The organism is Rhodanobacter sp. LX-99, from assembly GCF_018599185.1.
Taxonomy (GTDB): domain Bacteria; phylum Pseudomonadota; class Gammaproteobacteria; order Xanthomonadales; family Rhodanobacteraceae; genus Rhodanobacter.
Genome location: NZ_JAHFVL010000002.1, coordinates 228,416 through 339,569 on the forward strand (window position 1 = coordinate 228,416; position 111,154 = coordinate 339,569).

The 111,154-nt window shown below is 67.5% G+C and carries 108 protein-coding genes, 1 tRNA gene and 2 pseudogenes (2 of these 111 cut by a window edge); 57 read left to right on the plus strand and 54 right to left on the minus strand.

Going from position 1 to position 111,154, the window contains the following annotated elements; translation table 11 throughout:
- From KK131_RS11680 to KK131_RS11705, 6 genes are all read right to left on the minus strand, one after another.
- Positions 1-686 carry the 5' portion of a peptidylprolyl isomerase gene (locus tag KK131_RS11680; protein ID WP_214556909.1) on the minus strand. 37 nt of this gene lie to the left of the window's left edge, so the window shows 686 of its 723 coding nt (coding positions 1-686); it begins with the start codon at positions 684-686; the stop codon falls past the left edge of the window.
- Positions 687-755: 69 nt separating this feature from the next.
- Entirely contained in the window at positions 756-2,273 is a 1,518-nt protein-coding gene (locus KK131_RS11685) for a Ppx/GppA phosphatase family protein (protein WP_214556910.1), read from the minus strand.
- Between the two features lie 85 nt (positions 2,274-2,358).
- Entirely contained in the window at positions 2,359-4,461 is a 2,103-nt protein-coding gene (gene ppk1 / locus KK131_RS11690; RefSeq protein ID WP_214556911.1) for a polyphosphate kinase 1, read from the minus strand.
- 76 nt (positions 4,462-4,537) lie between these two features.
- Positions 4,538-5,806: a phosphate regulon sensor histidine kinase PhoR gene (gene phoR / locus KK131_RS11695; protein ID WP_214556912.1), complete on the minus strand. Its 1,269-nt coding sequence runs from the start codon at positions 5,804-5,806 to the stop codon at positions 4,538-4,540.
- Positions 5,807-5,879: 73 nt separating this feature from the next.
- Positions 5,880-6,569, minus strand: a complete 690-nt coding sequence (phoB, locus tag KK131_RS11700; RefSeq protein ID WP_214556913.1) for a phosphate regulon transcriptional regulator PhoB — start codon at positions 6,567-6,569, stop codon at positions 5,880-5,882.
- A 228-nt stretch (positions 6,570-6,797) separates the two neighbouring features.
- Positions 6,798-8,420, minus strand: a complete 1,623-nt coding sequence (locus KK131_RS11705) for a M48 family metalloprotease (protein WP_214556914.1) — start codon at positions 8,418-8,420, stop codon at positions 6,798-6,800.
- Between the two features lie 111 nt (positions 8,421-8,531).
- Between KK131_RS11705 and grxC the strand changes: the two genes are divergently transcribed.
- From grxC to KK131_RS11725, 4 genes are all read left to right on the plus strand, one after another.
- Entirely contained in the window at positions 8,532-8,795 is a 264-nt protein-coding gene (gene grxC / locus KK131_RS11710; RefSeq protein ID WP_214556915.1) for a glutaredoxin 3, read from the plus strand.
- Entirely contained in the window at positions 8,792-9,169 is a 378-nt protein-coding gene (locus tag KK131_RS11715; RefSeq protein ID WP_214556916.1) for a carboxymuconolactone decarboxylase family protein, read from the plus strand. Before grxC ends, KK131_RS11715 begins: the two co-directional genes overlap by 4 nt.
- Positions 9,170-9,364: 195 nt before the next feature.
- Positions 9,365-10,378, plus strand: coding sequence for an isocitrate dehydrogenase (locus KK131_RS11720; RefSeq protein ID WP_214556917.1), 1,014 nt, complete (start codon positions 9,365-9,367; stop codon positions 10,376-10,378).
- A 120-nt stretch (positions 10,379-10,498) separates the two neighbouring features.
- Complete coding sequence (locus KK131_RS11725; protein WP_214556918.1) at positions 10,499-11,671, plus strand: AraC family transcriptional regulator; 1,173 nt, start codon at positions 10,499-10,501, stop codon at positions 11,669-11,671.
- On the opposite strand, the gene KK131_RS11730 is transcribed toward KK131_RS11725, so the two are convergent.
- From KK131_RS11730 to KK131_RS11770, 9 genes are all read right to left on the minus strand, one after another.
- The gene (locus tag KK131_RS11730; RefSeq protein ID WP_214556919.1) at positions 11,637-13,025 is read right to left on the minus strand and encodes a serine hydrolase; all 1,389 of its coding nucleotides are present in this window, start codon (positions 13,023-13,025) and stop codon (positions 11,637-11,639) included. The two genes, KK131_RS11725 and KK131_RS11730, sit on opposite strands and share 35 nt — an antisense overlap.
- Before the next feature lie 124 nt (positions 13,026-13,149).
- Positions 13,150-13,470, minus strand: coding sequence for a hypothetical protein (locus tag KK131_RS11735; RefSeq protein WP_214556920.1), 321 nt, complete (start codon positions 13,468-13,470; stop codon positions 13,150-13,152).
- A gap of 12 nt (positions 13,471-13,482) precedes the next feature.
- A complete protein-coding gene (locus tag KK131_RS11740) occupies positions 13,483-13,938 on the minus strand; it encodes a carboxymuconolactone decarboxylase family protein (protein ID WP_214556921.1) in 456 nt (151 codons plus the stop codon).
- A gap of 36 nt (positions 13,939-13,974) precedes the next feature.
- Positions 13,975-14,877: an RNA polymerase sigma factor SigJ gene (gene sigJ, locus KK131_RS11745; RefSeq protein ID WP_214556922.1), complete on the minus strand. Its 903-nt coding sequence runs from the start codon at positions 14,875-14,877 to the stop codon at positions 13,975-13,977.
- Between the two features lie 72 nt (positions 14,878-14,949).
- Positions 14,950-15,909 (minus strand): aspartyl/asparaginyl beta-hydroxylase domain-containing protein, encoded by a 960-nt coding sequence (locus KK131_RS11750; protein ID WP_214556923.1) that lies wholly within the window; start codon positions 15,907-15,909, stop codon positions 14,950-14,952.
- Between the two features lie 62 nt (positions 15,910-15,971).
- Positions 15,972-17,069 (minus strand): class I SAM-dependent methyltransferase, encoded by a 1,098-nt coding sequence (locus KK131_RS11755; protein WP_214556924.1) that lies wholly within the window; start codon positions 17,067-17,069, stop codon positions 15,972-15,974.
- Positions 17,070-17,168: 99 nt separating this feature from the next.
- Complete coding sequence (locus KK131_RS11760; RefSeq protein ID WP_214556925.1) at positions 17,169-18,551, minus strand: PhoH family protein; 1,383 nt, start codon at positions 18,549-18,551, stop codon at positions 17,169-17,171.
- A 64-nt stretch (positions 18,552-18,615) separates the two neighbouring features.
- Entirely contained in the window at positions 18,616-19,077 is a 462-nt protein-coding gene (locus tag KK131_RS11765; protein WP_214556926.1) for a peroxiredoxin, read from the minus strand.
- A 233-nt stretch (positions 19,078-19,310) separates the two neighbouring features.
- Positions 19,311-19,829 carry a glycine cleavage system protein R gene (locus KK131_RS11770; RefSeq protein ID WP_214557371.1) on the minus strand — a complete coding sequence of 173 codons (519 nt, stop codon included), beginning with the start codon at positions 19,827-19,829 and terminating at the stop codon, positions 19,311-19,313.
- 184 nt (positions 19,830-20,013) lie between these two features.
- Here KK131_RS11770 and dapA point away from each other — a divergent pair, with 184 nt between their 5' ends.
- Both dapA and KK131_RS11780 read left to right on the plus strand, forming a co-directional pair.
- Positions 20,014-20,910: a 4-hydroxy-tetrahydrodipicolinate synthase gene (gene dapA / locus KK131_RS11775; protein ID WP_214556927.1), complete on the plus strand. Its 897-nt coding sequence runs from the start codon at positions 20,014-20,016 to the stop codon at positions 20,908-20,910.
- A gap of 33 nt (positions 20,911-20,943) precedes the next feature.
- Entirely contained in the window at positions 20,944-21,534 is a 591-nt protein-coding gene (locus KK131_RS11780; protein ID WP_214556928.1) for a hypothetical protein, read from the plus strand.
- Positions 21,535-21,601: 67 nt separating this feature from the next.
- Here KK131_RS11780 and fdxA read toward each other — a convergent pair whose 3' ends face one another.
- Together fdxA and KK131_RS11790 are read right to left on the minus strand one after the other, a co-directional pair.
- On the minus strand, positions 21,602-21,925 hold the full coding sequence (gene fdxA / locus KK131_RS11785; RefSeq protein ID WP_214556929.1) for a ferredoxin FdxA: 324 nt from the start codon (positions 21,923-21,925) through the stop codon (positions 21,602-21,604).
- Positions 21,926-22,098: 173 nt separating this feature from the next.
- Positions 22,099-22,174: transfer RNA gene (locus KK131_RS11790), tRNA-Glu, on the minus strand.
- Positions 22,175-22,365: 191 nt separating this feature from the next.
- On the opposite strand from KK131_RS11790, the gene pcnB reads away from it, so the two are divergent.
- The 5 genes from pcnB (at position 22,366) to panD (ending at position 26,441) form a co-directional block, all read left to right on the plus strand.
- Positions 22,366-23,721 (plus strand): polynucleotide adenylyltransferase PcnB, encoded by a 1,356-nt coding sequence (gene pcnB, locus KK131_RS11795; RefSeq protein WP_214556930.1) that lies wholly within the window; start codon positions 22,366-22,368, stop codon positions 23,719-23,721.
- Positions 23,718-24,197 (plus strand): 2-amino-4-hydroxy-6-hydroxymethyldihydropteridine diphosphokinase, encoded by a 480-nt coding sequence (folK, locus tag KK131_RS11800; RefSeq protein WP_214556931.1) that lies wholly within the window; start codon positions 23,718-23,720, stop codon positions 24,195-24,197. Before pcnB ends, folK begins: the two co-directional genes overlap by 4 nt.
- Positions 24,198-24,291: 94 nt before the next feature.
- Positions 24,292-25,083 carry a 3-methyl-2-oxobutanoate hydroxymethyltransferase gene (gene panB, locus KK131_RS11805; RefSeq protein WP_345777257.1) on the plus strand — a complete coding sequence of 264 codons (792 nt, stop codon included), beginning with the start codon at positions 24,292-24,294 and terminating at the stop codon, positions 25,081-25,083.
- Between the two features lie 19 nt (positions 25,084-25,102).
- Entirely contained in the window at positions 25,103-25,948 is an 846-nt protein-coding gene (gene panC, locus KK131_RS11810; protein WP_214556933.1) for a pantoate--beta-alanine ligase, read from the plus strand.
- A 100-nt stretch (positions 25,949-26,048) separates the two neighbouring features.
- Complete coding sequence (panD, locus tag KK131_RS11815; protein WP_056384874.1) at positions 26,049-26,441, plus strand: aspartate 1-decarboxylase; 393 nt, start codon at positions 26,049-26,051, stop codon at positions 26,439-26,441.
- Positions 26,442-26,445: 4 nt separating this feature from the next.
- Here the strand turns inward: panD and queG are convergent, their stop codons facing one another.
- Genes queG through mug form a run of 3 tightly spaced genes read right to left on the minus strand, consistent with a single transcriptional unit; the run spans position 26,446 to position 28,319 of the window.
- Positions 26,446-27,546 (minus strand): tRNA epoxyqueuosine(34) reductase QueG, encoded by a 1,101-nt coding sequence (gene queG / locus KK131_RS11820; RefSeq protein ID WP_214556934.1) that lies wholly within the window; start codon positions 27,544-27,546, stop codon positions 26,446-26,448.
- Positions 27,547-27,567: 21 nt separating this feature from the next.
- Positions 27,568-27,705, minus strand: a complete 138-nt coding sequence (locus KK131_RS11825; protein WP_214556935.1) for a hypothetical protein — start codon at positions 27,703-27,705, stop codon at positions 27,568-27,570.
- A gap of 11 nt (positions 27,706-27,716) precedes the next feature.
- Positions 27,717-28,319 (minus strand): G/U mismatch-specific DNA glycosylase, encoded by a 603-nt coding sequence (gene mug, locus KK131_RS11830; protein ID WP_250887231.1) that lies wholly within the window; start codon positions 28,317-28,319, stop codon positions 27,717-27,719.
- Positions 28,320-28,459: 140 nt separating this feature from the next.
- Here mug and KK131_RS11835 point away from each other — a divergent pair, with 140 nt between their 5' ends.
- From KK131_RS11835 to KK131_RS11860, 6 genes are all read left to right on the plus strand, one after another.
- On the plus strand, positions 28,460-29,959 hold the full coding sequence (locus tag KK131_RS11835; RefSeq protein ID WP_214556936.1) for an NAD(P)H-hydrate dehydratase: 1,500 nt from the start codon (positions 28,460-28,462) through the stop codon (positions 29,957-29,959).
- Positions 29,952-30,431, plus strand: coding sequence for a tRNA (adenosine(37)-N6)-threonylcarbamoyltransferase complex ATPase subunit type 1 TsaE (tsaE, locus tag KK131_RS11840; protein WP_214556937.1), 480 nt, complete (start codon positions 29,952-29,954; stop codon positions 30,429-30,431). The genes KK131_RS11835 and tsaE overlap by 8 nt, the downstream gene beginning before the upstream one ends.
- Positions 30,432-30,594: 163 nt before the next feature.
- Positions 30,595-32,067: an N-acetylmuramoyl-L-alanine amidase gene (locus KK131_RS11845; protein WP_214556938.1), complete on the plus strand. Its 1,473-nt coding sequence runs from the start codon at positions 30,595-30,597 to the stop codon at positions 32,065-32,067.
- 56 nt (positions 32,068-32,123) lie between these two features.
- A complete protein-coding gene (gene mutL / locus KK131_RS11850) occupies positions 32,124-33,923 on the plus strand; it encodes a DNA mismatch repair endonuclease MutL (RefSeq protein ID WP_214556939.1) in 1,800 nt (599 codons plus the stop codon).
- Between the two features lie 33 nt (positions 33,924-33,956).
- A complete protein-coding gene (locus KK131_RS11855; RefSeq protein ID WP_214556940.1) occupies positions 33,957-34,865 on the plus strand; it encodes a DUF1684 domain-containing protein in 909 nt (302 codons plus the stop codon).
- Positions 34,849-35,757 (plus strand): DUF1684 domain-containing protein, encoded by a 909-nt coding sequence (locus tag KK131_RS11860; RefSeq protein ID WP_214556941.1) that lies wholly within the window; start codon positions 34,849-34,851, stop codon positions 35,755-35,757. The genes KK131_RS11855 and KK131_RS11860 overlap by 17 nt, the downstream gene beginning before the upstream one ends.
- Before the next feature lie 24 nt (positions 35,758-35,781).
- Here KK131_RS11860 and KK131_RS11865 read toward each other — a convergent pair whose 3' ends face one another.
- Positions 35,782-36,564, minus strand: a complete 783-nt coding sequence (locus KK131_RS11865) for an enoyl-CoA hydratase-related protein (RefSeq protein ID WP_214556942.1) — start codon at positions 36,562-36,564, stop codon at positions 35,782-35,784.
- Between the two features lie 166 nt (positions 36,565-36,730).
- On the opposite strand from KK131_RS11865, the gene KK131_RS11870 reads away from it, so the two are divergent.
- From KK131_RS11870 to KK131_RS11880, 3 genes and pseudogenes are all read left to right on the plus strand, one after another.
- Complete coding sequence (locus tag KK131_RS11870) at positions 36,731-37,447, plus strand: FKBP-type peptidyl-prolyl cis-trans isomerase (RefSeq protein WP_214556943.1); 717 nt, start codon at positions 36,731-36,733, stop codon at positions 37,445-37,447.
- Positions 37,448-37,487: 40 nt separating this feature from the next.
- A pseudogene (locus KK131_RS11875) lies at positions 37,488-38,269 on the plus strand (DUF1289 domain-containing protein).
- Positions 38,266-39,120, plus strand: a complete 855-nt coding sequence (locus KK131_RS11880; RefSeq protein WP_214556944.1) for a sulfurtransferase — start codon at positions 38,266-38,268, stop codon at positions 39,118-39,120. The pseudogene KK131_RS11875 and the gene KK131_RS11880 overlap by 4 nt, the downstream one beginning before the upstream one ends.
- Positions 39,121-39,179: 59 nt before the next feature.
- On the opposite strand, the gene KK131_RS11885 is transcribed toward KK131_RS11880, so the two are convergent.
- Both KK131_RS11885 and KK131_RS11890 read right to left on the minus strand, forming a co-directional pair.
- Complete coding sequence (locus tag KK131_RS11885) at positions 39,180-39,944, minus strand: enoyl-CoA hydratase/isomerase family protein (protein WP_214556945.1); 765 nt, start codon at positions 39,942-39,944, stop codon at positions 39,180-39,182.
- A 19-nt stretch (positions 39,945-39,963) separates the two neighbouring features.
- Positions 39,964-41,427 carry a DUF4139 domain-containing protein gene (locus tag KK131_RS11890; protein ID WP_214556946.1) on the minus strand — a complete coding sequence of 488 codons (1,464 nt, stop codon included), beginning with the start codon at positions 41,425-41,427 and terminating at the stop codon, positions 39,964-39,966.
- Between the two features lie 178 nt (positions 41,428-41,605).
- On the opposite strand from KK131_RS11890, the gene KK131_RS11895 reads away from it, so the two are divergent.
- Positions 41,606-42,121 (plus strand): GNAT family N-acetyltransferase, encoded by a 516-nt coding sequence (locus tag KK131_RS11895; RefSeq protein ID WP_345777296.1) that lies wholly within the window; start codon positions 41,606-41,608, stop codon positions 42,119-42,121.
- Position 42,122: 1 nt separating this feature from the next.
- On the opposite strand, the gene KK131_RS11900 is transcribed toward KK131_RS11895, so the two are convergent.
- From KK131_RS11900 to uvrA, 3 genes are read right to left on the minus strand one after another with little or no spacing between them, the layout of a single operon-like run.
- Positions 42,123-42,758, minus strand: a complete 636-nt coding sequence (locus KK131_RS11900) for an AraC family transcriptional regulator (protein WP_214556947.1) — start codon at positions 42,756-42,758, stop codon at positions 42,123-42,125.
- Between the two features lie 7 nt (positions 42,759-42,765).
- The gene (locus KK131_RS11905; protein WP_214556948.1) at positions 42,766-43,227 is read right to left on the minus strand and encodes a thioesterase family protein; all 462 of its coding nucleotides are present in this window, start codon (positions 43,225-43,227) and stop codon (positions 42,766-42,768) included.
- Positions 43,224-46,160 (minus strand): excinuclease ABC subunit UvrA, encoded by a 2,937-nt coding sequence (uvrA, locus tag KK131_RS11910; RefSeq protein ID WP_214556949.1) that lies wholly within the window; start codon positions 46,158-46,160, stop codon positions 43,224-43,226. The genes KK131_RS11905 and uvrA overlap by 4 nt, the downstream gene beginning before the upstream one ends.
- Positions 46,161-46,283: 123 nt before the next feature.
- Here uvrA and KK131_RS11915 point away from each other — a divergent pair, with 123 nt between their 5' ends.
- The 7 genes from KK131_RS11915 to KK131_RS11945 all read left to right on the plus strand — a co-directional run bounded on the left by KK131_RS11915 (position 46,284) and on the right by KK131_RS11945 (position 50,728).
- A complete protein-coding gene (locus KK131_RS11915) occupies positions 46,284-46,517 on the plus strand; it encodes a DUF2059 domain-containing protein (protein ID WP_250887232.1) in 234 nt (77 codons plus the stop codon).
- Between the two features lie 157 nt (positions 46,518-46,674).
- On the plus strand, positions 46,675-46,989 hold the full coding sequence (rplU, locus tag KK131_RS11920) for a 50S ribosomal protein L21 (protein WP_007081759.1): 315 nt from the start codon (positions 46,675-46,677) through the stop codon (positions 46,987-46,989).
- Between the two features lie 19 nt (positions 46,990-47,008).
- Positions 47,009-47,266 (plus strand): 50S ribosomal protein L27, encoded by a 258-nt coding sequence (gene rpmA, locus KK131_RS11925; RefSeq protein WP_214556950.1) that lies wholly within the window; start codon positions 47,009-47,011, stop codon positions 47,264-47,266.
- Between the two features lie 172 nt (positions 47,267-47,438).
- The gene (gene cgtA / locus KK131_RS11930; RefSeq protein WP_214556951.1) at positions 47,439-48,521 is read left to right on the plus strand and encodes an Obg family GTPase CgtA; all 1,083 of its coding nucleotides are present in this window, start codon (positions 47,439-47,441) and stop codon (positions 48,519-48,521) included.
- Positions 48,522-48,712: 191 nt separating this feature from the next.
- Positions 48,713-49,039: a cupredoxin domain-containing protein gene (locus tag KK131_RS11935; RefSeq protein WP_214556952.1), complete on the plus strand. Its 327-nt coding sequence runs from the start codon at positions 48,713-48,715 to the stop codon at positions 49,037-49,039.
- 4 nt (positions 49,040-49,043) lie between these two features.
- The gene (locus KK131_RS11940) at positions 49,044-49,892 is read left to right on the plus strand and encodes an FTR1 family protein (RefSeq protein ID WP_214556953.1); all 849 of its coding nucleotides are present in this window, start codon (positions 49,044-49,046) and stop codon (positions 49,890-49,892) included.
- Between the two features lie 95 nt (positions 49,893-49,987).
- Positions 49,988-50,728, plus strand: a complete 741-nt coding sequence (locus KK131_RS11945; RefSeq protein WP_345777246.1) for a hypothetical protein — start codon at positions 49,988-49,990, stop codon at positions 50,726-50,728.
- A 19-nt stretch (positions 50,729-50,747) separates the two neighbouring features.
- On the opposite strand, the gene KK131_RS11950 is transcribed toward KK131_RS11945, so the two are convergent.
- From KK131_RS11950 to KK131_RS11960, 3 genes are all read right to left on the minus strand, one after another.
- A complete protein-coding gene (locus KK131_RS11950; RefSeq protein ID WP_214556954.1) occupies positions 50,748-52,355 on the minus strand; it encodes a carboxyl transferase domain-containing protein in 1,608 nt (535 codons plus the stop codon).
- A 153-nt stretch (positions 52,356-52,508) separates the two neighbouring features.
- Complete coding sequence (locus KK131_RS11955) at positions 52,509-52,901, minus strand: hypothetical protein (protein ID WP_214556955.1); 393 nt, start codon at positions 52,899-52,901, stop codon at positions 52,509-52,511.
- A 157-nt stretch (positions 52,902-53,058) separates the two neighbouring features.
- Positions 53,059-54,243 carry an acetyl-CoA C-acyltransferase gene (locus KK131_RS11960; RefSeq protein ID WP_214556956.1) on the minus strand — a complete coding sequence of 395 codons (1,185 nt, stop codon included), beginning with the start codon at positions 54,241-54,243 and terminating at the stop codon, positions 53,059-53,061.
- A 229-nt stretch (positions 54,244-54,472) separates the two neighbouring features.
- Here KK131_RS11960 and KK131_RS11965 point away from each other — a divergent pair, with 229 nt between their 5' ends.
- Positions 54,473-57,310: an autotransporter serine protease gene (locus KK131_RS11965; protein ID WP_214556957.1), complete on the plus strand. Its 2,838-nt coding sequence runs from the start codon at positions 54,473-54,475 to the stop codon at positions 57,308-57,310.
- A gap of 58 nt (positions 57,311-57,368) precedes the next feature.
- Here KK131_RS11965 and KK131_RS11970 read toward each other — a convergent pair whose 3' ends face one another.
- The 5 genes from KK131_RS11970 to KK131_RS11990 form a co-directional block, all read right to left on the minus strand.
- The gene (locus KK131_RS11970) at positions 57,369-58,526 is read right to left on the minus strand and encodes an isovaleryl-CoA dehydrogenase (RefSeq protein WP_214556958.1); all 1,158 of its coding nucleotides are present in this window, start codon (positions 58,524-58,526) and stop codon (positions 57,369-57,371) included.
- 76 nt (positions 58,527-58,602) lie between these two features.
- Positions 58,603-60,159, minus strand: a complete 1,557-nt coding sequence (locus KK131_RS11975) for a phospholipase D family protein (protein WP_214556959.1) — start codon at positions 60,157-60,159, stop codon at positions 58,603-58,605.
- Positions 60,160-60,288: 129 nt separating this feature from the next.
- Positions 60,289-61,392, minus strand: coding sequence for a Glu/Leu/Phe/Val dehydrogenase dimerization domain-containing protein (locus tag KK131_RS11980; protein ID WP_214556960.1), 1,104 nt, complete (start codon positions 61,390-61,392; stop codon positions 60,289-60,291).
- Positions 61,393-61,597: 205 nt separating this feature from the next.
- Positions 61,598-61,933 carry a YXWGXW repeat-containing protein gene (locus KK131_RS11985; protein WP_214556961.1) on the minus strand — a complete coding sequence of 112 codons (336 nt, stop codon included), beginning with the start codon at positions 61,931-61,933 and terminating at the stop codon, positions 61,598-61,600.
- A 114-nt stretch (positions 61,934-62,047) separates the two neighbouring features.
- Positions 62,048-62,845, minus strand: coding sequence for a M48 family metallopeptidase (locus KK131_RS11990; protein ID WP_214556962.1), 798 nt, complete (start codon positions 62,843-62,845; stop codon positions 62,048-62,050).
- 105 nt (positions 62,846-62,950) lie between these two features.
- On the opposite strand from KK131_RS11990, the gene KK131_RS11995 reads away from it, so the two are divergent.
- The 6 genes from KK131_RS11995 to KK131_RS12020 all read left to right on the plus strand — a co-directional run bounded on the left by KK131_RS11995 (position 62,951) and on the right by KK131_RS12020 (position 69,021).
- Positions 62,951-63,553 (plus strand): TetR/AcrR family transcriptional regulator, encoded by a 603-nt coding sequence (locus tag KK131_RS11995; RefSeq protein WP_214556963.1) that lies wholly within the window; start codon positions 62,951-62,953, stop codon positions 63,551-63,553.
- 10 nt (positions 63,554-63,563) lie between these two features.
- A complete protein-coding gene (locus tag KK131_RS12000) occupies positions 63,564-64,466 on the plus strand; it encodes an alpha/beta hydrolase (protein WP_214556964.1) in 903 nt (300 codons plus the stop codon).
- A 167-nt stretch (positions 64,467-64,633) separates the two neighbouring features.
- On the plus strand, positions 64,634-68,203 hold the full coding sequence (locus KK131_RS12005; RefSeq protein WP_214556965.1) for a methylmalonyl-CoA mutase family protein: 3,570 nt from the start codon (positions 64,634-64,636) through the stop codon (positions 68,201-68,203).
- Between the two features lie 3 nt (positions 68,204-68,206).
- A complete protein-coding gene (locus KK131_RS12010; RefSeq protein ID WP_250887233.1) occupies positions 68,207-68,473 on the plus strand; it encodes a DUF4160 domain-containing protein in 267 nt (88 codons plus the stop codon).
- Positions 68,466-68,735 (plus strand): DUF2442 domain-containing protein, encoded by a 270-nt coding sequence (locus KK131_RS12015; RefSeq protein WP_214556966.1) that lies wholly within the window; start codon positions 68,466-68,468, stop codon positions 68,733-68,735. Before KK131_RS12010 ends, KK131_RS12015 begins: the two co-directional genes overlap by 8 nt.
- Before the next feature lie 55 nt (positions 68,736-68,790).
- Positions 68,791-69,021, plus strand: a complete 231-nt coding sequence (locus tag KK131_RS12020) for a hypothetical protein (protein WP_214556967.1) — start codon at positions 68,791-68,793, stop codon at positions 69,019-69,021.
- Between the two features lie 82 nt (positions 69,022-69,103).
- Here the strand turns inward: KK131_RS12020 and KK131_RS12025 are convergent.
- Positions 69,104-69,245: pseudogene (locus KK131_RS12025) on the minus strand (transposase); the annotation flags it as partial.
- A gap of 114 nt (positions 69,246-69,359) precedes the next feature.
- Here KK131_RS12025 and KK131_RS12030 point away from each other — a divergent pair.
- On the plus strand, positions 69,360-69,725 hold the full coding sequence (locus KK131_RS12030; RefSeq protein WP_214556968.1) for a DUF6164 family protein: 366 nt from the start codon (positions 69,360-69,362) through the stop codon (positions 69,723-69,725).
- A gap of 155 nt (positions 69,726-69,880) precedes the next feature.
- Here KK131_RS12030 and KK131_RS12035 read toward each other — a convergent pair whose 3' ends face one another.
- The gene (locus tag KK131_RS12035; RefSeq protein ID WP_214556969.1) at positions 69,881-70,447 is read right to left on the minus strand and encodes a hypothetical protein; all 567 of its coding nucleotides are present in this window, start codon (positions 70,445-70,447) and stop codon (positions 69,881-69,883) included.
- A gap of 712 nt (positions 70,448-71,159) precedes the next feature.
- Positions 71,160-71,681, minus strand: a complete 522-nt coding sequence (locus KK131_RS12040) for a helix-turn-helix domain-containing protein (RefSeq protein ID WP_250887234.1) — start codon at positions 71,679-71,681, stop codon at positions 71,160-71,162.
- On the opposite strand from KK131_RS12040, the gene KK131_RS12045 reads away from it, so the two are divergent.
- Positions 71,662-71,973, plus strand: a complete 312-nt coding sequence (locus tag KK131_RS12045) for a hypothetical protein (protein WP_214556970.1) — start codon at positions 71,662-71,664, stop codon at positions 71,971-71,973. The two genes, KK131_RS12040 and KK131_RS12045, sit on opposite strands and share 20 nt — an antisense overlap.
- 62 nt (positions 71,974-72,035) lie before the next feature.
- Entirely contained in the window at positions 72,036-72,767 is a 732-nt protein-coding gene (locus KK131_RS12050; protein WP_214556971.1) for a hypothetical protein, read from the plus strand.
- Positions 72,768-72,917: 150 nt separating this feature from the next.
- On the opposite strand, the gene KK131_RS12055 is transcribed toward KK131_RS12050, so the two are convergent.
- Entirely contained in the window at positions 72,918-73,358 is a 441-nt protein-coding gene (locus tag KK131_RS12055) for a winged helix-turn-helix domain-containing protein (RefSeq protein WP_214556972.1), read from the minus strand.
- Between the two features lie 432 nt (positions 73,359-73,790).
- On the opposite strand from KK131_RS12055, the gene KK131_RS12060 reads away from it, so the two are divergent.
- Entirely contained in the window at positions 73,791-74,303 is a 513-nt protein-coding gene (locus KK131_RS12060; protein ID WP_214556973.1) for a hypothetical protein, read from the plus strand.
- Positions 74,304-74,428: 125 nt separating this feature from the next.
- Here the strand turns inward: KK131_RS12060 and KK131_RS12065 are convergent, their stop codons facing one another.
- Both KK131_RS12065 and KK131_RS12070 read right to left on the minus strand, forming a co-directional pair.
- A complete protein-coding gene (locus tag KK131_RS12065) occupies positions 74,429-75,250 on the minus strand; it encodes a hypothetical protein (RefSeq protein WP_250887235.1) in 822 nt (273 codons plus the stop codon).
- 119 nt (positions 75,251-75,369) lie between these two features.
- The gene (locus KK131_RS12070; RefSeq protein ID WP_214556974.1) at positions 75,370-75,891 is read right to left on the minus strand and encodes a lipocalin-like domain-containing protein; all 522 of its coding nucleotides are present in this window, start codon (positions 75,889-75,891) and stop codon (positions 75,370-75,372) included.
- Positions 75,892-76,012: 121 nt separating this feature from the next.
- On the opposite strand from KK131_RS12070, the gene KK131_RS12075 reads away from it, so the two are divergent.
- Complete coding sequence (locus tag KK131_RS12075) at positions 76,013-76,897, plus strand: LysR substrate-binding domain-containing protein (RefSeq protein ID WP_214556975.1); 885 nt, start codon at positions 76,013-76,015, stop codon at positions 76,895-76,897.
- Positions 76,898-77,318: 421 nt separating this feature from the next.
- Here the strand turns inward: KK131_RS12075 and KK131_RS12080 are convergent, their stop codons facing one another.
- The 7 genes from KK131_RS12080 to KK131_RS12110 all read right to left on the minus strand — a co-directional run bounded on the left by KK131_RS12080 (position 77,319) and on the right by KK131_RS12110 (position 85,685).
- Positions 77,319-78,989, minus strand: coding sequence for a tetratricopeptide repeat protein (locus KK131_RS12080; protein ID WP_214556976.1), 1,671 nt, complete (start codon positions 78,987-78,989; stop codon positions 77,319-77,321).
- Between the two features lie 523 nt (positions 78,990-79,512).
- On the minus strand, positions 79,513-79,896 hold the full coding sequence (locus KK131_RS12085) for a hypothetical protein (RefSeq protein ID WP_214556977.1): 384 nt from the start codon (positions 79,894-79,896) through the stop codon (positions 79,513-79,515).
- Positions 79,897-80,149: 253 nt separating this feature from the next.
- Positions 80,150-80,905: a M90 family metallopeptidase gene (locus tag KK131_RS12090; RefSeq protein WP_214557378.1), complete on the minus strand. Its 756-nt coding sequence runs from the start codon at positions 80,903-80,905 to the stop codon at positions 80,150-80,152.
- A gap of 113 nt (positions 80,906-81,018) precedes the next feature.
- The gene (locus KK131_RS12095) at positions 81,019-81,639 is read right to left on the minus strand and encodes a hypothetical protein (RefSeq protein WP_214556978.1); all 621 of its coding nucleotides are present in this window, start codon (positions 81,637-81,639) and stop codon (positions 81,019-81,021) included.
- 175 nt (positions 81,640-81,814) lie between these two features.
- Positions 81,815-83,020 (minus strand): serine hydrolase domain-containing protein, encoded by a 1,206-nt coding sequence (locus KK131_RS12100; protein WP_214556979.1) that lies wholly within the window; start codon positions 83,018-83,020, stop codon positions 81,815-81,817.
- Positions 83,021-83,040: 20 nt separating this feature from the next.
- Positions 83,041-84,984, minus strand: coding sequence for a CocE/NonD family hydrolase (locus KK131_RS12105; RefSeq protein ID WP_214556980.1), 1,944 nt, complete (start codon positions 84,982-84,984; stop codon positions 83,041-83,043).
- Positions 84,985-85,163: 179 nt separating this feature from the next.
- A complete protein-coding gene (locus KK131_RS12110) occupies positions 85,164-85,685 on the minus strand; it encodes a hypothetical protein (protein ID WP_214556981.1) in 522 nt (173 codons plus the stop codon).
- A gap of 109 nt (positions 85,686-85,794) precedes the next feature.
- On the opposite strand from KK131_RS12110, the gene KK131_RS12115 reads away from it, so the two are divergent.
- Positions 85,795-86,736 (plus strand): LysR family transcriptional regulator, encoded by a 942-nt coding sequence (locus KK131_RS12115; RefSeq protein WP_214556982.1) that lies wholly within the window; start codon positions 85,795-85,797, stop codon positions 86,734-86,736.
- 253 nt (positions 86,737-86,989) lie between these two features.
- The gene (bglX, locus tag KK131_RS12120) at positions 86,990-89,275 is read left to right on the plus strand and encodes a beta-glucosidase BglX (RefSeq protein ID WP_250887236.1); all 2,286 of its coding nucleotides are present in this window, start codon (positions 86,990-86,992) and stop codon (positions 89,273-89,275) included.
- A gap of 37 nt (positions 89,276-89,312) precedes the next feature.
- Here the strand turns inward: bglX and KK131_RS12125 are convergent, their stop codons facing one another.
- Entirely contained in the window at positions 89,313-90,107 is a 795-nt protein-coding gene (locus tag KK131_RS12125) for a DUF899 domain-containing protein (protein WP_214556984.1), read from the minus strand.
- A 444-nt stretch (positions 90,108-90,551) separates the two neighbouring features.
- Here KK131_RS12125 and KK131_RS12130 point away from each other — a divergent pair, with 444 nt between their 5' ends.
- Positions 90,552-91,559, plus strand: coding sequence for a gamma-glutamyl-gamma-aminobutyrate hydrolase family protein (locus KK131_RS12130; RefSeq protein ID WP_214556985.1), 1,008 nt, complete (start codon positions 90,552-90,554; stop codon positions 91,557-91,559).
- 92 nt (positions 91,560-91,651) lie between these two features.
- Here KK131_RS12130 and KK131_RS12135 read toward each other — a convergent pair whose 3' ends face one another.
- Positions 91,652-91,999 (minus strand): RidA family protein, encoded by a 348-nt coding sequence (locus KK131_RS12135; RefSeq protein WP_214556986.1) that lies wholly within the window; start codon positions 91,997-91,999, stop codon positions 91,652-91,654.
- A 274-nt stretch (positions 92,000-92,273) separates the two neighbouring features.
- Here KK131_RS12135 and KK131_RS12140 point away from each other — a divergent pair, with 274 nt between their 5' ends.
- The 7 genes from KK131_RS12140 (at position 92,274) to KK131_RS12170 (ending at position 98,835) form a co-directional block, all read left to right on the plus strand.
- Complete coding sequence (locus KK131_RS12140) at positions 92,274-93,851, plus strand: M20/M25/M40 family metallo-hydrolase (protein WP_214556987.1); 1,578 nt, start codon at positions 92,274-92,276, stop codon at positions 93,849-93,851.
- A gap of 141 nt (positions 93,852-93,992) precedes the next feature.
- The gene (locus KK131_RS12145) at positions 93,993-94,805 is read left to right on the plus strand and encodes an SGNH/GDSL hydrolase family protein (RefSeq protein ID WP_214556988.1); all 813 of its coding nucleotides are present in this window, start codon (positions 93,993-93,995) and stop codon (positions 94,803-94,805) included.
- A gap of 124 nt (positions 94,806-94,929) precedes the next feature.
- A complete protein-coding gene (locus KK131_RS12150) occupies positions 94,930-95,874 on the plus strand; it encodes a DUF1080 domain-containing protein (RefSeq protein ID WP_214556989.1) in 945 nt (314 codons plus the stop codon).
- Positions 95,871-97,562, plus strand: a complete 1,692-nt coding sequence (locus KK131_RS12155) for a GMC family oxidoreductase (protein WP_214556990.1) — start codon at positions 95,871-95,873, stop codon at positions 97,560-97,562. Before KK131_RS12150 ends, KK131_RS12155 begins: the two co-directional genes overlap by 4 nt.
- Positions 97,559-98,128: a gluconate 2-dehydrogenase subunit 3 family protein gene (locus KK131_RS12160; protein WP_214556991.1), complete on the plus strand. Its 570-nt coding sequence runs from the start codon at positions 97,559-97,561 to the stop codon at positions 98,126-98,128. The genes KK131_RS12155 and KK131_RS12160 overlap by 4 nt, the downstream gene beginning before the upstream one ends.
- A 118-nt stretch (positions 98,129-98,246) precedes the next feature.
- On the plus strand, positions 98,247-98,528 hold the full coding sequence (locus KK131_RS12165; protein WP_214556992.1) for a type II toxin-antitoxin system RelE/ParE family toxin: 282 nt from the start codon (positions 98,247-98,249) through the stop codon (positions 98,526-98,528).
- 16 nt (positions 98,529-98,544) lie between these two features.
- Entirely contained in the window at positions 98,545-98,835 is a 291-nt protein-coding gene (locus KK131_RS12170) for a HigA family addiction module antitoxin (RefSeq protein ID WP_214556993.1), read from the plus strand.
- Positions 98,836-98,944: 109 nt separating this feature from the next.
- On the opposite strand, the gene KK131_RS12175 is transcribed toward KK131_RS12170, so the two are convergent.
- Positions 98,945-99,715, minus strand: a complete 771-nt coding sequence (locus KK131_RS12175) for a ThuA domain-containing protein (protein ID WP_214556994.1) — start codon at positions 99,713-99,715, stop codon at positions 98,945-98,947.
- A gap of 116 nt (positions 99,716-99,831) precedes the next feature.
- On the opposite strand from KK131_RS12175, the gene KK131_RS12180 reads away from it, so the two are divergent.
- A complete protein-coding gene (locus KK131_RS12180; RefSeq protein WP_214556995.1) occupies positions 99,832-100,218 on the plus strand; it encodes a PadR family transcriptional regulator in 387 nt (128 codons plus the stop codon).
- Positions 100,219-100,220: 2 nt separating this feature from the next.
- Entirely contained in the window at positions 100,221-101,591 is a 1,371-nt protein-coding gene (locus tag KK131_RS12185) for a permease prefix domain 1-containing protein (protein ID WP_214556996.1), read from the plus strand.
- A 39-nt stretch (positions 101,592-101,630) separates the two neighbouring features.
- On the opposite strand, the gene KK131_RS12190 is transcribed toward KK131_RS12185, so the two are convergent.
- Complete coding sequence (locus KK131_RS12190) at positions 101,631-102,278, minus strand: PQQ-binding-like beta-propeller repeat protein (protein ID WP_214556997.1); 648 nt, start codon at positions 102,276-102,278, stop codon at positions 101,631-101,633.
- 9 nt (positions 102,279-102,287) lie between these two features.
- Positions 102,288-103,508: a helix-turn-helix domain-containing protein gene (locus KK131_RS12195; protein ID WP_214556998.1), complete on the minus strand. Its 1,221-nt coding sequence runs from the start codon at positions 103,506-103,508 to the stop codon at positions 102,288-102,290.
- 112 nt (positions 103,509-103,620) lie between these two features.
- On the opposite strand from KK131_RS12195, the gene KK131_RS12200 reads away from it, so the two are divergent.
- From KK131_RS12200 to KK131_RS12210, 3 genes are all read left to right on the plus strand, one after another.
- Positions 103,621-104,385, plus strand: a complete 765-nt coding sequence (locus KK131_RS12200) for a DUF899 domain-containing protein (protein ID WP_214556999.1) — start codon at positions 103,621-103,623, stop codon at positions 104,383-104,385.
- 7 nt (positions 104,386-104,392) lie between these two features.
- Complete coding sequence (locus KK131_RS12205; protein ID WP_345777247.1) at positions 104,393-105,235, plus strand: DUF2182 domain-containing protein; 843 nt, start codon at positions 104,393-104,395, stop codon at positions 105,233-105,235.
- Between the two features lie 113 nt (positions 105,236-105,348).
- Positions 105,349-107,301: a peptidase M61 gene (locus tag KK131_RS12210; RefSeq protein WP_214557000.1), complete on the plus strand. Its 1,953-nt coding sequence runs from the start codon at positions 105,349-105,351 to the stop codon at positions 107,299-107,301.
- 54 nt (positions 107,302-107,355) lie between these two features.
- On the opposite strand, the gene KK131_RS12215 is transcribed toward KK131_RS12210, so the two are convergent.
- Entirely contained in the window at positions 107,356-107,721 is a 366-nt protein-coding gene (locus tag KK131_RS12215; protein ID WP_214557001.1) for a hypothetical protein, read from the minus strand.
- A gap of 219 nt (positions 107,722-107,940) precedes the next feature.
- Here KK131_RS12215 and KK131_RS12220 point away from each other — a divergent pair, with 219 nt between their 5' ends.
- Positions 107,941-109,053 (plus strand): histidine kinase, encoded by a 1,113-nt coding sequence (locus tag KK131_RS12220; RefSeq protein ID WP_214557002.1) that lies wholly within the window; start codon positions 107,941-107,943, stop codon positions 109,051-109,053.
- Complete coding sequence (locus KK131_RS12225; RefSeq protein ID WP_214557003.1) at positions 109,050-109,850, plus strand: LytTR family DNA-binding domain-containing protein; 801 nt, start codon at positions 109,050-109,052, stop codon at positions 109,848-109,850. The genes KK131_RS12220 and KK131_RS12225 overlap by 4 nt, the downstream gene beginning before the upstream one ends.
- A gap of 147 nt (positions 109,851-109,997) precedes the next feature.
- On the opposite strand, the gene KK131_RS12230 is transcribed toward KK131_RS12225, so the two are convergent.
- Positions 109,998-111,154: the 3' portion of a GGDEF domain-containing protein gene (locus KK131_RS12230; RefSeq protein ID WP_214557004.1), read on the minus strand. Its footprint extends 619 nt past the window's final position; only the last 1,157 of its 1,776 coding nucleotides appear in the window; its start codon lies off the right edge, out of view; its stop codon occupies positions 109,998-110,000.

Sequence of the window (111,154 nt, forward strand, 5' to 3'; positions counted from 1 at the left end):
GGTTTGACGGCGGCGGGTTTGGTGGCCGCCGACGCGGCCTTGGCCGGTGCTTCCGCACTGGCGGCGGGGGCCGGGGCTTCCTCGCCGATCACGTGGGCGCTTTCGATCAGCACCAGCGGGCTCGGCACGTCGCCGGCGAACGGGCCAAGTGCGCGGGTGGGCAGCGCGGCGATCTTGTCGACCACGTCCATGCCCTTGATGACCTTGCCGAACACGGTATAGCCCCAGGTCAGTCCGCTCTGGTTGCCGACGAAATCCAGCCGGCGGTTGTCGACCAGGTTGAAGAAGAACTGCGCGGTGCCGGAATTCGGGTCGGCACCGCGGGCGACGGCGACAGTGCCGCGCAGGTTGGACAGGCCGTTGTCGGCCTCGCTGGCGACGGCCGATCGCGTGCGCTTGGGCTGCAGGTCGCGGGTGTACAGGCCGCCCTGCACCAGGTAGCCGGGGATGGCACGGTGCAGCAGGGTGCCGTCGTAGAAACCGTCGCGCACGTATTGCAGGAAGTTGGCCACGCTCTTCGGCGCCTTGTCCGGATACAGCTCCAGCGTGATGTCGCCCTGCGAGGTGCGCAGCACGACTTGCGGCGGTGGCGTGGCGGCCGTGGCGGCCGGCGCCGGTTTGGCGGTCTGTGCCGCCAGCGTCGGCGGCAGGATCAGGAGCAGCGTGGCGAGCAGGGATTTCAACATGGGCATCAAGATGGTCTGGGCGTCCGGACATGATACGCGGCCGCGGCGGAACCTGGCTTGTCGGCACGATCAGCTGCTGGAGATGTCCAGCTTGATGCCCAACTCGGCCATCGGCGATTGTTCCTGCTGCAGGTCGGCCTCGCTGAGCGGGTGCTGCTCGAACCAGGCCAGCGGCAGGGTCAGCCGCAGCGATTTGCTGCTGGCGGCCAGGCGCATTTGCGGCAGCGACTCGGCCCGGCGCGCACGGCGGAACAGCACCGCCAGGCGCAGCAGTGCGGTGGTGTAGCGGGCCAGCTGGCGATAGCGCTGCGGCAAGGTGGCGACCACCGCCTTGTCCGGCTTGCGCCGGTGCATCTCGACCACGGCGGCCAGCAACTGCTGCTCCTGCCGCGAGAAGCCGGCCAGGTCGGCGTGGCGCAGGATGTAGGCGCCGTGGTGATGATGCTGGCTGTGCGCGATGGCCAGGCCGATCTCGTGCACGCGCGATGCCCACGACAGCCACTCGCGGGCCTCGGCATCCAGTTTCCAGACGCGCGCGACCTGGTCGAACAGCATCAGGGCGGTCGACTCGACCCGGCGCGCCTGGGCGCGATCCACGCCGTAGCGGGTGGCCAGCGCGTCGATGCTGGCGGTGCGCGGGTCGCTGCCGCCGGCGCGGCCGAGCAGGTCCCACAGCAGGCCCTCGCGCATCGAGCTTTCGCACACGCGCAGCCGCTCGATGCCGAGCGCGGCGAAGGCTGCCTCGAAGATCACCACGCCGCCGGCGATCACCGGCGCGCGCTCTTCGACCAGTCCTGGCAGCTTGAGCGTACCGATCTGGCCGTGCTCGATCAGCGCCTCGCTCAGCGCGGCGAGCGAGGCCGGGGTGATGCCGTCGTCGGAGAATTTCATGGCCTGCACCACCGCGCCGATCGACTTGGCGGTGCCGGAGGATCCATAGGCGTCCTGCCAGCCCGACTCGCGGAAATCCTCGGCGAACTGTTGCAGCAGCACGCCGATCTCGCTGCGCGCGCGCTGCCAGCGCTTGCGGGTGAGCTTGCCGCCGGGGAAGAAGCGCAACGTCGAGGCGATGCAGCCGGCCTGCACGCTTTCGGTGTGCAGCGGCGCCAGCCCGCGGCCGATGATGAACTCGGTGCTGCCGCCGCCGACGTCGATCACCAGCCGCGGTTCGCGCGAGGCGGGCAGGTCGTGCGCCGCGCCGAGGAAGATCAGGCGGCCTTCCTCGCGGCCGGAGACCACTTCGATCGGGTGGCCGAGCGCGGCCTCGGCGGTGGTCAGGAAGGTCTGCGGCGAGGCCAGCCGGCGCACCGTGTTGGTGGCCACCGCGCGCACCCGCATCGACGGCAGGCCGGCGATGCGCTGGCCGAAACGGGCCAGGCAGGCCATCGCGCGGGCGCGCCGCTCGGCGTCCAGGGTGCCGTCGGCGCGCAGGCCGGCGGCCATGCGCACGGTGTCGCGCAGGCGGTCGATCACGCGCGGCTCGCCGTGTTCCATGCGCGCCACCACCAGGTGGAAGCTGTTCGAGCCCATGTCCACGGCAGCGATCAGTTCGCCGTCGCGGATCGGTGTCTGTTCGGCTGGACTCACGCCCGGGCTCCCGCGACGGCAAAACGCGGATTCTCGCATGCATGCGCGAAAGGGTGAAAACGGCGGCTCATGCGGATCGCCAGGCTCATTGGCAGTAGCGCTCGAGCAGGCCCGACTGCGCGCTGTACGGCGGGTTGTCGCCGGGCTCGGCGCGCACGTAGCGGCCGTCGCTGCCGAGCAGCCAGGCCTGGGTGTTGTCGGCCAGGCCGTTGGCCAGGGTTTCCTCGAACACGCGCGCGGCCAGTTCGGGATCGAGGATCGGGAACGCCACCTCGATCCGCCGCATCAGGTTGCGTTCCATCCAGTCGGCGCTGGCGCAGTAGATCTCGGGGGCGCCGTCGTTGGCGAACCAGTACACCCGGCTGTGCTCGAGGAAGCGCCCCACGATCGAGCGCACGCGGATGCGCTCGGAAATGCCGGGCAGGCCGGGGCGCAGGGTGCACGCGCCGCGCACGATCAGGTCGATCTCCACGCCGGCCTGCGAGGCGCGGTACAGCGCCTCGATCACCCGGGCCTCGTTCAGCGCGTTGAGCTTGGCGACGATGCGCGCAGGCCGGCCGGCCTGCGCGTGCGCAGTCTCGCGCTCGATCTTCGCCAGCACGCTGGGATACAGCGTGAACGGCGAATGCAGCAGCCGCTTCAGCTCGATGATCGGGCCCAGGCCGGACAACTGCTGGAAGACCTTGTGCAGGTCCTCGCCGATCTCCGGGTTCGCCGTCATCAGCCCGATGTCGGTGTACATCCGGCTGTTGGCCTGGTGGTAGTTGCCGGTGGACAGGTGCACGTAGCGGCGCAGCGCGTCGCCTTCGCGCCGCACGATCAGCATCATCTTGGCGTGGGTCTTGTAGCCGACCACGCCGTAGACCACCTGCACGCCGGCCTCCTGCAGGCGCGTGGCCAGGCGGATGTTGGCCTCCTCGTCGAAGCGCGCGCGCAACTCGATCACCACGGTGACGTCCTTGCCGTTGCGCGCGGCCTCCACCAGCAGGTCGACCAGCGGGGTGTCCTCGCCGGCGCGGTACAGGGTCTGCTTGATCGCCAGCACCTGCGGGTCGGCGGTGGCCTGGCGCAGCAGGTCGATCACCGCGGCGAAGCTCTGGTACGGGTGATGCAGCAATACGTCGCGCTGGCCGATCAGGTCGAACTTGTTGCGCCCGCTCTCGAGCGCCGGCGGCAGTTGCGGGTTGAAGCGCGGGAACTTCAGTTCCGGCCGGTCCAGCCAGTCGTAGATCAGGCCCGCGCGGATGATGTTGACCGGACCGTCGCAGCGGTACACGTCGGCGTCGTCCAGCTGGAAGTTTTCGGTCAGCATCGCGGTGATCGCCTTCGGGCAATCGTTGGCGATCTCCAGCCGCACGGGGCGCGCGTAGCCGCGCCCGACCAGTTCCTCGCTGAGCGCGAGGGCGAGATTCTCCACCTCGGCCTCCTCGACGATCAGCTCGCTGTTGCGGGTGACCCGGAACTGGTACGAGCCGACCACCTTGAGGCCGGGGAACATCAGGTCGACGAAGGCCTGCAGCAGTTCGGCGAGGAACACGAAGTGCTCGCCGGGGCCGCTGACCTCGGCCGGCACGCGGATGATCCGCGGCAGCGAACGCGGCGCCCGCACCAGCGCCATGTGCCCTTCGTGGCCGAACGCGTCGCGGCCGCGCAGCACCACCGCGATGTTCAGCGTCTTGTTGAGGATGCGCGGGAACGGGTGCGCCGGGTCCAGTCCCAGCGGCGACAGCACCGGCAGCACCTCGTGTTCGAAGTAGCCGCGCAGCCAGCGGTGCTGGCGCGGGTTCCAGCGCTTGCGGGTGAGGATGTGGATCTGCTCGGCGTCGAGCTGCGGGCCGATCTGCTCCTGCCAGGCGGCGTAGACCTCGGCGACCAGGTCCAGCACGCGGCTGCGGATGCGCGCCAGCAGCTCGCCGGAAGGAATGCCGTCCGGCCCCGGGGCGGCCGAGCCGTAGGCATGGTGATGCTTGAGCATCGCCACGCGCACCTCGAAGAATTCGTCGAGGTTGTTCGCCACGATGCTCAGGTAACGCAGCCGCTCCAGCAGCGGCACGGCGGCGTCGCGGGCCATCGCCAGCACGCGGAAGTTGAACTCCAGCGCGGCCAGTTCGCGGCTGAGGTACAGGCCGGGGGTGGTCAGGTCGGTGGCGTCGGGCGATGCGGACGATGTGGGGGAGGGCTGGGCCATGCCGCATTCTGGCGCATGGCCTGGGCCATTGCATGCCGCGCCGCCGCGGCTTCATCCGGGAATATTGAACCGGCTCTCAGGTTTCGTCACCGCCGCCGGGAGCGAGCAGCCGGGCCGGACCGAAATGGCAGGAGAAGGTGGAGCCGGCGCCCGGCGTGCTCTCGATCCGCAACTGCGCCTGGTGCAGGTTCAGCACGTGCTTGACGATCGACAGCCCCAGCCCGGTGCCGCCGCTTTCACGCGAGCGGCTGGAGGAGACCCGGTAGAAGCGTTCGGTGAGCCGGGCCAGGTGCGAGGCCGGAATGCCGAAGCCGGTGTCGCTGACCGAATACACCGCGCCTTCGGGCTCGCGCTGCCAGCGGATCGTGATGCTGCCGCCGGCCGGGGTGTAGCGCACCGCGTTGCTGGCCAGGTTCGACAGCGCGCTGTGCAGGTCCTTCGGCGAGCCGAGCAGGTCCGCCTCGGCGGTGGACTCCAGCACGATGCGATGGCGGCCCTGGCTGAGCGCCTCGGCTTCCTTGCGCACGGTGGCCAGCAGTGCCGCCATCGGCACGCGTTCGTCGATGACCTCGTGCTGGGTTTCCAGCCGCGACAGGGTCAGCAGGTCTTCCACGATCTGGCCCATCCGTTTCGACTGCGTGCGCATCTCGCCCAGCACCGCCGCCAGCTCGGGCACGTCCTCCGGGTCGAGCAGTTCCAGGTAGCCGTGAATCACTGTCAATGGCGTGCGCAACTCGTGCGACACGTTCGCCACGAAGTCGCGGCGCACCTGTTCGAGCCGGTTCAGATGGCTGATGTCGTGCGCCAGCAGCAACTGCTCCTGATCGCCGAACGGCAGCAGGCTGACGTTGAGCTGGCTGTCCGCCCGGCCGGGGGCGGTGACGTCGGCGAGCGGCTCGCGCGCGCCGCCGCGCAGCCAGGCGGCCAGCTCCGAGCCGGCCAGCCGCTGCTGCAGCGCCGTGCCGCGATCATCCGGGCGGCGCAGCCCGAGCAGGTTCTCGGCGGCGTGGTTGAACCAGCGGATCTGCTGCTGCCGGTCGAGCAGCACCACCGCATCCGGCAACTGGCCGGCAACGTTGCGAAGATCGCGCAGGGAGGAGGCAAGGCGGCGGGAACGCGTCATGAAACGGTCATGCTGGAGAGGGCTGACGGCAGTCGATGCAGTCATCATGGCCCGCGCTTGATGACGGATCCGGGTCAGCAGCAAGACGACTTCGGCCACGGCGACCAGGGCGACGCCTGCGGCCACGTGCCCACCGACGAGCCAGCCCAGTACGGCGCCGGCGCCCAGCGCCGCGGCGAGTGCCGCGGGCAGTTTCCAGGAAGGCGTGATGGGCGGAGTCATGCTGGCGCCGGGGTGTGGAAGGCGAACCAGCATCGGCAAAAGCCGCGCATACCGCAAGCTGGCCCGTGCCGGCTCAGGTGCTGGTCGAGAAGCGGTAGCCGGTGCCGCGCACGGTCTGCACCAGCTCGTCCAGCTTCCACGGCTCCAGCGTCTTGCGCAGGCGGCGGATGTGCACGTCGACGGTGCGCTCCTCCACGTACACGCTGCCGCCCCAGACGTGGTCGAGCAGCTGCGTGCGCGAGTAGACGCGCTCGGCATGGGTCATGAAGAAGTACAGCAGGCGGTATTCGGTGGGGCCGATCGGCACCGGCTCGTCGCCGGCGAACACCCGGTGCGCCGGGCCGTCGATGCGCAGGCCGCCCAGTTCGACCACGCCGGAGCCGTCGTCGCCCTGGCTGCGCCGCAGCACGGCCTTGATCCGGGCGATCAGCTCGCGGGTCGAGAAAGGTTTCACCACGTAGTCGTCGACGCCGGCCTCGAGGCCGTTGACGCGATCCATTTCCTCCCCGCGCGCGGTGAGCATGATGATCGGGATCTCGCGGCTGAGTTCTTCCTTGCGCAGGCGCCGGGCCAGTTCGAGGCCGCTCATGCCCGGCAGCATCCAGTCGAGCAGGATCAGGTCGGGCACCTGTTCGGCCAGCGCCATCTGGGCGGCACGGGCATCGGCGGCCTGCATCGCGTCCATGCCGGCCTTGCGCAGGGCAAAGGCGATCATTTCGCGGATCGAGGTCTCGTCTTCAACGATCAGGATGCGTTTGTGCACGCCGTGGTCCGCCTTGGCTTGTGACGGGCATATTGCAGCGGATGGATGTTACGTGTCGATGACAGGGCGTGCCTGCCAGGTTGTTGAAAAGGAGCAGTCCTGCTCCTTTTCAACGCGCCAGGTCCGGCACATGTCCGTACCGGGCTACGCCGAACCAGGCACTTGGCGTGCCTGATTCGCGGCGGGCCCTCCATGGCCCGCAGTAGCAGGGTGTTGTTCAACACCCTGCTACTGCCGGGAGTCGCCGCCCGGGCTGTCCTCGGTCTTGATCTTGCGCTTGTGCAGTTCCAGCACCAGCGGGGTCAGCTCGGCGATGCGCGCCTGGATGCGCACCCGCGCGTAGTAGTCCAGGTCGTCGCGCTTGAGCAGCCGCTTGAGCTGCTCCATCGCGTCGTACGGACGGCCGGAATAGTAGCTGGCGTCGGCGAAGGCCTCGCCGGCGCGCACGCTGTCGCCGGCCTTGTCGCTGGCGCGGGCATAGGCGCTGTAAATCTCCGGCTCGCTGGCATTGTCCAGCAACGGCCGCAGCAGGTTGGCGGCAAGGTGCGCCTGCTCCTGGTCGCCGCCGGCGGTGAGTGCCTTGGCATAGGCGAGCGCGACGGCGCGATTGCGCGGGGACTGGGTATTGAGCCCGCTGTAGATCGCCAGGGCCGCGGCGCGCTGCCCGGCCTGCAGGCGGGCGTCGGCCAGCGCCAGCTTCAGGATCAGGCTTTCCGGGTGGGATTGCAGCAACGGCTGCAGCTGTTCGATCGCCGCGGCGCCGCGACCGCTGCGGGTGAGCGCCAGCGCGTAGCCGTAGCGGTTCGGCGGCGTGTCGAAGTCCTGCCGGGACTGCAGGCTGGCGCTGTAGTAGATGGCCAGCTTGGTCGCGTCGCCGGCCAGCACGCGAACGCGCTCGCGCATCAGGGCGTAGCTGTCCAGGTGGCCGCGGGCGGGTGGCTGGAACAGCGAGGTGGGGTCCTTCACGAACGCGATCGGCGCGGTGCTTTTCTCCCACTGCAGCTTGTCCATGATGCTGCCGGAGGGGCGCAGCTTCTGCGCGGCGATCAGCGCGCCGGCACGCGCCTTCGCGTCGCTGATCCGCATCGTCGTCACCGGGTGCGTCTGCAGCAGGGCCGGCACGTCCTCGCCACCGGCGCCGGCGCTCATGACGTCCTGCATGCGCTGGAAGAAGCCGGCCATCGCGTTCGGGTCGAAACCGGCCTTGGCCAGCGTCTGGATGCCGACGCGGTCGGCCTCGATCTCGTCCTTGCGAGTGAAGTTGATCGACTTCTGAGCGATCAGGCCCTGGCCGCCGGCCAGCACCGCCATGGGCGCGTCGCCGCTGTGGCTGCTGGCACCGGCGGCGATCGCGCCCAGCAGCACCAGCGCCATCAGCGGCGCGTCCTTCTTCGAGTCCTCGAACGCGCGCTGCAGATGGTTCTGGGTGATGTGGCCGATTTCGTGCGCGACCACGCCGGCCAGTTCGCTCTCGTCGCGGGTGATCGTCATCAGCCCGGCGTTCACCGCGATGTAGCCGCCGGGTGCGGCGAACGCGTTGATTTCCTGGTCCTTGACGACGAAGAACGCGAAGTGCTCCTTCGGCTTGTCGCTGCTGGCGACCAGCCGGTAGCCGAGGTCGTTGATGTAGTCGTCCAGCAGCGGGTCGTCCACCACCATGTCCAGCGCACGCATCTGGCGCAGCATGGAGGCGCCGTAATCCTGCGCTTCCTGCGGCGAGATCAGCGCGTTCGCCGAACTGCCCAGGTCGGGCAGGCGCACGTCCTGCTGGGCGCCGGCGGCGCAAGCCAGCCCGGCGGTGATCAGCGCCGTCAGCAGGCGCGGTGCGAGTCGTCGTGGTGCCATGCTCATAAGGTGGGTGACAATAGCATTGTGACCGTGGTCCGCCGCGTCGGTTCCGCTTGAGCTGCCGGCGTACGACCCCATTTAGTGATGGCCTTTCCCCAGTTGCGGAGTGTCGTGATGTCCAAGATCGAGGTCTATTCCACCGCGGTGTGCCCGTACTGCGTGGCGGCCAAGAACCTGCTCAAGTCCAAGGGGCTGGAGTGGACCGAAGTGCGCGTCGACACCGACGCGGCGCAGCGCGACGCCATGCTGGCACGCAGTGGCGGCCGCCGCACGGTGCCGCAGATCTTCATCAACGACCGGCACGTGGGCGGCTACGACGACCTCGTTGCCGCCGACCGCAACGGCAAACTGGCCGAGTTGCTGGAGCAGGCGGCATGAGCGACAAACTTGCCGAATTCACCGCGTTCCGCCAGCGCATGAACGAGCGCATCCTGGCCGAGGACAACCAGGTCGTGCGGCGCTTTTTCGCGCTGGACACGCAGACCTACAAGGCCGGCGCGCTCGACGTGAAGACCAAGGAGATGCTGGGCCTGGTCGCTTCGATGGTGCTGCGCTGCGACGACTGCATCAGCTACCACGTGGCGCAGTGCAAGGACGCCGGCGTGCGGCGCGACGAGTTCTTCGAGGTGTTCAGCGTGGGCCTGGTGGTGGGCGGTTCGATCGTGATCCCGCACCTGCGCCGCGCGGTGGATTTTCTCGACAAGCTGGAAGCCGGCGAGTCCGCCGCGCCGGAATGCGCCGACCACGCCTGAGTACCGCCGCCACGGCCGCATGAAACGCGGCCGCCTGCGGTTTTTTGCAATGCTGCGTGCGAGTATTTTCAACGTCTTGCGGGGCGTTCGCCCTGTTCGCGCGGGGGCTAATCGGCGATAATTGACCGGTTTCGGCACGTGCTCATCCCCATGAGTACGCGCCGCCTGCAGGTTTTCGTTTCAAGGAGTTCCCCCATGAGCAAGACGATTGCCGTGATCCCCGGCGACGGCATCGGCCCGGAGATCATGACCGCCACGCTGCGCGTGCTCGACGCGCTGGACTGCGGCCTTTCCTACGACTTCGTCGACGCCGGCATGGTCGCGCTGGACAAGCACGGCGACCTGCTGCCGAAGGCAACGCTGGACAAGATCGCCGAGCACAAGGTCGCGCTGAAAGGCCCGCTGACCACGCCGATCGGCGGCGGCTTCACCTCGGTCAACGTGACCCTGCGACGGCACTTCGACCTGTACGCGAACGTGCGCCCGGCGGTGAGCTTCCCGGGCACCAAGTCGCGCTACGAGAACATCGACATCATCACCGTGCGCGAGAACACCGAGGGCGCGTACCGCTCCGAGGGGCAGACCCTGTCCGCCGACGGCGAGATCGCCGAGTCGGTCGCGCGCAACACGCGCAGGGGCAGCAGCCGCATCGTGCGCTACGCCTTCGAGCTGGCGGTGAAGAAGGGCCGCAAGAAGGTCACCGCGGTGCACAAGGCGAACATCCTGAAGACCAGTTCGGGCCTGTTCCTCAACGTGGCGCGCGAGATCGCGAAGGAATACCCGCAGATCGAGTTCAACGAGATGATCGTGGACAACACCTGCATGCAGCTGGTGATGAAGCCCGAGCAGTTCGACGTGATCGTCACCACCAACCTGTTCGGCGACATCCTGTCCGACCTGTGCGCCGGCCTGGTCGGCGGCCTTGGCCTGGCGCCGGGCGACAACATCGGCGAGCACGCGGCGATCTTCGAGGCGGTGCACGGCTCGGCGCCGGACATCGCCGGCAAGGGCATCGCCAACCCGTGCGCGCTGCTGCTGGCCGCGGCCGACATGCTCGACTACCTGGACATGGTGGCCAAGGGCGACCGGTTGCGCCAGGCGATCCGCGACACCATGACGAACGACCGCGACAGCGTGACGCCGGACCTGGGCGGCAAGGGCAGCACCGGCAGCTTCGCCGACGCGATCGTGAAGCGCCTCGCGGCCTGATCCCGGCGCGCCCGGCCATCCACTTCAAAGCCGCGGTCGCTCCGCGGCTTTTTTGTTGGATCAACGTCGGCCGAGCGGCTAGGCTTTCGGGCTGGGTCATGCGACCGCCGGAGTTCGTCGATGCCATCACAGGTGATCCCCAGCCAGGTGTACGCGTTCTGGGTATTCGTCTACATCGCCGCTGCCGTACAGGCGGCGTTGCTGGCGCTGGCGCTGTGGCGGCGGCCGGTCAACGCCGAGGCGAACCGGGTGCTGGCGGTGTGGGTCGCGCTGACCGGCATGGACTTGCTGGTCAAGGCCGTGTACTGGAACTCGCTGTCGCCGGAGTGGTTCAGGGCGTATCGCTTCGTCGCGCTGTTTCCGTTCCTCTACGGCAGCCTGTTCTACGTCTATGTGCGTGCGCTGATCGAGGTCCGCGGCTTTCGCTTGCGCGACGGCGTGCACCTGCTCGGCTTCGGCGTGATGCTGGCGCTGAATGCGCATGTGCTGCTGATGAGCGACCAGCAGATGCAGGCGTTGTCAGCGCGCTGGGTGGCGGGCGAAAAGACCATCGGCTCGTGGTTCGACGTTCCCTTGTTCGTCTACAGCCTCTCGTACGTGGCGGCCGCGCTGATGCGCGTGCACCGCTACCGCCGCTGGTTGCGCGAGCGGCGCTCGGACGCCGACCGCATGTCGCTGCGCTGGATCGACGTGATGGCCGCTTGCCAGGCGGTCATCTGGATCATCGCCACCACGCAATGGCTGGCGACGCTGCCGGGCATCGACTACCGCCTGCTGTTCGGCGCGGTCGCCGCGTGGGTGTGCGTGGTCGGCTGGCTCAGCCTGAACCAGCCGCCGGTGGCGAGCGAGCCGACCGCGGTTGCCGGGGAGGGCGCGCCGTCGGACGCGACGGATCCCGGCGATGGGCGCTTCCCCGCGGTGGAGGCGCGCCTGGCGCAACTGATGGACGGCGACGACGCGCTCTATCGCGAGCCGGCGCTCACCATCGGGCAGGTGGCGAAGCGCAGCGGTTATCCCGAGTACCTGGTATCGGCGGTGATCAACCGGCGCTTCGGCGGCACGTTCTGGGACTACATCAACCGCCTGCGGATCGAGGCGGTGCGCGCCCGCCTGGCCGATCGCGGCGATGCGCGCACCATCCTCGACATCGCCTACGACTGCGGCTTCACCTCCAAGTCCACCTTCAACGCCGCGTTCAAGCGGCAGGTGGGCGAGACGCCGAGCAACTATCGCAAACGCCACGGCCAGGGTGAGGCCGTCACCGCGGCGGTCGGCGATGCAGCGCGGCGATGATCGCCGCGACCATGTCTTCCGTGCCGGTGCCGTAGTCGATCGAGATGCCCATGCGCACCACCACCAGCCGTTCCGACGGCACGATCACCACGTACTGCCCCAGCGCGCCGCGCGCGTAGTACATGTCCTTCGGCAACCGCGGCATGCCCCACGGGGCATGCCATACCGGCACGCTGCCCTCGCTCACCAGGTTGGTCCAGAAGCCGGCGCCGTAACCGGTTTTCAAGGTTTGCGAATGGCTGTACGCAACCCAGCCTTCAGGCAGGATGCGCCGTCCGTCGACCACGCCGTCGTCCAGGTAGAGCTGGCCGAAGCGGGCGAAGTCGCGGGCCGAAGCGTAGACATTGCTCGATCCGACCGGCGTACCGGTGGCGTCGGTTTCGATCACCGCGCTGCGCATGCCCAGCGGCGCGAACAGCGCCTGCCGCGCGAAGCGTTCGGCGTCCACCGCGCTGCCGCCGGCGGCGTCGCGGATCAGCCGCGAGAGCAGCACGTAGCCGAGGTTGCTGTAGCCCCAGGCAGTGCCGGGCGGATGGGCCAGCGGTGTCCGCGCCGCGTACCCGGCCATGTCGCGTTCGAGGAACAGCATGCGGGTCATCGGGCTGATCGCGCCGTCGGTTTCGTCGAACGGCAGGCCGCTGTCCATGCGCAGCAGTTGGTCGATGGTGATCGCATGGTGCGGGTCGGTTGGCGAACGCCAGGCGGCGATCGGCGCTGGCTGGTCCAACCGCAGCTTGCCCTCGCGCACGAGGATGCCGATCAGGGCGCTGACCACCGATTTCGTCAGCGAATGGGCGTAGATCGGTGTGTCCGGACCGTAGCCCGGGGCGTAACGCTCGGCAATCAGCTGGCCGCCGTGCAGCACGACTACCGCCTTGGTCAGGCGCGGGTGGGCCGGGTCGGGTTCGGCGAAGCCCTGGTCGAGTGCGCGGCGGATCGCCGGGTCGGCCGGTTCGACCACGGCCGCCGGCCAGGTGCTGGCGATCGGGGCGGGCTCGAAGCCGGCCGGCTCGGGTACGGCGCCGTCGCCGTGCACGAGCAGGCAGCCGAGCCCCTCGCGGTACGCCGCCCGCGCGGTGAAGTCGCCGAATACCGAGGTGCGCACTTCGCGCCTGGCGCGATCCACCTCGTAGTGGATCGCCCAGCCGATGCTGCGCATCAGCGGCAGTTGCTCCTCCCGGAAGGTCCGCTGCGGATCGACTTGCGAAACGAACGCCGCCGCGCACAGCGAACGGCTGACCGAGCCGGTGGCGGTGCGGAACAGGTCCTTGCCGGCGGTGCCGATCCAGATGACGGCGGCGAGCAGGAAGACGAGCAGGGTGACGAGGATAATTTTCAGGAGACGCAAAGCCATCGTGGTCCGCCGGGTCGGTTGTCGAGGTGGCCAGCATGGTGAACGCGGGGATGGCGGTCGTCCGATCCGGCGGAATCGGACGGCGCCGAAGTGTCGTGCGGGTGCGATCCGGCCGGTCCGGACGTCAGTCCAGCGAACAACCGCCTTCGGCGCAGCCGTTGAACTCGCGTTCGACGCGGCGGCGCAGGGCGGGAATTCGCAGCAACGGCAACAGTGGCCAGTAGGCCGGGATCTGCCGGCACAGCAGGGCGAACCCGGCCGCGCCGCGCAGCGTCGCGCCGTGGCGCAGATCCTGCACCACGACTTCGCCCGAGTGCAGCGGACCCACGGGCGAGACACTCGTGGAATCCTCGAAACGGCCCAGCCAGTCGAGCCGGCGATGCCACCGCGCGTAGCGTGCGCATTTCGCGCAGTCCGGATGGCGGAACAGCCTGATCGCGGCCATGGCGGCGACCGTTCAGTGCTTGCCTGGCTTGTAGTGGCCGGGCTCCGCGCGCGAAGGGATGGCGATGCGGTTCCAGCCGTTGATCACGATCACCACCATGTTGAGGTCGATCAGCTCTTCCTCGCTGAACTGGGCGCGGGCCTCCTCGTAGACCTCGTCCGGCACGCCGTGGACCGGGTCGAGCCGGGTCACCGCCTCGCACCAGGCCAGCGCGGCACGTTCGCGGGCGCTGTAGAACGGCGCCTCGCGCCAGGCCTGCAGCACGTACAGGCGCTGCTCGGTCTCGCCGGCGGCGCGGGCGTCCTTGCTGTGCATGTCCAGGCAGTAGGCACAGCCATTGAGCTGCGAGGCACGCATCTGCACCAGCTCGATCAGGTTCTGTTCGAGGCCGCAGCTCCTGACGTAGTCGCCCAGGGCGAGCAGCGGCTTCAGGGCGTCGGGACGTTTGTAGGCATTGAAGCGGGGCATGAGGTTCTCCGTGGAGTGGGCGGCCTGGATGGCCGTTCAGTGCAAGGACGCGGGCGGCGTCGATTTCGTGACAGCCGCCAGCCGGGCGAGCTTGCCGGGGTGGCGCAGGGCGTGCACAGCGGTGATGCGCTCGCCGTCGTCGTCGATCCAACTGGCCGAGATCAATGTGTCGCCCTGCCAGCCGAACAGGGCCGGCGTGCCGTTGAGCTGGCGGATCTCGTGGCGCACGCCGTGGCGCTGCTGCTGCAGCGCGATCTGCATGTACAACCGGGCCAGCCGCTCGGCGCCATGCAGCGGATGCAGGATGGCCCGTGCCAGGCCGCCGCCGTCGGAAACGCTCATGGCGTCCTCGGCAAACAGGGCGCGCAGCGCGGGCATGTCGGGTTGCTGCAGCGCCTGCATGAAGCGTTCGAGCAGGCGCCGCTGGGTGTCGATGTTCGGCATCGCCTGGCGCGGTCGATCCTCGCGCAGCCGCTGTTTCGCCAGGTGCACGCGCTGGCGGCAGGCGTCCTCGCTGATCTCCAGCATCGCGGCCGTCTCGGCATGGCTGTAATCGAACACCTCGCGCAGCAGGAAGGCGGCGCGCTCCTCCGCACTCAGCCGCTCCAGCAGCAGGAGGAAGGTAAGGGTGAGGCTTTCGGCGCGTTCCAGTTGCGCCTCGGGCTGCTCGGACTCGGCGGCCAGCGGCTCCGGCAGCCACGGACCGGGATAGTGCGCGCGTTCGGTCTTGGCCCGGCGCAGGCGATCGAGTGCGATGCGCGTGGTCACGGTGACCAGCCAGGCCTCCGGGTCGTCCAGCGCGTCGGCATCCTGCGCGTGCCAGCGCAGCCAGGCATCGTGCAGGACGTCCTCGGCGTCGCTGGGCGTGCCGAGCATGCGGTAGGCCAGGCCGAACAGGCGTGGGCGGTGTTGCTGGAACAGTGCGGTGTGCGGATCCATGGCGTTTTCCGTTGCGGCGTCCAGACAGGACGCGCGGGGATCACACGATGTGACCGCTCAGCGGAGCGTCACTTACCGAAACAGCGGCCACGGTGCCAGGAAGACCAGCCAGATCAGCAGCAGGATGCCGGCGTACTTGCAGGCCTTGTACAGCTTCTTGTGCCGCCGCTTGAACTCGGCTTTGAACCGGTTGCCGCCGGTGTTCCTGCGGCGCTGGCTCAGCGCGAACAGGCGGTTCACGAAACCGGTCTTCTCCGCTTCGCCCTCGGTGTTCGGCGAGGCGGTGATCCTGCCCATGAACGCGCCGACCCGATGGTTGATCGCGCTCATCCAGCGCGTGCGCAGCGGACGCTCGACGTCGGCGAACAGGATCACCCGGGTCTGCCCGGTGGTGTTCTCGGCCCAGTGCACGTAGGTTTCGTCGAACACCACGTCCTTGCCGTCGCCCCAGGCGTGCTCCTCGCCGTCGACGAAGATGCGGCAGCCCGGCGAGTTCGGCGTGATCAGGCCCAGGTGGTAGCGCAGCGAACCGGCGAACGGGTCGCGGTGCGGGTTGAGCTTGCTGCCCGGCGGCAGCAGCGCGAACATCGCCGCCTTCACGCTGGGGATCGACTTCAGCAGGGCCACCGTCTGCGGGCACAGCGCCTCGGCCGAGGTCAGCGGCTCGCCGTACCACTTCAGGTAGAAGCGCTTCCAGCCCTGCTTGAAGAAGCTGTTGAAGCTGGCGTCGTTGTTCTTCGCGGCGGCGCGGATGTAGCCCTCGTCGAACAGGTGCGTCGCCTCGTCGCGGATGACCTGCCAGTTCGCCTGCAGCAGGTCCAGCTGCGGAAAGCCGCGGCGGTCGAGGATGGGCCGCGCCGGCACCGCCGAGAACGCGTACATCAGCAGGTTGTACGGCGCGAACACCGCCGAGTGGTCGACCAGCTGGCGGTCGAAACGCAGCCGCACGCGGCCGCGCAGGTGCACCAGCAGCACGCACAGCGCGAAGAAGACGAACAGGGCCAGCAGGACGAGGCGGGGAGTGAGGATCATGTCGACGCTTGCAACCGTGGAATGATTGTCAGACGGGCATTCTACTCGCTTGGCTGGCGCCGTTATCGCGAGGCTGCGGCGGCCTTCACTCGCTGTTCCCGGGTCAGCTCGACATGCCGCTGCGGGCTGATGGGTTCGAACACCGGCTGTACGACACCACCCTTGTGGCGCAGCGCGGCAATCATGTTGGCGGTAGGGTAGCGGCCGGCGGCGAGGGCTGCCGCGTCGATCGCATGCATGCGATCGATCCGTTCGCGGTCTCCGGCCAGCTGCGGGTCGAAGTTGAAACCGATCCGCCGTTCGACGAACGGCATGATGGCGCCGCCGAAGCTGAAGAACAGCTCGAAATCGAACTCGGCCAGCAGGCAGTCCACGATGTCCTGCGCGCGCACGCCCTCGTTGGAATACGCGGCGTGGTCGATCGGGCGGTAACGCGGCGATGACGTATTGAAATGGCGATCGTGACGCTTGTTCGCCGGCAGGGCCGCCCACGCTTCCTGCACCACGGTTTCCACGTCGGGCCACAGCTGGTGGCCGTTGCGGCCGACGATGTCGGAGCTGAGCAGCACGCCTTGCGCGGCCAGCGAACGACGCAGCGACACGCAGAGGGTTTCCAGTTCGGTGACGTGGTGGAAGAACTGGTTGACGATGATGACGTCCTGCCCGGGCAGTGCGAACGGCAGGTTGCAGTCGCGCGCCTCGAACGTCATCGTCGCCTCGACCCCGCGCTCCTGCGCCGCGGCGGCGGCATGGCGCATCAGCGCCGGATTGAAGTCGATGCAGGTGATGCGCACCGCGACGCCGTCCGCGTGCAGTCGTGCGGCTAGCTCGATCTCCATGCCGCACGAGCCGGTGCCGACGCTGAGCACGCGCACGGGTACGTTTGCGCCGGCCGCACGGCGCCGGATGTGGTCGAGGAAGAAGCTTTCCGGCGAGCCGATGCCCAGCCGCTGCGCGTCCGGCGCCAGGAAGCGCCCCGACCAGTACGCGAAGATCGGCGGCAGCGTTTCGCCCTGGTATTGCGGGGTGACGCTGAACGCGATGCGCTCGGCCACGGCGAGCAGCCGGCGGCGAGCGGGTGCGGGCAGCGAGCGTGCCAGCCATGCGATGGCGCGCTTGGCCGGCAGCCGGTGGCGGTAGGCGAAACTCTTCAGCGACATGCGGGCGGTATGGGGTCGGGCGTGGCGGGGAATGGGCAGGGGCGTGGAAGCGGGTGACCTGTCGTTGCGCGGCAGGTCACCCGCTTGCAGCTCTTGGCGTTACAGCGCCTCCGCCGCGAAATCCGCCAGCCGCGAACGTTCGCCGCGGCGCAGGGTGACGTGCGCCGAGTGCGCCCAGTTCTTGAAACGGTCCACCGCGTAGGTGAGGCCGGAGGTGGTTTCGGTGAGGTAGGGCGTGTCGATCTGTTCGACGTTGCCGAGGCATACGATCTTGGTGCCTGGGCCGGCGCGGGTGATCAGGGTCTTCATCTGCTTCGGGGTGAGGTTCTGCGCCTCGTCGATGATCAGGTAGCGGTTGAGGAAAGTGCGCCCGCGCATGAAGTTCAGCGAGCGGATCTTGATGCGCGAGGCGAGCAGGTCGTTGGTGGCCTGGCGGCCCCAGCTGCCGCCGTCCTCGGGGTTGGTGAGCACTTCGAGGTTGTCGGTCAGCGCACCCATCCACGGCGTCATCTTTTCCTCTTCGGTGCCGGGCAGGAAGCCGATGTCCTCGCCCACCGAAACGGTGGCGCGGGTCATGATGATCTCGCGGTAGCGCTGCTGGTCCATCACCTGGGCCAGGCCGGCGGCCAGCGCCAGCAGGGTCTTGCCGGTGCCGGCGTTGCCGAGCAGGGTGACGAAGTCGATGTCCGGATCCATCAGCGCGTTGAGCGCGAAGTTCTGCTCGCGGTTGCGCGCGCCGATGCCCCACACGTGGTGGTTCGCGTGCGAGTGGTCGTCCAGCAGGACCAAGGTGGCGCTGGCGTCGTCGACGTGCAGCACGCGCAGCTCGACCGCATTCTCGCCAGGCAGGTACAGGCACTGGTTGGGGTGCCAGTCGTCCTCCTCGCGCCGGTTCATTTCGTAGAACGTGCGACCGCGTTCGGTCCACGAGCGCACTTCCGGGTGCCGTTCCCAGAAGTCTTCCGGCAGCTGGGCGGAGCCGGTGTAGAGCAGCGAGAAATCGTCCAGCGCGCGGTCGTTCTCGTAATCCTCGGCGACCAGCCCGTTGATGCTGGCCTTGATCCGGAGGTTGATGTCCTTGGTGACCAGGATGACGTCGCGGCCGGGGTTCTGGTCGCGCAGTTCGATCACCGCCGACAGGATCTGGTTGTCCGCCTTGGCGTGGCCGTTGCTGCTGGTGCGGTGCTGGAAATACAGCCGGCCCACCGAGGCGCCGCGCTTGAGCTTGATGCCCTGCGGGTTGCTCAGCTCGAGTCCGTCGCCGAGGTCGTGCTGCTTGCCCAGTTCGATCAGCTCGTTGAGGAAGCGGCTGACCTGGCGGCCGTTGCGCGAGACTTCGGAGGCGCCCTTCTTTTTTTCGTCCAGTTCCTCCAGCACGGTCATCGGGATGAAGACGTCGTGTTCCTCGAAGCGGAACAGCGAGGTCGGGTCATGCAGCAGGACGTTGGTGTCGAGAGCGTAGATGCGCTTGCTTCCGGTCATGCGGAAGTGTCCTCGCTGGTGGGTGGAAGGAACAGGCGGATGGAAGCCATGGACGGCGGGGCGGTCACTGGGCGGGGATGGCGTCGAGCACGGCCTGGGCGTGGCCCGGGACTTTCACGCCGCGCCATTCGCGCGCCAGCTTCCCGTCGGGGTCGATCAGGAAGGTGCTGCGCACGATGCCCAGGTGGCGCTTGCCGTACAGCACCTTCTCGTGGATCACGTCGAACGCGTGGCACCAGGTTTCATCGGCATCGGACACCAGCGGGAACGGAAGCTCCTGCTTCGCAGCGAAGTTGGCGTGCGATTTCGGCGAGTCGCGCGACACGCCGATGACCTGCGCATGGCGTTCGAGGAAGGCCGGGTAGAGGTCGCGGAAATCCCTGGCCTCGCTGGTGCAGCCGGGCGTCGAGTCCTTGGGGTAGAAATACACCACGAGCCACTGGCCCTTGAGGCTGGCCAGCTTCAGTTCGCTGCCATCGCCGGTGGTGCCTTTCAGCGGGGGCAGCTTCTTGCCGATATCGGGCATGACTTATCCTGCACGGCGGTGCGGCGCCGTGATCGTTGGTGGAAAGCGAGGGGTGACGCGGTTCGGACGAGGGGCGTCATGGCGCCCGGAGCGATCGGCATGAATCGACACGCTGGCTGCAATGCAACGTCCCTCCGGCAGGGTCACGGGCACAGACTAGCGCGGGCGGGGCGGCGGATGACAGTCCTTGTCAGGGGGGCGCGATCGCGCGATGCTCGGGAGGCTGTGTGGGCTCAGAATTTGACCGGGTCCATGATCGCGTCGAGGTTCAGGCCGTCGCACAGTTCCAGGAAGTCGTCGCGCAGCGCGGCGATATGGATTTCCGCCGGGATGCCGATGGTGAACTGGGCCTGGAACATCTCCGCTCCGGTCTGCATCGCCTGGTAGCGGGTGGAGTTCAGCTGCTCCACGCTGATCCCGTGCTGGCTGAAGAAATCCACGATGCGCGCCACGATGCCGGGCCGGTCGGCCGCCACCACTTCGACCAGATAGGGGAGCAGATGCGAGCTGTTCTGGCGCGGGCCGGTGCGGTAATGCACCAGCCGCATGTTCTCGTCGCGGGTCAGCTTGGCCAGTGCGGTTTCCAGCTTGGCCAGTGCATCCCACGCGCCGGTGGCCAGCAGCATCAGCGAAATTTCCGTGCCGATGGTGGAGACGCGCGACTCGGACAGGTTGCAGCCGGCGTCGGCGATGCGCTTGGCCAGCGCCAGCAGCGGCGATTTGGTCGTCGGGGTGAGCGCGTGGATCAGCAACTGGTTGTCGTTGCCCGCGCGCGTGGAAGCGGAAGAGGGGCCGGGAGAAGGTTTCAAGAGGGTCTGCCTGTGGACGTCAGCCCGCGCGATGCGGAGCCATGAGACTACTCCGGTCGAGCTTACTTGCCCCTCTCGCGAGGCGGCAAGTAACATGCAGGGCTTGCCTTGGTAGCGGAATCGAGTCTTGAACATTCGCGGTAGCATCTGTGCGCTGGCCACCCCGTTCGCGGCCGATGGCGCACTCGACCTGGATGCGTTCGGCCGGTTGCTCGATCATCAATTGGCCGGCGGTACGCAGGCCCTGGTGGTGGCCGGTTCCACCGGTGAGGCGCACATGCTGGAGCACGACGAGTTCGACCGCCTGCTGGCGTTCGCGCTCGAGCGCGTGGCCGGGCGGGTACCGGTGATCGCCGGCACCGGCGAGGCCGGTACCGCCAAGACGGTTGCGCTGACCCGGCGGGCCAGGACCCTGGGTGCCGATGCGGCGCTGGTGGTGACGCCGTACTACGTGCGCCCGACCCAGGAAGGCCTGCGCCGGCACTTCCTGGAAGTGGCCGAGCACGGCGGCCTGCCGGTACTGCTGTACAACGTGCCGACCCGCACCGGTTGCGACCTGCTGCCGTCGACCGTGGCCGCGCTGCGCGAACATCCGGCGATCGTCGGGATCAAGGAAGCGCGCGGCGATCGCGAGCGGATTTCGGCGCTGGTGGAACTTGTGCGCGAAGATTTCGTCTATCTGTCCGGCGACGACGGCAGTGCCGGCGAGGCGATGCTGGCCGGTGCGGCTGGCACCATCTCGGTGGTGGCCAACCTGGTGCCGCAGGCGTTTCGCGCCCTGTGCGACGCGGCCACCGGCGGCGACCAGGCGGCGACGGCGCGTTGCCAAGCCGCGCTGGAACCGTTGGTGCAGGCGCTCAACTGCGCGCCGAACCCGATCGCGGTCAAGGCCGGCCTGCCCGTCCTGGGGCTGGGGTTGGCCGTGCCGAGGTTGCCGCTGGTGGAACTGAACGACGGTCCGGATCGCGCCCGATTGCACCAAGCGCTGTCCAGTCTGGCATCCTTGGCGACTGCGGCCGGTTGACGGTTGCCTGACTTACTCACGGAATCCGATTACATGAAGAAAACTTCGCTCCTCGTGGCCCTGCCGGCCGTGGCCCTCAGCGGCCTGCTGCTTTCCGGCTGCGGCGCGTTCCGCTCGCACAAGGCGTGGGACACCGCCGTGCAGGAAGCCCCGCTGGAGATCCCGCCGAGCCTCGACCGGCCGTCGACCAGCGACGCGCTGGTGATTCCGCCGCCGGGCGCGAACCAGCCGACCGCCAATGGCGCCACCGCCAGCGTCGGCTCGGCCGGCGGCCAGATCACCGACGGCTTCGTGCTGGCCGACAGCGTGGACAATGCCTATCGCCGGGTCGGCCAGGTGCTGGAAAGCGGCAACCTGGGCGAGGTGGCCGGCCATGACGACGCCACGCACAGCTACACGCTGAATGTTTCCGACGCCATGGTTCAACAGAAGAAGAAAGGTTTCTTCGGCCGCCTGTTCGGGCGCGACAAGGGCAGCTCCGTGCGTGCTCCGGGCGCCGGTTCGCACCAGGTGCAGATCAGCGTCAACGGCAGCGGCACGGCGGCCAGCGAGATACGCGCCGAAGGCAATGCAGCGGCCGTGGGCAAAGTGATCGACGCGTTGAAGTCGCGCCTGGGCGGCTGATCCCCGGGCGGCACCCACAAAAAGAACGCCGCCTTCAGGGCGGCGTTCTTTTTGTGGGTGCGTGAACTCAGCGCTGCAGCAGTTCGAGCTTGTCCGGCTTGCCTTCCCACGCCTTGGCGTCGGGCAGGGCGTCCTTGCGTTCGGTGATCACCGGCCAGTCTTTAGCCAGTTCGGCATTCAGCGCCACGAACCCTTCCTGGCCGGCCGGCACGTCGTCTTCCGGATAGATCGCGTTGATCGGGCACTCCGGTTCGCACAGGGTGCAGTCGATGCACTCGTCCGGATCGATCACCAGGAAATTGGGGCCTTCGTGGAAGGCGTCGACCGGGCAGACCTCGACGCAATCGGTGTACTTGCACTTGATGCAGTTGTCGATGACAACGAAGGTCATGGGTGGTTTCGGCCTGCTTGTGGGAAGTGGTCAGACGACCCGGTAAATCAGCGCGTCGGCTTTTGTGAAAAGTGCGGCCATGGATGGCCGCTTTTGATCCAGCCAGTGGCGCCGAGCTGCACGTTGGCGCTGGCCGGCCCAACTGGAGCAATCACGGAAGATTGCAAAAGCAATGGTGCTCCCTACGAGACTCGAACTCGTGTTCCCGCCTTGAGAGGGCAGTGTCCTAGGCCACTAGACGAAGGGAGCGTTATCCTGTGAGGCGCGCTAGTATAGCGGAATTGTTTCGCCCGGCAATGCTTGGCATGCATCGGCTTGCACCGTTCGAAGCAGACTCCGCCGGTGCACGCGTCCGCGTCCCCGCGGGACAGATTCGCGGCGCCGCGCGCCGCGATATATTGCAACCCAAGGGCAGCTTCGCCCGCAAGGATTCCGACCGCTTGAATCTCGAATCGAGGACCGACGCCACGCCGACGCTGCGGGTCATTCCGCGCGACCAGCACATCATCTCGCGCAAGAACATCAGCAAAGCGGCGTTGCGCGTGCTGTACCGCCTGAACGAAGCCGGCTACACCGCCTACCTGGTCGGTGGCGCGGTGCGCGACCTGCTGCTGGGGCTGCGGCCGAAGGACTTCGACGTGGCCACCGACGCCACGCCGGACGAGGTGAAGAAGCTGTTCCGCAACTGCCGCCTGATCGGCCGCCGCTTCCGGCTGGCCCATGTCGTGTTCGGCCCGGAAATCATCGAGGTGGCCACCTTCCGCGGCACCGGCGAGGAGGGCGGCGAGGGCGATCGCCACATCATCGACGGCCGCATCGTGCGCGACAACATCTGGGGCACGATCGAGGAGGACGCGGTGCGCCGCGACTTTCGCGTCAACGCGATGTACTACGACATCAGCGACTTCTCGGTGCGCGACTACGTCGGCGGCATGCAGGATCTCGAGGATCGCGTGCTGCGCCTGATCGGCGACCCGGACACCCGCTATCACGAGGACCCGGTGCGCATGCTGCGCGCGGCGCGGCTGGCGGCGAAGCTCGGCATGCACATCGATGCCGCCGCGATGGCGCCGTTCGAGACGCTGGGGCCACTGCTGGCCGATGCCGCGCCGGCGCGGCTGTTCGACGAGTCCCTGAAAATGTTCCTGGCCGGCAACGGCCTGAAGAGCTTTCGCATGCTGGAGCAGTGCGGCCTGCTGAAGTTCCTGTTCCCGGCCACCGCGCGCGCGCTCAGGCGCGGCGACGAGGCGCTGCGTGCGCTGGTCGAGCGCGGCCTGGCCAATACCGATGCACGGATCGCCGAGGACAAGTCGGTGACCCCGGCGTTCCTGTTCGCGGTGCTGTTGTGGGGCGAGGTGCGCGACGTGGCGCACCAGCTGATCGGCCGCGGCGTCGAAGGCAACGAGGCGTGGTCGCGTGCCGCAGCCCAGGTGGTCGGCGAGCAGTGCCAGCGGGTGGCGATCCCGCGCCGGTTCACCTTCACCATGGAGGAGATCTGGTCGCTGCAGCCGCGCTTCGAGCAGATCCAGCGCAAACGGGTGTTTCGCCTGATGGCGCACCCGCGCTTTCGTGCCGCGTTCGACTTCCTGCTGCTGCGCGCCGGCGAGTCGCCGGCAATGCGCGAACTGGGCGAGTGGTGGGCGCATGCGCAACAGCTCCCGCAGGACGTGCTGGCGGCCGCGCTGCCGGCCGGCGGCGGCAGCGGCGGTGATTACGTGGCGGCGCCGGTAGCCGCCAAGCCGCCGCGTCCGCGCCGGCGGCGACGCCGGCCGGGCGACAAATCAGGTTCCGCATGACCCTGGCTTACGTCGCGCTGGGCAGCAATCTCGGCGACCCGCGGCAGCAGTTGCTCGACGCCATGGATGCGCTGGCGAACCTGCCCGATACCCGCCTGCTGCAGTGTTCGCGACTGTATCGCACGCCACCGTGGGGCATGCTGGAGCAGCCGCCGTTCATCAACGCCGCGGCGGAACTGGATACCGCGTTGTCGCCGCATGCCTTGCTGGATGCCTTGCTGGCGATCGAGCAACGCGCCGGCCGCGTGCGCGCCGAACGCAACGGCCCGCGCACGCTGGACCTGGACCTGCTGCACGTCGACGGCGTGCAGCTCGCCGACCCGCAACTGACCCTGCCGCACCCGCGCATGGCCGAGCGCGCGTTCGTGCTGTTGCCCTTGCACGATATTGCGCCCACGCTGCGGCTGCCCGGGCAGGCTACGGTAGCGGAACTGCTCGCCCGGCTCGATCTGGCCGGCTGTGAACGCGTGGCTTGAGCCATCACCGTGGCGCGCCGGATAATCGGCGGCCACCCCCATCCCAGGAATTGCCGTGTACGTGCTGAACGCCAGTGTCCCCGACCGCAAGCCGGTGACCGTGCCAGGCCTGCTTGCGATGAAGGCGCAGGGACGGCGCATCGTGATGCTCACCGCCTACGACGCCAGCTTCGCGTGGCAACTGGAGGCGGCCGGCGTCGACATCGCTCTGGTCGGCGATTCGCTCGGCATGGTGATCCAGGGCCACGCCAGCACGCTGCCGGTGACGCTGGAGCACATGGTCTACCACACCGCCGCGGTGGCGCGCGGGCTGTCCGCCACGCTGCTGGTGGCCGACCTGCCGTTCATGGCCGACCGCGACGTGGCGCATGCGCTGGAAGCCGGTGCGCGGCTGGTCGGCGAAGCCGGCGCGGCGATGGTGAAGATCGAGGGCGCCGCACCGCACATCCTCGAAGTGATCGCGGCGCTGAACGAGCGCGCGATCCCGGTCTGCGCGCACCTGGGGCTCACCCCGCAATCGGTGCACAAGTTCGGCGGCTTCCGCATCCAGGGCCGCGAGCAGGCGGCGGCCGACCGCGTGCTGGCCGAGGCATTGGCGGTGCAGGCGGCCGGGGCGGACCTGCTGGTGATGGAAGGCGTGCCGGTGGAGCTGGGCCAGCGGGTGACCGCGGCGCTGAAAATCCCGGTGATCGGCATCGGCGCGGGGCCGCATTGCGACGGCCAGGTGCTGGTGATCCACGACATGCTCGGCATCACCCCGGGCAAGCGGCCGAAGTTCAGCAAGGATTTCCTGGTCGGGCGCGATTCTGTCGCCGCGGCGATCGCCGCCTACGCCGAGGACGTGCGCAGCGGCGCCTTCCCGGCTCCCGAGCATTGTTTCAACTGACCCGGCGAGTCGACCTCCCATGCAGACCGTACAAGACGTCCCGGCACTGCGTGCCGCGATCCGCGGCTGGCGCGCACAAGGCCAGACGGTGGGCTTCGTGCCGACGATGGGCAACCTGCACGCCGGTCATCAGTCGCTGATCAAACTGGCGCGGGCGCGCACCGAGCGGGTGGTCGCCAGCGTGTTCGTCAACCCCACCCAGTTCGGCCCGAACGAGGATTACGACCGCTACCCGCGCACCCTGGTGCAGGACCAGGCGGCACTGGCCGAGCAGGATTGCGACCTGCTGTTCGCACCCGATGTGGCCACGATGTACCCGTTCGGCCCGGAGCACAGCGTCAGCGTACGCGTGCCGCGGATCACCGACACGCTGGAGGGTGCGCACCGGCCGGGGCATTTCGACGGCATGGCCACCGTGGTGTGCAAGCTGTTCAACCTGGTGCAGCCGGACGTGGCGGTGTTCGGCCAGAAGGATTTCCAGCAGCTGAAAGTGGTCGAGCGGATGGTGCGCGACCTGGGGCTGCCGGTGAAGGTGGTGGCGGCGCCGATCCTGCGCGCCGACGACGGCCTGGCGCTGAGCTCGCGCAACCAGTACCTGAGTGCCGAGGAGCGCGCACGTGCACCGCTGATCCACGATACCTTGCAGAAGATGCGCGAATTGCTGGCGCAAGGGCATTCGTGGCAGGCCATCGAGCAGACCGCCGCCGCGCGGCTGGCGCGGGCGGGTTTCGTGCCCGATTACGTGGCGATCCGCCGCGCCGAGGACCTGGCCGAGCCGGCCGAAGGCGAGCGTGAAGGGCTGGTGGCGCTGGTCGCGGCCCGCCTGGGCAGCACCCGCCTGATCGACAACTTGCTGTTCGACTGAGTTGCCCGCATATCGGGGCCGTTGCCGCTGATGTTGCGGTGCAACGTCATCGGTTCGATAATTGCCGACTTTGCAGGATGTCCCTGCTGGAAAGAATGTCATGCACCTGAACATGCTCAAGGCCAAGATCCACCGCGCCACGGTGACCCACGCCGAGCTGCATTACGAGGGCTCGATCGCGATCGACGGTCTGCTGCTGGATGCCTCGGGCATCCGCGAGTACGAGCAGATCCACGCCTGGAACGTCAACAGCGGCCAGCGCTTCGTTACCTACGCGCTGCGCGCCGAGGAAGGCTCGGGCATCATCTCGGTCAACGGCAGCGCGGCACGCAGCGCGCAAGCGGGCGATGTCGTCATCATCGCGGCCTTCGTGCAGCTGAGCGAGGCGGAACTGGAGCAGTACCAGCCCACCTGCGTCTACATCGCGCCGGGCCCGGGCAACCGCATCAGCCACACCAACCGTTCCATCCCCAAGCAGATGGCGGCGGCCTGAGTCCTCAGCCGCGCTGTTTCGCCAGCGCCCACGCCACGTGCTCGCGCACGACCGCCGACGGGTGATCGGCGCGGGCGTCGAGCGCCTCGGCCGCTGCCGCCGACTTCGGCGCGTTGCCCAGCGCCACCGCGATGTTGCGCAGCCAGCCCTCGTAGCCGGTGCGGCGGATCGCCATGCCTTCGGTGCGCCTGAGGAATTCCTCCTCGCTCCACGCGAACAGCTCGACCAGCTTCGCGCCATCCAGGCTGTGCCGCGGCGCGAAGTCCGGCTCGGCGGTGATCTGCGCGAACTTGTTCCACGGGCACACCAGCTGGCAGTCGTCGCAACCGAAGATGCGGTTGCCCATCGGCGTGCGCAGCTCTTCCGGAATGCTGCCTTTCAGCTCGATCGTGAGGTACGAGATGCAGCGCTTCGCGTCGAGCCGATACGGTCCCAGGATCGCCTGGGTCGGGCACACCTCGATGCAGCGCGTGCAGCTGCCGCAGTGCGCGCTGGCCGGTGCGTCGACCGGCAGCGGCAGGTCGGTGTACAGCTCGCCGAGGAAGAAGTACGAGCCGGCGCGGCGGTTGATCAGCACGGTGTGCTTGCCGATCCAGCCCAGCCCCGCGTTGCGCGCCAGCGCCTTCTCCAGCACCGGCGCGGAATCCACGTAGGCGCGATAGCCGAAGTCGCCGACCACGCCGTGGATGCGTTCGGCCAGCTTCTGCAGGCGCTGGCGCATCAGCTTGTGGTAGTCGCGCCCCAGCGCGTAGCGCGACACGTAGCCAGCCTCGGCGTCGCCCAGCACGTCCCAGGCGTTCGCGGTGCCGGGCGGGATGTAGTCCATGCGCACCGAGATCACCCGCTGCGTGCCCGGCTCCAGTTCGGCCGGGCGGGTGCGCTTGGTGCCATGCCGGGCCATGTATTCCATCTCGCCGTGATGGTCGTCCGCGAGCCAGCGCTGCAGGTGCTGCTCGTCCTCGCCCAGGTCGGTGCCGCTGATGCCCGCGTCGGCAAAACCCAGCTCGATCGCCCAGCGCTTGATGTCGCGCGCGAGCGCGGGGTAATCAGGTGCCTGAACGATGGAGTCGGCATCGAAGTTGTCGGTGATGGTGTTCCGCGGCATTTTTCAAATCCACCCGCGTTTTCAGGCGCGCGATGTCGGCATGCGCCGGCGTTCGACGGTCAGTGTATCGCGGGGCCGGATCCAGACCTCTTCCTTCGCAAGCATCTGCTCGTGCGCAGCATTTCGTTCTTTCGGCAAAGCAATCGGCGGTGCATTCATGGCGTGCGATCCTATTCCCCGGCATCCCGCCGATCCGGCTGACGATCTTCTTCCAGCCCGAGAACCGCGACACGCATCTCGCGGTAGGTGGCGACAAGCGCGTCGAGCCGGAATGCACGATTGAGACCACTGGGATTGGGCAGCACCCATACCGACGCACCCGCGAATGTCGCTGGTTGCGGTCCCCAATCGAGCTTGGGATTCCGGGCGATGGCGGCATAGGCCATCTTGCCGAGGAAGGCGATGTGTCGTGGTTCGTACGCCGTGAGTTTGTGTTCGAGCGCCGCACCGGCGCGAACGAGTTCATCGCGCGAAAGCTCGCCCGCGCGCCGTGTGGGGCGCGCCACCACGGTGGTCAACCCATAGCCGTATGTCAGGATGGAGCGATCGTTCTCGGGCCGGATCAACTCCGGCGTGAATCCGGAAAGGTGCAACGCGCGCCAGAAGCGGTTCGTCCCGCTCATGAAATGCTTGCCCGACACTGCTGCCGTCAGCGCCGGATTGATGCCGCAAAAGACGACAGAGAGATTCCTGGCAAGGATGTCGGGAAGGGCGTTGGCCTCAGCGGAAGGATCCATCTTCACGGTCGGAAGCTGCCGGCGCGCAGCGGTCATGGTGTTGCCCTCATGCGTATGCGCCTTCTGGCGCGCAGCGTAATCCGGCCGGGCTTCGAATGTGTTTCGGTCGGCGCCCCTGGGCGCTCCAGGCCGGACATCCGCCTATTGTAGATGCGGCCCATGCCTATAATCCGCGCATGCCCGCCCATCCGTACAGCCGCAATCTGCACACCGTCGAACAGTTGCGCGTGATGGAACGCGCGGCGTTGTCGGCGCTGGGCATTTCCGGTCCCGAGCTGATGCGTCGCGCGGCCAGCGCCGCGCTGAACAGCTTGCGCCGGCACTGGCCGCAACTGCAGCAGATCTGCATCCATTGCGGCCCCGGCAACAACGGCGGCGACGGTTTCCTGCTTGGCGTGCTGGCGCGCGAGGCGGGCTTGCAGGTCGAGCTCGTGGCGCTGACGGCGACCTCGCATGGCGACGCCGCGGCGGCACGCGCGGCGTGGGAAGCGGGCGGTGGCCGGGTGCGCTTGTGGGACGCGCAAGCGGCGTTGCCCGAAGCCGAGCTGCACGTCGACGCGCTGTACGGCATCGGCCTCAACCGCGCGCCCGAGCCGGTGCCGGCCCGGCTGATCGGAGCGATCAACCGCAGCGGCCGGCCGGTGCTGGCGCTGGACGTGCCCAGCGGCCTGGATACCGACAGCGGCAGCTGTCCCGGCACGGCGATCCGCGCGGATGTCACGGTGACCTTCATCGCCGGCAAACGCGGACTGCACACCGGACGCGCGGTCGATCAGGTTGGCGTGCTCGAACTGGCGACCCTGGGCGTGCCGGACAGCGTCTATGCCGACACGCTGCCCGACGCGCGCTTGCTGGTTGCCGAGGCGTTGCCGCCGCGCGCGCGCTACGCGAACAAGGGCAACTACGGCCACGTGCTGGTGATCGGCGGCGAGCACGGCATGGCCGGCGCGGCGCGCCTGGCCGGCGAGTCGGCGCTGCGTGCCGGCGCCGGCCTGGTCAGCGTGGCGACGCGCGCCGGGCACGTGTTCGCGCTGAACGCCGCGCGGCCGGAATTGATGGCGCATGGCGTCGACGGGCCGCAGGCGCTGGCGCCGCTGCTCGAACGGGCCAGCGTGCTGGCGCTGGGGCCGGGCCTGGGCCAAGCCGCCTGGGGGCATGCGCTGTGGCTGACCGCACTCGACGCGAACAAGCCGCTGGTACTCGATGCCGACGGCCTGAACCTGCTGGCAGGCGAGCCGCGCCGGTTCGGTGCGCCGACCGTGCTGACGCCGCACCCGGGCGAGGCGGCGCGGCTGCTCGGGGTGGCCACCGCCGCCGTCGAGCAGGATCGTTTCGCCGCGGTGCGCGAACTGGCCGGGCGTTACGCCGCAGTCGTCGTGCTGAAGGGTGCCGGCAGCCTGATCGCCGATCCGGATGGACGTCTGGACGTCTGTCCATGGGGCAATCCCGGGATGGCGACCGGTGGCATGGGCGACCTGCTCACCGGCATCGTGGCGGCCTTGCTGGGGCAGGGTTGCAGCGCATGGCAGGCAGCCTGCCTCGGCGTCGGCTTGCATGCGCGGGCGGGTGATCGCGCCGCCCAGCAGGGCGAACGCGGGCTGCTGGCCAGCGATTTGCTGGCTCCCCTGCGGACATTGGTCAACGGCATGACGGGTTACGAACGTGAACATGACTGAGCCGGCCGATATCGACCTGGCGTGGGCGCTGCCCGACGAGGCCGCCACCGCGGCGCTGGCCGCGCGCGTGGCCAGCGCCCTGGACGACGGCCTGGTGCTGTACCTGCATGGCCCGCTGGGCGCCGGCAAGACCAGTTTCGCGCGCGCCCTGCTGACCGCGCTGGGCGTGGGCGAACGGGTCAAGAGCCCCACCTACAGCCTGGTCGAGGGCTATATGGCGCGGGACCGGCCGGCCTGGCATCTGGACCTGTACCGGATCGCCGACCCCGGCGAACTGGAGTGGCTGGGCCTGGACGCGCTGGCCGACCCGGCTGCGTTGGTGCTGGTGGAGTGGCCCGAGCGTGGCGCCGGCGCGTTGCCGGCGGCGGATCTCGAACTGCAGCTGGACTATGCCGGCCAAGGCCGCCAGGCGTCGCTGCGCGCGTTCACCGCGCGGGGCGAGCGGCTGCAGGCGCGGCTGGCTAAGTACTGACTCTTCTTGAAAAAATACGATCCGGCGATTCTGGCAAGGATCTGTTCGGAATGTGCGACTTGCGGTCCATAACTTGACGCAGCCTGATGAATGGCGCGCAGGTTATGGATATTCAAAGGAAAAAATCTTGCATTTCATGTATCGCTGCGTTTCAATGCGGCTCATGAGGGGTTACCTGAACAGCTGGGGTGGGTGGGTTGGCGTCGCGATTCTGGCGGCGATGCCGTTGTGCGCGGCGCAGGCAGCGGAATTGAAGGGTGCGCGGGTCTGGGCCGGCCCCGAATACACCCGCGTGGTGCTCGATGCCTCCGGACCGCTGCGCTATACGATCAGCCAGAAGGATGGCCAGGTCGTGGTCGACCTGCCTGACAGTCGGGCCGTCCGCAGTTTCTCCAGTCCGGCAGCGCAAGGCTTGTATCGCGGCATGAGCCACGCCCGGATCGGCGACGGCATGCAGCTGACCGCGAAAGTCGCCCCGGCCAGCCGCCTGAAAAGTTTCGTGCTGAAGCCGGCCAGCGGCACGGACTATCGGCTGGTGCTGGACCTGTATCCCGCCAGCACGAGCGTCGCTGCGGCCGCGCCGGCCGAGGCTGCGCCTGTCGTCCAGGCGCCCGCGGCGGTTCCGTCGTACAGCAACCCCACGCACAGCCGCCGGGTGGCAGCCGAGCAGGCGGCGGCGATGCTCAACGGCCAGCGCCAGGTGGTGGTGGCGATCGACGCCGGCCACGGCGGCAAGGACCAGGGCGCGCATGGCCCCGGCGGCACCCTGGAAAAGAACGTCACGCTGGCGGTGGCGCGCGATCTGGCGGCGCAGATCAACCGCCAGCCCGGCATGAAGGCAGTGCTGACCCGCGACAGCGATTTCTACATTCCGCTGAAGCAGCGCTACCAGATCGCCCGCGAGCACAACGCCGACCTGTTCGTCTCGATCCACGCCGATGCCTTCACCAGCGACGATGCCCGCGGTTCGTCGGTGTGGGTGCTTTCGCCGCGCGGCAAGACCAGCGAGGCCGCGCGCTGGCTGGCCGACCGCGAAAACCGCGCCGACCTGATCGGCGGCACCACGCTGGACGACAAGGACGACAGCCTGGCCAAGGTGCTGCTGGACCTGCAGCAGGGCTGGGCGATGCAGGCCAGCGATGTGGTCGCCGGCAACGTGCTCAAGGCGCTGGCCCAGTTGGGTCCGACCCATCGCGGCTATGTCGAGCGTGCGAATTTCGTGGTGCTGCGTTCGCCGGACGTGCCGTCGATCCTGGTCGAGACCGCGTTCATCAGCAATCCGGCCGAAGAGCGCAGGCTGCGCGATCCCGCGCACCAGAAGAAGCTCGCCGAAGCGGTGATGGGCGGCGTGCGCAATTATTTCGAATCCACGCCGCCGCCGGGTACCTGGTTTGCGGCCGAGGCCGCGCGTCGCAACGGCGTGCAACTGGCATCCAGTTCGGATTCCGGTGCCGGCAAGACGGTTGCGTCGCGGGCGGAAACCCATGCGCGCGACGTGCACAAGGTCGGCCGTGGCGAAAGCCTGAGCAGCATCGCGCGGCAGTACGGGGTCAGCGTCGGTGCGCTGAAGAATGCGAACCAGATCAGCAGCAACACGGTCCGCGCCGGCACGACGTTGACCATTCCTGCCGGTTGACCCCGGCCGCTTCGCGCGCCGACGGCTTCGCGCGCGTTCGCTGCTAAAGTTCGCGGATGACCGTCATCCGCTTGCTTCCCCCCGAACTCATCAACCAGATCGCCGCCGGCGAAGTCATCGAACGCGCGTCCTCGGTGGTCAAGGAACTGGTCGAGAACAGCCTCGACGCCGGCGCCACGCGCATCGAGGTGGATATCGAGGCCGGCGGCGCGCGCCTGATCCGCGTGCGCGACGACGGCGGCGGTATCCATGTCGACGAGCTGCCGCTGGCGGTGGCTTCGCATGCCACCAGCAAGATCGGCAGCTTCGACGACCTGGAACACGTCGCCAGCATGGGTTTCCGCGGCGAGGCACTGGCTTCGGTGTCGTCGGTGGCGCGCTTCGCGCTGACCTCGCGTGCGCGCGACCAGGACACCGCGTTCCGCATCGAAGTCGACGGCGGCAAGCTGCAGGCGGCGCGTCCGGCGCAGCATCCGCAGGGCACCAGCGTCGAGGTGCGCGACCTGTTCTACAACGTGCCGGCGCGGCGGAAATTCATGCGCGCCGAGCGCACCGAATTCGCGCACATCGACGACCTGCTGAAATCGCTGGCGCTGGCACGCGGCTCGGTCGAATTCCGGCTCAGCCACAACGGCAAGCCGGTGCGCATCTGGAAGGCGGCGCGCGACGAGCAGGCGCAGCTGCAGCGGGTGGCGGAAGTACTTGGCGACGAGTTTCCGGCGCAGAGCCTGCGCATCGACCACGCCGCGGCAGGCCTGCACCTGTCCGGCTGGGTCGGCCTGCCGACCGCGTCGCGCGCGCAGGCCGATGCGCAGTATTTCTACGTCAACGGCCGGCTGGTGCGCGACCGCATCGTCGCCCACGCGGTGCGCCAGGCGTATGCCGACGTACTGTTCCACGGCCGCCACGCCGCGTTCGTGCTGTACCTGGAACTCGATCCGGCGGGCGTCGACGTGAACGTGCATCCGGCCAAGCACGAGGTGCGTTTCCGCGAGCAGCGGCTGGTGCACGATTTCCTGTTCCGCACCTTGCACGAGGCACTGGCGCAGACGCGCGCGGGGCTGGGTACGCTGCCGGCGGCAGAGCCGACACCGGTGGCCGGTTACTCGTATGCGCCGCCCGCTCTGGTGGCCTGGCCCAGCCCGTCCAGCCAGAGCCGGCTGAGCCTGGGCACGCGCGAGGCGCCGCTGGCCGATTACGCGGCCTTGCTCGGCGCCTCGCCATCCATGGCCAGTGCACCCGCGCTGTTGCCGGAAACGGCGGAGGGCGAGGCACCGCCGCTCGGTTTCGCGATCGCCCAGCTGAAGAACATCTTCGTGCTGGCCGAGAATGCGCACGGCATGGTGCTGGTCGACATGCACGCGGCGCACGAGCGGATCACCTACGAGAAGCTGAAGGCCGGCCGCGTCACCAGCAACCTGCGCTCGCAAGTGCTGCTGGTGCCGCTTTCCATCGCGGTCAGCGCAAAGGAAGCGGCCGCCGCGGAGGAGCATGCCGAGGCGCTGGCCGAGTGGGGCCTGGAGCTGTCGCGCAGCGGCCCGGCGACGATCGTTGTGCGGCGCATTCCCGCGCTGCTGGAAGGCGCCGACGTGGGCCAGCTCAGCCGCGACGTGTTGTCCGAGCTGGCCCAGCACGGCAGCTCGCGCCGCCTGCAGGAGCTGGAGAACGAACTGCTCTCCACCATGGCCTGCCACGGTTCGGTGCGTGCGGGCCGGCGCCTGACGATTCCCGAGATGAATGCCCTGCTGCGCGAGATGGAGGCGACCGAACGCTCCGGACAATGCAATCATGGGCGCCCGACCTGGGTCCAGCTGAGCCTGGCCGAGCTCGACAAATTGTTCATGCGCGGCCGTTGACCGCCTTCAAGAAACGTTTCGCTGGAGATATTGATGATGCGTACCAGCCTGTTTGTTGCCGCCGCCATCCTGGGAGTCGCTACCGTGCAAGCCGCCGACGTCGATAGTTACAAGCACAGCATCGAGCAGTGGCAGGCCGGCCGGGTCGAACGGCTGACCGCGCCGGACGGCTGGCTGAGCCTGATCGGCCTGGAATGGCTGAAGGAAGGCGCGAACCGCGTCGGCAGCGCCGCCGACAACGACATCGTGCTGGGCGCCGGTCCCGCACATCTGGGTGTGGTCACGCTGGCCCACGACGGCAGCATGCGCATCGCGCTGGGCAAGGACAGCGGCGCCACCATCGACGGCAAGGCCGTGATGGAAGCCGCGCTGGTGGACGATCTGCACGCCGGCGCGGACGCTGCGCCGACCAAGGTGAGCTTCGGCACGGCGAGCTTCTACGTGATCGACCGCGACGGCCGCAAGGGACTGCGCGTGAAGGATACGGAAGCGCCCACCCGCAAGCACTTCGTCGGCATCGACGCGTTCCCGATCGATCCGTCGTGGCGGATCGAGGCGACCTGGGTACCGGCAGCACCGGGCGAGACGCTGGAGATGGGCTCGGTGATCGGTACCATCGACAAGTACCCGGTGCCGGGCAAGCTGGAGTTCACCCGCGACGGCAAGCATTTCGAGATCCTGCCGGTGATCGAGGTGCCCGGCGACGCGCAGTACTTCATCGTGTTCGCCGATCGCACCAGCGGCAAGGAAACCTACGGCGCCGCGCGTTTCCTGTACATCGACCCACCGAAAGACGGCAAGGTCGTGCTGGATTTCAACAAGGCCTACAACCCGCCGTGCGCATTCACGCCGTTCGCCACCTGTCCTTTGGCGCCGCCGGAAAACCGGCTGGACCTGCGCGTCACCGCCGGCGAGAAGAACTACCGTGGCTCGAATCACTGAGTGGTGCGCGGTCGCCGCGCTGATGTGGCTGGTTCCGTTTTCCGCGCCGGCCGCGGTGCCGGAGAATTACGCCGCTGCGGTGACCAGGGCGCGCGCCGAGCGCGTCGAGCAGCTGAAGCAAGCAGACGGCTATCTGGCGCTGACCGCCTCGGGCTGGTTGCAGCCCGGCGCGAACAGCGTGGGCAGCGCGGCAGGCAACCGCTTCGAGATCCCCGACGCGCCCGCGCACCTGGGCACGCTGCAACTGGCGGCGGACGGACAGGTCAGCCTGCACCTGGCGGAAACCCGCGGGATCACGATCGACGGCCGGCCGGCACCGGCCGTCAACGTGTTGCGTACGCAAGGCCCTGACGGCAAGCAGCAGCCGACCCGCGTGGGTTTCGGCAGCAGCTACCTGTACGTGATCGAGAACGGCACGCAGCGCGGCCTGCGGGCGAAGAACAACGACGCGCCGCTGCGCACGCATTTCCCCGGCTTCGACTATTTCCCGATCGACCCGTCGTGGCGGATCGAGGCGGACTGGGTGCCGTTCCCCACGCCGCACATGCTGAAGATCGCCTACGTCACCGGCACCGTGAGCGATACGCCGATCGCGGGCAAGGCGGTGTTCCGCCGCGATGGCCGCACTTACGAGCTGTTGCCGGTCAACGAGGACGGCCGGCTCTTCTTCGTGTTCAGCGACCGCACGGCGGGGCGGCTGACCTACGGCGGCGCGCGCTTTCTGTACGCCGCGGCGCCGAAGGACGGCAAGGTGTTGCTGGACTTCAACCTGGCCGAGAACCCGCCATGCGCGATCACTCCGCACGTGGTGTGCCCGCTGGCGCCGCCGGAGAATCGGCTGAAGCTGCCGGTGACCGCGGGCGAGATGAAGTTTCTTGGCGGTGGACACTGAGCCGCCGCCACGCGATGGCTCGGCTCAACGCCCGCTGAACTGCGGCTTGCGCTTCTCCAGGAATGCCGTAGTGCCTTCGCGCATGTCCTCGGTGGAGAACGTCAGCGCGAAACCCTGCGTCTCGAACTCCAGGCCCTGGTCGATGGCAGTCTCGCCGCCCTGCAGCACGGCGTCGAGGATGCCGGCGGCGGCCAGCGGCGCGGCCGCGGCGAGCTGGTCGGCCAGCGTGTTCACGGCTTCGTCCAGCGCCTCGGGTGCCACCACGCGATTGACGATGCCCAATTCGTACGCACGCTGTGCGCCGATCGGCGCGCCGGTCAGGCACAGTTCCAGCGCCGCGCCGCGGCCGGCCAGGCGCAACAGGCGCTGGGTGCCGCCGAAACCGGGGATCAGGCCGAGATTGATTTCCGGCTGGCCGAACTTCGCCTTCTCGCTGGCCACGCGCAGGTGGCAGGCCATCGCCAGCTCCATGCCGCCGCCGAGCGCGAAGCCCTGGACGCGCGCGATCACCGGCTTGCCGAGCCGCTCGATCGACGCCATCAGGCGCTGGCCGGCACGCGAGAAACCCTGCGCCTGCACCGGCGTGTAGCCGTTCATTTCGGCGATGTCGGCGCCGGCGACGAACGCCTTCTCGCCGGCGCCGGTCAACACCACCACGCGCACGGCGTCGTCCTGCGCGGCCTGCGCAAATACCAGGCTCAGTTCGTTGAGGGTGTCGCGGTTCAACGCGTTGAGCTTGTCCGGACGGTTGACCACGATCGTGCGCACTGCGCCGCGGTTGCCGATTTCCAGGTTGCGATAGGCCATGAGCGATTTCCTATGGATGCAGAACGGCGATGGTAGCAGCGGGAACCTTTGCCGCCGCGGGGTTTCTCAAGCCACGAGCGCCAGCGCTGCACGAATCGCGCGAACCGCTTAGGATGAACCGTCAGGACCGACTGTCGCGATAGGGAAAGGCCCGGTGGAGAAAGGCATGACACATCTGCGTTGCGGGCTGCTCGGCGCAGTGCTGTTGCTGGGCGGCGTGGCGCATGCGCAGGGCGCCGTGCCGACGACGAAGCCCGACAAGGCGAAGTTGTCGTACGCGATCGGCTACCAGATCGGCAGCCAGTTCGCCGACGGCAAGCCGGACGTGGAAATCCCGGTGCTGGTGCGGGCGATCCAGGATGCCTACGCCAGGCGCCATCCCAGCGTGTCGATGCAGGACATGCACCAGCAATTGCAGCGGCTCGACCAGCAGATGCATGCCGACGCGCTGGCCGAGTTCAAGCGGGTCGCCGCCGCCAACGCGCGCAAGAGCGCGCAGTACATGGCGCAGAACCGGCAGCGGCCCGGCGTGGTGCAGCTGCCGTCGGGGATCCAGTACGCGGTGCTGAGCAAGGGCAGCGGCCAAGTCAGCCCCACGGTGAGCAGCACGGTCACCGTGAACTACCGCGGCATGCTGGTGGACGGCACCGAGTTCGACAGCACCTGGGCGCATGGCGCGCCGGTCAGCTTCACCGTCGACAAGGTGATCCGCGGCTGGCAGGACGTGATCCCGCGCATGCACGTGGGCGACCGCTGGAAGGTGGTGATCCCGCCACAGCTGGCCTACGGCGAGACCGGCGCTCTGCCGCGGATCGGGCCGAACGAAGCACTGGTGTTCGAGATCGAGCTGCTCGCGATCAAACCGGATACAGGCAGGCCCTGAGAGTCGGTTCAACGTCCCTGCGGTGGTAGCATGGCGAGGCATGCCGAACGCCCCGATCCCCGCCGAAACCCCGCCATTGACACCCTGCATCGGCACCTGCCGGCTGGATGCACGCGGCTATTGCATCGGTTGCCAGCGCAGCGGCGAGGAAATCGGCCGCTGGCGCACGATGAGCGATGCCGAACGGCTGCACGTGATGCGCGATATCCTGCCGCTGCGCAGGACCTCATGATCGACGAGCTAGTCAAGGCGCTGCGGCCGTTGTCGGCACCGCCGACCGGGCCGGGCTGGAACCACGCGGACATGTCCCGGTTGCTCGGCAGCAGCCGGCGCCTGCCGGCGGCCGTGCTGGTGGGTTTTCGCGAAGGCGTGCAGCCGCGGCTGGTGCTTACCGTGCGCACCGATAGCCTGCAGGCGCATGCCGGACAGGTGGCCTTCCCCGGCGGGCGCAGCGACCCGGGCGATGGCGATGCGCTCGCTACCGCGCTGCGCGAAAGCGAGGAGGAGATCGGTCTCGACCGCGCGCTGGTGACGCCGCTGGGCTATCTCGATCGCTTCGAAACGATCAGCGGCTTCTGCGTCACGCCGGTGGTGGCGAAAATTGCAGCCGAGGCGCAGCTGTATCCGGCGCCGGACGAGGTGGCCGAAGTGTTCGAAGTGCCGCTGGCGTTCCTGCTGGAGCCGGCCAACCTGCGCCGCTATACGATGGAGTTCCGCGGTCACCAGCGGCCGATGGTGGAATTCATTCACGGCGGCCATCGCATCTGGGGCGCCACCGCCGCGATGCTGTACAACCTGCTGCAGAGGATGGGACGCACATGACGCTGAAAACCACCCTGATCGATGTCGCCGCGCTGGCCGCGTTGCCGGCGGACGAGGTGCTGGTCGTCGACTGCCGCGTCGACCTGGCCGACCGCGCGCAGGGCGAGCGCAGTTACCTGGCCGGGCATATTCCCGGCGCCGTGTTCGCCGACCTCGAACGCGACCTTTCCGACATGTCGCGCGTGCCCGAGGGGCTGGGCCGGCATCCGCTGCCGTCGGCGGCGGCGTTCAGTGCCGCGCTCGGTCGCTGGGGCTGGGCGCCGAACCTGCAGGTCGTGTGCTACGACACCGGGCCGGGTGCGCTGGCGGCGGCGCGGCTGTGGTGGCTGCTGCGGCTGGCCGGCGTGCATGCGGTGGCGGTGCTCGACGGCGGTTTCGCCGCGTGGCAGGCGGCCGGACAGCCGGTGGAAACCGTCGTGCGCCCGCGCGTGCCCACCCAGGTGACGCTGGCCTACGATGCGCGGCAGGTGATCGTCGAGCACGCGGCCCTGCATGCCGCGCCGTCGCCGCTGCTGATCGACGCCCGCGCCGCCGTGCGCTACCGCGGTGAGGTCGAACCGCTGGACCGCGCTGCCGGCCATGTACCGGGGGCGCGCAACCGGCCGTACGCCGACAACCTGCTTGCCGACGGACACTTCAAGCCGCCGGCGCAGCTGCGCGAGGAATTCGCCGCGGTGCTGGGCGACGCCACGCCCGACCAGGTCGTGCACATGTGCGGCTCCGGCGTCACCGCCTGCTACAACCTGCTGGCAATGGAGCACGCCGGCCTGCACGGCTCGCGGCTTTACGCACCGTCATGGAGCGGCTGGGTCAGCGACCCGTCGCGGCCGGTGGCGAAAGGGGAAGCGTGAGTGGAAAGCGGGAGTGAGAAACGAGTAGCGGCACTCTCTCGTTTCTCACTTCTCTCCACTCACTTCTCGCTCTTATTTTTCAGCCGAGCGACCAGTTGCTGCAGCACCGCCTGCGTCTGCGGGTGGAAGAACTCCTCGACGAAACCGTCCAGCGGCAACGCGTCCAGGTCGGCGTATGCGGCGGCGAGGTCGGCGCGGGCGAGCGTGCGGGTGGCGAGCATCGCGTGTGACGGCAAGGCCAGCAGTTCGCCCAGCCAGTGCAGGGCGCGCGTGCTGACCTGGTCGACGCCAGTGAGTTCGTCGACGAAGCCGCAGGCCAGTGCTTCGCCGGCCTCGATCATCGCGCCGGCGACCAGCAGCCGCTCGGCGCGGTAGGTGCCGACCACGCGGCGCAGCGCCAGCTGGATCGACTCGGGCACGATCAGCCCGACCTGCACCTCGTTCAGGCCGATCCGGTACGGGCCTTCGGCCATCACCCGGTAGTCGCAGAACAGCGCCAGCACCGCGCCGCCGGCCGGGCTGTGGCCGGTGATCGCCGCCACCAGCGGGATCGGCGCGCGCGCCAGGGCGGCGCACAGCGCGAAGAACTCGCGCCAGTATTCGCGCACGCCGGCGCGGTCGCGGCCGAGCAGGGCCGGCACGTCGACGCCGGCGGAGAACAGCCCCTGCGCGCCGGACAGCACGATGCCGCGCACGCCGCCTTGCACGGCGTCGTCGACGGCAGCGTGCAACGCGCGCAGCAGCTCCAGGTTCAGTGCGTTGACCGGCGGGCGGGCGAGCTGGATCTCGCGGATCCCGTTGTCATGGTTGGTGATGTTGAGCATGGGGGAACTCCGGTCGGAATTATTGTGGCTGTTCGTCGGCGGTCCAGCTGTAGCGCACCGCATAATCCAGCACGGCCTTGCCGTTGGCCGGCACGTCGACGCGGAACTCCAGCGTGTCCGGCGTCTGTTCGCTCGGCTTGCTGCTGGACGAAACCAGCGTCCATTGGCGCCAGCGGCTGGGATGCTCGCGCACGGTCACCGTGCGGGCGCTGCCGCCGGCATTGCTGAGGCTGATGCGGAACGCCTCGTCCAGCGTGCGGCCGGCCTTGTCGGTGCTGAAGGCGGTGCGCTCGCGCGTGGCGCGCAGGTCGAACGCGGTGCCCAAGGTGATGGTGGCGTCGCTGCCTTTCGGGGTGTCGTCGATGCGGCCCTCGCCGATGAATTGCGGCGTGCCGTTCTTGTCGGCGGTGAGCACGCGCAGATAGCCGGCCGGCAGGCTGTCGAACGCCTTCAGCTTCAGCGTGCTGACGATGGCGCTGCCGCCGCCCAGGTTGAAGTCGCGGCTGAGGATCGGCTGCTGCGGCTGGAAGCTGTTGCCGTTCTCGTACAGCGCGGTGCGCACGCAATCCAGCGTGCGCGTGGCATACAGCGGCACCTGGCTGACGCTGCCGTCGGGCAGCTCGACCGCGGCGGGCAAGGCGTAGCTGCGGTAGTCGCCCACGCTGTCCTGCTGCGGCATGTCGGCGCTCTCGGCCTTGGCGCTGTAGCCGCGTGCCATCGCCATCATTGGCCGCGGTGCCGAGGCCTTGGCCATGTTCGGTTCGCCGGCGATCAGGGTGACCTGCGCATCGTGCCAGTCGCGACCGCTGCGGTTGGCGATGCTGGCGCGCGATTCGAACTGCATGCGGCAGGCTGCGCCGGGCTGCAGTGTCGCCACGTAGGCGGCGCGCCAGCCGAGGCCGGAGGTGGGATAGCTGAGCACGGCGCGGGCCTGGCCGGCGCGCGCGGCGTCCACGCGCAGGCTGAGGCTGGAGCCGGTGGCGAAGTCGGTGCCGCTGCTGCGCACGGCCGCGTAGTGGGTGACCAGGCTGGTGCGGCCGTTGCCGTCGCGCACCAGCAGGCCATCGCCCGCGCGCAGCAGGGTGCCGCTGGCCAGCGGCTCGCCGCTGTTGCCGAGGACGTCCACGCTGCGGCCGACCAGGCCGGTCAGCGCCGCATTCGCGCCTTGCGCCAGCAGCAGTCGCTGCGAGATCACCTGCGCGTTGCCGTCGGGAAAGCCCAGCGCCAGTGCCTCGGGATCGAGGAAGATCGGCAGGTCGCCGATCACCACATCGTGGGTGCCGGCGGCGAGGGTCAGCGAGCGCTGCTCGCGCACCACCGCGTAGCCGTCATCGACGTCGCCGCCACCATGGCTGGCGTACAGGGCGGCACTGTCGCTGCGATACAGGGTGAGCGCGGTGGCGTCGGCGGCATATGCCGGGCATGCGCCGGCCAGGGCAGCGAGGCAGGCGAAGGCTAGGGCGGAGCGATGTGCTGTCGTCATGAGGCGCATTCCATCGTGGGGACCGGATCGCCATCATAGCGACGGCACGTGCATGCCGCGCGTCGACTGCGTCGCTGCGTACCGAAGAGTGCCGGCATCCACGCCGTTCCCGTGCCGTGGGTCAGGGTTGTCCAAGCGCCGATGGCACGGCCTCACTATCGTGGCATGCGGATTCCTTGTGGACGCCCCGACCATGGCTGCATCCCCGACGATCGAAATCGCACCCGTCCGCCTGCCGGGCGACATCGGGATCGTGCGCGAACTGTTCGCGGAATATGTGGACAGCCTCGGCATCGATCTTTCCTTCCAGGACGTGGCCGCGGAGCTGGCGCAGCTGCCCGGCAAATACGCGCCGCCGCGGGGTGTGATCCTGATCGCGCGCGACGGCGCGGGAGCGCCCCTGGGATGTGTGGCGCTGCGGCCCTGGCCGCAGCCGGGCGTGTGCGAGATCAAGCGCCTCTATGTGCGGCCCGCGGCGCGTGGGCAGGCGCTGGGACGGCGGCTGGCCGAGGCGGTGATCGCCTGGGCGGCGCGGGCCGGCTACGTGCGCGTCCTGCTGGATACGCTGGCTTCGATGCAGGCGGCCCGGCAACTCTATGTCGCGCTGGGTTTTCGTCCGGTGGCGGCGTATTACGACAACCCGGTGCCGGGCACGTTGTACATGGCGCTGGAACTCGAGCCGGGAACGGCCTGAGCTACGCCGTCGCCCAGCCCGCGCGGAAAGCGGCGGGAGTCATGCCGAACGTCTTCACGAATTCGCGGTTGAGATGGGCCTGGTCGTAGAAGCCCGCGTCGAGCGCCGCCTCGATGATCGATGCGCGATCGCGCAACAGCGCCTTGGCCTTGTGCAGGGCCAGCAGGACGTGGAAGTTGTGCAGGCTGGTGCCGGTCTCGCGGCGGAACGCACGCGCCAGGTGGCCGGCGGAAACCGCGCAGGCTCGCGCGATCGCTTCCACGTCGGTGTGCAGCGAAGGGCGCACGGTCAGCAAGGTTCTGGCCTGCGCGCCGAGCGTATCGTGAGGGCCGTCGGTCGAGGCCTTCTTCGTGGCAGATGGCACGAAGCGCGAGCTGAAAGCCCAGCCGCTGCCATCCACCGGTTCGAAGCGGTGGATCACGCCCGCCGGCACCACGACGGTGTCGCCGGCAGCGACTTCGAGGCAGGTCGAGGGAAGGCGCAGCCGTGCACGGCCTGCCAGCACCTGCACGATCTCGTCGCCGGCGTGGAAGTGCAGCCGGAAGCGCCAGGCATGGCGCGCACCCGCGATCGTCTCGACCCGGCCGGATTCGCCCGGGCTGACCGTGAATGAAGTACGGGCGGCTGCGGCGGGCATGGGCCGGCTATGCGGTGGCGGTGCGGATGGCCTCGGGCAACGGCACCGGCTTGCCGCTGGCCGGGTCCATCCACACCATCACCACGTGGCCGTCGCAGTACAGCTGGTCGGGGTGTCCGGCGTCGATCACCCGGTGCGCGAGAGTCATCGAGCTGTTGCCCACGCGTTCGCAGAACAGCTGCACCTGCAACTGTGCGGGCCAGGCGATGGGGCGACGGTAGTTGACCTGGCTGGCGGCCATCACCGGCATCGCGTGATCGTCGAACCACGGCCCGGGCACGTGGCTCAGCCACTGCAGCCGCGCTTCTTCGAGGTAGGTGAGGTAGTTGGAGTTGTTGACGTGGTTGAACGCGTCGAGGTCGCGCCAGCGCACGCCGATCGAGGCGACGAACAGCGGCTTGCCGGTTTCGGTTTCCGGCGCGGCAGTGCTCGCGGCGTCGACGGCCGTGGTGGATTTGCGTGGACTCATGAACGCTTCTTCTTGCTGCCGCGCATCGGCTTGTACTTGTCGGCCGAGGCGATGTGCCTGGTGGCGGCCTTGACCCGCGTGGCGGCGCCCGGCTTCTTCGGCTTGGCCGGCTTCAGGTGCGGCGCGAGGAAATGGCCGGTGTGCGATTCGGGCGTGGCCGCCACGGTTTCCGGCGTGCCGGAAACCAGGATGCGGCCGCCGCCGGCACCGCCTTCGGGACCGAGGTCGACGATCCAGTCGGCGGTCTTGATCACGTCGAGGTTGTGCTCGATCACCACCACCGTGTTGCCCTGGTCGACCAACTGGTGCAGCACGTCGAGCAGTTGCTCGATGTCGTGGAAGTGCAGCCCGGTAGTGGGCTCGTCGAGGATGTACAGGGTGCGGCCGGTGTCGCGCTTGGACAGTTCCTTGGACAGTTTCACTCGTTGCGCCTCGCCGCCGGACAGCGTGGTCGCGCTCTGGCCGAGCTTGATGTAGTCGAGGCCGACCGCGCGCAGCGTGTCGAGTTTGCGCGCGATGGTCGGCACGTTCTCGAACAGCTTCAGTGCGTCCTCCACCGTCATGTCGAGCACGTCAGCGATGGTGTGGCCCTTGTACAGGATCTCCAGCGTCTCGCGGTTGTAGCGCTTGCCGTGGCACACGTCGCAGGGAACGTAGACGTCGGGCAGGAAGTGCATCTCCACCTTGAGCATGCCGTCGCCCTCGCATGCCTCGCAGCGGCCGCCGCGCACGTTGAAGCTGAAGCGGCCCGGCGTGTAGCCGCGCGAACGCGCTTCCGGCACCTGCGCGAACATCTCGCGCAGCGGGGTGAACAGGCCGGTGTAGGTGGCCGGGTTGGAGCGCGGCGTGCGGCCGATCGGCGACTGGTCGATGTCGACCACCTTGTCGAACAGCTCCATGCCCTCGACCGACTTGTAGGGTGCCGATTGGGTGCCGGCACCGTTGAGTTCGGCCGCGGCCAGGCGGAACAGGGTGTCGTTGACCAGGGTCGACTTGCCCGAGCCGGACACGCCGGTGACGCAGGTGAACAGGCCGGCCGGGATCGCCAGGTCGACGTGCTTCAGGTTGTTGCCGCTGGCGCCTTTCAGGCGCAGCCACGCGTCGTCGTCGATCGGCTGGCGGCGTTCCTTCGGCACTTCGATCGCACGCTCGCCGGAGAGGAACTGGCCGGTCACCGAACGCGGCGAGTCGAGCATGTCCTGCACCGTGCCCTGCGCCACGATCTCGCCGCCGTGCACGCCGGCGCCTGGGCCGATGTCGAGCACGTGGTCGGCCATGCGGATGGCGTCCTCGTCGTGCTCGACCACGATCACCGTGTTGCCGAGATCGCGCAGTCGCGTGAGTGTGCCTAGCAGGCGCTCGTTGTCGCGCTGGTGCAGGCCGATCGACGGTTCGTCCAGCACGTACATCACGCCGACCAGGCCGGCGCCGATCTGCGAAGCGAGCCGGATGCGCTGCGCCTCGCCGCCGGACAGCGAATCGGCCTGGCGATCCAGGGTGAGGTAGTTCAAGCCCACGTCGTTGAGGAAGGTCAGCCGTTCGCGGATCTCCTTGACGATCTTCACCGCGATCTCGCCGCGCCAGCCGGCCAGCTTCAGTTCCTCGAAGAACGCCAGTGCGTCGTCGATCGAACGCGAGGTGAGCGAAGGCAGCGCGTGATCGGCGACGAACACGTTGCGCGCCGAGCGGTTCAGTCGCTGGCCTTCGCAGGCGGGACAAGGCTGGTCGCTGATGTACTTGGCCAGTTCCTCGCGTATCGCGGCGGATTCGGTTTCCTTGTAGCGCCGCTCCAGGTTCGGCAGGATGCCTTCGAACGCATGCTCGCGGGTGACCTTGCCGCCGCGTTCGGTGATGTAGCGGAACGCGATCTGTTCCTTGCCGCTGCCGTACAGGATGGCCTTCTGGACGTCCGCAGGAAGCTTCTGCCACGGCGTGTCCACGTCGAAACCGTAGTGCGCCGCAAGCGACAGGATCAGCTGGAAGTAATGCGCGTTGCGCCGGTCCCAGCCGCGCACCGCGCCGTTGGACAGCGGCAATTCGGGATGGCCGACCACACGCGCCGCGTCGAACACCTGGGTCACGCCCAGGCCATCGCACGAAGGGCAGGCGCCGACCGGCGAATTGAACGAGAACAGCCGCGGCTCCAGCTCCGGCAGCGAGTAGTCGCAGACCGGACAGGAATAGCGTGAGGAGAGCAACTGCTCTGCTGCCTTTGCATCATCCATGCTGGCCAGGATCACCAGCCCATCGCCCAGCCGCAGCGCGGTCTCGAACGATTCGGCCAGCCGCTGCTTGATGTCTTCGCGCGGGCGGAAGCGGTCGATCACCACTTCGATCGTGTGCTTCTGGCGCAGGGTCAGCGGCGGCACCGCGTCCAGGTCGACCACGGCGCCGTCGACGCGGGCGCGCACGAAGCCTTGCGCGCGCAGCTGCTCGAACACCTGCACGTGCTCGCCCTTGCGCTCGCGGATCACCGGCGCCAGCAGCATGTAGCGTTGCTCCGGGTCCAGCGCCAGGGTGGCGTCGACCATCTGGCTCACCGTCTGCGCCTCCAGCGGGATGCCGTGGTCGGGGCAGCGCGGCGTGCCGACGCGGGCGTACAACAGGCGCAGGTAGTCGTACACCTCGGTGATCGTGCCGACGGTGGAGCGCGGGTTGTGCGAGGTGGATTTCTGCTCGATCGAGATCGCCGGCGACAGGCCTTCGATGTGGTCGACGTCGGGCTTCTCCATCATCGACAGGAACTGCCGCGCGTACGCCGACAGCGATTCGACGTAGCGCCGCTGGCCTTCGGCGTAGATCGTGTCGAACGCCAGCGACGACTTGCCGGAGCCGGACAGGCCGGTGATCACGATCAGCTTGTCGCGCGGGAGGTCGAGGTCGATGTTCTTGAGATTGTGCGTGCGTGCGCCGCGGATGCGAATGGTGTCCATGGACGCCGGATATGGGGGGGATCGTTTACTATACCAAGGAGTTTCGATAGTTCATTGTGCTGGTCGGCGGAATGCCTGGTGGATGCCGGCTTCATTGCATGCTCGCCATGACCTGATGTGCGTTTGAGCCAAGCCGGCCTGCTGAAGTTCTACAAATCGCCGCTGGGCCGGAAGGTGATCACGCAGATGCCGGTGACCATGGCCGAGGGCATGAAGATCGGCCAGGAGTGGGGCCGCGAGCGGGGCCAGGCGATGATCCGGAAGTTGCAGCAGAACGGTACCCTGGACGCCAGCGGGCGCTGCTCCGCCAGCCCGGCGGCCACCACGCCGAAGCCGGTGTCGAAGCCGGACCATTGAGCCGCGCAAGCACCGGCCCACGGCCATCCGGCGGGGGTTCGGGGCGGTTGTGGTCAGTATTTGACCAGTGCGCGGGCGGGTCGTTATAATCCGCAGTTCGCCAGACCCGACAAGGTCATGGCGATACCCAAGAGAATAACGACAGAAGGGCATTCCCATGAGTTACGCAGTCATCAAGACCGGTGGCAAGCAGTACCGTGTGCAGCAGGGCGACGTGCTGCGCGTGGAGCTGTTGACCGCCGAAGAAGGCGCCACCGTGAGCTTCGACCAGGTGTTGCTGGTCGGTTCCGGCGAGTCGGTCACCGTTGGTGCGCCGATCGTCGAAGGCGCCACCGTCAGCGCCACCGTGCGCAAGCACGGCCGTGCCGACAAGATCCGCATCATCAAGTTCCGCCGCCGCAAGCACTACAAGCGTCAGCAGGGCCATCGGCAGCATTTCACCGAAATCGAGATCACGGGCATCAACGCCTGAGCAACTGGAGCATTGAGTCATGGCACATAAAAAAGGCGTAGGTTCCAGCCGCAACGGTCGCGATTCGAACCCGAAATACCTCGGCGTCAAGGTCTACGGCGGCCAGGCCATCGAAGCCGGCAACATCATCGTGCGTCAGCGCGGTACCCAGTTCCACCCCGGCACGGGTGTGGGCCTGGGTCGCGACCACACGCTGTTCGCGCTGGTCGACGGTACCGTCAAGTTCGCCGTCCGCGGCGACAAGAACCGCCGTTTCGTCGACGTCGTCCAGGCGTAAGCCTTCCGCGGCGCGATAGCGAAGGCCCCGCTTCGGCGGGGCTTTTCGTTTTTTGACACGGGATTCGGGATTCGGGATTCGTAAAAGCTGAAACGTTCCACGTCCCGTATCCTGTCCAGATGGCCAGCTCTTCCCGAATCCCCAATTCCGAATCCCCAATCCCGGCTCTCCAATGAAATTCGTCGACGAAGCAAACATCAAAGTCCAGGCCGGTGACGGCGGCAATGGCTGCATCAGCTTCCGCCGCGAGAAGTTCATCCCGTTCGGCGGCCCCGACGGCGGCGACGGCGGTTTCGGTGGCTCGGTGTGGCTGGTGGCCGACGAGGGCCTGAATACCCTGGTCGACTTCCGTCACCAGCGCAGCTTCAAGGCCAGGCGCGGCGAGAACGGCATGGGCAGCCAGATGTACGGCAAGGGCGGCGAGGACACCACGATCCGCGTGCCGGTCGGCACCATGATCACCAACGTCGACACCGACGAGGTGATCGGCGACCTCACCGCCCATGGCCAGCGCATGCTGGTGGCGCAGGGCGGCAAGGGTGGCTTGGGCAACATCCATTTCAAGACGTCGGTGAACCGGGCGCCGCGCAAGGCCACGTCGGGCACGCCGGGCGAGGTGCGCGAACTGAAGCTGGAGCTGCGCCTGCTGGCCGACGTCGGCCTGCTCGGCTTCCCGAATGCCGGCAAGTCCACCTTCATCCGCGCGGTGTCCGCGGCGACGCCGCGGGTGGCGGATTACCCGTTCACCACGCTGCACCCGAACCTGGGCGTGGTCAGCCTCGGCACCGACCAGAGCTTCGTGATCGCCGACATTCCCGGCCTGATCGAGGGCGCCTCCGAAGGCGCCGGCCTGGGCATCCAGTTCCTGCGCCACGTGGCGCGCACCAGCCTGCTGCTGCACATCGTCGACATCGCGCCGATCGACGGCTCCGACGTGGCTGGCCAAGTGCGCGCGATCGAGCAGGAGCTGCTGAAATTCAATCCGGAATTGCTGGAACGCCCGCGCTGGCTGGTGCTGAACAAGGCCGACATGCTGGCCGAGGACGAGCGCCAGGCCGTGGCGGAGAAGATCGTCGCCGAGCTGAACTGGACCCAGCCCTGGTTCCTGGTCTCGGCAATCGCCCGCGAGGGCACCATGGCCGTGTGCCAGCAGGTGCAGCGTTTCTTCGAGTCGCAACGCGAGGCCAGCGTGGAACGCACCGACATGCTGCCGAACGACGTGCGCCTGCGCAGTGAGGAGCCGCCGCAAGGCTGATCGCCCGCGGATTCGACGCTGCGGGCTGCGGACACATGCCGCCGTCGATCCGTCCAGTCCATAGCTGGGGCCCGACTTGGGACCACGCAGTCCAACAGGTGTCCGGCGAGGGAGGCTGCGCGCGGATTCGCTTGCGGTCGATAACGAGAATGATTATCATCAACGCCACTTTGCTTTAGTGGAGCATGTTGATGCGCAGATTTTTCATCGCTGCCAGCCTGATGCTTGCCGGTTTCTCCGTGCATGCAAGCGAGATACCGGAATACAAACTGGTGATCAGCAACCACCGCTACCAGCCGGCCGAGCTGAAGGTGCCCGCCGGTGTCAAGTTCAAGCTGGTGGTGGAGAACCGCGACGCTTCTCCTGAAGAGTTCGAGAGCACCGAGTTCAATCGCGAGAAGATCGTGATGCCGAACAGTTCGGCCCATATCTACGTGGGCCCGCTTGCCGCCGGGCGCTACAAGTTCTTCGGCGACTTCCATCAGGACACGGCGCAAGGCGCGCTGCTGGTGGAGTAGCCGCATGCCAGGCATCGCATTGCTGGTTTTCCGGGAGGTCCTGGAAGCCGCCCTGATCGTCACCGTCGTCTGTGCGGCCACCCGCGGGGTACCGCGGCGCGGGCTGTTCGTCGGCGGCGGCCTGATCCTGGGTGTGCTGGGCGCGCTGCTGGTCGCCCTGTTCGCCGACGCACTGGCGAATGCCTTCAGCGGCGTCGGCCAGGAAGTCTTCAACGCCGGCGTGCTGCTGGCCGCGGTACTCATGATCAGCTGGCATGTGCTGTGGATGTCCGGCCATGGACGGGCGATGGCCGCGGAGATGAAGGCGCTGGGAGGTGCCGTCCAGAGCGGCTCCAGTTCGTTGATGATGCTGTTGCTGGTCGTGGCGCTGGCTGTATTGCGCGAAGGCTCGGAAGTGGTGCTGTTTCTGTACGGCATGGTGGCCGGTGGCGCGGTTGGCGTAATCGGCGGGCTGGCGCTGGGCGTGATCGCGGGCAGCGCGGTGGGTTTCGCCCTGTACTACGGCCTGTTGCGGATCCCGCTGCGGCATTTCTTCAGTGCGACCAACGCGATGCTGATGCTGCTGGCCGCGGGCCTGGCGTCATCGGCGGCGCGCTACCTGGTGCAGGCCAATCTGCTGCCGGCGCTGGCCGACCCGCTGTGGGACAGCTCATGGCTGCTGTCGAATGGCTCGCTGCCGGGGCAGACGCTGCATATCCTGGTCGGCTATGACGCCCGTCCGTCCGGGATCATGCTGGTGTTCTACACCGTCACCCTGCTGACCCTGTTCGGCGGCATGCGCTGGGTCGCTCGCGCTGCCGCCCCGCGTGCCGGCCCTGCGGCCGCTGCGATCGCAGTGCAACCCCAGCCCTGATTCCGCGCACCCGGCCACGCCGTCGTGGCTTGCCGCCTCGAGCGGGTGCGGTACGCGCCCGATTCACCCGAACCTGATTCCAAGGAAGCTCCTGCGTGATCACCCATTCCCGATTCTCCCGCGGCACCTGCCTGATGTTGTTCGCTGTCGTTGCGCTGGCAGGTGCCGGGCGTGCGCATGCCGACGACTTCATCGTGTATTCGCCGCACGTGATCGCGACCCAGACCGAGATCGAGCTGCGCGGCTACAACTTCGGCGACGGCCGATCGGACATGGACGGCCAGCGCGCCGCCGAATTGTCCGTGGCGCACGCCTTCACCGGCTGGTGGAAGCCCGAGCTCTATCTTGCCGAATACGAAAGGGAACCGGGTGCCGGCGGAAGCCTGGTGGGCTACGAGTTCGAAAACACCTTTCAGCTCACCGAACCGGGCCGCTACTGGGCGGACTTCGGCTTGCTCGCATCCTATGGCCATCCCAAGGATGGCGGGCCCGGCGAATTCGAGTTCGGTCCGCTGATCGAGAAGGCCGTGGGCCGCTTCGACCACCGGGTCAACCTGATCTGGGAGAAGCACGTCGGCGCGGGTGCCGCGTCCGGAACCGAGTTCCGTTACAGCTACGCAGGGACCTACGCCGTGTCGAGCGCGTTCCGCCCGGGCATCGAGGCCTATGGCCGCCCCGATGACGATGCCTATCAGGCCGGCCCGATCGTCGCTGGCGAATGGCATGTGCCGCACAGCTCCGGCAACGTGGAATACCGCTTCGGCATGCTGGTGGGTATCAACGCGGCGGCACCACGGCGCACCTGGCTGGCCCAACTCGAATACGAGTTCTTCTGAGCCTCCGGCCACCGCGGCGCTACATGCGGAACACGCCGTAGCGCTGCGGTTCGATCGGCGCGTTGAGCGAGGCGGAGATCGCCAGGCCGAGCACGCGGCGGGTGTCGACCGGGTCGATGATGCCGTCGTCCCATAGCCGCGCGCTGGCGTAGTAGGGGTGGCCCTGGCGCTCGTACTGGTCGCGGATCGGCGCCTTGAAGGCCTCTTCCTCGTCCGCCGACCACTCGCCGCCGCGCGCCTCGATGCCGTCGCGCTTGACCGTGGCCAGCACGCTGGCGGCCTGCTCGCCGCCCATCACGCTGATCCGCGCATTCGGCCACATCCACAGGAAACGCGCGCCGTACGCGCGGCCGCACATCGCGTAGTTGCCGGCGCCGAAGCTGCCGCCGATCACCACGGTGAACTTCGGCACGTGCGAGCAGGCCACCGCGGTGACTATCTTCGCGCCGTCCTTGGCGATGCCGGCCTGCTCGTACTTCTTGCCGACCATGAAGCCGGTGATGTTCTGCAGGAACACCAGCGGCACGTTGCGCTGGTTGCACAGCTCGATGAAGTGCGCGCCCTTCAGCGCGCTCTCGGCGAACAGGATGCCGTTGTTGGCGACGATGCCCACCGGGTAGCCGTGGATGTGCGCGAAGCCGCACACCAGGGTCTTGCCGTAGCGCGCCTTGAACTCGTGGAACTCGGAGCCGTCGACGATGCGCGCGATCACCTCGCGGATGTCGAACGGGCGGCGGGTGTCCTGCGGGATCACGCCGTACAGTTCCTCGGCCGGGTACTTCGGCTCGACCGGCGCGCGCAGCGCCAGCGGCATGTCCTTCTTCCGGTTGAGATGGGCCACGATGTCGCGTGCGATCGACAGCGCGTGCGCGTCGTTCTCGGCGTAGTGGTCGGCCACGCCGGAGATGGACGTATGGACGTCCGCGCCGCCCAGCGTCTCGGCGTCGACCACCTCGCCGGTGGCCGCCTTCACCAGCGGCGGGCCGCCGAGGAAGATCGTGCCCTGTCCGCGCACGATGATCGTCTCGTCGCTCATTGCCGGCACGTAGGCGCCGCCGGCCGTGCACGAGCCCATCACTACCGCGATCTGCGGGATGTTGAGCGACGACATCCGCGCCTGGTTGTAGAAGATCCGCCCGAAGTGCTCCTTGTCCGGGAACACCTCGTCCTGCAGCGGCAGGAACGCGCCGCCGGAATCGACCAGGTAGACGCAGGGCAGGTTGTTTTCCAGCGCCACTTCCTGCGCGCGCAGGTGTTTCTTCACGGTGATCGGGAAATAGGTGCCGCCCTTGACCGTGGCGTCGTTGGCGACCACCACCACCTCGATGCCGTTGACCCGGCCGATGCCGGTGACCAGGCCGGCGGCCGGCGCGGCATCGTCGTACATGCCGTGCGCGGCCAACGGCGCCAGTTCCAGGAATGGCGAGCCCGGGTCGAGCAGGGCGCGGATACGTTCGCGCGGCAGCAGTTTGCCGCGGGCGACGTGTTTCTCGCGCGCCTTCGCACCGCCGCCCTCGGCACTGCGCGCCAGCTCGCGCTGCAGGTCATCCACCACAGCACGCAACTGGTTGCTGCTGGCCTGGAATTCGGGAGAACGCGGGTCGATCTGCGATGCAATGACGCTCATGGATGCGGACTCACGGATTGACTGCCATCAAGGCCAAACCACGGATGATAGCGGGCGTTGGCCGGCGGCCAAAATAAACGGGCGGAAACGCGGGCCGCGGTCGAAAAAAAACGGCCGCGCAAGGCGGCCGTTTTTCAGGAAACCGGAAAAGGATCAATGACCCTTTGCGGCATCCTTGGCTTTGTCAGCAGCGTCTTTGGCGGCGTCGGCAGCCTTGGCGGCAGCGTCAGCAGCGTTGGTGGCGGCGTCCTTGGCCTGGTCGACAGCGGTGCCGCTGGCGGCCGGAGCAGCGGAAGCTGCGGTGGCAGCCTGTGCAGCCTGGTCGGCGGCCTGACCGGCTGCGTTGGCAGCGGTGGTGGCCTGGTCTGCAGCCTGCTCGGTCGCCGTGGTCGGAGCTGCCGCGGCAGCCTGCTGCGCCGTATCGGCAGCTTGCTGGGCGGTATCAGCCGACTTCTGGGCGTCTTGCGCGGAATCCTGCGCGCCGTTGCTGCATGCCGCCAACAGCGCGACGAGCGCGGCGGCGAGTAGGGTACGCGTAAACTTCATGGTGGATCTCCTTTGCCGTGGAATGCCGTTTGGCCGTGTATTAATAGCGCTTTCGCGGAAATTGCGCCACATCTTTTGCAGTGGAGCTTCAGGGCGTATTAAAAACTGATTTATCCGGCCGTCATGTGGATATCACGCGCTGGTGGTGGATTCAGCGTCAGTCGATGCACTCCACGGCGACCGCCGTCGCCTCGCCGCCGCCGATGCACAGGGACGCGATGCCGCGCTTGAGGCCGCGCGTCTTCAGCGCGTTCAACAAGGTCACCACCAGGCGCGCACCGCTGGCGCCGATCGGATGGCCCAGCGCGCAGGCGCCGCCGTTGACGTTGAGCTTGTCGTGCGGGATGCCGAGTTCCTTCATCGGGGTCATCGCCACCACCGCAAAGGCCTCGTTGATCTCGAACAGGTCGACGTCACCAACCTTCCAGCCGGCCTTGTCAAGGACCTTCTGGATCGCACCGACCGGCGCGGTGGTGAACCATTCCGGTTCCTGCGAGTGGGTGGCGTGCGCCACGATGCGCGCCAGCGGTTTCAGGCCGCGCTTGCCCGCATCGTCGGCCGACAGCAGTACCACGGCGGCGGCGCCGTCGGAGATGCTGGACGAGCTGGCCGCGGTGATGGTGCCGTTTTCCTTGCGGAAGGCCGGCTTCAGGCTGGGGACCTTGGCGATGTCGGAACGGCCGGGCTGCTCGTCGGTGTCGACCACCACGTCGCCCTTGCGGCCGCTCACGGTGACCGGGACGATCTCGCCGGCGAACCCGCCGTTCTGCTGCGCCGCCTGGGCGCGCTTGACCGACTCGATCGCGAACGCATCCTGCGCCTCGCGGGTGAAGTGGTATTTGTCGGCGCACAGTTCGCCGAACACGCCCATCGCCTTGCCGTCGTACGGATTGGTCAGGCCGTCCCAGGCCATGTGGTCGACCAGCTGGCCGTCGCCGTAGCGGATGCCGGTGCGCGCCTGCACCATGTGCGGCGCATTGGTCATCGACTCCATGCCGCCGGCCACCACCACGGTCGCCGAGCCGGCCTTGATCAGGTCATGGCCCAGCATGATCGCCTTCATGCCCGAGCCGCACACCTTGTTGATCGTGGTGCAGCCGGTGCTGGCCGGCAGGTCGGCGCCCAGCGAAGCCTGCCGCGCCGGCGCCTGGCCCAGGTTGGCCGGCAGCACGCAGCCCATGATCACCTCGCTGACATCGGCCGGGGCGACGCCGGATTGTTCCAGCGCGGCGCGGATCGCGGTGGCGCCGAGCTTCGGGGTGGGGACGCCGGTGAACTGGCCGAGGAAGGAACCGATGGCCGTGCGCTTGGCACCGACGATGACGACGCTGACATCCGACATGGATAACTCCGCTTGCAAGACTCGAGGGGCGCGAACGCCTGACAGATAACCCCGCAATTATCGCAGCCCGCCGCGAAACTCGGCAAACGACCGTAAGTCCTTGCGGCGCCGGGATTTGCGCCCCGTTTCATTGGATTTTCGTTGTGCCAAGATGCACGTCGGGGCAGCACCGTGGCGTATCTGCTACGCCGGCGATGCGTTGGATTGAAACTGCGTTGGCGGGGGATGGATGAAAACGTTCGACTCGGGTTTGCGGCGTCGCGAGATCGCGTGGCTGGTGGCCATGGCATTGGGGTTGAGTGCCTGTGGCGGGGGCGGCAACGTCAAGCCGACACCGCCACCGACGGCGCCGAGTTCGCCGCCACCGGCAAGCACGCCGGCCGATCAGCCGCCGCTGGATGCCCAGCTTGCGCTCACCAGTGCCTCCGCCGCGCACATCTTGGGCTACACCGGCGCCGGCGTGACCATCGGCGTGGTCGACAGCGGCATCATGCGCAACCACCCGGCGCTCGTCGGGCGGGTCAAGCAGGAATTGATCTACGTCGATCCGTCGACCAACAACACCGCGATCGACGACGTGGTCGGCCACGGCACCTGGGTCTCGCAGATCGCCGCCGGCCAGGCGTTCGACCGCTTTCCCGGCGGCATCGCGCCCGGCGCCAGCCTGGTTTCGGCGCGCATCATCAGCGACGTCGAGCCGAAGGACGACGGTTCGGGCCAGGGCAACGCGGTGACCGCTGCCGATGCCGACTTCTTCGCGCAGACGCTCAATCCGGCCCTGATCAACGCCGGCGTGCAGGTGATGAACAACTCCTGGGGCGGCATCTACTGGGATACCGGCAACGCCTCGATCAACCAGGCCTTCGCCCAGGCCTACGAGCCGTTCGTGCTGCAGCATGGCGGGCTGGTGGTGTTCGCTGCCGGCAACGACTCCCGCAGCGATCCCAGCGACATCGCCAGCCTGCCCAGCCTGGCGCCGCAACTGGGGCCGGGCTGGCTGGTCGCCGTGGCGGTCGACAGCAACCATCCGGGCCAGCTGGCGAGTTACTCGAACGCCTGCGGCAGGGCGATGAACTACTGCCTTGCGGCTCCGGGCGACGTGATCGTCAGCGACAAGGACACCTTGGCCAGTACCAGCAAACCGACCTACTGGGTGGTGAATGGTACGTCGTTCTCGGCGCCCATCGTTTCCGGTGCCGCCGCGCTGGTGTGGCAGGCCTTTCCGTACTTCAACAACGACCTGGTGCGGCAGACCCTGCTCGGAACGGCAGACGATCTGGGGGCGCCTGGTGTGGACCCGGTGTTCGGCTACGGCGAACTTAATGCGGGCAGGGCCGTGCTGGGCCCGGCAAAGTTCGACTGGGGCGATGTCACGGTCAACCTGCCCGGTTACAGCACGTCGTCGACCTGGGCCAATCCCATTGCTGGGGCCGGTGGCTTGATCAAGCAGGGTACCGGCACCCTCAATCTCACCCGGGACGCCAACTATACCGGACCGACCCTGGTCCAGATGGGCAACCTCAATGTGACGTCGCTGGCCTCGTCGGTGACCATTTCGCAAGGTGCCACGTTGTATCCGAGTGTGGGAATCGGTGGCTCGGTTGCCAACGGCGGAGTCTTCACGTTGAACAGTGATAGCCCCATCACTATTGGCGGCGACTACAGCCAAACCAATAATGGGTCGCTGGACGTCGTGTTGGGATCGCTCTTGCAAGTCAACGGCAAGGTAACGTTGTCCGGTACCACGACACTGCTGGTAATGGGCAAGCGTGCCGGCTATGTAGCCCATTTGCGCACGGATATCATCAATGCGGTTGGCGGACTGACCGGCACCTTCAGCGCAATCAACGCCGGCTCCGGCGTCTTGCTTACCGCCACGCCTGGCTACGACAGCAGCAGCATGTGGCTCGATGTGACGCGTGCCGATGTCACTTCGGTGCAGGGCATGAGTTACACCGGCGCATCGCTCGGTGCTGCCCAGCGGGTGGAGAGTGCGTTCAGACAGATCGACAGCACGCTTGGCTCGCTTACGGGTACGGGCAGTTCGGTGGCGGTCAGCAGCCAGTTCACCGATGGCGCGGCGGGGCTGCAGCAGTCTCCTTCGACGACTGCGCTGGCGCGTTCGCTGGAGAGCCTGTCCGGCCAGTTACATGCGGCCAGTGCGGCGATGACGTTCGAGGCGATCGACGCGGGCACGCGTGCCTTGTCCGATCGCTTCGACAGCCTGCTCGACACGCCGCAGGCCGGCGGGTGGATGCAGAACCTCGGCTACCACGGCGACATGTCGCGCAGTGGTTACGGCAACGTCGGTTATGACCTCGGCGGCACGCTGGTCGGGCAGGACTATCGCGTCGGCGGCAACGGTATTGCCGGCTATGCGCTAAGCCAGAGCCAGAGCCTGGGGCGGCTCGCCGAAAGCGCGGACCAGGGCCACAGCCGTGCGCTGGAAGGGATGCTGTACGGCGGCGTGATCCGCGGCGCGTGGTACACGATGGGCCGTTTCGGGGTCGGCAGCTATCGTGAAAGCATGCGCCGCCGGCTCGAGCTCGGCGACCAGTTCGCCGGCGTGGCCAGCGACGGCAACGGCCGCTACGGCGTGGCCTATGGCGAAAGCGGCTACCGTCTGGCGCTCGGCCGCACCCGGCTCACGCCGTACGTGAACCTGCAGTACGCGCAGGTGCGGCGCGACGGCTTCAACGAGCGCGGCGCGTATGGCTTCGGCCTGAAGTCAGGCGCGCAGACGACAGCGCGCTGGCAGGCTGGTCTGGGTTTGCGTGCCACGCGCAATTGGACGCTGGCCGGCGGCGGCAGCCTCAGCCTGCAGGCGCGGATGCTGTGGCAGCAGTCGTTCGGCCTGCGCGGCGAAGTGTTCGACGCCAGTTTCAGCGGGATCGACCAGTTCGCCCCGGTCGGCGGCATCGGCCTGTCACGCTACGGCGGCGTGCTCGGTACCACGCTGGGCTGGCAGATGTCGCCACGCGCCAGCCTGCAGCTCGGCTACGACCGCTACCTCGGCCAGCGCCAGCAGGCGCAGATGGCCACGGCGAACTTCAGCTGGTCGTTCTGATCCGGGCCGATCGACGGCATGGCCGGCGGGCATCGACTGCCGCCAGCCATGCGCGGCGTCACGCCTTGCCGTGGAACAGCTCGCGGCCGATCAGCATGCGACGGATCTCGTTGGTGCCGGCGCCGATCTCGTACAGCTTGGCGTCGCGCAGCAGGCGGCCGGCGGGGAACTCGTTGATGTAGCCGTTGCCGCCGAGGGTCTGGATGGCCTCCAGCGCCACCTGTACCGCGTTGACCGAGGCGTTGAGCAGGCACGCGGCCGGGTCGATGCGCGACTTCACGCCGTTGTCGAACTGCTGCGCCACCATGTAGGCAAAGCCGCGCGAACTCTGCAGCGCGGTGTACATGTCGGCGATCTTCGCCTGCATCACGCCGAAGGTGCCGATCGGCGCGTTGAACTGCTTGCGCTCGCGCACGTAGGGCAGGGCCAGGTCCAGCGCCGCCTGCATCAGGCCGAGCGGGCCGCCGGACAATACCAGCCGCTCGGTGTCCAGGCCGCTCATCAGCACGCGCACGCCTTCGTTGACCTCGCCGACGATGTTCTCGGCCGGGATCTCGCAGTTCTCGAACACCAGTTCGCAGGTGTTGGAGCCGCGCATGCCGAGCTTGTCCAGCTTCTGTGCCGTGCTGAAACCCTGCATGCCCTTCTCGACGATGAAGGCGGTCATGCAGCGGCTGCCGGCCGCGCGCGGTGCGGTACGCATGTAGACCAGCAGCACGTCGGCGTCGGGGCCGTTGGTGATCCACATCTTGCTGCCGTTGGCGACCCATACGTCGCCGCGCAGCTCGGCCTTGCAGCTCATCGAGCCGACCACGTCGGAGCCGGCGCCGGGCTCGCTCATCGCCAGCGCGCCGACGTACTCGCCCGAGCACAGCTTCGGGATGTACTTGCGTCGCTGCGCCTCGTTGCCGTTGTGGTAGATGTTGTTGAGGCACAGGTTGGAGTGCGCGCCGTAGGACAGGCCGACCGAGCCGGACGCGCGCGAGATTTCCTCCATCGCCACCATGTGCGCGAGGAAGCCCAGGCCGCTGCCGCCGTACTCTTCCGGCACGGTCACGCCGAGCAGGCCCATCTCGCCGAACTTGCGCCAGAGGTCGGCGGGGAACAGGTTGTCGCGGTCGATGCGGTCGGCGCGCGGGGCGATTTCCTTTTCCGCAAACGCATGCACGGACTCGCGCAGCAGGTCGATGTCTTCTCCGAGCGGAAACGGACGCATGGCGAACTCCTTGAATGCAGGCCGGCGATTTTAGCGCACGCCGCCTCGCAGCGCCGGCCATGGACGGGTGCGGGAGCTACAGCTGGGATTCGATCGGCAGCCAGCTCATCACGCGGGTGATCGCGCGCAGCCACCAGCCGGCGTCGGGCTCGTGCCCGAGCACCTGCGGCGGCTGCGTGGTGCGGTCCAGCCACTGCGTCGAGCCGTCCGCGCCGCGGCGGAGCTGGTAGCTCAGCGCCGGCGCGGCCAGCCGCAGGTATTCCTGGCGCAGGTCGTGGGCCAGGCCCGGATCGTCGAACAGCACGCCCATTTCGGTATTGAGGTTGGCCGAGCGCGGGTCGAGGTTGAACGAGCCGACGAAGCCGCGGGTGCCGTCGATCACGAACGCCTTGGTGTGCAGGCTGGCGCCGCTGCTGCCGAACAGGCCGTGGGTGGCGACCGGGCCGTCGCGGCGGAGCTCGTACAGGCTCACGCCGCCTGCCAGCAGGCGGGGGCGGTAGCGCTCGTAGCCGCTGTGCACGGCCGGCACGTCGTTCGTGGCCAGCGAGTTGGTGATCACGCCGACGCGGGTGCCGCTGCGCACCAGGCCGAGCAGGGTCGCGGTGCCTTGCCTGCCGGGAACGAAGTAGGGCGAGATCAGCAGCACCTCGCTGTGCACGCCGCCGAGGTGGGCGGCTAGCCGCGGCTGCAGCCAGCCGCCGCGGTCGGCGGACTTCGTCTTCAGTGGCGGATCGGACGCCACCACGATGTTCGCGCTCCAGTGCGGCGACAGTTCGTGGTTGCTCAGGCGCTGTGCGGAAGGGGAGGCGGCGACCCGCTTCAGGTAGACCTGTGCCGTGGCGTCGGCGGATTCGTGGGCGAGCGCGGCCACCAGCTTGTGCAGGTTTTCCGGCGTCTGCGGGTTCAGCGCCTCGATCGGCACCGCCGCGCTGGAGTTCCAGAAATCGTCGAAGATCGCGCTGGCATCGGCCACCGCCGGGCCGAGCAGGAGCATGTCGAGGTCGCGGAAGTTCACGCGGCGGTCGGCGTCGAAGTACTCGTTGCCGATGTTTCGGCCGCCGACCAGCGCGACCCGGCCGTCGGCGATCCACGCCTTGTTGTGCATGCGGTGGTTGACGCTGAAGAAACGCTGCACCATTTCCAGCAGGCGCCACACGCCGCTGCGGTTGCGGAACGGGTTGTACAACCGCACTTCGATGTTGGGATGCGCGTCCAGCGCCAGCAGCGCCGGGTCGAGTCCCTTGGTATTGATGTCGTCGAGCAGCAGGCGCACGCGCACGCCGCGCTCGGCCGCGGCGTACACCTCGCGCGCCAGCAGGTGGCCGACCAGGTCGTCGTGCCACATGTAGTACTGCAGGTCCAGGCTGCGCCCGGCCAGGCGTGCCGAGGCGGCGCGTGCGGCGAACGCGTCCAGGCCGTCGGGCAGCAGGGTCGCCGCGGTCTTGCCGGGATGCGTGGCCAGGTACGGCGCCAGTTCGCGGTCGATCGCCGTCTGTGCCGGCTGCAGCGGCAACGCCGTGCTTGGGGCTCCGGCGGCGCGCGGAGTCAGGTGGTCGGCCAGCAGCAGCCCGCTGAGCACGAGCAGCAACAGTGCCAGCATGCCCCAGCCCAGCCAGATCATCACCCTGCGCATCCGTGGCACCTCCTGCGCCCGATTATTCGGTTGCCACTTCACATATGCAAAGGCCTGCCGCGCAATGCGGCAGGCCTTTGGCAAGCATCGCATGCCGGTGAGGCCACCGGCATGTCGTGTCGAAGCAGCTTACTGACCGCGCATGCGGCCCTGGAAGCGGGTGCCGCCGTTGCCCATGTGCGACAGCTTCAGCTTGCCGATCGCGTTGATGCGCTCCTCGGCGAGGCGGTCGGCGGCCTTGTAGGTCGGGATGTTCTCGGTCTTCGAGATCTCGAAGATGCGGCCCAGGTTGTAGTAGATCGTGCGCATCATGCGCATCGCGCGCTCGCGGTTGTAGCCGTCGATCTCCAGCGACACGTTCATCACGCCGCCGGCGTTGACCGCGTAGTCCGGCGCATACAGCACGCCGCGACGGTTCAGCTCGTCGCCGATCGCGTCGGTGGCCAGCTGGTTGTTGGCCGGGCCGCAGATGATCTTGGCCTTGATGCGGTCGATGGTCTGCTCGTTCAGCGTGCCGCCCAGGGCGCACGGCGAGTACACGTCGGCGTCGACGTCGTAGATTTCGTCCAGGCCCACCGCCTCGCAGCCCAGCTCGTCCACGCAGCGCTGCACCGCTTCCTTGTTGATGTCGGTGACGAACACCTTGGCGCCCTGCTCGCGCAGCAGCTTGATGAACTCGCCGCCGACGTGGCCGCAGCCCTGCACGGCGTAGCTGTACTTGCCCACGTCTTCATTGCCGTGCTTGAACTGCAGCGCGGCCATCAGGCCCTGCAGCGAACCGTAGGCGGTGAACGGCGACGGGTCGCCCGAACCGCCGTGCACCTGGTGCACGCCGGTGACGTACTCGGTCTCGCGGAACACGTATTCCATGTCGTTGACGTCGATGCCGACGTCCTCGGCGGTGATGTAGCGGCCGTTCAACGAGTTGACGAAGCGGCCGAACGCGCGGAACAGCGCCTCGGACTTGTCCTTGCTCGGGTCGCCGATGATCACTGCCTTGCCGCCGCCCAGGTTCAGGCCGGCCACGGCATTCTTGAAGGTCATGCCGCGCGACAGGCGCAGCACGTCGTTCACCGCTTCCTGCTCGGTCTTGTACGGCCACATGCGCAGGCCGCCGAGCGCGGGGCCCAGCACCGTGTTGTGGATCGCGATGATGGCCTTCAGGCCGGCGTCCTTGTTGTGGCAGAAGACGACTTCTTCGTGACCCGTGTTGGCGATGGTTTCAAAGATCATTGGAACGGTGACTCCATGATTTACGGTGCCGATGGGCATCTACAGATGGGCGGCGGGGAGCAGGTGGGACCCTGCCAGGGGGTGTGAAAACGCTTGAAACTCATCGCCCCGACCGGAGCCGGGGCGATGAATCAAAGCGACAAGTTTAATACGTCGCTCCTGCAGGTGGTGACGCGACGCAACAAGCCAGGGGCGTACGGGGTATTCAGCGCCCCCAGTAACCCGGCTGGAAGCGCCACTGGCGACCATGCTGCACCCAGCGTGCCGGGCGGTAGTGGCGGCCCGGATGCACCCTGACCCAGGTGCCGCCGACCCACACATGGCGGTGGGCATAACCATCCCAGCGCCAGTAGCCCGGCGCCCAGACGTAACCGCGACGCGCCGGCGGCAGCCGCTCGAAACGGGGCGGCGGCGGGGCCACGCCGATGTTGATGCCGACTGCCACCTGGGTGCGCGCGGCGGCGGCCGGCGCATACATGGCGCCGGCGAACGTCAGGCCGAGTCCGGCCAGCAGGGCCAGCTTGAGAGGTATGCGGGTCATCGTGTTCTCCGTCGGCGCCGCGAAGTGCGGCAGGCAGGACGGAAAACGAGGAGCGGCGCGCGCAGTTGACGGCGTGCCGCCCTTCGTTCAGCCAGCGATTACATCCAGGCCTGCCTACATCCGGCAGTTCGGCGCATGACCGCCGGCGCGCGCCTGCTGGTATACCGGCAGCAGTTGCTGAGCCTGCTTGTTCAGCGCCTGCGCACGGTTGCCGGAAGACGGGTGGGTGGACAGGAAGGCCGGCGGCTTGCTGCCGCCCTGCGCGCCCATCTTGTCCCACAGCGTCACCGCCGCGCGCGGATCGAAACCGGCCTGGGCCATGTAGCGCTGGCCCAGCGTGTCGGCCTCGCTTTCCTGGGTGCGCGAAAACGGCAGCAGGATGCCTACCTGCGCGCCCACGCCGAGCAGCGCCGCCGCGTTGCCGGCATCGCTGCCGCGCGAACCGGCGTAGATCGTGCCGGCGGCCACCGCGGCCTGCGCCGCCATGTTGTCGGACACGCGCTCCGCACCGTGCCGCGAGACCACGTGCGACAGCTCGTGGCCCAGCACCACCGCCAGCTGGTCCTGGTTGCTGGCCAGCTTGAACATGCCCCGGTTCACGCCGATCCGGCCGCCGGGCAGGGCGAACGCGTTGGCCGTGTCGTCGCCGATGATCTGCACTTCCCATTGCTGGGTGTTCCACGGCGGCGGCAGCACCGCGATCAGCGCGTTGGACACGCAGGTGGCGTAGGCGCGTTCGCGCGGCGCGTCCACGAACTTGCCCTGCTTGCGCATGTCGTTGAACGCGCTCAGGCCCATCTGGCTCATCTGGCTGTCCGACACCATCATCAGCTGCGAACGGCCGGTCGGCGAGGTGACGCAGGCGGCCAGCAGGGCCGTGGCCAGCGGGATGCTCAGGTTGCGGATATTCATGCGGGATCCTCCTTGGCTTGCAGCGGCAAAGCATACCCGCCGGGTCTGCCGAGGCCGCGTGATGTCACTTGATATAGAACGAACGATCGTGCTATTTATGCGGCCATGACGATCGCAACCCACCCCGGCAAGCGCGCGGCCACCCGCGACACCATCCTCGACCACGCCTACGCGCTGGCCCGCCGCGACGGACTGGAAGGCCTGTCGATCGGCAACCTGGCCAGCGACGTGGGCATGTCCAAGAGCGGCGTGTTCGCCCACTTCGGCTCGCGCGAAGACCTGCAGTTGGCCGTGCTCGACACCGGCCGCCAGCGCTTCGTGACCCGGGTGCTGCTGCCGGCGCTGAAGCAGCCGCGCGGCCTGCCGCGGCTGCGCGCGATCGTGGCGAACTGGTTCGAGTGGAGCCGCGAGCACCAGAGCGGCTGCGTGCTGCTGTCCGCCGTGAGCGAGTACGACGGCCGCGACGGCGCGCTGCACGACGGCGTGGTGCGGCAGCAGGCCGGCTGGCGCGACGAGCTGCAGAAGGCGATCGCGCAGGCGATCGAACTGGGCCACCTGCGCCGCGACACCGACGTCGCCCAACTCGCCTTCGAGATCTACGCCCTGATGCTCGGCCTGCACCACGACGCCGGGCTGTTCGGGTTCGACGAAGCCGGCCGCCTTGCCCGGGCGGCCTTCGAGCGCCTGTGGCGCAGCTGGCAAACCTGAGGCGATACCCATGTCCACCGTCATCGACCGACTCAAGCTCACCACCGTGCGCACCGGCTTCGTGCTGGGCGGCCGGATCGCACCGAAGCGCACGGTGAACCGCGCCGCGCGCCTGTTCGCCACCCCGTATGCCAGCAGCCGCAGCCGTGCGCAGGCGGTGCAGGGCGACGCGGACATGCAGCGCGGCGAGTTGCAGGTCAACGGCGAAACCATCGCCACCTACGTCTGGGGCGACCCGTCGACCCAACCCTACGCGCTGCTGGCGCACGGCTGGTCCAGCTTCGGCCTGCGCTTCCTGCCGTGGGTGGCGCAACTGCGTGCGCAGGGCCTGGCCGTGGTCACCTTCGACCAGCCCGGCCACGGCCACAGCACCGGCAAGCTGTGCACGCTGCCGGAATTCATCGCCACGATCCGCGCGATCGGCGCGCGCCACGGCAACGCCGCGCTGGCAGTCGGCCACTCGTTGGGCGGTGCCGCGGTCACCCTGGCGCAGGATGAAGCCTGGCATGCCGAACGGCTGATCCTGGTGGCGCCAGCGGCCGACATGAAGGCGGCAGCGCGGCGCTTCTTCCGCTTCGTGCACCTGGCCGGCCATCTGCGCCAGCCGTTCTACGCATGGCTGCACCGGCGCACCGGCGTGCATATCGACGAACTGCGGGTGGAACGCAAGCTGCCGGCGTTGGGCCAGCCCGCACTGATCGTGCACGACCTCGACGACGCCGACGTGCCGTGGGCCGAAGGCGAGCGCTACGCCCAATATTGGCCCGGCGCGCGGTTGTACACCACGCAGGGCCTGGGCCACCGCCGCGTACTCGACGCCCCTGAAGTGGTCGAGGCGGCGCTGGCCTTCGTGCGCGGCGAACAGGTGGGCACGCGCGTGGTCGGCAGCCCAGACCTCGCGCTCTGCATGTAGGTTTCCCTTCCCTCTCGGAATTTCAGGGGAAATAACGCCGTCGTCCCGGCGAAGGCCGGGATCGCACTTCCGGCCTTCGCCGGGACGATGGCGTGGTAGCTCAAAACTCCGCGTTCCCTGTCGATCCACTAGAATCGGCAAGTTCAAGCACAGATGTCGGAGTTGCCATGAGTTCCCCCGCCAAGCACGTCCCCGCCAGCGCCCCGCAGACGGAAACCACCCCGCTGCGTTTCGTCACCGCGGCCAGCCTGTTCGATGGCCACGACGCGGCGATCAACATCATGCGGCGGATCATCCAGAGCCAGGGCGCGGAGGTGATCCACCTCGGCCACAACCGCTCGGTCGAGGACGTGGTGCGCGCCGCGCTGCAGGAAGACGCCGACGCCATCGCGCTGAGTTCCTACCAGGGCGGCCACGTCGAGTACTTCAAGTACATGGTCGACATGCTGCGCGAGCGTGGCGCCGGCCACGTGCGCGTGTTCGGCGGCGGCGGCGGCACCATCACGCCGGAAGAAATCCGCGAGCTGCAGGCCTACGGCGTCGAGCGCATCTACCACCCGAACGACGGCATGAAGCTCGGCCTGGTCGAGATGATCGAGGACGTGATGCAGCGCGCCGGCAGCGCCGCCGCGAAGCGCGCCGAATCCGAATCGCACGCATTGCCCAAGGTCGACATCGACGACGAGATCTCGATCGGCCACATGCTCTCGGCGATCGAGGAAGGCAAGCTCAGCGACAGCGAACTCGAACACCAGCGCAAGCAGTGGAAGCTGGCCGGCAAGCACACGCCCGTGCTTGGCCTCACCGGCACCGGCGGCGCCGGCAAGTCCAGCGTGGTGGACGAACTGCTGCTGCGCTTCCTGCACGCGTTCCCCGGGATGCGCATCGCCGTGCTCGCGGTCGATCCCACCCGCCGCCGTTCCGGCGGTGCGCTGCTGGGCGACCGCATCCGCATGAACTCGCTGCGTTCCAAGCGCGTCTACATGCGCTCGATGGCCACGCGCCGCCAGCACGCCGCCACCAGCGTCGTGTTGCACGACTGCATCGACTTCCTGAAGAGCCAGCCGTACGACCTGGTGATCGTCGAGACCGCCGGCATCGGCCAGAGCGATTCGGAAATCGTCGACCTGGTCGACTTCCCGGTCTACGTGATGACCAGCGACTACGGCGCCGCCAGCCAGCTGGAGAAGATCGACATGATCGACTTCGCCGACCTGGTGGTGCTCAACAAGTTCGACAAGCGCGGCGCCGAAGACGCACTGCGCGACGTGCGCAAGCAGTGGAAGCGCAACCACACCGCGTTCAAGGTGGCCGACGAAGACGTGCCGGTGTATCCCACCATCGCCAGCCAGTTCAACGACCCGGGCGTGACCTGGATGTTCACCAACCTGTGCCGCCTGATGCGCGAGAAGCTCGCGCTGCCGGCGGAGAAATGGTCGCCCCAGCTCGACACCACGCTGAAGGAACCGCGCGCCACCGTGCTGATCCCCGGCAGCCGCGTGCGCTACCTTGCCGAGATCGCCGAGCAGGGCCGCGCCATCAACAGCGGCATCGCGCACCAGGCCGAATTCGCCAGCAAGGCGCAGCACTACTACGAGGCGCTGAAGGAACTGGGTGATCCGAAACTGCCGCGTCCGCTGGATCTATACAGTAGCGCCGATTTGCATCCCTCTCCCTCCGGGAGAGGGACCGAGGGTGAGGGTACGGGCGGAGCACGCAGCTCCACCTCAGCCCCGAACCCTCACCCCCAACCCCTCTCCCACGGGGAGAGGGGAGAAAGCGCCGACCGCTCCATCCTCCTGCTGCGCCAGCGCTACAACGCCGCCCTCAAGGAACTCAGCCACGAAGCCATCCACCAGCTGCGCGAATGGCCGGCGCTGTACGCATCGGTCACCGCCGACGTCAACGAATACAAGGTGCGCGACAAGGTCATCCGCGTCGAGAACTACCGCGAATCCCTGAGCCACCAGAAGGTGCCCAAGGTGGCGCCGCCGAAGTCCAAGGACTGGGGCGAACTGGTCGGCTTCCTCGGCCGCGAGAACCTGCCGGGCCACTACCCGTACACCGGCGGCGTCTACCCGTACCGCCGCAGCGGCGAAGACCCCACCCGCATGTTCGCCGGCGAGGGCACGCCCGAGCGCACCAACCGCCGCTTCCACTACCTCAGCCAGGGCGGCGCCGCCACGCGCCTGTCCACCGCGTTCGACTCGGTCACCCTGTACGGCGAAGACCCCGCGCCACGCCCGGACATCTACGGCAAGATCGGCAACTCCGGCGTCAACATCGCCACCCTGGACGACATGAAGAAGCTGTACTCCGGCTTCGACCTCAGCGCGCCCAGCACCTCCGTCTCCATGACCATCAACGGCCCCGCGCCGATGATCCTGGCGATGTTCATGAACACCGCCATCGACCAGAACGTCGAGAAGTACCTGAAGGAAGACGACAAGCGCTGGGCCACCGCGCAGCAGTACATCGACAAGCTGTACGCCAACACCTCGCGCCCGCAGTACCACGGCGACCTGCCCAAGGGTAACGACGGCCTCGGCCTGGGGTTGCTCGGCGTCTGCGGCGACGAACTGGTCGACGCGGAAACCTACGCCCGCATCAAGGCCGACACGCTCACCAAGGTGCGCGGCACCGTGCAGGCCGACATCCTGAAGGAAGACCAGGCGCAGAACACCTGCATCTTCTCCACCGAATTCGCGCTGCGCATGATGGGCGACATCCAGCAGTACTTCGTCGACCACAAGGTGCGCAACTTCTACTCGGTATCGATCAGCGGCTACCACATCGCCGAAGCCGGCGCGAACCCGATCAGCCAGCTCGCCTTCACCCTGAGCAACGGTTTCACCATCGTCGAGTACTACCTCGCCCGAGGCATGAAGGTGGACGACTTCGCGCCCAACCTCAGCTTCTTCTTCTCCAACGGCATGGACCCGGAATACACCGTGATCGGCCGCGTCGCCCGCCGCATCTGGGCGCGCGCCATGCGCGAACGCTACGGCGCCAGCGCACGCAGCCAGATGATGAAGTACCACATCCAGACCTCAGGCCGCTCGCTGCACGCGCAGGAAATCCAGTTCAACGACATCCGCACCACGCTGCAGGCGATGTACGCGCTGTTCGACAACTGCAACTCGCTGCACACCAATGCCTACGACGAAGCCATCACCACGCCCACCGAAGAAAGCGTGCGCCGCGCGGTGGCGATCCAGATGATCATCAACAAGGAACTCGGCCTCAACTTCAACGAGAACCCGTGGCAGGGCAGCTACGTCGTCGACACCCTCACCGATCTGGTGGAAGAAGCCGTGTACAAGGAGTTCGAGGCGATCAGCGAGCGCGGCGGCGTGCTCGGCGCGATGGATACCATGTACCAGCGCGGCAAGATCCAGGAAGAGTCGATGTACTACGAGCACAAGAAGCACGACGGGTCGCTGCCGTTGATCGGCGTGAATACGTTCCTGCCGAAGGATCATGGCGGGGAGATTGCTACAGAGATTGAACTCATCCGTTCGACTGAAGAAGAGAAGGGCCAGCAGATCGCCAACGTGAAGCGCTACGGCGAGGCGCGCAATGCGCTGGCGTCAGACAGCCTCAAGGTGCTGCAAGTGACGGCACGCGATCGGCGCAATGTGTTCGAGCAGTTGATCGAGGCGGTGAAGTACAACTCGCTGGGGCAGATCTCGCATGCGTTGTATGAAGTCGGCGGCGAATACCGGCGGAACATGTAAGCCATGCCGATCATCTCCAGCTTCTTCGGTATCTATGTCCGCATGTACTTCGCCGATCACGCACCGCCGCATGTACACGTGGAATACCAGGGGCACGAGGCGCTGGTTGCCATCGAAGATGGCATCATCGTGCAAGGCGAGTTGCCCAAGCGCGCGCTCGCCCTGGTGAAGCAGTGGTGCCTCGACCATCACGAAGAGCTGGAGCAGAATTGGATTCGCGCACAGGCGCTGCAGCCACTCAGCCGCATTCCGGGAGCCGACAATGATTAAATTGATCGCGGTCGAACCAAAAGAGGGGTGGCAGCTGTTGCTGCGTTTCTCCGACGGTGCTTCGGGTGTGTTCGATTTCTCCAGGTTCGTTGAAATGGACACGGAGATGACGGCGCCACTGCGTGATCCGGCGTTCTTTGCACGCCACTTCATCGAGCTCGGTGCACTGGCTTGGCCAAACGGCTTGGATTTCAGTGCGGGGTCGTTGTATCAGCGGCTGCAGGATGAGGGAAAGCTGGTGCGCGACAAGAAGGTTGCCTGAGCAGTAGCCGAAGTGCAGAAGTGATTCGCGCTGTTCGACCGCAAGGGTCCGCTGGATGAATGACTCGCCGAAATCGCCGACGACAAAGCATGAGGGCGTCCGCGAGCCGCTTGTCGATGGCAACGTGCTGGATGTCGTGCAGGTCGGCAGGGGCGATCTATCGGACTGGGTGGAGTTGATGGAGGCGGTGGAGGCGTTGTGCCCGGTGTGGCCGAAGGGGAAACGCCCGATGGCGAAGCAGTTCGAGTTCAGGCTGAGCTGGCCCGGGTTTGACGGACACCTTTGAACGGGGACAATCCCCTGGGAGGTGTCAGATGGTCAAGCGTCAACGATTCACCGCAGAGTTCAAGCGCGAAGCGGTCAGGCTGCTCGATGCCGACGAACTTGCTGCACCACAGGTAGTAGGAGGCCTCGCTGAAACCGTGCTGCCGGCACAACTCCTTCACCGGCATGCCGGCCTCCGCCTCGCAGAAAGCTGATGATCTGTTCCTCGGTAAACCGCTTCTTCACGTCCAATCTCCTTCAGGTGGGAAATTGGACTCCAAACTACGGTGCTACTCAAACCCCCGGGGGACGTCGCCGACACGACGCGGTCGGAGGGCTCGGGGCGGCTATCATGGCGACATGTCCAAGCTGCTCATGAACCTGCGTGACGTCCCCGACGATGAAGCCGACGAGGTACGCGCGATGCTCGACGCGCAGCGGATCGCGTTCTACGAAACCCGGCCCAGCATCTGGGGTATCTCGGCTGGGGGAATCTGGATCACGGAAGATGCGGCCTTCGCGGACGCCAGGCGCGCGATGGACGACTACCAGCAACAGCGCGCGACCCGTGCCCGTGCCGAATACGCCGCTGCCAAACGCGCAGGCACCGCGGAGACGTTCATCACGTTGCTTCGTGCAGACCCGCTGCGCGTCGTGATGAGCTTGTTGGGCATCCTCTTCGCATTGGGCCTGGTGACGCTTCCGTTCTTCCTGTTGCGCGAGTAGGCCGCAAGCAGGAACAAAGGGGACGGAGTGAGGTGGCCCGCGAAACCGGGACCAGGCGAAAACAGGAGGCAAAGTGCACTTTCTTGAAAGTCGGCTCTGCCCCCCGTTTTAGTCGCTCGCCCACCCGTCCGTTTCGGGGGGGGCCGAATCCCGCTTTACGGATTGGGACTGGGATGCGGGTTGTCGGGCAGCGGTGGAATCGCGCGCAAGTATTCATAGATCGCACGGAGGTCGAGATCGGTTTTCTTCCCGAACGCCGGCCACGGCATGATCTGCAGCAGTGCCCCTGGCGGGTCGAGCGGGTTGTGTCCCGTGCGCAACGTCGCGATGAATTGATTGAGGGTCAGTCCCGCCGGCTTGCCGGTCAGGTCGGGCGTGAGATTGGCCGACTTGAACGGGGATGGCGGAAACAAACGGCCACCAGCCATGAATTCAGCCGTGTTGATACGCTCAGGCTGGCCGAGATAGGGATTGCCGCCAGGGGCAAACGCTGGATTGGTATGGCAATCGTTGCAGCCCCCGGTGTTAACGATGTAGCTCCCGAGGCCAACCAATGCAGGGTTCTTGCCGTTGAGGTTGAGCGGCACCGGGTTCAACGCGAAACCCTGCCTGACCCTGCTCTCGTTGTCTTGGGCATGCAAGGCCGCGACCGGGATGGTGGCGAACGCGACACCAAGCAGCATGGACTTGGTAAACCTCGCACCACGGGCTGGACGTTTCATCTTTCCTCTCCTCGACTGGGTGGAAGCCAACGACGCGTTCTCCGCTTCGGGCTTCCATCTTCTGGACGAGGACAAGAAAGCCTTCGCGTGATCACGTCGCACAAACCTACAACTGACCGCCGCGATGGGTCGGGCGGCGGCGAGGTAGATCGAGGGGCGGTAAAGCCATTCTGTACCTTGGCGCGTAAGCGCCCTGTGACGGCAATGCGAAGCTGCCGACGACAATTCGGCAAATAGGCAAAAAGTTGTACGCAGGACCGCACGCGGACCGAGCCATCAAGGGGTGGGCCTTGAGCCCGCGATTCTGTGCCATGCACGACGTGCACCTGGACGGGATCCGCGATGACCGATGAGTGTTTGGACAGCAGTAAGGGCCGCTGACGCGGCCCTAACCAGAACGGTGACTGGCGCGATCTTGGCGCCGCATGAAACACAACGGCGGGTGGTCAGCGGCAAGACGGGCATCTACCCTCGGCATCACCGGGGAAGAGCATGTGCGGGCCTCTTGACTGCGGACGGCGAAATGGTGGCGCCTTTTTGCCTTGGTGTCAGGGACGAATGGCGCTTACTTAAAGCTCGTCATCCCCGCGAAAGCGTGGATCCAGCACCTCCGGCAGCCTGAAGTCACTGAATTCCCGCTTTCGCGGGAATGACGGAAACCGGAGCTTTGCGCTTAAGATCAAGCGCCATTCGTCCTTTTGACACCTTCTGCCTACGAGAGGAATTCCACCAACAGCCGGCGCTTGGGCTCGGGCAGGTTGCGGAAGGCGTCGAGCAGGCGGCTCTCGTTGTCGGTGAGGCGTCGATAGGCGGGGGATTTTTCCGCCACGGCCAGTTGGACTTGCCCGCGGCCCGTGGCCAGCCATTCGAAGCTGGCGTCGAAATCCTTCGCCAGTTCGATGATGCGGGCAAGCTCGGGCAGGGTGAGGCCCGCAAGCCATTTGCGGGCAGTCTCACGCGACACGGCGTAGCGGTCGGCCAAGGCGCCCGTCCTTCCGCGCCCTTCCTCGAAGCGGGCGCGATCCAGCATCTGCCGCAGGCGATCCGCGAATTCCTCGTAGGTGGCAGCCATCCGGGTTCCTGTGGTTGCATCGTCGCCAGGCGCTTGTGCGCGGCGACGTTGAGTGGTCGCCACGATTGTTGCGCACCCGCATTCGCGACAAGCCACTTTCTGGTTGTTGACAAAACCACTTGTTGGTTGCAATGTGCCGGCCATGAAGTGGATCGCCGCCATCGTTGCCAGCCTTGTCGAGCACGTTGCGGCCGGCTTCGCATGCGGAGCATGCCATCTTCGAAAGTGGCAGCGGAGCGTTGCGCTGGCAGCGGCGCAACGCTCGCATCGTCAATGCGCGCAGGTGCGGAACATGGCGTGGCTGTTCAAGAAAACAGGGCGGAATCCACTTCCTGACTTGTCTGCATGGGCAGCCGATTGGGCGAGGCCGGCGCGACGTGATACCTGCGTCGAGCACGGCGGCCAATACATCATCCTTCGGGGAATACGCCCGCCGTTTGTTGGCGGTTTCTGACCGCCCGACTCCCCGTCCGTCGTCATGCCGTGGACGGGCACTTCATGGAACAGGAGGCGACCATGTCGACGTTCGATTCGGATGATCTGGGGACGATGGGCTATTTTCTGCCGGAGGACAGCCAGCTACGGCTGAAGAAGCTGCGCGAGTACGTCGAATTCCTGTCGCACCTGGCGCAACCGCGGCGGCCGGACGAGGAGCAGGAATGTCTCCCCGAGATTCGCGTGGGCGAAGTGGCGATCTGCCTGGAATTGCTGGCGGAGCAGATGGGGCTCGTGCTGGACGAGTTGTCCTGGCCGGCGGAGCGTGGTGACAGGGTGGCTGCGCCCGGAGCCGATGCGGGGCCGGATGCTTCGGAGGCTGACGCACCGGAACCGGAAGCCGTGGAGCCGGTGCCTGACGAGGCGGGGAGTCGCTATATCTTCGGCGTCACGCTGAACCAGATCGATGAGATCAACCTGCTGATCGGCATGATCCGGGCCCTTGGCGATGTGGTGATCGCCAACGATGACGCCGAGTTCGCCGACCACACGCTGTCGACCCTTGGGGATGCGATCTTCTCCGACGCGGAGAAGCTGCGCGACATCATTGACGACGTGAATGCGCAGCGGCTCGGACCGGCGCACGGTTCGCGGACCGGCGTGGAGGAGGTACCGGCCGCGTATCGCATCGAGCAGATGAAACCGGGGCGGAGGAAGTCAAATGCCAGGCTCGGGTCCAGGAAAATAGCGCGTCGATTGACTCCGCGCCGGGTGATGCGGAGAGGTACGCCGGGGATTTCCAGGCGAGCTTGACGAGGCATGCAAGGGGCCGGAGACGGAAATGCCTCGGAGGTCTACACGCACCGTGGCAGATCGCGGGCAGGCGGCATGGCGTGGGTAGGCGCAGACCGGGCCGAAGGTCGTTCAATTTCCTTGACTTTCTCCGCCCCGGTTTCGCATCGCTCACCGGGTTGCCAGGCGGAAGCCGAAGTTGCCGAGGAGGTGGCCTCGATGCCAGCGGACGCGCCCACCGTGGGATGGTTCGGTCAATACGGGAGTACGGCGGGAGCGCCGGTGCACCTTGCCGATGAAGCGGTAACCGATGGTGTGCACGGTGGCGATGTAGCGCGGGTGGAGCGCCGAATCACCCAGGGCACGACGCAGCTGCGAGATCGCGTGGCTCAGTACGCCCGGTGTGACGCAGCGGTGACCCCATGCCGCATCAAGCAGCGTGCCTTTGTCGACCACCTTGCCCGCCTGCTGCAGCAGCGTCACCAGCACCGTATAGACCTTGGGCTCCACTGGTTGCGCTTGACCATCACGTTCCAGCAGGTGTGCGGATGGATCGACGACGATGCCATCGCATTGGTATAGCCAGTGGTCGTCCAGTTCGGAGGAGGACATGATCGTGCCTCTCGGAGACTCACCCTGCGAGCGTAGAGTGCGCCTGTTGGTGACACCGTGCCATCTGCCAGAGGTAATACGTGCCGCGTGGTCAGTGCTTGCGCCGGATCCACGGGCACGGAAAAACAGGCGGATTGGCACGATTTTTCCCGGGGTGTTACCGGGGGATTCCCGCAGGAGCGGCGGCAGTGACCGCCCTGCGTGTCGGTGACATCTTCCCGGCGCGCTCGCTGCATCCCGTGCGTGCTGCCAGCCATCGGATGCCGCATATCGGACGATGGTTTATGGGTCTTCGACTTTCGCATCCCGCAGGCGGGACTGCCGAAGATCCTCAGCGGATCCACGCAGATTCCACACAAATCCTTCAAGCAAGCGCGGTGGCTCCAGCTCAAAATCACCCCACGGACCATTGGCGCCCGTCGGGAGGTATTCATGAAAAAGCAGCTGATCATTGCCACGACCATGGCGCTCGGTCTTGCCGGCGTCGGCGGCGTCGGCTTCGCCCAGGACGAGACACAGACCACCAACATGCAGAAGGTCACGGTCACCCTGCCACCAGCCCAATACGAGACCTACGTCGTCGACTTGAACCTTGGTTACGGATTGGAGGCCCATGTCGGCAACACACACCGTCAGTACATGCGGGCGCAGCGGGCGGCGCAGCGGTCGGAAGCCCTGCGGATGAGCGGCATGTCCCAGCGGCCATTTGTCACCGTGGCCATCGACAACTCGTCCGGCCCTGGCGTGGCGAGGCAGATCCGACTGATCGGCCCCGCCCGGGACACGGTTGCCATCGTGAACGTGTATTGCAAGCGGGCCGTGCCGTCGGGAGGCAAGCATTGCTTGTTGGCACCCCTGCCGGTGCGGGGCAACACGTACAGCCAGCCCCTGGCGTCAACACAGGTGGGACGTCTGGAACTGGCAGAAGTGGATCTGCATGACTGAGCGGGAGTGCAAAAAGAGAGGCGCTGCCACCGGGGCGGAGTGCTCGACCAACGTGTCCGGAAAGTCCGGGGCACCTCATCCGATCCTTGCCGCCCAGGCGCAACGGTGCTCTGCCCAAGAGGCGCCTACATCTGAGGCATCGCGGCAGGCGTGCCGTCGGACCAGGTGGCGACTCCGACCAGGAAGACCGACAGCGGCGGCAGGGCGTCAGCCTCGGCTCGATGGCCCGGCGTATAGAACCAGTAGCTTCCGCCGAAGATCGGCGAGCCGGGCGCGTTGGCTCCCCAATCGGCGGCATCCCTCAATGGGACATAGAACATGACGTGTGCCATGTCATGGTCGCCGTCATCCGACAGGTAGGCGGATTTCGACATCATGTAGCACATGGCGCCCGGCTCCAGCGGCGGGATTTCCCTGGTGCGCAGGGCGGCCTTGATGCGGGCGGCGATGTCGGCGTCGGTGCGGCCGGCAAGGGTCATCGCCGTGCGAAGTTTGGCGATCGGGGTGACGCTGCGCGCGGCCTGCGGGTTGTCGCATCCGGCGGCGCGGATTTTCGGGTTCCATCGCTCGGGCCAGTCGGGGGCGCCACTGAAGCCTCGTGCCACCCAGCAGACAAACCCGTTGGTGCCGGTAACGGCGGTCTCGTAGCCGGTGCGGGTCAGGACCAGCACGGTCGCATCCCTGGAAATGGATGCGGGCGCGGCGCTTCTGGCCAGGGCGATTTCCTGGGCACGGCCCATGAGGTAGGCATCGACCGCCGCCATGCGGGAATAGGGCCCGGCCGGACCCGCGACGGCGCCGGTGGCGGCCAGCAAGACCAGTGGCGTGCATGCCATCAGCCTGGCGGCAAGCCGGCCCATGAACGTCATCCTCGTCGTTCTCCGCCCGGCCCGGGGAGCGCCGCCGTCGTCGAGCGAAACGGCCCCTTTCAGCACTGGCTTTCTCATCGTGATCTCTCCTGTCGAAGTGGGCCTTGCGACCTCACTGGAACGACGATGGAGAGCTTCGCAGATCGACATCAGCCGAAATTTTTTTTCGCGGGGCCACGGCTCCTCGCGAAGCTGCCTCATTCGCCGATGCGCCGCCAAACCGAAATGGGCACGTTGCCGTCCGGACGCGGCGGCACCCGATAGCTGAGCGTGTCGCCGCGCAACTCGAAGGCGCGGCGTTGCTCTTGCCCCTCCCAATTGGGGAAGGAGGCGCCTTCGATACGGAACACCAGCTGGTGCCGGCCCGGATCGACCGCCATCGTGCCGTAATGGGTGCTCGCGCCCATCACGGCCGCCCGGTATTCCTGCGCGCTGGCCTTGGCCTTGTCCGGGTTGGCGAAGCGTGGGCGGTCGGCGCGGAAAAGCTGCAGCGAGTAGTGCCCAGCGCGGTCGATCAGCAGCAGGCCCTTCGGCGCATCGCCATAGTCGTGCGAGCGCGAACCGTCCGGATGCAGCACGTCGGCCGCCACCAGCGTCCAGGTTCCGGCCAGCGAAACATCGCCGCGGGTGTCGGCCGCCCCGATGCCCAAGGACCAGGCCACGCCGGGCAGCAGGCAGGCGATGGCGGCAAGGCGGGGGAACAGGCGGTGCAGGTTCATGGGGCTTTCCTCTTTCGAAATCGGGTGGCGCGCTCGTGGGTGAGGCCTCGCCGATCGTAGGGCTTGCCGACACGCGGAAAAACCGAATAATTCGAGGGCAACACTTTCGAATTTCTTACCGATGCCGCTCCCCAATCTCGACATGGACGCTTTGCGCAGCCTGGTGGCGATCCTGCGCCTGGGCGGACTGGCCCGTGCCGCGGAGCGGATCGGGCGCTCGCCCTCGGCGATCAGCCAGCAGATGCGCAAGCTGGAGTTGCAGTTGGGCCAGCCGCTGTTCCGCAAACAGGGCCGCCGCGTGGTGTTGACCGAGGCGGGCGACCGGGTACACGCCTACGCACGCCGCATCCTGGAACTCAATGACGAAGCGGTCCACGCGGTGCGCGGCGCGGCGATCGGCGGTACGGTGCGCTTCGGCCTGCCGGGCGATTTCGCCGAGTCCTGGTTGCCGGCGGCGTTGGGACAGTTCCGGAAGGCCTACCCGGCGGTGCGGGTGGATGTGCTGGTCGAGCGCAACGGGGTGCTGCTCGAACGGCTCGATCGCGGCGAGCTCGACCTGGTCCTTGCGCTGAACCAGGGCGGGCGCGCGGACGCCGAGCGTCTGGCCACGCTGCCGATGATCTGGATCGGGGCGGCAGGAGCGGGCGAGGTCGTGCGGACCGATACGGCGCTGGATCTGGCGCTCTACCAGCCGCCGTGCTTCTTCCGCCAGGCGGGTACGGCCGCACTGGATCGGGTCGGCATCGCCTGGCGGCCGGCCTTCGTCACCGCCAGCCTGCACAGCCTGTGGGCCGGCGTGGCCGCGGGCCTGGGTATCACCGTGCGCACGGGCGCCGACCTGCCGCCTTCGCTGGTGCGCCTGGATGAACGCCACGGCCTGCCGCCGCTGCCGGGCGTGGACCTGTGCCTGCATGTCGCCCCCGGCCCCCCGTCGGCGGCGCTGACGCACCTGCGGCAAGCGGTGATGGAGCAGGCGCGGATGCATCTGGCCCGGAACACGGAATAAAAGGGACGCGGCTAATCAACCCTTGCCCAGGCGAGCTAACCGGGCCGCCATTTCGCCGCCGGGGTCGATAGGCACGCACTGCTCTTCCCCGTGATGGAGCACGCTCCGATCCGCGCCAGCATGCAACAGTAGCGCGGTCGAGCATGGCCAGTCCCGGCGCGTCGACATCGACGGCGCCGGCCCATGCTGTTTCGAAGCATTCTGCGTGCTGCCCGGGGGCACGCGATACGCATCCTTTCACTGCTTCCCCAACAGCCGAAGCTGTCAGCGGGCTTTGCGAAAAGCCGCGCGCAGCGCCAAACCAAGCAAAAAAACGGCAAGACAGAGGGCATGGCAGGTTTCCCGGCGAATCCCCGGAGCGCGCGGCTTCCACCCTCCTCGGTCGACCGGTCTGCCATGCCCCGGAATCGCCGAACGATGCTCAGTACCGCGCTGCGGTCAGCGGTGCATCGGCCCACTGCCACGCGGCGGCCTGCCGCTTCGAGGTTTCGCGCGCGGCGTCGGTCTGCCCGAGTTTCTGTTGCGCCTGCGCCAGGCCGAACAGCGACCAGCCGTTGAGCGGGTAGGTCTTCAGGTCCTGGTCGAACGCTTCCGCCGCGCCCTTGGCGTCGCCCGCTTCGAGCAGCGCGGCGCCCAGGTAGGGGCGGACTGGCAGCGGCCAGTCGGCCGGTTCGTTGTAGGCCAGGGCGTCCTCGGCGGCTGCCGCTTCGCGCAACGCGGCGATGGCCTGCGCGCGCTTGCCCCGCGTGCGCAGCAGTTCGCCGCGCAGCAGGGCATCGGCTACCCGCAGGACGCCGTCGGCGTGATTGATGTCGAAGAAGCTCACCTTCGCCATGGCCGGGTCGACGGCGATCGCATGCAGGGCGTCGGCCTCGCGCGCGGCCTCGGCCAGTGCGCCCTTGCGCGCGTGCGCCATGCCGCGGGCGAAGTGCCGGATCGCGGCAGGGTACGGCAGTTCCGGCGGCGCGGCGGCATCGGCGAGGATCGCGTCCCAGTCGCCGAAGCGGACCTGGGTGAGCAGCGGCGTGACCACGAACTGCTGCATGAATTCCATCGGCGCCTCGCCCATCACGGCACGGTCGGCGCGCCGGGCGGTCTGCTCGGCCGCCTGCAGCGCCAGCGTGCGCGACCCGGTCAGGCCCGTCGTCATCGTGGCGAAGTGCCAGTTGTGCGGCACGTAGCCCAGCGGGTAGACCCCGTTGCTGCCGCGGCACATCGCCAGGAAATTCTTGTCCGCAGTGGTGGCGGAGAGATTGGTCAGGGTTGCGTCGTGGTAGCGGCCGACGCGGATGTAGATGTGCGCCGGCATGTGCACCAGATGGCCCGAGCCGGGCGCCAGCGCCGCCAGGGCGTCCGCCCAGGGCTCGGCGCGCTGCGGTTCGGGCGAGGCCTCGATGGCATGGATGTAGTAGTGCATCGCGCCGATGTGGCGCGGGTTGCGCGCCAGCACGCGTTCCAGTTCGCCGAGCAGGCGCGGGGTGAATGCCGCCGGAGCGCCGTCCTTTTCCCAGTACGCCCATGGCGAGAGATCCATCAACGCTTCCGCGTACAGGGTTGCCGCATCGTCGTCATCGGGGAACTGCTCGGCCACGCGCGCCATCGCGTCGGCGTAGGCGCGGTCCAGCGGCTTGCGGTCCTCCGGCACCGGGTCGGCGTAACGCGCCTGCAGCGCCTGGATCAGCGCCCGGTCGACCGGGCGCGCCGCGGCGGCCAGGCTCGCGGCGCGCCCGGCGAGGGCGGTGGCGTCCTTCGCGTGCGCCGGATCCATCGGCAGGTTGATGTTCGGCCCCAGCACCAGGGCCTGGCCCCAGACGCACATCGCGCATTGCGGGTCCAGCCGCGCCGCCTCGGCGAAGGCGCGCCCGGCCGCTTCGTGGTTGAAGCCGTAGGCCATGCGCAGGCCCTGATCGAAATAGCGTTGCGCGGCGGGCACCCGGGTGGCCACGTCGTGGTGCAGGTCGCCGAAGGTATCGAACAGCGGCAGCGCGGCAGCCTCGGGGGCGGATGCGGTGTCGCTGGCCGCCTTCGGCGCCGGGTCGCAGCCCACCAGCAGGATCGCCAGCAGCAGCAGGAGCAAGGATCGACGGATCATCGTGGTTCTCCCGTGGTGTTGCCAGACCGTAACGAAGCCCGTGTCGGATGCGGGCAAGGGAAACGCGATTGCATTGGTATTGGCGTTGCCGCCGGCGCCGGATGCGCTACTCCCCAGGTAGCCTCTCCCGGTTGTCCGCCCGCGAAAGGCGGGCTTGAGCCGGTCTTGCATGCATCGATGAAGTCGCCGCCTTGGCATTGTCTTGGCTACTTGCCACTGCTGGATTGTTCTGTTGCGCGCTCGAACAAATCGGTACAGGCAGAATGCAAAATGGAACCGCCGAAAGCTCGCCGGCACGGCACGAAGGTCCATACGACTATTCATGCGACCTTGAGCCAGGATCACAACCGCATCCACGAAGAATTCAAGCATTCCTACGACGGTGGGCCTCCCCGGATGGCAACTGTCGGCGAGTATCGACGAGTGGTGCCCGGCACGGCTCAGGAAAAGCAACCGGCTTGCAGGAAATGACAGCAGACGCGGCGCGAGCCCGTTTAATTTCCTCCGTCCGGGCTTCAAGGTTTCAGCGCGGCCGCAGCCAGTTCAGGTAGATCAGTTGCGCCTTGTCCTCGGCGCGCACGCCTTCGCGCTCCTCCGTCACCACGGCCCAACGCGGCGCCGGGCCGCCACCGGGCAGGCCGAACACCTGTACCTCCACACCGTGGGGCAAGGGGAACCGGGTAGCCAGCACCATCACGTCGTCGATTTTCGCCACGAGCATGGCGGGCTTGTCGGCCGGGCTGGTATCCCATCCGGACACGATGCGGATCTTCACTTCGCTGGGAGGCGTCTCGCTGCGATGATCGAGCGACAAACCGTCGATCTTCTGCAGCAGTTCGTTCAACTGCGGCTTGCTCCAGTCAACGTCGCCGACATTGACGTCCGAGCGGTTCTTGTCGCGTGCCATGCGTTGCCCCCTCTCGCAAGAGTGCACGCCGGACGACCCGCGATCCGCATCGGGTTGCCTGACGATCAACCGGCACCGGCGCCCGGCAACCGCAGTGGCGTGCTTGACCGGAACCTAACACGTTCCGGACCGATAAGGCGACGGAGGAAGTCCAATGGCTTCCGGATGGGTTCGCTCTTGCCTCGGCCGTCCAGGTCATCGGCCTCCGGTGCCACGTGGCCGGTCGCCCTTGTTCATGCTTGAACACGATCGCTCAGAACGGGTGCTGCCGGTAAAACTGCTCGAGCTGCCGATAGACGTCCGGCAAGTGCTGGCGCAATGCTGCCGGTGCCTCGAAAAACTGCTCGCTGGCCACCGCGAAGAACTCGGCCGGGCTTTCAAGGGCATACGGGTCGATCGGCAACTCGGCTCCATTGCGTCGCTCCTCCTGCAGGCGATCCCACGCGCTCGAGAAGGCCTGCGACCACGCACGGCGATCCATGCGCCGATGCAATGGCGGAAAGCCGTTGGCGTCGCCGTTGAGCATGTCGAGCTTGTGCGCCATTTCGTGGATGACCACGTTGTGCCCGGGTTTCTTCCCGGTGCTCAGCACATCCGCCCACGACAGGATCACCGGTCCACGGCCCCACGCCTCACCGGCCATCACGCTGCTGGTCTGGTGAACGACCCCCGCCGCGTCCATGTGCGGGCGCCGTGGAATGAACGCGTCCGGGTACACGATGACGCTGTGCCAACCCTCGTACCAGTCCATGCCCAGTTTCAGGATGGGTAGGCAGGCATGTGCCGCGATCAGGACGCGGTCGGCGTCCTCGAGATGCAGACCCTTGGTCGGCTCCAGCGACTTGCTCTCCAGGAACAGCGTTGCCAGCACGCGCAGCGTGGCCTGGTCGGTAGCGCCCAGTCGGCGCGCCGGGGCACAGCGCTGCAGCGCATTTCGCCAGAGTTCTTCGGCGATCGGGCGCCGGACGAGGATGCGTCGTAAACGCCAGTTTCTGATTTTGTCGAACATGGCCACATGCTGGAGGGAAGCGTAGAGCCATGAGCATCTGGGCCGAGGTGCACTTTCTCAAGCGAAACGGGGCCATCTCGATGCGGTCCCGTTCCGCCCCTGTTCGTCGGCGTCTATATATTGCGCATGAAGTTGTACAGGAGATTCCGCTTGAAGCGGTTGGAGGGATACCGGTCCTTGCCCTGGTAGTGAGGGTGTTTGGCGACCAGCAACACCAGGTTGGCTGCATCCTTCTCTTCGATGTAGTACGCGCCGGTGCGCATCGCCTTCGCCGCGATGCGCTTGGCTTCCCGGTAGATGCCCGCACCCCCTTCGTCGTTGTCGCTCAACGGCACGGGAATGTCGGGGGTGGTGCGGGCATCGCCGAGGGTGCGGGTCAGGAAGAAGGCCTGCGCGAGGTAGGCGACGGCCTCGTCCTCGAAGCCGGAGTGTTCGCCGATGCTGCGCATGTCCAGGATGGCGTGCGTGCATTCATGCAGGATCAGCCCGAGGTCGTGGAGCGAGGCGAAATTTGCCGTCGGGGAGATTTCCAGCCGGTCCTGGTCCTGCCGATAGCTGGCAGCGGCTTTGCGGTTGACTGCCGTGCCGAGCTTTATGTCGCCGCTGGCCACGGCGCTTGCGACATCCTTGCGGTAGGCGTCCGGCCAGATCTTGTACGCCTTGAACTTGAAGTTCACCGCGTTGATGGACGGATGGGTTTTGAGAAACCGGACCACCTGATCGCGCACGTTCATCGATGCTCTCCGTTGAGACCTCGGGCATGGAAACCCAGGTTGTCGCCGAAAGCTTGATGTACGCATGAAGAGATGCTTACGAAGTCTTACCTGGCCCGGGCAAACGGCGGGTTGCGTGAACTTGCCCGGGTCGGGCGGCTGCCGGATCGTTCAAGTCGTTCCCGGCGCGTCTTTGCTACTTCCCGCGCGCCAGCTGCTCTTCCACCGCGCTGAACGCGGAGCGCCCGCCCAGCCGTTGATCCGGCATGCCGGTCGCGAACCAGGCCACGCCGGTGCCATGTTCGCGATCCACCCACAGCCCCGCCTGCAGGCCGTAGGCGGAGCCGGAATGCCCGATGCGTTCGATGCCGTCGCCGAACGGATCATCGTGACAGCCGGTGGCCGGCGTGGCCAGGGTTTGCACGGCCATGCCGTAACGGCAGAAGAAGCCCTTGCCGCGGTCGTCGGTGTCTTCCTCCCAGGTCAGGCCGTTGCCGTCGCGGTACTGCCAGAGCGGCGTGATCAGCGCCTGCACGGAGGCGGGCGCCAGCAGCTGCACGCCGTCGATGCGGCCGTTGTCCAGCAGCAGGCGGCCGATGCGCGCGAGGCCCTTGGCCGAGATGCGCAGGCCGCCCTGCGGCGAGAACAGTGCGCCGTTCTCGCCGGCACGCCAATGCGCGAGATTGCAGCTGCCGTCCTGGGCGGGAACTACCGGGCAGTCCGGTTTGCGGCCGTGGTTGTCGTCCTTCACCGGCTTGCCGTCGGCGTCGTACAGCACCACCGCGCGGGCAGCGGCTGCCGCACTGCAGGTGTCCCAGTTGAAGCAGCCGCCGATGTGCAGCGGCTTCAGCACCAGGCGCTGCATCAGCCGGTCGAAGCGCTCGCCGGTGGCCCGCTCCATCGCTTGCGCCACCAGCGGGAAGTTGAGGTTGGTGTAGCGGAAATACGTTCCCGGCGCGTGCCGGGCGTCCCAGGCGCGCGGATCCTTGAGGATGTCGCGCAGCTGTCCATCCAGCGGTGTCTGCCAATAGCCGGCCGCGTCGGTGAGGCTGGAACGGTGCGACATCAGCAGGCGCAGCGTGATGGGCGTATCGGGGAAGGCCGGATTGCGCAGCGGCCAGCCCAGTTGCCCGGAGACGTCGGCATCCAGGTCGAGTTTTCCGGCCTCCACCAGGCGCATCACGCCGATGGCGGTGACCAGCTTGGAGATCGAGGCGATGCGCACCGGGTCGTCCGCGCTGACCTTGCGTCCGGCGGCCTTGTCGGCGAAGCCGTGGACCTGGGTGGACGTGACGCCGTCGCGGTCGAAGCCGACACGGACGGTGGCGACGGGACTGCCCGCCCGTGCCGTACCGGCGAGAAGCAGCAGGCCGAGCAGGCAACAGCTTCCGCCTTTGCGCATCCGGCGAGTGCTCATCCGGATCAGCCGCCGCGGGTCGAGCCCGCCACCACCGGCAGCAGGACGGCGCTGCGCCCATCGGGCCCATGTTCGATCGTCACCGTCGCCTTGCGGTAGTCGGATGGCTTGGCGAAGAGGATGTTGGGCACGTAGGTCTGCGGATTGCGGTCGTAGAGCGGAAACAGGCTGGACTGGATCTGCACCATGATGCGGTGGCCGGGCTTGAACTCGTAGTTCACCGTGGGCAGGCGGAACTTGTATTCCTGCACCTGGTTGGCCGGGATCGGCGACGGGTCGGAGAAGCTCTTGCGGTAGCGCCCGCGGAAGATGTCGAGCGAGACCGGCAGCTGGTAGCCGCCCATCGTGGGATCGGTCGGATCGGTGCCGGGGTAGACGTCGATCAGCTTGACCACGAAGTCGCCGTCGGTGCCGGTGGTGCTGGCGAAGAGGTCGGCGATCGGCGCGCCCTGGACGGTCACGGCCTTGGTCAGCACCGGCGTGACGTAGGCGAGCACGTCGGGCCGGGTTTCGGCGAAGCGCTGATCCTGCACGAGCCAGGTGCGCCAACGGTCGTTCTTCTGCGGGATCGGGCGCGGCAGGTAGGGCACCGGCTTGGCCGGGTCGGAGACGTAGCTGTCGCTGCCGTCGGTGGGCTGCTCGAAGCCGAGGCCCATGTCCGCCTGCAGGTAGAGCGGGGTGAGCTGCTGGTCACTCGCCACCTTCCAATCGGTAAAGCTGTCCCAACGCTGCTCGACCGGGTTGTAGATCATCGCCTCGGGCAGCGGCCTGGACAGCTCGGTGCCGCGCAGGTAGTGGTTGAACCAGGGAATCATCACCTGCTGGCGGAACTGGGCGGTGGTGTTGCCCGGCCACTTGAGCGGGCCCATGTTCCAGCCGTCACGGTTGATCTGGCTGTGCCACCACGGGCCCATCACCAGGTGGTTGTTGGCGCCGTGCCCGGCCTTCTTGAGCGCTTCCCAGGCATGCACGGCGCCGTAGATGTCCTCCTGGTCCCACAGGCCTTGCAGCCACATCGTGGGCACGCTGGAGGGATGCGCGACGAGCAGCTTGTCGAGCGCCTGCAGCTGCCAGAAGGCGTCGTAGGCCGGGTGGGCGGAGAAGCGGTTCCACCAGGGCAGCTGCTTGAAGCCGTTGGCCTCGGCATAGGCGCCGGCCGAGCCCGCGTCGAGGAAATTGGTGTAGTCGTCGTAGCTTTCGCGCGGGATGTTCTTGCCTTCGCCCTTCTTGCTCATCTGGCCGCTGAAGTAGTCGAGGTTCACCTGGCGCAGGGCGCCGTAGTGGTACCAGTCGTCGCCCATCCAGCCGTCGATCATCGGGCTTTCCGGCGCGGCGACCTTCAGCGCGGGGTGCGGATGGAGCAAGGCCATGGCGACCGTCCAGCCGTCGTAGGACGAGCCGATCATGCCGACCTTGCCGTTCGATTCCTTGGTGTTTTTCACCAGCCAGTCGATCGTGTCCCACGCGTCGGTGGTGTCGTCGGTGGTGGTCGGGTTGAGCGGCCCCATCGGCGGGCGCGTCATGATGTAGTTGCCTTCCGACCCGTATTTGCCGCGCACGTCCTGCCAGACCAGGATGTAGCTGCCGTCGGCCCAGTCCTTGTCGCCCGACCACACCGCGTCGGCCATGTGCGGGCTATTGTCCGGCACCATGCCGCTGGCGTTGTACGGCGTGCGTTCGAGCAGCATCGGCAGTTCGTGCGCGCCCTTCGGGATCAGGATCACGGTGTGCAGCTTCACGCCGTCGCGCATCGGGATCATCACGTCGCGCTTGGTGTAGTCGAAGTTGCCTTGCGGCTGTTTCCAGCCGGTGGGGATGTCGGACCCGGTCTGGATCATGTCGGGCGTGACCTTCGCCGAAGCCTGGCCCGTCGAGGGCATCGCGAACGCGGCGGCTGACAAGAGGCAGGCAAGCGAAACGAGTGCCGCGCCCAGAGTGGCTTTCTTCATGTCCAGAGGGTCCTCGTGAGGATAGTCGTGTTCGCAATCTACCGCGGTTGCACATCGCGACTATGAGAGCGGTCACAAGGATTTTGCAATCCGGGTGCGGGGGAAGGGACCCGAAAAAGGGGAAGCCAAGAGCGCATTTTCCTGACCGGCGCGGCGGGCCCGGTTTTCCACCCGACGGTCTATGACGTCGCTTCGCCGGCGACGAGCCGTGCGGCCACGGTCCGGGGCCGCACCATCAGGTAGAACGCGGCGCCATGCGTGATCATCAGCAAGGGCACGTAGAGGACCGGGATCGCGTAGGCGGCGCCCAGTTCGCCCGACAGCGCGGGAAGGTTGAGCGTGATGCCGTGGTAGTAGTCGGCGATGAGATCGACCACGCCCACCAGATTGAACGCAACGGTGAACAGCCAGAACAGCGGCCGCGTCCTGATGGCCAGCAGCGCCAGCATGGCCAGCACGCCCGTGGCCAGGTCGCCGTAGGCGGCGAACGTGGCGAAGCCCGCGGGCAGGTGCGGGCCGACGACGCCCGGCACGAGGAACACCAGCCCGAAAAAGCGGAAGCTGTGCAAGGTGGCGATGGCGCGATGTGCCGCGATGGCGTCCATGGACCCGAGCCGTGGCCACACGTATGCACGGAAGCACAGCAGCCAGGGCACGTAACCCAGGCCCAGGTGCAAGGTGAAAATGATGGCTGGTGGCATGGGGATCTCCTCTTCGAACGGAAGGGTCCGCGGTGGCGGGATGCCTGGTGGGAGAACCAAGGTAAGGCCGTTTCCGGTGATGGACTACTTGGGATAATGTCGACGAGGCATGAAGCAGAACTTCACAGTCAGACAGGGCGCGCTCGACGGCGTGGAAGTGTTCCTCGGCGTGGCCGAGCATCGCAGCTTCCGCAAGGCGGCCGCGGCGCTCGGGGTGTCGCCGTCGGCGATCAGCCAGACGGTGCGTGTGCTCGAGGCGCGCATCGGCGCGACGCTGTTCATACGCACCACGCGCAGCGTCGGCCTGACCGAAGCCGGCGAACGTTTCCTTGCGCGTGCCAAGCCCGCTTTCGAGGAACTGGTCGCCGCGGGCGAGGCGGCGCGTGACCTCGGGCAGCGGCCGGCCGGACTGCTGCGGCTGTCGGTGCCGCGCGCGGTGGTATCGGTCCTGCTGGAGCCGCTGGTCGCCTCTTTCTGCGAGGCGTATCCCGAAGTCGAGGTGGAGATCGCCGCGAGCGAGGAACTGATCGACGTGGCGGCCAAGGGGTTCGATGCCGGCATCCGGCTGGGCCAACTCATCGCCGCCGACATGGTGGCGGTGCCGCTGACGCCGCCGTTTCGCTTCATCGTCGTCGGCAGCCCCATCTATTTCGCCCGCCGCGATCCGCCCGAACGCCCGGACGACTTGCGCGGCCACGCCTGCCTGCGGCTGCGACGCTCCACCGGGGCGCTCGCGCCGTGGTCGCTCGTCGACCACGGCCGCCCGATCGAGATCGCCGTGTCGGGCCCCTTGATCGCCAACGATTTCGTCACCACGCTCGGCGCCGCCGTGCGGGGCGTCGGCCTCGCCCATGTGCCCGGACCGATCGCCGCGAAGGCGCTGGCGACGGGAGACCTCGTGCAAGTACTGGAGCCGTACGCGCCGATGGCGCCCGGCATGTTTCTCTACTACCCCAGCCGCCGGCAGATGCTGCCCAAGCTGCGTGCCTTCATCGACCACGTGAAACGCCGCGCGGCTGCCGCCGACACGACCCGAAGCCGCACGGGCTGACGAGTGCCGGTTCACCCCCGACACCTTTTGAAACGACACTTTTGAACCAGCCCGAACCCGCGGCCGCCCAAGGTTCGTTGTTGCTTTCTTCGCGCGGCGCGTTTAAACCTTGATCATCCCCCGCGCTTGCCAGGCCTCCATGAAACGACCCGCCACGTTCTCGTTGTATCCCGCCGTGCTGTTGTTTTTCGCTGCCGTCGCATCGGCTGCCGCGGCTTCGACAGCCCTCGCCTCGCCAGGCCAGGAGCCGCAGTTGCGATCGCCAAGCGCGGCCGCCCTGCCCAACGCGCAGCTGGCTTCGCCGCAGATCGCGCGGCGCGTCGAGGCGCTGCTCAAGCAGATGACCCTGGACGAGAAGATCGGCCAGCTGGTGCAGTACAACGACCAGGGTTTCAGCGCGACCACCGCCGACGGCAACAAGGCCCTGGCTGCCAATCCGGAGACGAAGACCCGGGTGGACGCCATGCAGCTGGCGCGCGAAGGGCGGCTGGGCTCGATGCTGAACGTCGTCGGCGCCGAAAAGACGCGCGCCTTCCAGGAGGCGGCGATGCACAGCCGCCTGCACATCCCGATCCTGTTCGGCGCCGACGTGATCCACGGTTACCGCACGATCTACCCGGTGCCGCTCGGCCTGGCCGCGTCGTGGGATACGAAACTGGTCGAGGACGTCTCGCACCTGGCCGCCGCGGAGGCCACCACCGCGGGCGTGAAGTGGTTTTATTCGCCGATGGTGGACATCTCGCGCGACGCGCGCTGGGGCCGTTCCACCGAAGGCGCGGGTGAGGACCCGTACCTGGGCTCGGCGATGGCGCGCGCCTACGTGCGCGGCTACCAGGGGAGCGATCTGTCGAAGCCGGACAGTGTCGCCGCCTCGGTCAAGCACTTCGCCGCCTACGGCGCGGCCGAGGCCGGGCGCGAGTACAACACCACCGACATGTCCGACATCCGCCTGCGCCAGGTCTACCTGCCGCCGTACAAGGCTGCGGTCGAGGCGGGTGCCGCGACCATGATGAGTTCGTTCAACGCGCTCAACGGCGTGCCGGCCACGGCCAGCCCGTACCTGATGGACGAGATCCTGCGCAAGGAATGGGGCTTCGACGGCTTCGTGGTGAGCGACTACACCGCGGTGATGGAACTGATCAACCACGGCATCGCGCTCGATGCGGCCGCCGCCACCGAAAAGGCGCTGAAGGCCGGCGTCGAGGTGGACATGATGTCCCACTTCTACGACACGCAGATTCCCAAGCTCCTCGCCGAACACCGGCTGTCGATGGCCACCGTGGACGAAGCGGTGCGCCGCGTGCTGCGCGTGAAGTTCGCGCTGGGGCTGTTCGAGCATCCCTACGCGCAAGGCGCCGAGGTGACGCACGCGGTGCCCGCGCATCGCCCGCTGGTGCGGCGCGCCGCCGAGGAGTCCTTCGTGCTGCTACGCAACGCGCCGGTCGGCGGCAAGGCGGTGCTGCCGCTGGGCGAGGGCGTGAAGTCGGTGGCGCTCATCGGCCCGCTGGCGGATGCTTCCAACGAGATGCAGGGCGCCTGGGGCGGCGGAACCCAGGCGCCCGACGTGGTGACCCTGCGCCAGGCGCTGGAGCGGCGCATGCAGCAGCGCGGCGGCCGCCTGCTGTTCGCGCAAGGCACCGGCATCGACAGCGATGCGACCGCGGGCTTCGACGCCGCGCTGCAGGCGGCCCGCCAGGCGGACGTGGTGGTGATGGCGCTCGGCGAATCGTCGGCGATGAGCGGCGAAGCCGGCTCGCGCGCCCGCCTCGACCTGCCGGGCAAGCAGCAGCAACTGCTGGAGCAGGTGGCGGCCACCGGCAAGCCGGTGGTGCTGCTGGTGTTCTCCGGCCGCCCGCTGGTGCTGGACTGGGCGGCCCGGCACGTGCCGGCGATCATGGCGGTGTGGTTCCCGGGTACCGAGGCGGGCAACGCGCTGGCGAACGTGTTGTTCGGCGACGTGGCGCCCAGCGGCAAACTGCCGATGAGCTTTCCGCGCGCGGTGGGGCAGGAGCCGCTCTATTACAACCAGTTCCCGACCGGCCGTCCGCCGGGCGCAGCCGACCTGTCCAGGCCGCCCGCCGGCGACACCCGCTTCGTCTCGCGCTACATCGACGTGCCGAACGATGCGCTGTTCCCGTTCGGCTACGGCCTGAGCTACAGCAGTTTTGCCTACTCCGACGTGCGCGTCTCGCGCCGCGCGCTGCCGCTGGCCGAGGCCAACCGGCCGGACGCCAGGTCGCTGCTGACCGTGACCGCCACGCTGACCAACACCGGCAAACGCGAAGCCACCGAGGTCGCCCAGCTTTACGTACGCAACCTCGGTGCCAGTGTCGAGCAGCCGGTGCGCAGCCTGAAGGGCTTCCAGCGCGTCACGCTGGCGCCGGGCGAGTCGCGGCGGCTGCGTTTCGAGCTGGGTTTCCCGGAGCTGTCCTTCTACGACGTGCACAGCCGCCAGGTCGTGGAGCCCACGCACTACACGGTGTGGGTCGGCGGCAGCTCGCAGGCGACGGAGCAGGCGGCGTTCGACGTCACGCGATAGACGGCTGCCCGTTGCCAGGCCGGAGGTCCCGCCCCGGTCAGCCGTCGTGTTTTTCCCGGAACGCGGCCTCTCCGGCTTCCGACACCTTGTCCCACTCCGGGTCGATCGCGGCGCCGGGGACGTAGAGTTCGTGCCAGTTCCACCACTTGTACGGCCGGGTCTGGGGATAGCCCTCCGGCGAGTCCTCCCACGACTCCTGGCGCCCGAGCGCCGTCATGTCGAGGTAGCTCCAGACGGTGCCCATCGCCTCGTCGCCGCGGCCGTTGATGAAGTAGGTGCGGAACACGCGGTCGCCGTCGCGGATGAACGCGTTGTGGCCATGCCATTCGTCCACGCCGAAGTCGGCGTCGAAGCTGTCGGTGATCGTGTACCACGGGATTTTTTCCCAACCCATCCGCGCCTTCAGGCGCGCGATGTCGGCTTGTGGTGCGCGCGAGGCATACACGAGCGTCGTGTCGCGTGCGTTCAAGTGGGCGAGGTGGGAAACCTGGTCCGCTCCCAGGGAGCAGCCGATGCAGGCATGCTCCGGCCAGCCATGCACGCCTGGCTCGAAGAAGGCGCGGTAGACGATCAACTGACGGCGGCCCGCGAACAGGTCGAGCAGACTGACCTTGCCCTCGGGTCCTTCGAACACGTATGACTTTTCCACCGCAAGCCACGGCATCCGCCGTCGCTCGGCGGCCAGCGCGTCACGGGCGCGGGTCATCGCCTTTTCTTTGACGAGAAGCTGCTCGCGCGCGGCCTCCCACTCCTGCGGCGGCACGACCGGTGGCGTGCTCATGGCGCGCCGTCCTTCTTTGCGGCCGTTCCCGGGTGATTTGTTCGTGGTCATCGCAGCCTCCGGATGAGAGCGATCTTTCGTGGGTTCGGGCCGGAACGCGTCATCGCGCTCACGGCCGGTCGCTCGCTGTGGGTGATGGACCAGTTTTACCGCCGGATGTCGGACAACGGGAGTGACAAGTGTGGCGGGATTCACGCGTGCGGCCGGTGAAGCTCCGAACAAACGGACCGGCTCAACCGCCCCTTTGCGCTTGATCGTTTTCTGCACCGTATTGGGCGCCGATATACGGACCGTGATGCCGCTACTCGTAGCTCGATGCGTCGGCATGACATATGACATAGGGAAGTGTCATGGGGAAAAGGTGCCGCCATTTCCATGGTGGCGCCAAGCCACGCGTCGAAAGGAACGCCGTTTTGACCTTGCCCGCCTCGATGGCCGCCGGCATGATGGTGACTGCAGTTCGGATATATGCCTCTAAAGGAAAGGACCATTCCCATGCAGATTACGATTGCGGTGCCCTACCGTTCAGACGGCAAAGGAAAGGCTCACGACAATGATCTTTGTCTGCTGGAGACCGGTGCGCTCTGGAAGGGGGAAGGGAGCTACAGGACCAGTAAGCGGACGCCGCGCGTCGTAACCGTCGGGTCGCAGGAATGCTTCATTCGGGCCGTCACCCTGATCTCCAATGCGCTGTATGACGCATCGTCGTCGGACACGTCCTTGCCGGAATCATTTAGTCGAGTAGCGAGCAGTCCCCTGTACTGCACCACGATCGACAAGGCGTTGGTGGACGCGCTGTTCGTGCCTGGCGGACCAACTGCCCATCCCCTGCAGCCGAGCGATGGGCACTCCAGGAATGTCGGTAAGCCTTGGGAGGCGGCGCGACACGCGCAAGAGGTAATAGCCATAACCTATTGTCGTGAGAACAACATGCCGGTCTTTGCCGTGTGCGGCGGCTCATGGCGCCTGGCGGCCGTTCTGGGAGCCAGCATCTCCTTGCTGAGCGGCGACATCAAGGATACCCACAACAAGTCATTCCTCCCGGCACAGTTGATGGTTCGTGCCCATGACGTCACGATTGAAAAGAACTCCCACCTGCGTCAGTTGTTCGATGAGAACTACCGAGGCTATCTGTCGACCAAGGACAAAGGCGATCCGTATACCGATCTTCAGATACCAGTGAACTCCTCCCACTGGGCTCAGTCGTCGTTCGATCCGGATACGGCCATGCGGGTCAGTGCACTCAGCGACAACGTCACCGAAGGGTATGAGGATCCTTCACGACACTTCTGCGTGGGCGTCCAGTGGCACCCGGAATACGCCCAGGTGCATCTGACCAGTGGCGACAAGGACGATATGGCCTTTCACCGCTTGCTGATGGAGAACTTCATGCGGGCCGCGGCGGCGCGCCATGCGGCTGTTACGATTCAACGCGCCATACGCGCGTGGTTGAGTCGTCTACGCGATGCCAAGAGCGTGGCATCGACGACCGAGGACATGTAGAGAAACCCGGGTCGAAAAAGGTGTCGGAACAAAGCAGCCGCCTCTCAACCCGCCACTTTGCTGGTCCCTTTGCGCTCTGGATTGCCGCGCGATCACGCCACCGCAGCGGTGACCACGATCTCGATTTTCCAGTTCGGCCTGGCCAGCTTCGCCTGCACTGTGGCACGTGCTGGCGTGGCGCCCTGGGGCACCCATTTGTCCCAGGCTTCGTTCATGCCGGCGAAGTCGGCCATGTCGGCCAGGAAGATTTCCGCGCGCAGGATGTTGGTCTTGTCGGTCATGGCCAGCTTCAACAGGTCGTCGATGGCATGGAGTACCTGCTCGGTCTGGCCGACGATGTCGGCGCTGGTGTCCTCGGCTACCTGTCCGGCGAGATACGCCACGCCGTTGTGGATGGTCATTTCGGACATGCGGGGGCCGGTATCGAAACGCTGGATCATGAGGTGGTTTCCTGTGGGGATATCGCCGTCATTGTTACCGGAAACACAAGGGCAGAGAGACACTTTCCATGCGGATTGAATAACTCTGCCCCTCGCATGCAGCTCAAGAGCGCGATGCACGCATCAATGCCATGTGCGCATCAGTGACGATTCGATTTCCCGGGCTTGAGGCAGGCAGCATGACTAAAGGCCCATGAGCGCGAGGAGGCAGGGCGCTAGATTCGAAAGTTCTTGCGTTCAACCGTACCAGGGGAAAGCTGTGATCAAGCGTTGCATGTTGGTGATGATGTGTCTGGGAGTCAGCGGCATCGCCGCGGCGCAGGAACCGGTGGACCTGGACATGGTCAGCCGCATTCGCCAGGAGGCGTTCCATCGTTCGCAGGTGATGGCCATCTTCAGCCATCTGACCGAGAACATCGGTCCGCGTCTGACCAATTCGCCGCAGATGGCGCAGGCCAATGCCTGGACCCGCGGGAAGTTCAACGACTGGGGCCTGGCCAACGTCCACGACGAGGCCTTCGACGACTTCGGCCGCGGCTGGGAGTTCAGCGACGCCAGCGTGGAAATGCTCAGCCCGCGCACGCTGCCGCTGCATGCGCTGCCCAAGGCGTGGACGCCCGGCACCAACGGCCCGGTCGAGGGCGAGGTGATGGCGGTCGCCATCAAGACCCGCGCCGACCTCGAGAAGTACAAGGGCAAGCTGGCGGGCAAGATCCTTTTGTTGAACGAAGCGCGCGAATACAAGCGCGGCGTCGAAGCGGACTCGCACCGCCACGATGAAGCCGGCCTGGCCGAACTGCAGGCGTTTGCCGTGCCCAGGGACGCCGACAAGGATCGCGCCAAGCGGATCAAGACATACACCGAGCGCCAGGAACTGACCCGCGCCACCAACGAGTTCTTCGTCGCCGAAGGCGTGCTGGCCACCCTCAGCATCAGCGGCTGGGACAACGGCATCATCCGCGTCGGCGGCGGTGGTTCGCGCAAGGCCGGTGAATCGGTGGGCGTGCCGGAGCTGGCGATGGCGGCCGAGCACTACAACCAGCTGGCGCGCGCGGTCGAACGCAAGCAGGCGGTGAAGCTGCGCGTGAACGTGCAGGCACGTTTCACCGACGAAGCGAACCAGCCCGGCTACAACACCGTGGCCGAGATCCCGGGCAGCGGCAGCAAGGCCGGCGAGATCGTCATGCTGGGCGCGCACATGGATTCCTGGCACACCGGCACCGGCGCGGCCGACAACGCCGCCGGCGTGGCGGTGATGATGGAAGCCATGCGCATCCTCAAGGCGGTGGGCGCCAAGCCCAGGCGCACCATCCGCGTGGCGTTGTGGAGCGGCGAGGAGCAGGGCCTGATCGGTTCGCAGGCCTACGTGGCCAAGCATTTCGCCGCCTGGCCGGAGCCCACCGATCCCAAGCAGAAGGCGCTGCCCGCGTCGCTGCGCGAATCGACCGGCGCGTTGCGGAAGAAGCGCGACTACGACCGCTTCTCGGCCTACTTCAACATGGACAACGGCTCGGGCCGCTTCCGCGGCATCTATGCCCAGGAAAACCTGGCGGTGATGCCGATCTTCAAGGCCTGGCTGGAGCCGTTCCACGACGTCGGCGCCACCACCGTGGTCACCCGCAACACCGGCAGCACCGACCACGTTTCCTTCGATCGCGTCGGCCTGCCGGGGTTCCAGTTCATCCAGGACCGGCTGGACTACTTCAGCAACGTCCATCACAGTCACCTGGACACCTGGGACCACGCCGAGCCGGAAGACCTGAAGCAGGCGGCGGCCATCGTCGCGTCCTTCGTCTATCACGCCGCCATGCGCGAGGAAAAACTGCCGCGCAAGCCACTGCTGGAAGGCTGATTCCCGGCGGGACGACACCGGCGGACCGGAATAGGCAAGCTCCATGTCGGCCCTCTCCTCTGCTCGGGGGAGGGCCGATGTTTTTCTTGAGGTATCCTGCTCGCCCGTGGGCTCTTCAAGTCTTGCGTGGAGGTCTCGAGCATGACGTTTCCGTCGGTCTTTGCGGCTGCTTTCGTGCTACTCGCCAGCGTTGCCGGTCCGCTGCATGCCACGGACCAGGCCGCGGCTTTCGCCTCCGTCGCGGCGGCGCCCGTCGCCATCAACCCGCTCTACACCATGCCGCCGGCATCGGTCACTGCCGGGCAGGTCGCGTCCATGCAGCAGCTGTTGTCGGACTGGCCGCAACTGGGTCGTTACCGCGATGACAACGCACGGCTGCCGGCGCCCGCGCCGGGCGAGGCGCGCGTGGTGTTTTTTGGAGACTCCATCACCGATGCGTGGGGGCGTGCCAGGGACACCCGGTTCTTCCCCGGGAAGCCGTACATCAATCGCGGCATATCGGGACAGACGACGGCGCAGATGCTGCTGCGTTTCCGGCAGGATGTGATCGGACTTCATCCCGCAGCGGTAGTCATCCTCGCCGGCACCAACGACATCGCGGGCAATACGGGTCTCGCCACGTTGCCGATGATCGAGGACAACTTCCGTTCCATGACGGAGCTGGCGCAGGCCAACCATATCCGGGTCATTCTCGCTTCCGTGCTGCCCGTCAGCGACTACCCCTGGCATCCGGGATTGCAGCCGGCCAGCAAGGTCCGCGCGCTCAACGCCTGGCTCAAGTCCTATGCGGCGTCGCGTGGCGCCACCTGGCTCGACTACTACAGCGCGCTGGCCAACGCGCAGGGTGGCATGGATTCCCGCCTCGCCGGCGACGGCGTACATCCGACGCCGGCGGGTTACATGATCATGGCGCCGCTGGCCCAGCGGGCCATCGAACGGGCGCTGGCGAAGTAGCGACCGGCCCGGTGCGATGCAGCACCGTGGAAAGCCTTGCGGGCCGTTTGCTCCGGCAGTTGCAGCTGGTAACGGCGTGACGGGGCGGAGTTAGAGTCGACTTCCCGAAGAGAGGGACACGACCATGCGACGTCACCTGTCGGCACTGCTTGCCTTCGGCCTCGGCGGATCGATGATCCTTGGCATCGCTTCCGCAGCGGCGACCGAGGCTGCCGGAGAGGCGCTGGTGGGGCGGTGGGACATCACTATCCATACGCCTGCTGGCGATCTTCCTTCCTGGCTGGAAATCCGCCGTTCCGGATTCCGGACGCTCGTCGGCCAGTTCGTGGGCGTGGTCGGCAGCGCGCGGCCGATCTCCCGCGTGGAGGTCGAGAGCGGCGAGCTGCGCTTCTCCCTGCCGCCGCAATGGGAGGACGGCAAGGACGATCTGTCGTTCCGGGGACGGTTGCAGGGTGGCACGATCACCGGCTCGATGACGTTTCCCGATCACCGGCGCTTCGGCTGGAGCGCCCGTCGCGCACCGTCATTGCGGCGGCCGGCGGCGCCGAAGTGGGCCGCGCCGATCCGCCTCTTCAACGGGACCGACCTGAGCGGCTGGCGCGCGCTGGGACAGTCCCGGTGGGAAGTTGCCGATGGCGTGCTGCGCAACACGGCCGGGGGCGCCAACCTGGTGACCGAGCGGAAGTTCAGCGACTTCAAGCTGCACGCCGAGTTGCGCCTGCCCGCGGGCAGCAACAGCGGCGTGTACCTGCGCGGGCGCTACGAGGTGCAGATCGCCGACGCCCTGGGCGAGCCCCCGAGCGACCGCCTCGGCGCCGTGTACGGTTTCCTTGCGCCGAGCGAGGACGCGGCCAGGGGCCCGGATGCATGGCAGTCGCTGGACATCACCCTGATCGGGCGTAGGATCACCGTCATGCTCAACGGCAGGACGGTCATCTGCGACCGCGAGATCCCAGGCATCACCGGCGGCGCGCTCGACAGCGACGAAGGCGCGCCCGGACCGCTGCTGCTGCAGGGTGACCACGGCCCGGTCGAGTTCCGCAACATCACGCTGACGCCTGCGCGATGAACGCCGCCGCCGACGCCACCACCTTCGACGCGATCGTCATCGGCTCCGGCATCTCCGGCGGCTGGGCGGCGAAGGAGCTGTGCGACAAGGGCCTGAAGACGCTGGTGCTGGAACGCGGCCGCAACGTCACCCACATCAAGGACTATCCCACCGCGAACCTGGCGCCCTGGCAGCTGCCGCACCGCGGCGCGCTGACGCGCAAGTACAGGGAAGAGAACCCGGTCGCCTCCCGGATCGCCGCCGAAGACGTGGTGCACTTCTTCGTCAGGGACGCCGAGCATCCCTACGTGCAGGAGCGGCCGTTCGACTGGATCCGCGGCTACCAGGTGGGCGGCAAGTCGATCATGTGGGGCCGCGCCTGCCAGCGCTGGAGCCGGTACGAGTTCGAGGCGCCGGAGCGCGACGGCTACGGCATCGCCTGGCCGATCGGCTACGACGACGTCGCCCCGTGGTATTCGCACGTGGAGAAATTCATCGGCGTGTGCGGCACGCGCGACGGGATCGAGTCGATGCCCGACGGGGAATTCCTGCCGCCGTTCGACTTCAATTGCGTCGAGCAGCACATGAGCGACAGGATCCGCGCGCACTACGGCAATCGCCACGTGGTGCACGGCCGCTGGGCGCACCTCACCCGGCCGGAGCCGATCCACCTGCAACAGGGGCGCAGCCGCTGCCTGGCGCGCAACCTGTGCTGGCGCGGATGCCCCTTCGGCGCCTACTTCAGCTCGAACTCGTCGACGCTGCCGTGGGCGGAGAAGACCGGGAACCTGACGCTGCGTCCCGACGCCGTCGCGCATTCCATCATTTACGACGAACGCACGAACAGGGCGACGGGAGTGCGGGTGATCGACGCGAACACGCATGCCGTCAGCGAGTATCGCGCCCGCATCGTCTTCGTCAACGCGTCGGCGCTGAACACGGTGCTGATCCTGTTCAACTCGGTCTCGGCGCGATTCCCGCACGGGCTCGGCAACGACAACGGCCTGCTCGGGAAATACGTGGCCTTCCAGAACTACCGCGCCTCCGGCAGCGGATTCATCGACGGCTTCGACGACAAGTACTACTTCGGCCGCCGGCCCTCGGAGTGCATCCTCGCCAACTTCCGCAACCTCGGGAAGCAGGAGATGGACTTCGTCGGCGGCTACACCACGTTCACCGGTGCGTATCGCGAGCGCGGCGCGGTCACTGCCGAGCGGGTCGGCGGCGCGTACAAGGATGCGCAGGCCCGGCCCGGGCCATGGAAGATCTACATGTACCTGCAGGGCGAGACGATTCCGAAGGAGGCAAACCACGTCCGCCTGGACGAGACGCAAAAGGACGAATGGGGCATGCCGCTGCTGGTCACCTCGGTGGGATACGACGACAACGACGAGAAGATGGTCCGCGACTGGCGCACGCAGGCCACCGAAATGCTCGCAGTCGCCGGCTGCCGCGACATCGAGACGGTCGACAATCACTGGTCCCCGGGACGCGACATCCACGAGATGGGCGGTTGCCGCATGGGGCGCGACCCGGAGACCTCGCTGCTCAACCGCTGGAACCAGCTGCATGCGTGCCCCAACGTCTTCGTCACCGACGGCGCGTGCATGACCTCCACCGGCAACCAGAGCCCGTCGCTTCTCTACATGGCCCTCACGGCCCGCGCGGTGAACCATGCCGTCGAGGAACTGGCGAGGCGGAACCTGTGAGCGATCGCGAGCCGGTGCTGTCGATGGCGATGACCCGGCGCGAGGCGCTGAAGGCGCTGACCGTCCTGGCGGGCGGCGCGCTGATCGTGCCCGGCGTGCTGGCCGGCTGCGGGCGCGGCGCACGCGGGGCCGACGACGATCACGGCGACCGGGCGTTGCTCGAAGACATCGCCGATACGCTCCTTCCGACGACCGCGGCCTCGCCGGGAGCGAAGGCCGCCGGCGTGGGCGCGACGGTGGCCCTGCTGCTCGCCGACTGCATGGCCGTGGACGTGCAGCAGCGGGTTTCCGATGGACTGCGGGCGTTCCGGGCGACCTGCCGGGAACGCGGCGGCGCCTTCGCCTCGCTGCCGCAGCCCGAACGCGAGCAGATGCTTCGCGGGCTGGACGCCGTGGCGCAACAGGCCGGTGGGCCGCACTGGTTCGCGGATGTACGCGAGCTCGCACTCCGGGCCTACTTCACTTCCGAGATCGGCATGACGCGGGCGATGCGCTACGTGGCCATCCCCGGGCGCTGGGAGGGATGCCTCCCACTCGCGCCCGGGCAGCCGGCTTGGGGTGCCTGACGGAGCAGAGTCGTCGTTTCGACTGGAACGATGCAGGCTCTGAACAGTGGCTCGCCGCATGGCGGGTTTTTCTTTATGACGACTTGCGTCATATGACGGTCCGCGTTATGGTTTCTTCGTGATCAGGAACTTTGCCGACAAGGAAGCGGAAAAGATCTGGGGCGGAGTGCCTTCCCGGCGGCTGCCTGCCGATATCCAGTCCGTGTCCCGTCGCAAGCTGCGCATGCTCGGCAATGCCTCTTCACTTGAGGATCTGCGAGTCCCGCCGGCCAACCGTCTTGAGGCGCTCAAGGGTAGCCGGAGGGGCCAGTACAGCATCCGCATCAACGATCAATGGCGCATCTGCTTTCGTTGGATCGACGGGGATGCCCACGACGTGGAGATCGTCGATTACCACTGACGCAAACGGGTCAACCATGAATACCCTGCCCAACATCCATCCCGGCGAAGTGCTGCTCGAGGAGTTCCTTGCTCCCATGGGCATCAGCCAGAACGCGCTGGCGCGTGCCGCCGGTGTGCCGCCGCGCCGTATCAACGAGATCGTGCTCGGCAAGCGTGGTGTCACGGCGGATACGGCCGTGCGCCTCGCCGCTGCTCTTGGCACCAGCGAGCGGTTCTGGCTCGGCCTGCAGGCGGACTACGATCTGGAAGAAGCGCATCGTGTACTGGGCAAGCTCGTCGGAAAAATCGAGCGGCTTGCCGCGTGACCAGCGGTTCGCCGGGCGAGCGCGGCAGCGTGCTTGGCGCGATGGACACCATGTACCGAACCTCGGGGTCAGCAGAACCAGGGACGGCGTCTTGCCCGCCTTTCGAGATTCAGCACACGTCCGCGCGGCCGGTGACATAGCGCAGGCCGCGCAGCAGGTGCGCGCGGTAGATCGGCTCGGCGTACAGCGCCGCGTCATGGCCCAGGCCGGTGTACCAGGCGCGGCCGCCCAGGCGGGCGTGGCACCAGGCGATCGGGTGGTCGATACCCATCTTGCCGCCCTGGTAGCGGCTTTCGTCCACGGTGGCGATCACCTTGACGGTGTCGCGCGGGTTGCGCCGGTAGTTGTACAGCTCGTCGGTGACTTGCCAGTCCTGCGCCAGTGCGATGGCGTCGCCTTCGAAGCGCACCCGGGTGGTCTGCAACCCCTTCGGATGGCTGTCGAACCAGGCGCCGACCAGACGGCCATACCAGGGCCAGTCGTATTCCGTATCGGCGGCGGCGTGCACGCCCATGTAACCGCCACCCTTGCCGACGTAGCGCTCGAACGCCGCCTGCCGGGTCTCATCCAGCACGTCGCCGGTGGTGCTGAGAAACACCACTGCATCGAAGCGGGCCAGGCTGGCGCCGTCGAACAGGGCAGGGTCCTCGCTCTGGGTCAGCGCGATCCCCTGCGCCTGCGCAAGCTCGCGCAGCGTCTGCACGCCGACCGGAATCGATGCGTGGCGATAGCCCGTCGTGCGGGTGAACACCAGGATCCGCGGCGCATGCCGTGAACTTGCGCTTGCGCCGTGCGGCCGGCTCGCGGTGGGCGACGCGCAGCCCGGCAACAGCGCCGCGGCCAGCATCAGGATGGCGCTCAGGAGCAGGCTCTTGTGCATGTTCCGAGTGTAGCAATCCGGTGCATCCCGCCGTCTTGCATACATGGTTGTTCAATGTATAGTACTGCCATGTACCCGCGGCTGAGTCCATCCGCGCCGCGCAACATGAGGCATCCATGACGATCAACAAGGACCTGATAGCCGCTTCCTCGACCCCGATCGTGCTGGCGATCCTGGCCGCAGGAGACAGCTACGGCTACGCGATCATCCAGCGCGTCCGCGAGCTGTCGGGCGGGCACATGGAATGGACGGACGGCATGCTCTATCCCGTGCTGCATCGGCTCGAACGGCTCGGCCATGTCGAGGCGCGATGGGAAGTGGCCGGGAGCGGCCGCCGCCGCAAGTACTACCGCATCACGTCCCCCGGCCGGGACCAGCTCGCGGAGGAACGCCGGCAATGGCAGGCGGTGGACGCGACGCTGCGGTCCATCTGGAAGGCGCTCTCCGCCGCCGGTCCGGCTACGCGTCCGGCGTCCGCCGCGTTATCGCCACAAGGAGCCTGACCATGTCCGCCTCGGATCGCACGGCATCGCTCGAAGCGCAGATCGACCAGTGGCGCAGCTACCTGCGCCGGCGGCAGGCGATCCACGCCGTCGACGTCGCGGAGCTGGAAGATCATCTGCGCGAACAGGTCGCGGTTCTGGTCGACGCGGGGCTCGCCACCGATGAAGCGTTCCTGGTGGCGGTCAAGCGCATGGGCGGCCTCGACGCCCTCTCGCGGGAGTTCGCGCGCGAGCACTCGGAGCGCCTGTGGAAGCAACTCGTCGTCGTCCCGCCGGAGGCCGATGGCCCACGGGCGCGCACCCGAGCGGATGCCATCGCCGCCTTCGGGCTCGCGCTGGCGGCAGCCGTGGCGATCAAGCTGCCGGTGCTCTTCGGGTTGCAACTGGAACAGGATGCCGGCTTCTACGCCCGCAACCTCAGCCTGTTCGTGCTGCCCTTCCTGGCCGGCTATTTCGTCTGGAAACGGCAGCTCGGCACGAAGACGCTGTTCTGGCTGGCGGCGGCGTTCGTCGCGGCGGCGGTCTTCGCCAACGTCTACCCCTTCATGCCGGGCGGTGCCAGCGAGAGGCTGGCGGCGCTGCACCTGCCGATCGCGCTGTGGCTGGCGGTGGGCATCGTGTACGCCGGCGGCCGCTGGCGTCGGGGCGACGGCCGCATGGACTTCATCCGCTTCTCGGGCGAGCTGTTCATCTACTACGTCCTGATCGCCCTCGGCGGGGCGGTGCTCACGGCGTTCATGGTGATGATGTTCGAGGCGATCGAGGTCAAGGCCGAGCCTTTCTTCAACGCCTGGCTGCTGCCGTGCGGAGCGGCCGGGGCCGTGCTGGTCGCCGCGTGGCTGGTGGAGGCCAAGCAGAGCGTGATCGAGAACATGGCGCCCGTGTTGACGCGCCTGTTCACGCCGATCTTCGCCGCCGTATTGGTGGTGTTCCTGGGCACCGTGCTGTGGACCGGGCACGGCGTCGACATCGAGCGGAACGTGCTGATCGCCTTCGACCTGCTGCTCGTCCTGGTCCTCGGCCTGCTGCTCTATTCGGTTTCCGCCCGCGATCCGCGGTCGCCTCCCGGCGCCTTCGACGCGGTGCAGGTCGTGCTCGTGGTCAGCGCGCTGCTGGCGGACGCGCTCGCGCTGTGGGCCATCGCCGCGCGCATCAACGAGTTCGGATTCACGCCGAACCGCGTGGCTGCGCTGGGCGAGAACGTGATTCTCCTGGTCAATCTGGCGTGGTCCGCCGTGCTCTACCTCCGCTTTCTGCGAGGCCGCGGATCGTTCGCGCGCCTTGAGCGGTGGCAGACGGATTACCTGCCGGTGTATGCCGCGTGGGCGATGGTCGTCGTGATCGTCTTTCCGCCGCTGTTCCGCTACATCTGAGCGGGTGCGACTGACCGGTGTCCCGAACAACCTGCCTGTCTACCCGCCTGCGGCGGCTCGCCTCGGCCGACGGACGGCGCGCACCTTCGCGCTGTTTCCGCCGCCGCAGAAGAATTGATCGCCATCGGAATCGAGCCCCGACACGCCGACGCCGGACGGCATCTCCAGGCTCTCCAGGACCTTTCCGGTTCGAGGGTCGATCCGCCGCAACTCGCTCTCGTCGCTTTCCCAGGTGCCGTGCCAGAGTTCGCCGTCGACCCAGGTGACCCCGGTGACGAAGCGGTTGGACTCGATGGTGCGAAGAATCGCTCCGGTTCGGGGATCGATTTGGTGGATCTTGCGGTCCCGGTATTGCCCCACCCACAGCGTCCCCTCGGCCCACGCGAGCCCCGAATCGCCGCCGCCACCGGGCGCCGGGATCGTGGCGAGGACGCGGCCGGTCCGCGGATCGATCTTCTGGATGCGATCCTCGGCAAGCTGGAACAGGTGCTGGCCGTCGAAGGCGGTTCCCGCATGGGCGGCGACGTCGATCGAGCCCAGCGGCTTCCCGCTCGCAGGGTCGAAGGCGATCAGCCTGTCGCCGGACGCAAACCAGACGCTGTGGCCGTCGCAGGCGACGCCATGCACGTTGTCGGCACCGGGAAAGGGGCCGTACTCACGGAAGATTTCGGCTTTTGTTCGATGCATGTTTCCATCCTAGCCGCCCGGCAGCGGAGCGGGGAGTAACAAGGTGGTCGCGAATCCCGGCACCGGCGGGGTCGTCCAGCGGCGCGCCCGTCCGTGACCGAACGGCTGCGCCTTGCCCATGGCCGCCAGCGCGTCGAGCGCCCGCTGCACGGTACGCTGGCTGGCGCCGAGGGCAAGCGCCAGGGCCGAGCTCGACCACGACTCGCCGTCGGCGAGCAGGGCGAGCACCGCCGCATGCTTCTCCTCGACCGGCCGCGCCAGCACGACGACTTCGCCTGCATGGCGCGGCGCCAGCACGAAGCCCCGCTTCGTCGCGCTCACTTCGGCCAGCGTGCGAAGCACGCCGCGCAGCCGCCCGATTTCGACGCGCAAGCGCGCGCGATGCGACTCGTCGGCGAGCTTAAGACGGAATGCGCGCGCGACGAGCATGTCCCTGGGCACGTCTTGCGGCCACGCTTCGCCCAGCGCGCGGGCGAGCGCGAACAGCACCGGGCGCGTCGCGAGCGGTATCGTCGTGCCCGCATGGCACACGGCGTGGCGGCAGGCATCTACGACGAAGGCATTCGATGCCAGCAGCGCTTCGACTTCTTCGAGGCGGAGGAGTCGCTCTTCGCCCTTCACGATCAGGCGCGCGGCAGGCGTGTTCAGGACCAGGAAGGCGCTTTCGACCTCCGCCGTCAGCGCGGGAATGCGTGCGTGTTGCGCGGCGCGTGCGGCCCGCGCGAGCGCCGCACGCGCGGGCCTCGTCTGCAGGCGCCGCAACCCGATCCCTGCCGCCACCAGTTCGTGGACGGCTCTCAACGCGGGCGGTAGGGCGGTGGGATCGAGCCCGGCGAGCATGCGTTCGGCTTCGTCGAGATGCCCGATCAGCAGGAGGCGCCGTACTTCGAGATAGCGCGCGTGCGCGGCGTTCACCCGGTCGCCGTGTTCTTCGAGCGTCGCCCGTGCGGCGTCGAGCGCTTTCGCGGGCCAGCCCAGTTCGCGCGAGGCCAGTGCGATCTCGGCTTCGGCGACGACGCATCGCGCGCGCGCCACGGCTTCTTTCGCACCGAAGGCGCGCGCCGCTTTTCGCAGCAGCGCCTTCGCCCGGACCAGCTCGCCGAGCTGTGCCATCGCGATGCCCCGCAGCGCGAGGCCGGGCGCGTCGTCGCGCAGGGCGACCCGTTTCAATGCGCCGAGGGGATCGCCCGCGGCGAGTGCGCGCGCCGCGGCGGTGATCAGCGAGTCCACGGGAACGAGCTCATGTCAATCGCGCCACACTTGTCACTCCCGCCGCTGGAAACCCGATGCCTAATCTAGCGCATGGCCGACCACCACCGGGTCGTCTACAGACGGAGGCGCGATGACCAAGCACACGACCGGAACGCGGCAGGAGTGGCTCGCCGCGCGGATGGCGCTACTCGAGGCGGAGAAGGAGCACACGCGGCGCAGCGACGAGCTGGCGCGGCAGCGGCAGGCGCTGCCGTGGGTCCGGATCGACAAGGCGTATCGCTTCGACACCGACGCGGGCAGCGCCTCGCTGGTGGATCTGTTCCAGGGGCGCTCGCAGCTCCTCGTCTACCACTTCATGTTCGGGCCCGACTACACGGCAGGGTGTCCGTCCTGCTCGATGATCGCCGACGGCTTCAACGGCTTCGCTGTCCACCTGGCCAACCACGACGTCGCGCTGACGGCGGTGTCGCGCGCGCCGCTCGCCAAGCTGCAGGCGTACAAGCGGCGCATGGGCTGGGCGTTCCCGTGGGCGTCATCGCACGGCGGCGACTTCAACTACGACTTCAACGTTTCGATCACCGAGGCGCAGCAGCGCGCAGGTAGCGTCGAATACAACTACCGGCGCGGCGGCCATCCGATCGTCGCCGCCGAGCTCCCGGAACCGGTGCGCGAGTTCGCGGCCACCTGCGGCACGGATGCAGCCACCTACGTGCGCGACCGCCCCGGCATGAGCGCCTTCGTGATCGAGGACGGCGCGGTCCATCACACCTATTCCACCTACGCGCGCGGCCTGGACGGCCTGTGGGGCGCGTACCAGTGGCTCGACCGCGCGCCGCTGGGGCGCAACGAGACGGGCATCTGGTGGCGCCGCCACGACGAATACGCCACGCGCTGAGCCGGCCGTGGATATCGTCGGCGCAACCGGTGGTGCGGACGTCGCGCGCGGCATGGCTGCCGGGCAGGCGTCGCGGCGAATCTTCTTCGGCGTCGCGACGCTGCTGTTCGCCGCCAGCGCGGCGGCGACGATCGTCCGCTGCGCGTCCATGTCGGCGATGGACGGGATGCCGATGCCCGGCGGCTGGACGATGTCGATGGCGTGGATGCGAATGCCCGGGCAGACCTGGCCCGGCGCCGCGGCGGCGTTCCTCGGCATGTGGGTCGTGATGATGGTGGCGATGATGCTGCCATCCCTGGCGCCGGTGCTGTGGCGCTGCCGCCAGGCCGTCGGCAGGACAGGCAACGCGCGTCCCGGTCGTCTGGCCGCGATCGTGGGCGCGGGTTACTTCGCCGTCTGGACGATGTCCGGCGTGGCCGCTTTTGCATCGGGCGCCGTGCTGGCGGCGATCGAGATGCGGCAGCCGGCGCTGGCGCGCGGCGTGCCGATCGCGGTCGGCGGGGTGGTCCTGATCGCCGGCGCCCTTCAGTTCACCGCGTGGAAAGCGCGTCAGCTGGCCTGCTGCCGGAATATGCCGGGGCATGGCCGCACGTCGCCGGTCGATGCCGGCGCGGCCTGGCGGCTCGGCCTGCGCCTCGGTTTCGACTGCAACCTCTGCTGCGCCGGTCCGACGGCGGTCCTCCTGGCCGTCGGGGTCATGGACCTGCACGCGATGGCCGCCGTGATGGCGGCGATCACGCTCGAGCGTCTCGCCCCGAGCGGTGAGCGCATGGCGCGGGCCACCGGGGCCGTCGCCATCGGAGCAGGGTTGTTCCTGATCGCGGGCCATGCCTTTGCCTTTACGTGGTAGGCGATGGCCGCCACCGTCTTGCCGGTGTTTTTCTGCGCGTTCTGCCATTCGTCCACGCGTCGCGCCGTGGTGCTAAGTTGAAGGGACCCTTGGTCTGGTTGCCGGAGTTCCGCATGTTCGTTCCCTTTTTCGCCGCATTGCCGGCGGGCGCGCGCCGCACGATGGTGCGTCTTGTCCTGGCCGTATCGATGGTGCTTGCTGCAGGTGCCGCGGGCGCGCAGGAGACGCGCAGCGCCCAGGTGCCGCCGCCGCAGGACGTGCCGTACCCCGGCACGATCGTTCTTCACGTCGATGCCGGCGACACGGCGCAGGGCATCTTCCGCGTGCACGAGACGATTCCGGTGCAGGCCGGCGCGTTGACCTTGCTGTACCCGCAGTGGATTCCCGGCGACCACTCGCCGACCGGCCCGATCGCGATGCTCGCCGGCCTCACGCTCAGCGCCGGCGGCAAGCCGCTGGCATGGACGCGCGACAAGTACGACGTGTACGCGTTCCACCTCGACGTGCCTGCAGGGGTCGCCCGCATCGACGCGGAGTTCCAGTATCTGTCGCCCCGCGACGGCGGGTTCGAGATCACCGACCGCATGATGGACATGGAGTGGAGCAAGGTGGCGCTGTATCCGGCCGGGCATTTCACGCGCGGCATCACCTTCGCGCCCAGCGTGACGCTGGCGCACGGCTGGCAGCTCGGCACCGCGCTGGAGCCGGCCTCGCAGTCGGGCGACACCACCACCTTCAAGCCGGTGACCTTCAACAACCTGGTCGATTCGCCGGTCTATGCCGGCCAGTACTTCAAGCGCGTCGATCTCACGCCGCCCGGCGGGGCGCCGGTGCATCTGGACATCGTCGCCGACGCGCCGAAATACCTGGCCATGACGCCCGAACAGGTGAACGCGCATCGCGCGCTGACGGTGCAGGCGACCAGGCTGTTCGGCTCGCACCATTACGACCACTACGACTTCCTGTTCTCGCTGTCGGACCAGCTGGGCGGCAACGGCACGGAGCACCACCAGTCCAGCGAGGACGGCCTGGGTGCCGACTACTTCACCGCCTGGGACGACAACGCGCCGGGCCGCGACCTGCTGGCGCACGAGTACGCGCATTCGTGGAACGGCAAGTTCCGCCGTCCGGCGGACCTTTGGACGCCCAACTTCAACGTGCCGATGGGCGATTCGCTGCTGTGGGTGTACGAGGGGCAGACGCAGTACTGGGGCTACGTGCTGACCGCGCGCGCCGGCCTGTGGACGCCCGAACAGTTCCGCGACGCGCTGGCGATGGTGGCGGCCAACTACGACCGCAACCGCGAGGGCTTCCGGTGGCGCACGCTCGAGGACACCACCAACGACCCGACCGCCGCGCGCCGCTCGGGCTTGCCGTATCGCAGCTGGCAGATGAGTGAGGAGTATTACAGCGCCGGGCAGATGATGTGGCTGGAGGTGGACGCCAGGCTGCGTGCGCTGACGCACGACCGCAAGTCGCTGGACGATTTCGCGCGCGCGTTCTTCGGCGTCGACAACGGCAGCTACGTGACGAAAACCTACACCTTCGACGACGTGGTGGCGGCGTTGAACGGCGTGGCCCCTTACGACTGGGCGGGTTTCCTGCACGCGCACGTCGATGCGCGCAAGCCGCCGCTGCTGGACGGCGTCGAGGGCACCGGCTGGAAGCTGGTCTACACCGACAAGGAAAGCGCCTACGAGAAGCAGTACAACAGCCGGCCGCAATCGTCGCGCCACCTGTACAACTTCGCCTGGTCGATCGGCCTGACGATGGCCAAGGACGGCCAGATCAACGACGTGCGCTGGGATGGTCCGGCGTTCAAGGCCGGAGTGAGCACGGGCGCCACCATCGTCGCGGTGAACGGCCAGGACTATTCCGGCGACGTGCTGAAGCAGGCGATCACGGCGGCCAGGACCGGCAAGGCACCGATCAGACTACTGCTGAAGTACCAGGGCACCTACCGCACGGTGCCGGTGGATTACCACGACGGCCTGCAGTACCCGCACCTGGTGCGCGTCGAGGGCACGCCCGATTACCTGAGCGAGATCATCGCGGCGCGCAGGTAAAGGCGACCGGGCACGAGGGTTCGGCCGCGGCTGGGGAAACCGAACCGGGTGCCGTCACCCCGGCGTCAGCCGCAGGCCATCGCTGCGGCAGACGTCGATGTGCGGAAGAAGCAGGATGCGTCCGCCGCGGAAGGTCACGCGAAGATCGCGCCGGCAGCCGCCGGCGGGAACGTCGAAGATCATCGAGGTCAAGCCGCCTTGCAGCGGCTCGCCGAGTGCCACGTCGCGGAAGGCATCGCTGCCGTCGGGCGCGATGGCGAGTGCGGTCACGCTGTCGAACGTGGCGTTCACGAGCTTGAAGTGCCGCGTGGACCTGCGCCCGGCATCGGCGTGGGCGGCGCTGGCCGCGGGCGTGGCGAGCATGCTGCCAGGCGCGAGGGCGAGCAGGGCGGCGAAGGCGATGGCGCGGGTCGGACTCATGGCAGGGCTCCGGCGGGGATGAGGTGTCGCCGGTGGCTTGCGCGCGGTATCGCGCACAAGCCCGGCAGCGTGATCTGGCCGGATCGGCGTTGCCTCTCGAAAGCTTTTCGGGACGAATCGTCGCGACGCGATGACGAATCGTAGCGGCGCTGCGCATTTGCTTTTCAGCACCGTGCGCTGCGCCTAGGATGGCCGCTCCGACCCACGGGATATCCCGCGATGATGGTTCGCCTTGGCAACACGCAGATCGGCCTGGCCCGCTACCTCGGCCTGTGGAGCGCCGTGGCGGTGGTGTTTGCGGTGCAGGAATTCATGCGCGACACGCTCACCGGCCATACCTGGTCGGCTTTCGATTACCTGCGCTGGTCGATGATCCAGTGGTACACGTGGGCTGCGCTTGCACCGACGGTGTTCCGCCTGGCGGTGCGCTTTCCAATCCAGACGCCGCTGCGCCTGGGCGGCCTTGGTGCGCAGCTGGCGGCCAGTGTGAACATGACCTTTCTGGCGCTGGTGATCGGCGCCCTGGTCTCGACGGTGTTCGAGCCGAGCGGGTTCGTCGAGCAGCTGCGGTTCTTCGTCAACCAGCATGCCGCCATGGGGCTGTTCACGTACTGGGCGCTGTTCGCGATCCAGCGGGCCATGCAGTTCCACGAAGAGAAAACGCGCCGCGAACTGGAAGCAAGCCGGCTGGCCTCGGAACTCGCGCAGTCGCGGCTGCAGGTGCTCAAGACGCAGCTGCAGCCGCATTTCCTGTTCAACACGCTGCACGCGGTCGCGACCCTGCTGCACGAGGACACGCTGTCGGCCGAGGACATGCTGCTGCGCCTGAGCGATCTGCTGCGTGCGTTCCTGGAGGACTACGACGGCCAGGAGATCAGCCTGCGGCGGGAGCTGGTGCTGCTGGATCTCTACCTCGGCATCCAGCGCACGCGCTTCAAGGATCGCCTGACCACGCGGATCTACGTGGCCCCGGATACGCTGGATTGCGCCGTGCCCAGCCTGATCCTGCAGCCGATCGTGGAGAACGCCATCTCGCACGGGATCAGCGAACGCGTCGGCGTGGACTGCATCGAGGTCGAAAGCCGGCGCGAGGGCGACAGCCTGTGCATCGACGTGCGCAATCGCAACAGCACGCTGGAGGACGGGCCGGCCTCGCCGTCAGGGCACGGCATCGGCCTGTCGAACACGGAGCTGCGCCTGCGCGAGCTGTACGGCGATGTGGCGCAAGTGCGCCTGGAGATGATCTGGCCGCAGGGCGTGGTCTGTCGGTTGCGCCTGCCGTTCCGCGAGATCGGGGAATCGGACGACTCGCCCGAGGTCGCGTCCGCATGAGCATCGCCACTCTCATCGTGGACGACGAACCGATCGCACGCCGTGCCATCGTGCGCCTGCTGCGCGACGACCCCGACGTCGAACTGCTGGGCGAGTACGGCGATGGCGCATCGGCGGTCGAGGCGATACGCAGCCAGTCGCCCGACCTGGTCTTCCTCGACATCCAGATGCCCGCGATCAACGGCATGGACGTGGTGGCAGCCATCGGTGCGGAGCGCATGCCGGCGGTGGTGTTCGTCACCGCCTTCGAGCAATACGCGGTGAGGGCGTTCGAGGCGAACGCGGTGGACTACCTGGTGAAGCCGTTCAGCCGCGAGCGCTTCGCCGACACCCTGCGCCGGGTGAAGGCGCGGTTGTCTGCCGGCGAGGGCGTGAATGGGGCGGCTTCGGCGCGGATCCTGCAGGCGCTCGACGCATTGCGTCAGCGCGACGACTACCTGCAGCGCCTGCCCGTGCGCATCGACGAACGCATCACCTTCATCGACGTCGACGGCATCGTGTGGATCAAGGCCAGCGGCAATACCGTGCAGATACACCTGGCAGACGGTGTCCACGAGATGCGCGAGACCATGAACGCGCTGGCCGCGCGCCTCGATCCGCGGCATTTCGCGCGCGTCCACCGCTCTGCCATCATCAACGTGCGACGCATCCAGGCCATCCACCCGTGGTTCAACGGTTACCACGTCGTCACGATGGATACCGGCCAGAAGCTGCGCATGAGCCGCTACCAGCACGAAACCTTCCTGCGCCTGGTCTCGGCCCGGCGCAAGGACGAGAAACGGGACGGCGAAAGTTGAATACCGGCCGGCACGACGGCCTTATGCTTCGGTCGGTTCTATCGGCGTGATCGCCGGCAGCGGCCACTTCGCGCCCGACGGACAAGCGCAGAGGACGGCCGCTTTGCTGCGCACGTCAGCGATTGCCGGCCCCCGTTGCCCACCGTTTCAGGCTTCGACCAGACCGCCGTCCCCGATATCGGCGATGACGCGATTGCGCCCGGCGCGCTTGGCGCGATAGAGCGCTGAATCGGCCTCCTTGCAAAGGCGTTGCAGCTCGTAGCCGGAGGTGTCGGTGGAGGCCATGCCCACGCTGGCGGAAATCGATACCCCGCTGCCGTCCTGTTCCATCGGCGTCGTTCCGATGGCGATCCGGATGCGATTGGCGATGTCCAGGCCCTGCTCGCGGGAGCAGTCGTGCAGCAGGATGCCGAACTCCTCGCCGCCCAGCCGGCCGAACAGGTCGCTGGGGCGCAGGTGCTGCTGGCAGATGGCCACGGCGAGCTTCAGCACGACATCGCCCATGGCATGGCCATAGGTATCGTTGACCTGCTTGAAGTGGTCCAGGTCGATGGATATCAGGCAGGCGTGGCCGAACTTTTTCTCCAGCAGGCGCAAGATACGCTCGGCCTCGTTGATGAAGTGCTGGTGGTTCAGGATTCCGGTGAGCCCGTCGCGGCGGGACAGCCGCATGAAGCGAAGCTGCGAGCGCTTGAGCCGGAACAGCCAGAGCACGATGAAGGTCAGCGCCATCAGTAGCAGGGCGCTGTGCAGCCGGCTAGCTTCCGCCGCCTTGGCGTCGAGCGCCTGCTGCATGCGCAGTACGGCATTCTGCCGGCTCAGCGCTTCCGTCTCCAGTTGCCGGGTCAGCACCTGCTGTTGCACGGCTTGGTAGGCCAGTGTGCGTGCGCCGATGTCGTTGAGATAGCCCTTGTCCTGGGCTGCATAGCGTTCGTAATAGGCCAGCGCGGCAGTGGCGTTGCCGTGCTTCTTTTCGACCTGGTAGAGCACTTCGTAGGCATCCTTCAACCACTCGTTGATGTCGTCAGGGTTGCCCATCGCCACGGCGGCGAGGGCTGCTTTGCGCGCGTCGCCGTCGTCGCCCAGCTTCCAGTAGGCCTGCGCCATTTGCGTTTTCAGCGACAGCTGGTGTGGGTAGTACTTATTGGCGTCGATGCCCGGCGCGATCTGGCGTAGCAGCGCCATGGTCTTGTCCGGTTGGTTCTCCTTCAGATACAGGCTGCCCAGCACCAGCCACATGGTGTTGGCGAGGACCGGCTGCTGTGCGGCGACGCAGGTGTCGATGGCCTGCTGCAGCTCCGGGT

What these genes read in the sequence shown, in the direction of transcription:
- KK131_RS12200 (WP_214556999.1), top strand. Translation starts at nt 103,621, where the DNA reads ATGACCAAGCACACGACCGGAACGCGGCAGGAGTGGCTCGCCGCGCGG.
- KK131_RS11750 (WP_214556923.1), bottom strand. Translation starts at nt 15,909, where the DNA reads ATGATCCTCACTCCCCGCCTCGTCCTGCTGGCCCTGTTCGTCTTCTTC.
- KK131_RS11960 (WP_214556956.1), bottom strand. Translation starts at nt 54,243, where the DNA reads ATGTCGGATGTCAGCGTCGTCATCGTCGGTGCCAAGCGCACGGCCATC.
- KK131_RS12055 (WP_214556972.1), bottom strand. Translation starts at nt 73,358, where the DNA reads ATGTCCTCCTCCGAACTGGACGACCACTGGCTATACCAATGCGATGGC.
- KK131_RS11730 (WP_214556919.1), bottom strand. Translation starts at nt 13,025, where the DNA reads ATGGCTTTGCGTCTCCTGAAAATTATCCTCGTCACCCTGCTCGTCTTC.
- mutL (WP_214556939.1), top strand. Translation starts at nt 32,124, where the DNA reads ATGACCGTCATCCGCTTGCTTCCCCCCGAACTCATCAACCAGATCGCC.
- KK131_RS11845 (WP_214556938.1), top strand. Translation starts at nt 30,595, where the DNA reads ATGAGGGGTTACCTGAACAGCTGGGGTGGGTGGGTTGGCGTCGCGATT.
- KK131_RS11735 (WP_214556920.1), bottom strand. Translation starts at nt 13,470, where the DNA reads ATGGCCGCGATCAGGCTGTTCCGCCATCCGGACTGCGCGAAATGCGCA.
- phoR (WP_214556912.1), bottom strand. Translation starts at nt 5,806, where the DNA reads ATGACTCCGCCCATCACGCCTTCCTGGAAACTGCCCGCGGCACTCGCC.
- KK131_RS11720 (WP_214556917.1), top strand. Translation starts at nt 9,365, where the DNA reads ATGAGCAAGACGATTGCCGTGATCCCCGGCGACGGCATCGGCCCGGAG.
- fdxA (WP_214556929.1), bottom strand. Translation starts at nt 21,925, where the DNA reads ATGACCTTCGTTGTCATCGACAACTGCATCAAGTGCAAGTACACCGAT.
- KK131_RS12040 (WP_250887234.1), bottom strand. Translation starts at nt 71,681, where the DNA reads ATGGCGGCGATCCACTTCATGGCCGGCACATTGCAACCAACAAGTGGT.
- KK131_RS12130 (WP_214556985.1), top strand. Translation starts at nt 90,552, where the DNA reads ATGCAGATTACGATTGCGGTGCCCTACCGTTCAGACGGCAAAGGAAAG.
- queG (WP_214556934.1), bottom strand. Translation starts at nt 27,546, where the DNA reads ATGCCGCGGAACACCATCACCGACAACTTCGATGCCGACTCCATCGTT.
- KK131_RS12105 (WP_214556980.1), bottom strand. Translation starts at nt 84,984, where the DNA reads ATGAAGAAAGCCACTCTGGGCGCGGCACTCGTTTCGCTTGCCTGCCTC.
- KK131_RS11900 (WP_214556947.1), bottom strand. Translation starts at nt 42,758, where the DNA reads ATGCCCGCCGCAGCCGCCCGTACTTCATTCACGGTCAGCCCGGGCGAA.
- KK131_RS11855 (WP_214556940.1), top strand. Translation starts at nt 33,957, where the DNA reads ATGATGCGTACCAGCCTGTTTGTTGCCGCCGCCATCCTGGGAGTCGCT.
- KK131_RS12060 (WP_214556973.1), top strand. Translation starts at nt 73,791, where the DNA reads ATGAAAAAGCAGCTGATCATTGCCACGACCATGGCGCTCGGTCTTGCC.
- KK131_RS12075 (WP_214556975.1), top strand. Translation starts at nt 76,013, where the DNA reads ATGCCGCTCCCCAATCTCGACATGGACGCTTTGCGCAGCCTGGTGGCG.
- mug (WP_250887231.1), bottom strand. Translation starts at nt 28,319, where the DNA reads ATGACCGCTGCGCGCCGGCAGCTTCCGACCGTGAAGATGGATCCTTCC.
- KK131_RS11985 (WP_214556961.1), bottom strand. Translation starts at nt 61,933, where the DNA reads ATGACCCGCATACCTCTCAAGCTGGCCCTGCTGGCCGGACTCGGCCTG.
- cgtA (WP_214556951.1), top strand. Translation starts at nt 47,439, where the DNA reads ATGAAATTCGTCGACGAAGCAAACATCAAAGTCCAGGCCGGTGACGGC.
- rplU (WP_007081759.1), top strand. Translation starts at nt 46,675, where the DNA reads ATGAGTTACGCAGTCATCAAGACCGGTGGCAAGCAGTACCGTGTGCAG.
- KK131_RS11835 (WP_214556936.1), top strand. Translation starts at nt 28,460, where the DNA reads ATGCCCGCCCATCCGTACAGCCGCAATCTGCACACCGTCGAACAGTTG.
- KK131_RS11905 (WP_214556948.1), bottom strand. Translation starts at nt 43,227, where the DNA reads ATGAGTCCACGCAAATCCACCACGGCCGTCGACGCCGCGAGCACTGCC.
- KK131_RS11870 (WP_214556943.1), top strand. Translation starts at nt 36,731, where the DNA reads ATGACACATCTGCGTTGCGGGCTGCTCGGCGCAGTGCTGTTGCTGGGC.
- KK131_RS11865 (WP_214556942.1), bottom strand. Translation starts at nt 36,564, where the DNA reads ATGGCCTATCGCAACCTGGAAATCGGCAACCGCGGCGCAGTGCGCACG.
- KK131_RS11885 (WP_214556945.1), bottom strand. Translation starts at nt 39,944, where the DNA reads ATGCTCAACATCACCAACCATGACAACGGGATCCGCGAGATCCAGCTC.
- folK (WP_214556931.1), top strand. Translation starts at nt 23,718, where the DNA reads ATGACCCTGGCTTACGTCGCGCTGGGCAGCAATCTCGGCGACCCGCGG.
- KK131_RS12210 (WP_214557000.1), top strand. Translation starts at nt 105,349, where the DNA reads ATGTTCGTTCCCTTTTTCGCCGCATTGCCGGCGGGCGCGCGCCGCACG.
- KK131_RS11755 (WP_214556924.1), bottom strand. Translation starts at nt 17,069, where the DNA reads ATGTCGCTGAAGAGTTTCGCCTACCGCCACCGGCTGCCGGCCAAGCGC.
- KK131_RS11965 (WP_214556957.1), top strand. Translation starts at nt 54,473, where the DNA reads ATGAAAACGTTCGACTCGGGTTTGCGGCGTCGCGAGATCGCGTGGCTG.
- ppk1 (WP_214556911.1), bottom strand. Translation starts at nt 4,461, where the DNA reads ATGGCCCAGCCCTCCCCCACATCGTCCGCATCGCCCGACGCCACCGAC.
- KK131_RS11825 (WP_214556935.1), bottom strand. Translation starts at nt 27,705, where the DNA reads ATGAATGCACCGCCGATTGCTTTGCCGAAAGAACGAAATGCTGCGCAC.
- KK131_RS12140 (WP_214556987.1), top strand. Translation starts at nt 92,274, where the DNA reads ATGTTGGTGATGATGTGTCTGGGAGTCAGCGGCATCGCCGCGGCGCAG.
- KK131_RS12135 (WP_214556986.1), bottom strand. Translation starts at nt 91,999, where the DNA reads ATGATCCAGCGTTTCGATACCGGCCCCCGCATGTCCGAAATGACCATC.
- KK131_RS12150 (WP_214556989.1), top strand. Translation starts at nt 94,930, where the DNA reads ATGCGACGTCACCTGTCGGCACTGCTTGCCTTCGGCCTCGGCGGATCG.
- KK131_RS11955 (WP_214556955.1), bottom strand. Translation starts at nt 52,901, where the DNA reads ATGAAGTTTACGCGTACCCTACTCGCCGCCGCGCTCGTCGCGCTGTTG.
- KK131_RS12090 (WP_214557378.1), bottom strand. Translation starts at nt 80,905, where the DNA reads ATGTTCGACAAAATCAGAAACTGGCGTTTACGACGCATCCTCGTCCGG.
- KK131_RS12180 (WP_214556995.1), top strand. Translation starts at nt 99,832, where the DNA reads ATGACGATCAACAAGGACCTGATAGCCGCTTCCTCGACCCCGATCGTG.
- KK131_RS12145 (WP_214556988.1), top strand. Translation starts at nt 93,993, where the DNA reads ATGACGTTTCCGTCGGTCTTTGCGGCTGCTTTCGTGCTACTCGCCAGC.
- panC (WP_214556933.1), top strand. Translation starts at nt 25,103, where the DNA reads ATGCAGACCGTACAAGACGTCCCGGCACTGCGTGCCGCGATCCGCGGC.
- sigJ (WP_214556922.1), bottom strand. Translation starts at nt 14,877, where the DNA reads ATGGATCCGCACACCGCACTGTTCCAGCAACACCGCCCACGCCTGTTC.
- KK131_RS12215 (WP_214557001.1), bottom strand. Translation starts at nt 107,721, where the DNA reads ATGAGTCCGACCCGCGCCATCGCCTTCGCCGCCCTGCTCGCCCTCGCG.
- KK131_RS12125 (WP_214556984.1), bottom strand. Translation starts at nt 90,107, where the DNA reads ATGACCACGAACAAATCACCCGGGAACGGCCGCAAAGAAGGACGGCGC.
- KK131_RS12110 (WP_214556981.1), bottom strand. Translation starts at nt 85,685, where the DNA reads ATGCCACCAGCCATCATTTTCACCTTGCACCTGGGCCTGGGTTACGTG.
- grxC (WP_214556915.1), top strand. Translation starts at nt 8,532, where the DNA reads ATGTCCAAGATCGAGGTCTATTCCACCGCGGTGTGCCCGTACTGCGTG.
- KK131_RS11940 (WP_214556953.1), top strand. Translation starts at nt 49,044, where the DNA reads ATGCCAGGCATCGCATTGCTGGTTTTCCGGGAGGTCCTGGAAGCCGCC.
- KK131_RS12115 (WP_214556982.1), top strand. Translation starts at nt 85,795, where the DNA reads ATGAAGCAGAACTTCACAGTCAGACAGGGCGCGCTCGACGGCGTGGAA.
- KK131_RS12190 (WP_214556997.1), bottom strand. Translation starts at nt 102,278, where the DNA reads ATGCATCGAACAAAAGCCGAAATCTTCCGTGAGTACGGCCCCTTTCCC.
- KK131_RS12020 (WP_214556967.1), top strand. Translation starts at nt 68,791, where the DNA reads ATGAATGACTCGCCGAAATCGCCGACGACAAAGCATGAGGGCGTCCGC.
- KK131_RS12220 (WP_214557002.1), top strand. Translation starts at nt 107,941, where the DNA reads ATGATGGTTCGCCTTGGCAACACGCAGATCGGCCTGGCCCGCTACCTC.
- KK131_RS11890 (WP_214556946.1), bottom strand. Translation starts at nt 41,427, where the DNA reads ATGACGACAGCACATCGCTCCGCCCTAGCCTTCGCCTGCCTCGCTGCC.
- KK131_RS12065 (WP_250887235.1), bottom strand. Translation starts at nt 75,250, where the DNA reads ATGAGAAAGCCAGTGCTGAAAGGGGCCGTTTCGCTCGACGACGGCGGC.
- KK131_RS12035 (WP_214556969.1), bottom strand. Translation starts at nt 70,447, where the DNA reads ATGAAACGTCCAGCCCGTGGTGCGAGGTTTACCAAGTCCATGCTGCTT.
- KK131_RS12050 (WP_214556971.1), top strand. Translation starts at nt 72,036, where the DNA reads ATGTCGACGTTCGATTCGGATGATCTGGGGACGATGGGCTATTTTCTG.
- KK131_RS11765 (WP_214556926.1), bottom strand. Translation starts at nt 19,077, where the DNA reads ATGCCCGATATCGGCAAGAAGCTGCCCCCGCTGAAAGGCACCACCGGC.
- KK131_RS12045 (WP_214556970.1), top strand. Translation starts at nt 71,662, where the DNA reads ATGAAGTGGATCGCCGCCATCGTTGCCAGCCTTGTCGAGCACGTTGCG.
- KK131_RS12070 (WP_214556974.1), bottom strand. Translation starts at nt 75,891, where the DNA reads ATGAACCTGCACCGCCTGTTCCCCCGCCTTGCCGCCATCGCCTGCCTG.
- KK131_RS11970 (WP_214556958.1), bottom strand. Translation starts at nt 58,526, where the DNA reads ATGCGTCCGTTTCCGCTCGGAGAAGACATCGACCTGCTGCGCGAGTCC.
- KK131_RS12185 (WP_214556996.1), top strand. Translation starts at nt 100,221, where the DNA reads ATGTCCGCCTCGGATCGCACGGCATCGCTCGAAGCGCAGATCGACCAG.
- KK131_RS12175 (WP_214556994.1), bottom strand. Translation starts at nt 99,715, where the DNA reads ATGCACAAGAGCCTGCTCCTGAGCGCCATCCTGATGCTGGCCGCGGCG.
- KK131_RS12170 (WP_214556993.1), top strand. Translation starts at nt 98,545, where the DNA reads ATGAATACCCTGCCCAACATCCATCCCGGCGAAGTGCTGCTCGAGGAG.
- KK131_RS12030 (WP_214556968.1), top strand. Translation starts at nt 69,360, where the DNA reads ATGTCCAAGCTGCTCATGAACCTGCGTGACGTCCCCGACGATGAAGCC.
- KK131_RS12005 (WP_214556965.1), top strand. Translation starts at nt 64,634, where the DNA reads ATGAGTTCCCCCGCCAAGCACGTCCCCGCCAGCGCCCCGCAGACGGAA.
- uvrA (WP_214556949.1), bottom strand. Translation starts at nt 46,160, where the DNA reads ATGGACACCATTCGCATCCGCGGCGCACGCACGCACAATCTCAAGAAC.
- KK131_RS12080 (WP_214556976.1), bottom strand. Translation starts at nt 78,989, where the DNA reads ATGATCCGTCGATCCTTGCTCCTGCTGCTGCTGGCGATCCTGCTGGTG.
- KK131_RS11880 (WP_214556944.1), top strand. Translation starts at nt 38,266, where the DNA reads ATGACGCTGAAAACCACCCTGATCGATGTCGCCGCGCTGGCCGCGTTG.
- KK131_RS11780 (WP_214556928.1), top strand. Translation starts at nt 20,944, where the DNA reads ATGAAGAAAACTTCGCTCCTCGTGGCCCTGCCGGCCGTGGCCCTCAGC.
- KK131_RS12095 (WP_214556978.1), bottom strand. Translation starts at nt 81,639, where the DNA reads ATGAACGTGCGCGATCAGGTGGTCCGGTTTCTCAAAACCCATCCGTCC.
- KK131_RS12085 (WP_214556977.1), bottom strand. Translation starts at nt 79,896, where the DNA reads ATGGCACGCGACAAGAACCGCTCGGACGTCAATGTCGGCGACGTTGAC.
- KK131_RS11705 (WP_214556914.1), bottom strand. Translation starts at nt 8,420, where the DNA reads ATGAGCATGGCACCACGACGACTCGCACCGCGCCTGCTGACGGCGCTG.
- KK131_RS11760 (WP_214556925.1), bottom strand. Translation starts at nt 18,551, where the DNA reads ATGACCGGAAGCAAGCGCATCTACGCTCTCGACACCAACGTCCTGCTG.
- panD (WP_056384874.1), top strand. Translation starts at nt 26,049, where the DNA reads ATGCACCTGAACATGCTCAAGGCCAAGATCCACCGCGCCACGGTGACC.
- KK131_RS11715 (WP_214556916.1), top strand. Translation starts at nt 8,792, where the DNA reads ATGAGCGACAAACTTGCCGAATTCACCGCGTTCCGCCAGCGCATGAAC.
- KK131_RS11975 (WP_214556959.1), bottom strand. Translation starts at nt 60,159, where the DNA reads ATGCGCAGGGTGATGATCTGGCTGGGCTGGGGCATGCTGGCACTGTTG.
- KK131_RS12155 (WP_214556990.1), top strand. Translation starts at nt 95,871, where the DNA reads ATGAACGCCGCCGCCGACGCCACCACCTTCGACGCGATCGTCATCGGC.
- KK131_RS12100 (WP_214556979.1), bottom strand. Translation starts at nt 83,020, where the DNA reads ATGCGCAAAGGCGGAAGCTGTTGCCTGCTCGGCCTGCTGCTTCTCGCC.
- KK131_RS11935 (WP_214556952.1), top strand. Translation starts at nt 48,713, where the DNA reads ATGCGCAGATTTTTCATCGCTGCCAGCCTGATGCTTGCCGGTTTCTCC.
- KK131_RS12000 (WP_214556964.1), top strand. Translation starts at nt 63,564, where the DNA reads ATGTCCACCGTCATCGACCGACTCAAGCTCACCACCGTGCGCACCGGC.
- KK131_RS11995 (WP_214556963.1), top strand. Translation starts at nt 62,951, where the DNA reads ATGACGATCGCAACCCACCCCGGCAAGCGCGCGGCCACCCGCGACACC.
- KK131_RS12225 (WP_214557003.1), top strand. Translation starts at nt 109,050, where the DNA reads ATGAGCATCGCCACTCTCATCGTGGACGACGAACCGATCGCACGCCGT.
- KK131_RS12015 (WP_214556966.1), top strand. Translation starts at nt 68,466, where the DNA reads ATGATTAAATTGATCGCGGTCGAACCAAAAGAGGGGTGGCAGCTGTTG.
- tsaE (WP_214556937.1), top strand. Translation starts at nt 29,952, where the DNA reads ATGACTGAGCCGGCCGATATCGACCTGGCGTGGGCGCTGCCCGACGAG.
- KK131_RS11950 (WP_214556954.1), bottom strand. Translation starts at nt 52,355, where the DNA reads ATGAGCGTCATTGCATCGCAGATCGACCCGCGTTCTCCCGAATTCCAG.
- KK131_RS12010 (WP_250887233.1), top strand. Translation starts at nt 68,207, where the DNA reads ATGCCGATCATCTCCAGCTTCTTCGGTATCTATGTCCGCATGTACTTC.
- rpmA (WP_214556950.1), top strand. Translation starts at nt 47,009, where the DNA reads ATGGCACATAAAAAAGGCGTAGGTTCCAGCCGCAACGGTCGCGATTCG.
- KK131_RS11990 (WP_214556962.1), bottom strand. Translation starts at nt 62,845, where the DNA reads ATGAATATCCGCAACCTGAGCATCCCGCTGGCCACGGCCCTGCTGGCC.
- KK131_RS11725 (WP_214556918.1), top strand. Translation starts at nt 10,499, where the DNA reads ATGCCATCACAGGTGATCCCCAGCCAGGTGTACGCGTTCTGGGTATTC.
- KK131_RS11740 (WP_214556921.1), bottom strand. Translation starts at nt 13,938, where the DNA reads ATGCCCCGCTTCAATGCCTACAAACGTCCCGACGCCCTGAAGCCGCTG.
- KK131_RS11980 (WP_214556960.1), bottom strand. Translation starts at nt 61,392, where the DNA reads ATGATCTTTGAAACCATCGCCAACACGGGTCACGAAGAAGTCGTCTTC.